This is a genomic window from Microtetraspora malaysiensis, assembly GCF_001528665.1.
Taxonomy (GTDB): Bacteria; Actinomycetota; Actinomycetes; order Streptosporangiales; family Streptosporangiaceae; genus Microtetraspora_A; species Microtetraspora_A malaysiensis.
The window spans coordinates 54170-161574 of sequence record NZ_BBYJ01000020.1 but is presented as its reverse complement, the minus strand read 5'-3'; the positions used below and the strand labels follow the sequence as shown (position 1 = coordinate 161574).

The 107405-nt window shown below is 69.8% G+C and carries 103 protein-coding genes, 2 tRNA genes and 1 other RNA gene (1 of these 106 cut by a window edge); 57 read left to right on the top strand and 49 right to left on the bottom strand.

All coding sequences use genetic code 11. The annotated features are described in order from the left end of the window. Window positions 1–651, top strand: a 651-nt coding sequence (locus AWQ71_RS26245) for an HNH endonuclease signature motif containing protein (protein WP_157570578.1), incomplete at its 5' end; no start/stop codon positions are given. Window positions 652–1340: 689 nt separating this feature from the next. Here AWQ71_RS26245 and trpS read toward each other — a convergent pair. Continuing rightward, window positions 1341–2495, bottom strand: coding sequence for a tryptophan--tRNA ligase (trpS, locus tag AWQ71_RS26240; RefSeq protein WP_245658463.1), 1155 nt, complete (start codon window positions 2493–2495; stop codon window positions 1341–1343). A 246-nt stretch (window positions 2496–2741) separates the two neighbouring features. After that, window positions 2742–3176, bottom strand: a complete 435-nt coding sequence (locus AWQ71_RS26235; RefSeq protein WP_157570577.1) for a hypothetical protein — start codon at window positions 3174–3176, stop codon at window positions 2742–2744. A gap of 259 nt (window positions 3177–3435) precedes the next feature. On the opposite strand from AWQ71_RS26235, the gene AWQ71_RS26230 reads away from it, so the two are divergent. The 9 genes from AWQ71_RS26230 to AWQ71_RS26190 all read left to right on the top strand — a co-directional run bounded on the left by AWQ71_RS26230 (window position 3436) and on the right by AWQ71_RS26190 (window position 12253). Further along, a complete protein-coding gene (locus AWQ71_RS26230; RefSeq protein WP_067137699.1) occupies window positions 3436–4839 on the top strand; it encodes an LCP family protein in 1404 nt (467 codons plus the stop codon). 88 nt (window positions 4840–4927) lie between these two features. Then, window positions 4928–6292 carry an LCP family protein gene (locus AWQ71_RS26225; protein ID WP_157570576.1) on the top strand — a complete coding sequence of 455 codons (1365 nt, stop codon included), beginning with the start codon at window positions 4928–4930 and terminating at the stop codon, window positions 6290–6292. Window positions 6293–6390: 98 nt separating this feature from the next. Further along, window positions 6391–7398, top strand: coding sequence for a sulfate ABC transporter substrate-binding protein (locus AWQ71_RS26220; RefSeq protein ID WP_067137695.1), 1008 nt, complete (start codon window positions 6391–6393; stop codon window positions 7396–7398). Between the two features lie 73 nt (window positions 7399–7471). Further along, complete coding sequence (cysT, locus tag AWQ71_RS26215; RefSeq protein ID WP_067137693.1) at window positions 7472–8317, top strand: sulfate ABC transporter permease subunit CysT; 846 nt, start codon at window positions 7472–7474, stop codon at window positions 8315–8317. Further along, complete coding sequence (locus tag AWQ71_RS26210; RefSeq protein ID WP_084259307.1) at window positions 8310–9266, top strand: sulfate ABC transporter permease subunit; 957 nt, start codon at window positions 8310–8312, stop codon at window positions 9264–9266. The genes cysT and AWQ71_RS26210 overlap by 8 nt, the downstream gene beginning before the upstream one ends. 1 nt (window position 9267) lies before the next feature. Beyond that, on the top strand, window positions 9268–10233 hold the full coding sequence (locus AWQ71_RS26205; RefSeq protein ID WP_067137691.1) for a sulfate/molybdate ABC transporter ATP-binding protein: 966 nt from the start codon (window positions 9268–9270) through the stop codon (window positions 10231–10233). A 13-nt stretch (window positions 10234–10246) separates the two neighbouring features. After that, window positions 10247–10639, top strand: coding sequence for an RrF2 family transcriptional regulator (locus AWQ71_RS26200; protein WP_067137689.1), 393 nt, complete (start codon window positions 10247–10249; stop codon window positions 10637–10639). Window positions 10640–10832: 193 nt separating this feature from the next. After that, complete coding sequence (locus AWQ71_RS26195; RefSeq protein ID WP_067137688.1) at window positions 10833–11768, top strand: ATP-binding protein; 936 nt, start codon at window positions 10833–10835, stop codon at window positions 11766–11768. A gap of 98 nt (window positions 11769–11866) precedes the next feature. Then, the gene (locus AWQ71_RS26190; RefSeq protein WP_067137686.1) at window positions 11867–12253 is read left to right on the top strand and encodes an SCO5389 family protein; all 387 of its coding nucleotides are present in this window, start codon (window positions 11867–11869) and stop codon (window positions 12251–12253) included. A 20-nt stretch (window positions 12254–12273) separates the two neighbouring features. On the opposite strand, the gene rnhB is transcribed toward AWQ71_RS26190, so the two are convergent. Together rnhB and AWQ71_RS26180 are read right to left on the bottom strand one after the other, a co-directional pair. After that, window positions 12274–12942, bottom strand: coding sequence for a ribonuclease HII (gene rnhB / locus AWQ71_RS26185; protein WP_067137683.1), 669 nt, complete (start codon window positions 12940–12942; stop codon window positions 12274–12276). Next, window positions 12939–13895, bottom strand: coding sequence for a LysR family transcriptional regulator (locus AWQ71_RS26180; RefSeq protein WP_067137681.1), 957 nt, complete (start codon window positions 13893–13895; stop codon window positions 12939–12941). Before AWQ71_RS26180 ends, rnhB begins: the two co-directional genes overlap by 4 nt. 149 nt (window positions 13896–14044) lie before the next feature. On the opposite strand from AWQ71_RS26180, the gene AWQ71_RS26175 reads away from it, so the two are divergent. The 3 genes from AWQ71_RS26175 (at window position 14045) to AWQ71_RS26165 (ending at window position 19799) form a co-directional block, all read left to right on the top strand. Continuing rightward, window positions 14045–15337: a pyridoxal phosphate-dependent aminotransferase gene (locus AWQ71_RS26175; protein ID WP_084259306.1), complete on the top strand. Its 1293-nt coding sequence runs from the start codon at window positions 14045–14047 to the stop codon at window positions 15335–15337. Between the two features lie 159 nt (window positions 15338–15496). Next, window positions 15497–16141 (top strand): GNAT family N-acetyltransferase, encoded by a 645-nt coding sequence (locus tag AWQ71_RS26170; RefSeq protein ID WP_067137729.1) that lies wholly within the window; start codon window positions 15497–15499, stop codon window positions 16139–16141. 667 nt (window positions 16142–16808) lie between these two features. Continuing rightward, on the top strand, window positions 16809–19799 hold the full coding sequence (locus AWQ71_RS26165; RefSeq protein ID WP_067137680.1) for an AfsR/SARP family transcriptional regulator: 2991 nt from the start codon (window positions 16809–16811) through the stop codon (window positions 19797–19799). Window positions 19800–20102: 303 nt separating this feature from the next. Here the strand turns inward: AWQ71_RS26165 and AWQ71_RS26160 are convergent, their stop codons facing one another. Next, a complete protein-coding gene (locus AWQ71_RS26160; protein WP_067137679.1) occupies window positions 20103–21584 on the bottom strand; it encodes a DUF7059 domain-containing protein in 1482 nt (493 codons plus the stop codon). Window positions 21585–21679: 95 nt separating this feature from the next. Here AWQ71_RS26160 and AWQ71_RS26155 point away from each other — a divergent pair, with 95 nt between their 5' ends. Then, the gene (locus AWQ71_RS26155; protein ID WP_067137678.1) at window positions 21680–21997 is read left to right on the top strand and encodes a hypothetical protein; all 318 of its coding nucleotides are present in this window, start codon (window positions 21680–21682) and stop codon (window positions 21995–21997) included. Here AWQ71_RS26155 and AWQ71_RS26150 read toward each other — a convergent pair. Further along, entirely contained in the window at window positions 21984–22574 is a 591-nt protein-coding gene (locus AWQ71_RS26150) for a TetR/AcrR family transcriptional regulator (RefSeq protein WP_067137676.1), read from the bottom strand. The two genes, AWQ71_RS26155 and AWQ71_RS26150, sit on opposite strands and share 14 nt — an antisense overlap. 128 nt (window positions 22575–22702) lie before the next feature. Between AWQ71_RS26150 and AWQ71_RS26145 the strand changes: the two genes are divergently transcribed. The 3 genes from AWQ71_RS26145 (at window position 22703) to AWQ71_RS26135 (ending at window position 25332) form a co-directional block, all read left to right on the top strand. After that, window positions 22703–23200 (top strand): winged helix-turn-helix transcriptional regulator, encoded by a 498-nt coding sequence (locus AWQ71_RS26145; RefSeq protein ID WP_245658462.1) that lies wholly within the window; start codon window positions 22703–22705, stop codon window positions 23198–23200. A 35-nt stretch (window positions 23201–23235) separates the two neighbouring features. After that, window positions 23236–24054: an SURF1 family cytochrome oxidase biogenesis protein gene (locus AWQ71_RS26140; RefSeq protein WP_084259305.1), complete on the top strand. Its 819-nt coding sequence runs from the start codon at window positions 23236–23238 to the stop codon at window positions 24052–24054. An 81-nt stretch (window positions 24055–24135) separates the two neighbouring features. Further along, window positions 24136–25332, top strand: a complete 1197-nt coding sequence (locus tag AWQ71_RS26135; protein ID WP_067137674.1) for an amidohydrolase family protein — start codon at window positions 24136–24138, stop codon at window positions 25330–25332. Here AWQ71_RS26135 and AWQ71_RS26130 read toward each other — a convergent pair. The 3 genes from AWQ71_RS26130 to AWQ71_RS26120 form a co-directional block, all read right to left on the bottom strand. Next, on the bottom strand, window positions 25300–25650 hold the full coding sequence (locus AWQ71_RS26130; protein ID WP_067137673.1) for a YkvA family protein: 351 nt from the start codon (window positions 25648–25650) through the stop codon (window positions 25300–25302). The two genes, AWQ71_RS26135 and AWQ71_RS26130, sit on opposite strands and share 33 nt — an antisense overlap. Before the next feature lie 73 nt (window positions 25651–25723). After that, a complete protein-coding gene (locus AWQ71_RS26125) occupies window positions 25724–26179 on the bottom strand; it encodes a cysteine peptidase family C39 domain-containing protein (protein ID WP_067137671.1) in 456 nt (151 codons plus the stop codon). A gap of 64 nt (window positions 26180–26243) precedes the next feature. After that, the gene (locus tag AWQ71_RS26120; protein WP_067137726.1) at window positions 26244–26891 is read right to left on the bottom strand and encodes a TetR family transcriptional regulator; all 648 of its coding nucleotides are present in this window, start codon (window positions 26889–26891) and stop codon (window positions 26244–26246) included. Window positions 26892–27062: 171 nt separating this feature from the next. On the opposite strand from AWQ71_RS26120, the gene AWQ71_RS26115 reads away from it, so the two are divergent. After that, window positions 27063–27668: a hypothetical protein gene (locus AWQ71_RS26115; RefSeq protein WP_157570574.1), complete on the top strand. Its 606-nt coding sequence runs from the start codon at window positions 27063–27065 to the stop codon at window positions 27666–27668. A 165-nt stretch (window positions 27669–27833) separates the two neighbouring features. On the opposite strand, the gene AWQ71_RS26110 is transcribed toward AWQ71_RS26115, so the two are convergent. From AWQ71_RS26110 to ffs, 7 genes are all read right to left on the bottom strand, one after another. Further along, window positions 27834–28904: an aspartate-semialdehyde dehydrogenase gene (locus AWQ71_RS26110; RefSeq protein ID WP_067137669.1), complete on the bottom strand. Its 1071-nt coding sequence runs from the start codon at window positions 28902–28904 to the stop codon at window positions 27834–27836. After that, on the bottom strand, window positions 28901–30175 hold the full coding sequence (locus AWQ71_RS26105) for an aspartate kinase (protein ID WP_067137667.1): 1275 nt from the start codon (window positions 30173–30175) through the stop codon (window positions 28901–28903). The genes AWQ71_RS26110 and AWQ71_RS26105 overlap by 4 nt, the downstream gene beginning before the upstream one ends. Before the next feature lie 123 nt (window positions 30176–30298). Then, entirely contained in the window at window positions 30299–30829 is a 531-nt protein-coding gene (locus tag AWQ71_RS26100; protein WP_067137665.1) for a DUF5063 domain-containing protein, read from the bottom strand. Then, a complete protein-coding gene (recR, locus tag AWQ71_RS26095; RefSeq protein WP_067137663.1) occupies window positions 30822–31421 on the bottom strand; it encodes a recombination mediator RecR in 600 nt (199 codons plus the stop codon). Before recR ends, AWQ71_RS26100 begins: the two co-directional genes overlap by 8 nt. Before the next feature lie 6 nt (window positions 31422–31427). Next, a complete protein-coding gene (locus tag AWQ71_RS26090) occupies window positions 31428–31775 on the bottom strand; it encodes a YbaB/EbfC family nucleoid-associated protein (protein WP_174550763.1) in 348 nt (115 codons plus the stop codon). A 126-nt stretch (window positions 31776–31901) separates the two neighbouring features. Beyond that, entirely contained in the window at window positions 31902–34085 is a 2184-nt protein-coding gene (locus AWQ71_RS26085) for a DNA polymerase III subunit gamma and tau (protein ID WP_067137661.1), read from the bottom strand. Between the two features lie 42 nt (window positions 34086–34127). Next, window positions 34128–34223, bottom strand: an RNA gene (ffs, locus tag AWQ71_RS26080) — signal recognition particle sRNA small type. Between the two features lie 95 nt (window positions 34224–34318). Between ffs and AWQ71_RS26075 the strand changes: the two genes are divergently transcribed. From AWQ71_RS26075 to AWQ71_RS26065, 3 genes are all read left to right on the top strand, one after another. Further along, window positions 34319–34404 (top strand) — tRNA-Ser (locus AWQ71_RS26075). A 397-nt stretch (window positions 34405–34801) separates the two neighbouring features. After that, complete coding sequence (gene ypfJ / locus AWQ71_RS26070) at window positions 34802–35668, top strand: KPN_02809 family neutral zinc metallopeptidase (protein ID WP_067137659.1); 867 nt, start codon at window positions 34802–34804, stop codon at window positions 35666–35668. A 48-nt stretch (window positions 35669–35716) separates the two neighbouring features. Beyond that, complete coding sequence (locus AWQ71_RS26065; protein ID WP_067137657.1) at window positions 35717–36013, top strand: type II toxin-antitoxin system VapB family antitoxin; 297 nt, start codon at window positions 35717–35719, stop codon at window positions 36011–36013. 168 nt (window positions 36014–36181) lie between these two features. Here the strand turns inward: AWQ71_RS26065 and AWQ71_RS26060 are convergent. The 4 genes from AWQ71_RS26060 to AWQ71_RS26045 form a co-directional block, all read right to left on the bottom strand. Next, a tRNA-Ser gene (locus tag AWQ71_RS26060) sits at window positions 36182–36269 on the bottom strand. A 44-nt stretch (window positions 36270–36313) separates the two neighbouring features. After that, window positions 36314–36781 carry a tRNA adenosine(34) deaminase TadA gene (gene tadA / locus AWQ71_RS26055; RefSeq protein ID WP_281196253.1) on the bottom strand — a complete coding sequence of 156 codons (468 nt, stop codon included), beginning with the start codon at window positions 36779–36781 and terminating at the stop codon, window positions 36314–36316. Beyond that, window positions 36778–37257, bottom strand: a complete 480-nt coding sequence (locus tag AWQ71_RS26050; protein WP_067137655.1) for a tRNA adenosine deaminase-associated protein — start codon at window positions 37255–37257, stop codon at window positions 36778–36780. Before AWQ71_RS26050 ends, tadA begins: the two co-directional genes overlap by 4 nt. A 15-nt stretch (window positions 37258–37272) precedes the next feature. Further along, complete coding sequence (locus AWQ71_RS26045) at window positions 37273–37767, bottom strand: tRNA adenosine deaminase-associated protein (protein ID WP_067137653.1); 495 nt, start codon at window positions 37765–37767, stop codon at window positions 37273–37275. Between the two features lie 133 nt (window positions 37768–37900). Between AWQ71_RS26045 and upp the strand changes: the two genes are divergently transcribed. The 6 genes from upp to AWQ71_RS26020 all read left to right on the top strand — a co-directional run bounded on the left by upp (window position 37901) and on the right by AWQ71_RS26020 (window position 41887). Next, the gene (gene upp, locus AWQ71_RS26040; RefSeq protein ID WP_067137651.1) at window positions 37901–38539 is read left to right on the top strand and encodes a uracil phosphoribosyltransferase; all 639 of its coding nucleotides are present in this window, start codon (window positions 37901–37903) and stop codon (window positions 38537–38539) included. A 114-nt stretch (window positions 38540–38653) separates the two neighbouring features. Next, a complete protein-coding gene (locus AWQ71_RS26035; protein ID WP_067137650.1) occupies window positions 38654–38872 on the top strand; it encodes a hypothetical protein in 219 nt (72 codons plus the stop codon). Between the two features lie 72 nt (window positions 38873–38944). Beyond that, on the top strand, window positions 38945–39121 hold the full coding sequence (locus tag AWQ71_RS41955) for a hypothetical protein (RefSeq protein ID WP_157570573.1): 177 nt from the start codon (window positions 38945–38947) through the stop codon (window positions 39119–39121). After that, on the top strand, window positions 39118–39648 hold the full coding sequence (locus tag AWQ71_RS26030; protein WP_067137648.1) for a PH domain-containing protein: 531 nt from the start codon (window positions 39118–39120) through the stop codon (window positions 39646–39648). Before AWQ71_RS41955 ends, AWQ71_RS26030 begins: the two co-directional genes overlap by 4 nt. Window positions 39649–39769: 121 nt before the next feature. Then, complete coding sequence (locus AWQ71_RS26025) at window positions 39770–41101, top strand: helix-turn-helix domain-containing protein (RefSeq protein WP_067137646.1); 1332 nt, start codon at window positions 39770–39772, stop codon at window positions 41099–41101. A 96-nt stretch (window positions 41102–41197) separates the two neighbouring features. Next, window positions 41198–41887, top strand: coding sequence for a FadR/GntR family transcriptional regulator (locus tag AWQ71_RS26020; protein ID WP_067137645.1), 690 nt, complete (start codon window positions 41198–41200; stop codon window positions 41885–41887). A 149-nt stretch (window positions 41888–42036) separates the two neighbouring features. On the opposite strand, the gene dnaN (AWQ71_RS26015) is transcribed toward AWQ71_RS26020, so the two are convergent. From dnaN (AWQ71_RS26015) to AWQ71_RS26005, 3 genes are all read right to left on the bottom strand, one after another. Then, window positions 42037–43149, bottom strand: coding sequence for a DNA polymerase III subunit beta (gene dnaN / locus AWQ71_RS26015; RefSeq protein ID WP_067137643.1), 1113 nt, complete (start codon window positions 43147–43149; stop codon window positions 42037–42039). A gap of 69 nt (window positions 43150–43218) precedes the next feature. Next, window positions 43219–43878 (bottom strand): response regulator, encoded by a 660-nt coding sequence (locus tag AWQ71_RS26010; protein ID WP_067137642.1) that lies wholly within the window; start codon window positions 43876–43878, stop codon window positions 43219–43221. A gap of 60 nt (window positions 43879–43938) precedes the next feature. Next, window positions 43939–45153 carry a sensor histidine kinase gene (locus tag AWQ71_RS26005; protein ID WP_245658460.1) on the bottom strand — a complete coding sequence of 405 codons (1215 nt, stop codon included), beginning with the start codon at window positions 45151–45153 and terminating at the stop codon, window positions 43939–43941. Between the two features lie 299 nt (window positions 45154–45452). Between AWQ71_RS26005 and AWQ71_RS26000 the strand changes: the two genes are divergently transcribed. Next, window positions 45453–46823: an alpha/beta hydrolase family protein gene (locus AWQ71_RS26000; RefSeq protein WP_084259303.1), complete on the top strand. Its 1371-nt coding sequence runs from the start codon at window positions 45453–45455 to the stop codon at window positions 46821–46823. A 26-nt stretch (window positions 46824–46849) separates the two neighbouring features. Here the strand turns inward: AWQ71_RS26000 and AWQ71_RS25995 are convergent, their stop codons facing one another. Both AWQ71_RS25995 and AWQ71_RS25990 read right to left on the bottom strand, forming a co-directional pair. Continuing rightward, window positions 46850–47506, bottom strand: a complete 657-nt coding sequence (locus AWQ71_RS25995) for a response regulator (protein WP_067137638.1) — start codon at window positions 47504–47506, stop codon at window positions 46850–46852. Next, window positions 47503–48990 carry a sensor histidine kinase gene (locus AWQ71_RS25990; RefSeq protein WP_067137637.1) on the bottom strand — a complete coding sequence of 496 codons (1488 nt, stop codon included), beginning with the start codon at window positions 48988–48990 and terminating at the stop codon, window positions 47503–47505. The genes AWQ71_RS25995 and AWQ71_RS25990 overlap by 4 nt, the downstream gene beginning before the upstream one ends. 154 nt (window positions 48991–49144) lie before the next feature. Here AWQ71_RS25990 and AWQ71_RS25985 point away from each other — a divergent pair, with 154 nt between their 5' ends. The 7 genes from AWQ71_RS25985 (at window position 49145) to AWQ71_RS25955 (ending at window position 54974) form a co-directional block, all read left to right on the top strand. After that, complete coding sequence (locus AWQ71_RS25985; RefSeq protein ID WP_067137635.1) at window positions 49145–50023, top strand: ABC transporter ATP-binding protein; 879 nt, start codon at window positions 49145–49147, stop codon at window positions 50021–50023. 160 nt (window positions 50024–50183) lie between these two features. Further along, on the top strand, window positions 50184–50930 hold the full coding sequence (locus AWQ71_RS25980; protein WP_067137633.1) for an ABC transporter permease: 747 nt from the start codon (window positions 50184–50186) through the stop codon (window positions 50928–50930). A gap of 80 nt (window positions 50931–51010) precedes the next feature. Next, on the top strand, window positions 51011–51799 hold the full coding sequence (locus tag AWQ71_RS25975) for a helix-turn-helix domain-containing protein (RefSeq protein ID WP_245658459.1): 789 nt from the start codon (window positions 51011–51013) through the stop codon (window positions 51797–51799). 157 nt (window positions 51800–51956) lie between these two features. Beyond that, on the top strand, window positions 51957–52403 hold the full coding sequence (locus AWQ71_RS25970; protein WP_067137632.1) for an SRPBCC family protein: 447 nt from the start codon (window positions 51957–51959) through the stop codon (window positions 52401–52403). A 40-nt stretch (window positions 52404–52443) separates the two neighbouring features. Beyond that, window positions 52444–53190, top strand: a complete 747-nt coding sequence (locus AWQ71_RS25965; RefSeq protein ID WP_067137630.1) for a phosphodiesterase — start codon at window positions 52444–52446, stop codon at window positions 53188–53190. 151 nt (window positions 53191–53341) lie between these two features. Beyond that, complete coding sequence (locus tag AWQ71_RS25960) at window positions 53342–54064, top strand: HNH endonuclease family protein (RefSeq protein ID WP_245658458.1); 723 nt, start codon at window positions 53342–53344, stop codon at window positions 54062–54064. Between the two features lie 82 nt (window positions 54065–54146). Continuing rightward, window positions 54147–54974, top strand: a complete 828-nt coding sequence (locus AWQ71_RS25955; RefSeq protein ID WP_067137626.1) for a patatin-like phospholipase family protein — start codon at window positions 54147–54149, stop codon at window positions 54972–54974. Window positions 54975–54993: 19 nt separating this feature from the next. On the opposite strand, the gene dnaB is transcribed toward AWQ71_RS25955, so the two are convergent. Next, complete coding sequence (gene dnaB / locus AWQ71_RS25950) at window positions 54994–57525, bottom strand: replicative DNA helicase (RefSeq protein WP_067137714.1); 2532 nt, start codon at window positions 57523–57525, stop codon at window positions 54994–54996. Between the two features lie 434 nt (window positions 57526–57959). On the opposite strand from dnaB, the gene AWQ71_RS25945 reads away from it, so the two are divergent. Then, window positions 57960–59282 (top strand): MATE family efflux transporter, encoded by a 1323-nt coding sequence (locus tag AWQ71_RS25945; protein WP_067137624.1) that lies wholly within the window; start codon window positions 57960–57962, stop codon window positions 59280–59282. Between the two features lie 96 nt (window positions 59283–59378). Here the strand turns inward: AWQ71_RS25945 and AWQ71_RS25940 are convergent, their stop codons facing one another. The 7 genes from AWQ71_RS25940 to rpsF form a co-directional block, all read right to left on the bottom strand. Then, on the bottom strand, window positions 59379–60122 hold the full coding sequence (locus AWQ71_RS25940) for an amino acid ABC transporter ATP-binding protein (RefSeq protein ID WP_067137622.1): 744 nt from the start codon (window positions 60120–60122) through the stop codon (window positions 59379–59381). After that, complete coding sequence (locus AWQ71_RS25935; RefSeq protein ID WP_174550762.1) at window positions 60122–60970, bottom strand: amino acid ABC transporter permease; 849 nt, start codon at window positions 60968–60970, stop codon at window positions 60122–60124. The genes AWQ71_RS25940 and AWQ71_RS25935 overlap by 1 nt, the downstream gene beginning before the upstream one ends. Continuing rightward, window positions 60967–61845, bottom strand: coding sequence for an ABC transporter substrate-binding protein (locus tag AWQ71_RS25930; protein ID WP_157570572.1), 879 nt, complete (start codon window positions 61843–61845; stop codon window positions 60967–60969). Before AWQ71_RS25930 ends, AWQ71_RS25935 begins: the two co-directional genes overlap by 4 nt. A 159-nt stretch (window positions 61846–62004) precedes the next feature. Beyond that, entirely contained in the window at window positions 62005–62451 is a 447-nt protein-coding gene (rplI, locus tag AWQ71_RS25925; protein WP_067137616.1) for a 50S ribosomal protein L9, read from the bottom strand. 18 nt (window positions 62452–62469) lie between these two features. Then, the gene (gene rpsR, locus AWQ71_RS25920; RefSeq protein WP_061256131.1) at window positions 62470–62706 is read right to left on the bottom strand and encodes a 30S ribosomal protein S18; all 237 of its coding nucleotides are present in this window, start codon (window positions 62704–62706) and stop codon (window positions 62470–62472) included. 86 nt (window positions 62707–62792) lie between these two features. Then, the gene (locus tag AWQ71_RS25915) at window positions 62793–63332 is read right to left on the bottom strand and encodes a single-stranded DNA-binding protein (RefSeq protein ID WP_067137614.1); all 540 of its coding nucleotides are present in this window, start codon (window positions 63330–63332) and stop codon (window positions 62793–62795) included. 95 nt (window positions 63333–63427) lie between these two features. After that, a complete protein-coding gene (gene rpsF / locus AWQ71_RS25910) occupies window positions 63428–63718 on the bottom strand; it encodes a 30S ribosomal protein S6 (protein WP_067137612.1) in 291 nt (96 codons plus the stop codon). Between the two features lie 181 nt (window positions 63719–63899). Between rpsF and AWQ71_RS25905 the strand changes: the two genes are divergently transcribed. Next, window positions 63900–64217, top strand: a complete 318-nt coding sequence (locus AWQ71_RS25905) for a hypothetical protein (protein ID WP_067137611.1) — start codon at window positions 63900–63902, stop codon at window positions 64215–64217. A gap of 31 nt (window positions 64218–64248) precedes the next feature. Here AWQ71_RS25905 and AWQ71_RS42760 read toward each other — a convergent pair whose 3' ends face one another. Continuing rightward, a complete protein-coding gene (locus tag AWQ71_RS42760) occupies window positions 64249–64425 on the bottom strand; it encodes a hypothetical protein (protein WP_169806629.1) in 177 nt (58 codons plus the stop codon). 249 nt (window positions 64426–64674) lie between these two features. On the opposite strand from AWQ71_RS42760, the gene AWQ71_RS25900 reads away from it, so the two are divergent. Next, window positions 64675–65469 (top strand): deoxyribonuclease IV, encoded by a 795-nt coding sequence (locus AWQ71_RS25900; protein ID WP_067137609.1) that lies wholly within the window; start codon window positions 64675–64677, stop codon window positions 65467–65469. A gap of 69 nt (window positions 65470–65538) precedes the next feature. Here AWQ71_RS25900 and AWQ71_RS25895 read toward each other — a convergent pair whose 3' ends face one another. The 3 genes from AWQ71_RS25895 to AWQ71_RS25885 form a co-directional block, all read right to left on the bottom strand. Continuing rightward, window positions 65539–66804, bottom strand: a complete 1266-nt coding sequence (locus AWQ71_RS25895; protein WP_067137607.1) for a glycosyltransferase 87 family protein — start codon at window positions 66802–66804, stop codon at window positions 65539–65541. Window positions 66805–66808: 4 nt separating this feature from the next. Beyond that, a complete protein-coding gene (locus tag AWQ71_RS25890) occupies window positions 66809–68137 on the bottom strand; it encodes a glycosyltransferase family 87 protein (RefSeq protein ID WP_067137605.1) in 1329 nt (442 codons plus the stop codon). A gap of 274 nt (window positions 68138–68411) precedes the next feature. Beyond that, a complete protein-coding gene (locus tag AWQ71_RS25885) occupies window positions 68412–70868 on the bottom strand; it encodes a transglycosylase domain-containing protein (RefSeq protein WP_067137603.1) in 2457 nt (818 codons plus the stop codon). A gap of 935 nt (window positions 70869–71803) precedes the next feature. Between AWQ71_RS25885 and AWQ71_RS25880 the strand changes: the two genes are divergently transcribed. Together AWQ71_RS25880 and AWQ71_RS25875 are read left to right on the top strand one after the other, a co-directional pair. Beyond that, window positions 71804–72442: a PadR family transcriptional regulator gene (locus AWQ71_RS25880; protein WP_218001966.1), complete on the top strand. Its 639-nt coding sequence runs from the start codon at window positions 71804–71806 to the stop codon at window positions 72440–72442. Window positions 72443–72455: 13 nt separating this feature from the next. Then, window positions 72456–73535: an inositol-3-phosphate synthase gene (locus AWQ71_RS25875; RefSeq protein ID WP_067137599.1), complete on the top strand. Its 1080-nt coding sequence runs from the start codon at window positions 72456–72458 to the stop codon at window positions 73533–73535. A gap of 48 nt (window positions 73536–73583) precedes the next feature. Here AWQ71_RS25875 and idi read toward each other — a convergent pair whose 3' ends face one another. After that, on the bottom strand, window positions 73584–74165 hold the full coding sequence (gene idi / locus AWQ71_RS25870; protein ID WP_067137597.1) for an isopentenyl-diphosphate Delta-isomerase: 582 nt from the start codon (window positions 74163–74165) through the stop codon (window positions 73584–73586). Between the two features lie 164 nt (window positions 74166–74329). Here idi and AWQ71_RS25865 point away from each other — a divergent pair, with 164 nt between their 5' ends. Beyond that, window positions 74330–75631, top strand: coding sequence for an MFS transporter (locus AWQ71_RS25865; protein WP_067137713.1), 1302 nt, complete (start codon window positions 74330–74332; stop codon window positions 75629–75631). Here AWQ71_RS25865 and AWQ71_RS25860 read toward each other — a convergent pair. Together AWQ71_RS25860 and AWQ71_RS25855 are read right to left on the bottom strand one after the other, a co-directional pair. After that, complete coding sequence (locus tag AWQ71_RS25860) at window positions 75617–76879, bottom strand: adenosylmethionine--8-amino-7-oxononanoate transaminase (RefSeq protein ID WP_067137596.1); 1263 nt, start codon at window positions 76877–76879, stop codon at window positions 75617–75619. The genes AWQ71_RS25865 and AWQ71_RS25860 overlap by 15 nt on opposite strands. 24 nt (window positions 76880–76903) lie before the next feature. Next, window positions 76904–78340 (bottom strand): CCA tRNA nucleotidyltransferase, encoded by a 1437-nt coding sequence (locus tag AWQ71_RS25855; RefSeq protein ID WP_067137594.1) that lies wholly within the window; start codon window positions 78338–78340, stop codon window positions 76904–76906. Between the two features lie 103 nt (window positions 78341–78443). Between AWQ71_RS25855 and AWQ71_RS25850 the strand changes: the two genes are divergently transcribed. The 8 genes from AWQ71_RS25850 (at window position 78444) to trxA (ending at window position 87608) form a co-directional block, all read left to right on the top strand. Continuing rightward, window positions 78444–78980, top strand: a complete 537-nt coding sequence (locus AWQ71_RS25850; protein ID WP_067137593.1) for an aminoacyl-tRNA deacylase — start codon at window positions 78444–78446, stop codon at window positions 78978–78980. A 46-nt stretch (window positions 78981–79026) separates the two neighbouring features. Then, window positions 79027–81258: a DUF6049 family protein gene (locus AWQ71_RS25845; protein ID WP_067137591.1), complete on the top strand. Its 2232-nt coding sequence runs from the start codon at window positions 79027–79029 to the stop codon at window positions 81256–81258. A 58-nt stretch (window positions 81259–81316) separates the two neighbouring features. Continuing rightward, window positions 81317–82921, top strand: coding sequence for a murein biosynthesis integral membrane protein MurJ (gene murJ, locus AWQ71_RS25840; RefSeq protein ID WP_067137589.1), 1605 nt, complete (start codon window positions 81317–81319; stop codon window positions 82919–82921). Window positions 82922–83156: 235 nt separating this feature from the next. Continuing rightward, a complete protein-coding gene (locus tag AWQ71_RS25835; RefSeq protein ID WP_245658457.1) occupies window positions 83157–84599 on the top strand; it encodes a protein kinase family protein in 1443 nt (480 codons plus the stop codon). Window positions 84600–84607: 8 nt separating this feature from the next. Next, the gene (gene sigM, locus AWQ71_RS25830) at window positions 84608–85252 is read left to right on the top strand and encodes an RNA polymerase sigma factor SigM (protein WP_084259297.1); all 645 of its coding nucleotides are present in this window, start codon (window positions 84608–84610) and stop codon (window positions 85250–85252) included. Beyond that, window positions 85242–86135: an anti-sigma factor family protein gene (locus AWQ71_RS25825; protein ID WP_067137584.1), complete on the top strand. Its 894-nt coding sequence runs from the start codon at window positions 85242–85244 to the stop codon at window positions 86133–86135. The genes sigM and AWQ71_RS25825 overlap by 11 nt, the downstream gene beginning before the upstream one ends. A 153-nt stretch (window positions 86136–86288) precedes the next feature. Further along, window positions 86289–87221, top strand: a complete 933-nt coding sequence (gene trxB, locus AWQ71_RS25820; protein WP_067137582.1) for a thioredoxin-disulfide reductase — start codon at window positions 86289–86291, stop codon at window positions 87219–87221. Between the two features lie 63 nt (window positions 87222–87284). Continuing rightward, window positions 87285–87608 carry a thioredoxin gene (gene trxA / locus AWQ71_RS25815; RefSeq protein WP_067137580.1) on the top strand — a complete coding sequence of 108 codons (324 nt, stop codon included), beginning with the start codon at window positions 87285–87287 and terminating at the stop codon, window positions 87606–87608. Window positions 87609–87723: 115 nt separating this feature from the next. Here trxA and AWQ71_RS25810 read toward each other — a convergent pair whose 3' ends face one another. Further along, window positions 87724–88341, bottom strand: coding sequence for a GCN5 family acetyltransferase (locus AWQ71_RS25810; protein ID WP_067137578.1), 618 nt, complete (start codon window positions 88339–88341; stop codon window positions 87724–87726). Window positions 88342–88680: 339 nt separating this feature from the next. Between AWQ71_RS25810 and AWQ71_RS25805 the strand changes: the two genes are divergently transcribed. Next, on the top strand, window positions 88681–89913 hold the full coding sequence (locus tag AWQ71_RS25805) for an aminotransferase-like domain-containing protein (RefSeq protein ID WP_084259296.1): 1233 nt from the start codon (window positions 88681–88683) through the stop codon (window positions 89911–89913). 69 nt (window positions 89914–89982) lie between these two features. After that, on the top strand, window positions 89983–90933 hold the full coding sequence (locus tag AWQ71_RS25800) for a D-alanine--D-alanine ligase family protein (protein WP_067137575.1): 951 nt from the start codon (window positions 89983–89985) through the stop codon (window positions 90931–90933). Window positions 90934–93358: 2425 nt separating this feature from the next. Here the strand turns inward: AWQ71_RS25800 and AWQ71_RS25795 are convergent. From AWQ71_RS25795 to rpmH, 8 genes are all read right to left on the bottom strand, one after another. After that, a complete protein-coding gene (locus AWQ71_RS25795; protein ID WP_067137573.1) occupies window positions 93359–94315 on the bottom strand; it encodes a ParB/RepB/Spo0J family partition protein in 957 nt (318 codons plus the stop codon). Between the two features lie 120 nt (window positions 94316–94435). Then, window positions 94436–95209, bottom strand: a complete 774-nt coding sequence (locus AWQ71_RS25790; RefSeq protein ID WP_067137572.1) for a ParA family protein — start codon at window positions 95207–95209, stop codon at window positions 94436–94438. A gap of 305 nt (window positions 95210–95514) precedes the next feature. Further along, window positions 95515–96204 (bottom strand): 16S rRNA (guanine(527)-N(7))-methyltransferase RsmG, encoded by a 690-nt coding sequence (gene rsmG, locus AWQ71_RS25785; RefSeq protein WP_067137570.1) that lies wholly within the window; start codon window positions 96202–96204, stop codon window positions 95515–95517. Window positions 96205–96394: 190 nt separating this feature from the next. Continuing rightward, window positions 96395–96889: a Jag family protein gene (locus AWQ71_RS25780; protein ID WP_067137568.1), complete on the bottom strand. Its 495-nt coding sequence runs from the start codon at window positions 96887–96889 to the stop codon at window positions 96395–96397. A gap of 18 nt (window positions 96890–96907) precedes the next feature. Continuing rightward, entirely contained in the window at window positions 96908–97864 is a 957-nt protein-coding gene (yidC, locus tag AWQ71_RS25775) for a membrane protein insertase YidC (protein ID WP_067137566.1), read from the bottom strand. A gap of 4 nt (window positions 97865–97868) precedes the next feature. After that, on the bottom strand, window positions 97869–98177 hold the full coding sequence (yidD, locus tag AWQ71_RS40565) for a membrane protein insertion efficiency factor YidD (RefSeq protein ID WP_084259294.1): 309 nt from the start codon (window positions 98175–98177) through the stop codon (window positions 97869–97871). Then, the gene (gene rnpA, locus AWQ71_RS25770) at window positions 98174–98551 is read right to left on the bottom strand and encodes a ribonuclease P protein component (protein WP_067137564.1); all 378 of its coding nucleotides are present in this window, start codon (window positions 98549–98551) and stop codon (window positions 98174–98176) included. The genes yidD and rnpA overlap by 4 nt, the downstream gene beginning before the upstream one ends. A gap of 68 nt (window positions 98552–98619) precedes the next feature. Beyond that, entirely contained in the window at window positions 98620–98757 is a 138-nt protein-coding gene (gene rpmH, locus AWQ71_RS40560; RefSeq protein WP_015772801.1) for a 50S ribosomal protein L34, read from the bottom strand. A 479-nt stretch (window positions 98758–99236) separates the two neighbouring features. On the opposite strand from rpmH, the gene dnaA reads away from it, so the two are divergent. From dnaA to gyrB, 6 genes are all read left to right on the top strand, one after another. Next, entirely contained in the window at window positions 99237–100766 is a 1530-nt protein-coding gene (gene dnaA / locus AWQ71_RS25765; protein ID WP_067137562.1) for a chromosomal replication initiator protein DnaA, read from the top strand. Window positions 100767–101284: 518 nt separating this feature from the next. After that, entirely contained in the window at window positions 101285–102424 is a 1140-nt protein-coding gene (gene dnaN, locus AWQ71_RS25760; protein WP_067137561.1) for a DNA polymerase III subunit beta, read from the top strand. A gap of 87 nt (window positions 102425–102511) precedes the next feature. Next, a complete protein-coding gene (gnd, locus tag AWQ71_RS25755) occupies window positions 102512–103456 on the top strand; it encodes a phosphogluconate dehydrogenase (NAD(+)-dependent, decarboxylating) (protein ID WP_067137559.1) in 945 nt (314 codons plus the stop codon). A 94-nt stretch (window positions 103457–103550) separates the two neighbouring features. Next, window positions 103551–104729: a DNA replication/repair protein RecF gene (gene recF, locus AWQ71_RS25750; RefSeq protein ID WP_067137557.1), complete on the top strand. Its 1179-nt coding sequence runs from the start codon at window positions 103551–103553 to the stop codon at window positions 104727–104729. Window positions 104730–104793: 64 nt separating this feature from the next. Beyond that, window positions 104794–105279, top strand: a complete 486-nt coding sequence (locus AWQ71_RS25745; protein WP_084259293.1) for a DciA family protein — start codon at window positions 104794–104796, stop codon at window positions 105277–105279. 289 nt (window positions 105280–105568) lie between these two features. After that, window positions 105569–107405: the 5' portion of a DNA topoisomerase (ATP-hydrolyzing) subunit B gene (gene gyrB / locus AWQ71_RS25740; RefSeq protein WP_084259292.1), read on the top strand. Its footprint extends 107 nt past the window's final position; only the first 1837 of its 1944 coding nucleotides appear in the window; its start codon is at window positions 105569–105571; the stop codon falls past the right edge of the window.

Below are 107405 nucleotides of genomic sequence, written 5' to 3'. Positions count from 1 at the left end.
ATCTCCGACACCGCCGATGGGATGGGCCGCGTCAGCGGGCTGCTCGACCCCGAGTTGAAGATGCAGCTGAAGACCTGGCTGGAACCGCTGGCGGCCAAGACCGACAGCACCGACCTGCGTAGCCGCCCCCGCCGTATGGCCGACGCCCTCGCCATCCGCCTGTCGCAGGGCGGCAGGCGCACCGTGATGCACGTATCGGTCACCGAGCAGACCCTGACCGGCCAATCAGAAGAACCAGCCTTTCTGGAGGACGGCACCCCGATCCCCGCCGCCGATGCGCGCCGGATGGCCTACACCGCCGAACTGAGGCGGGTGCTCCGCGACGCGGACGGCATCATGAAGGACTTCGGGCGGGCACGCCGGCTGGCCTCAGCCGACCAGCGGGAAGCAATCCTGGCCACGTACCGGACCTGCTGCCGCGAAGGCTGCGACGTCCCCGCCTACCTGGCCGAGATCGACCACATCGAACCCTGGTACCCGACCGGCCGCACCGACCTGAACAACCTCGCGCCGTTGTGCGCCGCGGACAACAAGTGGAAGTCCCGTCACCCCGATCGGGTAGAGGTGATCGATGAAGGGGATGGGACCGTGTCGATGCGGTTCCACCGGTATTCCAAGCTCCGCCCCCGACGCTGGACCGACAGACAGTGACCAACAATCCCGCGAACAGCCATCCGCGATCCGCGGTCAGTGATCCGCGGTCAGTGATCCGCGACCCGCGAGCCACGACCCGCCAGCCGTGATCGGCGAGGTTGATCGCGGCGATCGATCACCGGTGGCGGGCCGAGCCCGCCCACCGACCGGCGCGGCAGCATGCCGAACTGTGCGGGACCCGCGTTCCGGAATTCCCATCTACCGGGGCTCCACGCGCCAGGCTGCACGCGTCGGAAGTCAGCTTGCCGGGCATCTGTGTGCCAGAACTCGCGCATGACCGAACTCCACGCGCGGGGCGCCCATGCGGAACTTCTACATGCCCGAACTCCGCGCTTCAGAGTTCCCCGTGCTGAAGTCCCGCCCGAGACCGTGGGCGGACAGGCAGTGATCGACTTCCCGCGTCGGGGCTCCATATACGGGGGATACAGGGTTGCCGCGGCAACCGGAGTGTCAGCGACGGCGACGGCCGCACGGGGGACGGCGCGGGGGCGTGTGCGGCCGCACAGGCGAGCGGGCGGACCGGCGGGGCGGCGGGGCGGCGGGGCGGCGACCGAAGGGCCTCCAGGCAGCGCAAAGGCCCTGGGCGAATGCCCAGGGCCCGTCGCTCGGATCACCTTCCGGGGCTTCGGTCCTCGCCGGGTCTCACCGTCGCGCGAGGGCTTTCCATCGCCGGGGAAGGCCGCCCTTCAATAGAGGGTCTTCATCGCGGCCCGCACCTCGTCGAGGGTGGTCTGCGCGACCTCGTTGGCGATCTCGTTGCCGTCGCGGAGGATGCGGCGTACGTAGCCGAGGTCCTGGGCGTAGCGGGCGCGGCGGTCGCGGATCGGGGCGAGGTGCTCGTTGACGGCCTCGGTCACGGTCGCCTTCAGCGCGGCGGCGCCCTTGTCGCCGATGTCCGCCGCCACGTCGTGCGGATCGCGGCCGAGACACAGCGCCGCCAGCAGGACGAGGCTGGACACCTCGGGCCGGGCGGCCGGGTCGTACGTGATGTGCCGGTCCGGGTCGGTCTTCGCGCCGCGGATGAGCCGGGCGGTCTCGTCGGCGGTGGCGGCAAGACTGACGGCGTTGCCCCGGCTCTTGCTCATCTTGGCGCCGTCGGTGCCCAGCAGCAGCGGCGCGGCCGACAGCAGGGCGTCGGGTTCCGGGAAGACCGGGGCCGCGCCGCTGCCGTACCGGTCGTTGAACCGGCGGGCGATGGTGCGGGTGAGCTCCAGGTGGGGAAGCTGGTCCTGGCCGACCGGGACCAGGTTGGCCTTGCAGAACAGGATGTCCGCGGCCTGGTGGGCGGGGTAGGTGAACATCAGGCCGCTGACCGCGGACTGGCGGGAGTGGGCGATCTCGTCCTTGACGGTGGGGTTGCGGCCCAGCTCGGCGACCGAGACCAGGCTGAGGAACGGCAGCAGTAACTGGTTGAGCGCGGGGATGGCGCTGTGCGCGAAGATCGTGGTCCGCTCGGGATCGATGCCCGCCGCGAGGTAGTCCAGGAGCAGGTCCTCGACATGCTCGTCCAGTCGGTCGGCGATGTCCCGGTCGGTCAGGACCTGGTAGTCGGCGATGATCAGGAAGGTCTCCACCCCCAGCCGCTGGAGCCGGACGCGGTTGTGGAGAGTGCCGAAGTAGTGGCCCAGGTGCAGCCGTCCGGTGGGCCGGTCCCCGGTGAGGACCCGGAACCGTCCGGGGTTCTGCCGGATGAGTTCCTCCAGCTCGGCGCTGCGCTGCCGGGCGGCGACCACCCCGGCGGTCGTCCCGCCAGTCGTCGCGGCGGTCATCACGGACGTACGTGGATCGCCTGTGGATATCCCCTCGTCGTCTGTGGACAGGGGGGTGAAGGCGGTGGTCATGAGCTTCCTCCTGGTCGGTGGCTGGTACGCCATCCGGAGGAGGCCCCGTCTCAAGGGAGAGCAGCAAAAGGGCCGTCCATCCGAACGGCCCCGGGTCGCGCGTGAGTGTGTGGCCGCTCCTACGAGGAGCGCCACCAGCTCAGGCACGACGAACGATGCATGGAAGAAGCATACTTTCGCTTTCGCAGCGGGAACACCATGCCGGTTGCACAATGAGGGTCCGGCACGGGGCCGCCGTACCGGATCTCAGGTGTTCTGGGCCGGGAGGGCCGACCAGTCGATGGCCAGGCGCTGCGGGTTCGCGGGATCGGTCCAGATCTGGACGACCCGGCCAGGAAGGACGGCACCCATCAGGAGGCGCGGCAGGATCTGGCGGTGGCTCACCGGATACGGCGCCGCGCCCGCGGGCTGGACCTGGAGATCGAAGGCGACGACCACCTGGTCGTTCACCGTCGTCCCGGTGTCCCGCATCGCGGTGATCAGGGCGCGGGAGGGGACGCCGGAGCCGATCAGCTCCTGGTTGCCCGTCCCCATGAAGTCCTTCATCCGCCCCAGCACGCCGGTGGAGGCCCCCTGCCCTCCGGCCAGCCCGGTGGTGAACACGATCACCCCGATGATCAGCAGGAACAGCCCGATGATGAAGACCGGCACGCCCCAGGACATGGTGGACAGGGAGCTCATGCCGTACACGCCACCGATGAGGAGGACGAGACCGACGGCAGCGCCGGCTAGAGGCACATTTCGCGCCATATCGCACAACCTTTCGCCTGTTTCGTACGTCATAGAGATAGGCACGCTCTCTTGACCATCGCTTGCAGCCTGGTTGCCCCCATGGCGATACGCGATGTTCAGGGTGCGTCGCTACACTTGCCGCGATTTGCCGCATTCGGGCTCTCCGACGCGGGCGACGGCCCCCGTCCGAATCTCAGGAGTTAAGAACGTGGGTCTTGTCGACGTGCGTCCTGCGCTTCCCGTGGAGGAGCCGCCCACTCCGCCGGCCCCGCCCAAGTGGCGGGCCTGGCTCTGGGTGCTGCTCGCGGGCGTCCTCGGCGCGGTGACCGGTGGGGCGACCGTCCTCGGCGGGGCGTACGTCAAGCTCACCGGGAACGTCAAGCACGAGGTCGTGGCCAAGCAGGACCTCGGCAAGCGCCCGGTGAAGATCGGCAAGGCGATGAACGTGCTGATGGTCGGGTCGGACCAGCGAGACGGCGCGAACGGCAAGTACGGCAAGTTCGAGGGCGAGCGGACCGACACGATCATCCTCGCCCACATCTCGCCGAAGCGGGACGGCGCGATGCTGATCAGCTTTCCCCGGGACTCCCTCGTCCAGCTCCCCGCCTGCCCGGCGAAGAACGGCCTTCCCGGCCAGCGGGCGCATGTCGGCATGATCAACGAGTCGTTCAACTCCGGCGGCATCGCGTGCACCTGGCGCACCATCGAGGCGCTGACCGACATCCGGATCGACCACTTCGTCAAGGTGGACTTCACCGGCTTCAAGGGGATGGTCAACGCGCTGGGCGGCGTGCCGGTCTGCGTCCCCGAGCCGATCAACGACAAGAAGGCCCGGCTGACCCTGCCCGCCGGCCACCAGGTGCTCAAGGGCGAGCAGGCGCTCGGCTACGTGCGGGCCCGCTACAGCCTCGGCGACGGCTCCGACATCGGCCGAATCCAGCGGCAGCAGATGTTCCTCGCCTCGATGGCCAAGAAGGCGATGAGCGGCGACACGCTGACCGACCCGAAGATGCTCTTCGGATTCCTCGACGCGGTCACCAAGTCGATCACCACCGACCCCGACCTGACGGTGGGCGTGATGAAGGACCTGGCGGTGAGCGCGGAGGGCCTGACCGCCGGACAGATCCGGTTCGTGACCACGCCGTGGCGCTACTCCGTGTCGAATCCGGGCCGGGTCGAGTGGGTCCAGCCGCAGGCGAACCGCCTGTTCAAGATGGTCGCCGCCGACCAGATCAGCAAGGGCGTCAAGAGCGGCGAGCAGAAGATCCCCAAGTCGCAGATCCACATCATCGTGGAGAACGGCAGCGGCCGGCAGGGACTCGGCGGGACGGTCGCCGCCGAGCTGGAGCAGCGCGGCTACCACATCAGAAAGGTCACATCCACGGCCAAGCCGTACGCCAAGACCGTCCTCATGTACTCCCCGAACGGCGAGAGCCGGGCGCCCCGGCTCTACCGCGAGCTGCTCACCGCGCGGACCCACCGCGCGCAGAACGCGCAGACGCAGACGCTGGTGCTCGTCCTCGGCGCGGACTGGCAGGGCCTGAAGCCGCCCAAGACCCTGGACGACGTCGAAGGCTTCGACGCCACCCAGGACAGTTGCACCGCGAGCTGACCGGGATTCCACCGGGTCCGTTACTAGCCTGTTATGTCGTTCGCTCGGCGGGCAGTAGCGACGGATACCCGGACGTGGAGTGCTGCGGATGCGGATCGACTGGCGGAACCTCGGACTGGCACTGGGGCTGACCCTCGCGTCGGCCATGGTGTGGGGGATCGCCCACCTGGTGGCGGGCCGCACCCGGACCGGCCTCCTGCTCGCGGGCGCGTACACGCTGCTCCTCGGGGTCGTGTTCACCGCCGTCGCGGCGTTCCGCCTCGCGTTGCTGGATCTTGTCGTACGGCCGAACTGGCTGACCGGCCTGATCGCGACGGCGCTGGCGATCGGGTTCTGCTGGTCGGCTGTCATCATCTCGTCGTACCGGGTGGTGCGGCCGGCGGGCCTCGGCAGGGTGGAGCGCGGCATCGGGACCGGGGCGGTCGCGCTGCTGTGCCTACTGGTCGCCGTGCCGATGGCCTTCGCGGGGCGGCTGGCCTACGTGTCGCGGGACGTGCTGCTCACGGTCTTCGACGGAGGGACGCATCGGCCGGACCCCTGGGGCGGGAAGCGGCGGGTGAACATCCTCCTCGCCGGCGCGGACGCGGCCGGCGGCCGGCCGGGCGCGCGGACCGACAGCGTGACCGTCGCGAGCGTGGACACCCGTACCGGTGACACGGTGCTCTTCGGGCTGCCGCGCAACCTGGAGCATGTGCCGATGCCGCCCGGCCCGGCGCGGGACGCCTTTCCCGAAGGGTTCACCGGCGACGGCGACGAGGCCACGCCCGGCCTGCTGAACGAGGTGTACCAGTGGGCCGAGGACCACCCGCGGATCGCCCCCGGCCCGCCCAAGGATCGCGGGATGCGGCTGCTCAGGGACACGGTCTCCGGCATCCTCGGGCTGCGCATCGACTACTACGCCATGCTGGACATGAAGGGCTTCGCCCAGATCATCAACGCCATCGGCGGGGTCACGGTCACCATCAGGCAGGACATCCCGTACGGGCTGGAGGGCGGCGTCCTGCAGGCGGGCCGGCGGCGCCTGGACGGCCGGCAGGCCCTCTGGTACGGCCGCTCGCGTACGGACAGCGACGACTACGTGCGGATGGGCCGGCAGAAGTGCCTGCTCAACGCGGTCGCCAAGCAGGCCGACCCGGTGGCGGTGCTGCGCGGCTTCGAGCAGATCGCGGACGCGACCAAGCGCTACGTCACGACGGACGTGCCGCAGGACATGCTGCCCGCGGTACTCGCACTCTCGGAGAAGATCAAGACCGCGCACATCCGGAGCCTGCAGTTCGTGCCGCCGCTGGTGAACACGGCCCACCCGGACTGGGACCGCATCCGGCGCGAGGTGGCCACGGCCCTGCGCCCCCAGCGTCCGGGACACTCACGGCACCCGGCGCGTTCCCCCCAGCCGTCGCCGCGCCCGTCGGCGTCGCCGGGCGCCGCGCAGTCACTCGACCGCATCTGCTGACCCTTTCCGGAAAACCTACCGGACTTGACGGGAATATCGCCCTGGGTTTCAATATCTGCTAAGCCGACTTATTTAGTAGGAAAAGCAGGGAGAAGCCCATGAGCGTTCGCAGGCTACGGGGGATCACGGCCGCCGCCATCGCGACCACCGCCCTGATCACGGCCTGCGGGGGAGGCAGCGGTTCGGGGGGAGACGGAAAGGTCAAGCTGGCGCTCGTCGCCTACTCCACCCCGCAGGCGGCTTTCACGGAGATCATCGCCGCCTTCCAGAAGACTCCCGAAGGGAAGAACATCACCTTCACCCAGTCGTACGGCGCCTCCGGCGACCAGAGCCGCGCCGTGGCGTCCGGGCTCAAGGCGGACATCGTCGAGTTCTCCCTGGAGACCGACATCACCCGCCTGGTCAAGGCCGGACTCGTGGCCGAGGATTGGAACAGCGGCCCCACCAAGGGCATCCTGACCAAGTCGATCGTGGTGATCGGCACCCGCAAGGGCAACCCGAAGAACCTCAAGACCTGGGACGACCTGGTCAAGCCCGGCGTCGAGGTCATCACCCCGAACCCCTTCACCTCCGGCGCCGCCCGGTGGAACCTGCTCGCCGGGTACGGCGCGAAGTCCGGCAAGGGCGCGAACCAGGAGGCCGGGCTCGCCTACCTGGACCAGCTGCTGCACAACGTTCCGGTCCAGGACGACAGCGGACGCAAGGCGCTGCAGACCTTCACCGGCGGCAAGGGCGACGCGCTGCTGACCTACGAGAACGAGGCGATCTTCGCCCAGCAGAACAAGCAGGAGCTGGAGTACGTCGTCCCCGACGCCACGCTCCTGATCGAGAACCCGGTCGCGATCACCAAGGACTCGGCCCACCCCAAGGAGGCCGCGGCCTTCCTCAAGTACCTCTACTCGGCCGAGGCCCAGACGATCTTCGCCGAGAACGGCTACCGTCCGGTGGTCGACGGCGTGAACGGCTTCACCTGGCCCAACCCGCCGCAGCTCTTCACGATCCGGGACATCGGCGGCTGGGACACGATCACCAGCGAGTTCTTCGACCCGAAGACCGGCAAGGTCGCCGAGATCGAGCGCAAGCTCGGCGTCGCGACCGAGAAGTGACCGCCATGACCGGCCGCAGTGATCCCCGTCAGGGGTCCCCCACTCGTACGCACCTGAGGTGGGCGGGACCGGCATGACCGTGGACACCTCCTCCCGCACCGCTCCCCCGCCGCGCGCGGGGGCGCGGCGCCGCCCGCGCGCCTCCGCGGGCACCGCACTCGGCCTCGGCTCCGCCGTGCTGTACCTGAGCCTGATCGTGCTGATCCCGCTCGCCCTCGTGGTGGTGCGGTCCACCGACGAGGGGCTCGGCTACTTCTGGAAGGCGGTCACCACGCCCGACGCGTGGGCCGCGCTCACCCTCACGATCGGCGCCTCGGCGGTCGTCGCGCTCGTCAACCTCGTCCTGGGCACGCTCATCGCCTGGGTGCTGGTCCGCGACCGCTTCCCCGGCAAGGCGATCGTGGACACGCTGATCGACCTGCCCTTCGCCCTGCCGACGATCGTCGCCGGCCTGGTCCTGCTCGCGCTGTACGGCCCGGAGAGCCCGCTCGGGGTGAACCTCGCCTACAGCAGGGCCGGCGTGGGGCTCGCGCTGCTCTTCGTCACGCTGCCGTTCGTGGTCCGCACGGTGCAGCCGGTGCTGATCGAACTGGACAAGGACATGGAGCAGGCCGCGGCCTCACTCGGGGCGAGCCCGTTCCAGACCTTCCGGCGGATCATCCTGCCGAACCTGGTGCCCGCGATGCTGTCCGGCACCGCGCTGGCGTTCACGCGGGCGATCTCGGAGTTCGGCTCGACCGTGCTGATCTCGGGCAACCTGCCGTTCAAGACCCAGGTCGCGGCGGTCAACATCTTCAGCCAGATCGAGGGGGACAACACCACCGGCGCGGCGGCGATCTCGACCGTCCTGCTGGTCGTGGCCCTGGTCGCCCTGCTGGCACTCGACCTCCTGCAGCGATGGGGGAGCCGCCGTGGCTGAGTCCGGCACGGTCCACGAAAACACGACCGACGCAAACACGACCGACCCGAACACGACCGACGAGAACACGGCCGACCCGAACACGGCCGGCGAAAGCACTGCCGGCGAAAGCGCCGGCGCCACCGCCCGGAACCGCACCGTCCGGCCCGGCGGCGGGCCCCGCGGAGTCTCCAGGTACGTCCTGCGCGTGATCGCCATCGGCTACCTCTTCTTCCTGCTGGTGCTCCCGGTCGCACTGATCGTCTGGCGGACGTTCGGCGACGGCCTGGTCCCGTTCGTCGAGGCGCTGACCTCGCCCTCGGCGTTGCACGCGTTCCAGGTCACCCTCGTCGTCGCGCTGTGGGCGGTCGCCCTGAACACCGTCTTCGGTGTCGGCGCCGCCCTCCTCCTGGTCCGGCACGACTTCCCGGGGAAGCGTCTCCTCGGCGCGTTCATCGACCTGCCGGTGGCGGTGTCCCCGGTCGTCGTCGGGCTCGCGCTGATCCTGCTGTACGGCCGGTTCTCCCCGGTGGGCGGGCTGCTGGAGAGCTGGGGCCTGCAGATCATCTTCTCCACGCCCGGCATGGTGCTCGCCACGGTCTTCGTGGCGCTGCCGCTCGTGGTGCGGTCCGTCGTCCCGGTTCTGGAGGAACTCGGCGACGAGCAGGAGCAGGCCGCGCACACGCTCGGGGCGAGCCGCTTCCAGACGTTCCTCCGCATCACGCTCCCCGGCATCCGCTCGGCCCTGGCGTATGGCGTGGTGCTGTGCCTGGCCCGGTCCCTCGGCGAGTACGGCGCGGTCGCGGTCGTCTCCGGACGTCTGGTCGACCAGACCCAGACCCTCACCCTCTTCGTCGAGGAGCGCTTCCAGAACTTCGACCAGCCGGCGGCGTTCGCGGCGTCCACGGCGCTCGCGCTGCTCGCCGTCGTCACCCTGCTGCTCACCCGGCTTCTGCGCCCAAAGGACTGACATGGCCATCGAAGTACGCGACGTGAACAAGTCCTTCGGGACCACTCCCGTGCTGCGCGACGTCTCCGTGGACGTCGCCTCCGGATCGCTCACCGCCCTGCTCGGCCCGAGCGGCGGCGGGAAGTCGACGCTGCTGCGCGTGATCGCCGGGCTGGAGCACCCCGACACGGGGACCGTACGGATCTCCGGTGTGGACGCGACGCGGCTCTCGCCGCAGCGGCGCAACGTGGGGTTCGTCTTCCAGCACTACGCCGCCTTCAAGCACATGACGGTGTTCCGCAACGTGGCCTTCGGGCTGGAGATCCGCAAGCGGCCCAAGGACGAGATCCGCAGGCGGGTCATGGAGCTGCTGGAACTGGTCCACCTGGAGCGGATGGCCGACCGCTATCCGTCCCAGCTCTCCGGCGGCCAGCGGCAGCGGATGGCCCTCGCCCGCGCCCTCGCCGTCGAGCCCGAGGTGCTGCTCCTCGACGAGCCGTTCGGCGCGCTCGACGCGCAGGTGCGCAAGGAGCTGCGGACCTGGCTGCGCCGCCTGCACGACGAGGTTCACGTCACGACCGTGTTCGTCACCCACGACCAGGAGGAGGCGATCGAGGTCGCCGACACCGTCGTGGTGCTCGCCGACGGCGCGGTGGAGCAGGTCGGCAGCCCGTCGGACGTGTACGACAACCCGGCGAACCCGTTCGTCATGCGCTTCCTCGGCCCGGTCACCGAGATCGGCGGGAGCCTCGTCCGCCCGCACGACATCGAGATCAGCGCGGAGGCGCGGCCGGGCAGCGGCGCGGCGACGGTCACCCGGGTGGTCCGGCTCGGCTTCGAGGTGCGGGTGGAGCTCCTGGTCGACGGCCGGGAGGCGTGGGCGCAGGTGACCCGCGGCACCGCCGAACGGCTCGCGCTGGCCCCGGGCGACATCGTCAACATACGGCCCACCCCGGGCGCGCGGTCGCTGACCCTGACCGGGGCGTGACCCCCTACGGCACATGCGGCTTTCCGCCCGTACCCAGTACGCCCTGCGCGCCGCCGTGGAACTCGCGGCGGCGCCGCCCGGTCCCGTGCCCGCGGAACGGATCGCGACCGCGCAGGACATCCCCCGCAGGTTCCTCGACAACATCCTGCTGCAGCTCCGCCGGGCCGGGCTGATCAAGAGCCAGCGCGGCCCGGACGGCGGCTACTGGCTGGCCCGGCCCGCCGACCAGATCTCCCTGGCCGACATCATCGTGGTGGTCGAGGGCGTGTCGCAGGAGAGCGAGCGCTTCCCGGGGGTCGCCGGGCCGCTCGCGGGCGTCTGGACCGCCCTGCGCGAGTACGAGCACACCACGCTCACCGAGATCACCCTGGCGCACATCGCGAGCGGGTCGCTCCCGCCCTTGTAGTGCTCGCGACGGGCCGCGGGCCGATCTCGCCCCGGCGCCGCGTCCCACCTTGAACACTTTTCGCCCCGCCTACGGCCTGCCGCCGGCTCTCCACCGCCTTTCCTGCGCGGTTCTTCTTCGCGAACGCCCTTGCCTGTGGCATCATCACAATCGACAACGAAAACGGTTTTCATAATCACGTTAGGAGGACAGTATGCGAGTGGCGTTCGTCGGCAAGGGCGGCAGCGGTAAGACGACGTTGTCGTCGCTTTTCGCGAGATATGCCGCGCATATCGGCACAGTCGTCGCCATCGACGCCGACATCAACCAGCACCTCGGCCTGGTACTCGGCGCGGCCACGACACCGCGCCCGCTCGGCGGGATGATCGGCGAGATCAAGGAGTACCTCCGGGGCGACAACCCCCGGATCCGCGACGCCGCCTCGATGGTGAAGACCACCCCGCCCGGCCGGGGCTCCCGGCTGATCCGGCTGGACGACCCGTTCTTCCCGTCGGTGCGGGTCGAGGGCGTCGCGCTGATGGTCACCGGCCCGTTCGAGGAGGAGGACCTCGGCGTCGCCTGCTACCACTCCAAGGTGGGGGCCGTCGAGCTCTACCTCAACCACGTCGTGGACGACCAGGGTGAGTACGTCGTCGCCGACATGACCGCCGGGGCCGACTCCTTCGCCTCGGGGCTGTTCACCCGGTTCGATGTCACGTTCCTGGTCGCCGAGCCGACCAGGCAGGGCGTGAGCGTCTACCGGCAGTACCGCGATCACGCCGCCGACTTCGGCGTCGCCCTCGCCGTCGTCGGCAACAAGGTCCAGGATCAGCGCGACATCGACTTCCTGCGCGAGCACGTGGGAGACGACCTGCTCACCTGGTTCGGGCACTCACCGGCCGTACGCGCGCTGGAGCAGGGGCGCCCGTTCACGCTCGACGACCTGTCGGGCGACGACCACGACGCGCTCGCCATGCTCCTGAAGCGGGTCGACGCGCAGCCCAAGGACTGGCGGAGGTTCGGCGCGCAGGCGGCGGAGTTCCACCTGCGCAACGCCCGGGCGTGGGCCGACCGCGCCACCGGCGAGGACCTCTCCACCCAGATCGATCCGGAGTTCGTGTACGGCCCCGCCGCGACCAACCCCGCCTAGAACGTGTCGCCTCCGCGACACCTGGAGGCGCGCCCGGCCCGGCCTGGCATCACATCCGAGGCCGGCCAATCCCATTCACCCCTTTGAAGGGAGAAATCATGTCATTGACTGTTTCCACCGAACTGCTCGACCGGGCCCGCGCCGGCGAGATCGACGACGCGGCGTTCATCGCCTGCGTGCGCGACTCGCTGCCGTACGCCTGGTCCGTCATCAGCGGGCTGGCCGAACAGCGCGGCCGCTCCGGCGCCGAGTTCGCCGGCAACGAGGTGCCCCCGCCGGACGAGGCCGCCCGCGGCCAGTTGCTGCGCTGCCTGGCCAGCGACGCGATGCGCGGCGCGCTCGAACGCCACTTCGGCGTACGACTCGCCTTCCAGAACTGCCACCGCGTCGCGGTGTTCCACCCCGCGGCCACCGAGGCGTACGACGAGTTCGTGACGCCCCGGGCGCAGATCCTCAACCAGAAGCCCGAACTCGTCGACTGCTGACGGCGACGATCGGGTGACGGTCAGCCGAAGAGGGAGAGCTGACCCTCTCCGGCGAGGGCGTTGCGGTGCCGCTTGAGATGCCGCCACTTCGGCAGGTCGTCCATGTACGACCACGACAGGCGGTGGTGGGGCGTGGGCCCAAGCTCCGCCAGCACCTCCTGGTGCGCCGGTGAGGGATACCCGGCGTTGTCGGCGAAGCCATACTCCTCGTAGCCGAGCGAGGCCATGAACGCGTCCCGCCGAACCTTGGCGATCACGGACGCGGCCGCGACGGAGACGCAGGAGAGGTCGGCCTTCGTCTGGCACCGCACCGCCCAGGGCGAGCCGAGGTAGTCGTGCTTGCCGTCCAGAATCACCGCGCCGGGCCGCTCGGGCAGTTCCGCGAGCGCCCGGCGCGCGGCACGGCACAGCGCCTCGGTCATGCCCAGTGTGTCGATCTCCTCGACCGACGCCTCGCCGTACCCGATGCCGACGGCCCAGTCCTCGATCTCGGCGGCGAGGGCGGTACGGCGGGCAGGGGCCAGCAGCTTGGAATCGGTGAGACCGTCCGGCGCCGGCGACATGTCGGTCACCACGGCGCAGACCGCGACCGGGCCGGCCCAGGAGCCGCGGCCCACCTCGTCGACGCCGGCGACCGTACGCGCTCCGGAGGAGCACAGAAGCCGCTCCAGATCATATGTGGGGCTCACTCCGACAAACTACTGTCCCGGTCGCGGGACACGCTCAGATAGCCGAGATCGGCGGCGAGATAGCGGGCGGCCACGTGGAGGGCGCGCAGGGTGGCCGCGACCGACGGCCGCTGGACGCTCGACTCCCGCGCCACCGCGTACAGCCGGCGCTCGATCGGCGTTCCGGGGAACTCCCGTACGGCGACGCCCCGCACGCCCGCCGCGAGCGCGAGGGCGGGTACGGCGGCGATGCCGATGCCCTTGGCCACGAGGCTGAGGATCGTGCCGAGCCCCTCGAACTCCCAGGCGATCGGGGGCAGCCCGCCCACCTCGGCGAGCAGCCGGTCGACGGCGGTGCGGGACGGCTCGCCGTCGGGCGTGGCCATCCACGACTCCGCACGCAACGCGGCCAGATCGACGGGCGTCGAGGTGTCGGCCATCGGGTGGCGGCGCGGCACGACGAGCACCAGAGGGTCGGTGAGCAGGGGGAACGCCTTCAACGTCGCGTGGCCGTGCACGCGTCCCCACCAGTCGTCCACCAGGGCGATGTCCACCTCTCCCGACTCGACCTCGCGCAGCCCCCGCCCGGAACGGCTCTGCCGCAGCCGCAGCGCCAGCTTCCGGTGCCGCCGCAGCGAGCGGGCGAGCGCGGGCGCGAAGGCCACCGCGGCGGTCGGGAAGGCGGTGACCACGACCCTCCCCGAAGGGGTGGCCGCCTGCGCGGACAGCTCGGACTCCGCCGTCTCGACCATGGCGAGGATGCGCTCGGCGTGCGCGACCAGCCGCCGGCCGGCGTCGGTGAGTTCGGCGCTGCGGGACGTGCGGTCGATCAGGACGGCCCCCGCCTCCCGCTCCAGCGCGGCGAGTTGCTGCGAGACCGCCGACGCGCTGTAGCCCAGGGACGACGCGGTGGCCGCGATGCTCCCCCTCCTGGCGAACTCACAAATCAAGATCAATCGCCGTAAATCGAGCATCGGTTTTCCTTACTCCTAGCACCGAAAAGCCTCGCTTGTGCTGATGCCTATACCCAACCACCCTGGGAACGTTCCGAACACACCGGGCGTATCCGGCGATTCTCTGAAACGGGTTGAGGGCCGCCGGAATCCCATGAAAGGCAACCCCAATGAATGTGACCCTGTCGGCCACCCTGGCGGCGAACGAGGACATCGAGCGAAGACGCCGCGCCGGGCAGCGGGTGCTCCACCTCGCCTTCGGCGAAGCCGGTCTGCCGGTCCACCCCGAGCTCCGCCGCCGGCTTTCCGAGGCCGGCGGCAGCAACAGCTACGGACAGGTGGCCGGATCCCCCGAGCTGCGCGAGGCCGTCGCCGGCTACTGGTCGCGCCGCGGCCTGCCGACCGACCCCGGCCTCGTCGCCTGCGGCCCCGGCAGCAAGGCGCTTCTCTTCGGGCTCATGCTCGCGCTGGGCGGCGACATCGTGCTCCCCATGCCGAGCTGGGTCAGCTACGCCGCCCAGGCCGAGATCATCGGCGTCCGCCCGATCATGGTCCCGGCGCCCCCCGGCGAGGGTGGGGTGCCCGACCCCGATCTGGTCGCCTCCGCCGTCCTGCACGCGCGGGCGCAGGGCCGTACGGTGACGGCGATGCTGGTCACGTTGCCCGACAACCCGACCGGCCGGCTGGCCCGCCCCGAGACGGTACGGCGTCTCGCCGAGCTGGCCCGAAGTCTCGACCTGACCATCATCTCGGACGAGATCTACCGTGACCTGGTCCACGACCCGGTCGCGGCGTACACCAGCCCGGCCGAGATCGCGCCCGAGCGCACGATCATCACCAGCGGGCTGAGCAAGAGCCTGGCGCTCGGGGGCTGGCGCATCGGCGTGGCCCGGCTGGTCGACCACGACCTGCGCGACCGGCTGCTCGCGGTGGCCAGCGAGATCTGGTCCAGCGCGGCGGCCCCGGTCCAGCACGCCGCGGCGTACGCCTTCACCGAGCCGGACGAGCTGGTCCGGCGCGTGGCGGAGAGCAGGAGGCTGCACGGGATCGTGGCCCAGGCGGTCACCGACCGGTTCGTCAAGGCCGGGGCGTCGGTCGCGCGGCCGCAGGGCGGCTTCTACCTCTATCCGGAAATTCCGGGTTTCGCATCGTCAGCGGAGCTGACCGCGACCCTGATCGAGGAGTACGGCATCGGCGTCCTCCCCGGCACGGCCTTCGGCGATCTGCCCGCCGCGCCGCGCGTCCGGGTCGCCACCAGCCTCCTGTACGGCGAGACCGCCGAGCGGCGGCTGGCCGCGCTGCGGGCGGACGATCCGCTCGCGCTGCCATGGATCGCGGAGGCGCTCGACCACCTCGAAGGGGCCCTCACCGCCCTCGCCGAAACCCGGCGCGTTCGTGGAGGTGAGGCCGCATTTGGAGCCCCACCACACATCACCGTGGGGGCCACCACACCCGCCTGGTGATCGTTTCCAAATTTTTACCCTCCGCGGCCGCCGATCATGCCCGCGTTCACCGCTCTGACCTGCGGTTATACGGCTAGCCTGGGTGCTTCACCGGAGGCTTCGAAAGATGTCGCCTCCCATTTGGCACCGAGAGCGTGCTCGAGCCCTCATCATGTGCTCATGCCCGCTTTTGTCACCCTGTCCGGGCGCTCCGTGCGCCTGGAACCGCTCAGCTTCGCGGTCGTCGACGACCTCGTCGCCGCGGCGAGTGAGGACCGTTCTACCTACGGCTTCACGCGCGTTCCCGCAGGCCGGGAAGAGATGGTCTCCTACGTGGGGGCCGCCCTGGCTGAGCAGGCGGAGGGCCGTACGCTGCCCTTCGCCATCCGGTGGCTGCACACCGACCGCGTGGTCGGTGCCACCCGTCTGATGCACCTGGAGTACTGGCAGGGCCCCATGCCCTGGCCGCCGGGCGCCCAAGGCGTGGTGGGTGAGGTCCCGTCCGTGGCGGACATCGGTTACACCTGGCTGGCGGCGTCAGCCCAGGGCACCGGTGTCAACAGGGAGTGCAAGTTCCTGATGCTCTCCCACGCCTTCGAGACCTGGCAGGTTCACCGGATCACCCTGAAGGCAGACGTACGCAACACCCGATCCCGGGCCGCCATCGAGGCCCTCGGCGCACGCCTGGACGGCGTGCGACGAGCGGACAGCCGAGGCGCCGACGACACGGTCCGAGATACCGCGTACTACTCGATCCTCAGCCCTGAATGGCCGGCGGTTCGAGAACGGCTCCAGGCGAGGCTCGGCCTCGTCGTAGCCGCCTGACCTTCCATCCACGGACCACCACACGGAACGACGTGGCCCGTCCTCTCCACGAGGACGGGCCACGCTCGTTTTCCCACCCGAGGCCGCGTAGTGGGTGTCCACGAGCTTTGGCCGAGTCGGTCACTTCGCCGGAAAGGAGCAGGCGAAGCGGCGCATTTCTGTTCTTCCGTATTTCGCGGACGATCCCCGCACCGGCGCTTCCGGGCGCACCCCTGTCATAAGCCGCCGTACCGGCAGGCGCATTCACCACTCCGGCCGCCATTCGCCCCCGGCGGGAAAAGGAAGAAGTCCCCCGCCGGGCACCCCACGCCCGGGGAGGACCTCGCCATATCGCCAGAGCATGGCCGCCCCCGCAGGGGCCATGCTCGATATCCACAGCATCGCCGTTCGGGCTTATCATCCGATCAACGGACAATCAACGCTTTGATTAACGACTCGGACGCTCCCTATTGGCCGGGTCTTCGCGCAACTATCATTTGATCGGGAAACTTCCCATCATGTCGGGCGAGGAGTGCGGGCGTTTTTCGGCGGAGAGATCACCTCCCTGTTATGGTTCCTTGGTTCGAACCGGTCAGGGCTTGGCCGTCGCCACCTCGTCCGAGGGAAGCGAGAAGCCGCTCTCTCAAGAGAGCGGAGGAGTCACTGAATATGCGTATCGGAGACGCACATGGCAGGTCGCGCCACGGGGGACGGGCTGCGCTTCGCGCTCCTCGGCCCCGTCCTCGCCTGGCGCGACGGGATCGAGCTTGATCTCGGCACGCCTCTGCAACGTTCCATCCTCGCGATGCTGCTGCTCAGGCAGGGCCACCCCGTCACGCCGGACGAGATGATCGACGGCATCTGGGGTGAGGGGGCGCCGCCCCGGGCCCTCGGCGCGCTCCGCACGTACGTGTCGCGGCTGCGCACCGTCCTGGAGCCCGACCGCTCGCCGCGGACCCGACCCGAGTTACTCACCTCTGTGGGCCGCGGCTACGCGCTGGTCCTCGGCGCGAGCGGGCTGGACCTCGCCGACTTCGAGCGCCGCGCCATCTCCGCCGACGCCGCCCGGCAGGCCGGACGTACGCGTGACGCGGCGGAGGCGCTGCGCGCGGCCCTCGGCCTGTGGGCCGGAGAGCCGCTGGCCGGCGCGGTCGGGCCGTACGCCGAGCGGCAACGGGACCGGCTGGCCGAGCGGCGGATGAGCGCCGTCGAGACCCTGATGGACCTCGACCTGGAGCTCGGACGGCACTCCGACGTCGTGTCCGAGCTGGTCGCGCTCACCGCCGACCATCCCCTGCGCGAGCGGCTGCGCGCCCAGCTCATGCTGGCCTACTACCGCTGCGGACGGCAGGCGGAGGCCCTGGCGGTGTTCACCGAGACCCGGCAGGCGCTGATCGACGAGCTCGGCATCGAGCCCGGCACCGACCTGACCGCCCTGCACCGGCGCATCCTCGCCGCCGATCCGGCGCTGTCCGTCGTCACGCCGTCCGTCGCGGAGATCTCCGACGCGGCGCCGGAGACGGTGAGTCGGAAGCCGGCCGCGGAACAGGGAACGGCCGTCGAGATGCCGCGGCCAGCTCAGCTGCCGGCCGCCGTCACCGATTTCACCGGGCGCACCGCGCTGGTCAACCGGCTGCTCGCGCTGCTCGCCGAGGACGAGGGCGTGCCGGTCGCGGCCATGTCCGGCATCGGCGGCGTGGGCAAGACCGCGCTCGCCGTCCATGTCGCCCACCTCGCCCAGGACCTGTTCCCCGACGGCCAGCTCTACGCCGACCTGCGCGGCTACGGCACGGAGCCGACGCCGCCGGAGACGGCGCTGGTCGCCTTCCTGCGCGCGCTCGGCATCCCGGTCGACGTCATCCCGGACGGCCTGGCCGAGCGGTCCGCGCTGTTCCGCTCGCTGCTGGCCGAGCGTCGCATGCTCGTCCTGCTGGACAACGCGCGCGACGCCGAGCAGGTCGAGCACCTCCTGCCCGGGTCGGCCGGGTGCGCCGCCGTCATCACCAGCAGGGGCAAGCTGGCCGACCTGCCCTCGGCCCGGCTCGTCGACCTCGACGTGCTGGAACCCGACGAGGCGCTGTCGCTGTTCGCCGCCGTCGCCGGCCCCGACCGGGTCCGGGCCGAGCGGGCCGCCGCCATGGACGTGGTCGCCGCCTGCGGCTTCCTGCCGCTCGCCGTACGCATCGTGGCGGCCAGGCTCGCCGCCCGTCCCTCGTGGACGGTCGCGTCGCTCGTCCCCCGGCTCGCCGACGAGCGCCGCCGCCTCGACGAGCTCAAGATCGGCAACCTCGCCGTGTCCGCCACCTTCGCCCTCGGGTACGGCCAGCTCGACCCGCAGCAGGCGCGAGCCTTCCGGCTGCTCTCCCTGCCCACCGGGTCGGACATCTCCGCCCTCGCGGCCGCAGCCGTCCTGGACATGTCGCAGGGACCGGCCGAGGACCTGCTGGAGTCACTCGTCGACGCGAGCCTGCTCGAAGCCCCCGCGCCGGGGCGGTATCGGTTTCACGACCTACTCAAGCTGTTCGCCCGCAGGCAGGCCGAGGACGCCGAGGAGCCCACCGAGCGGACGGCCGCGCTGCGCCGCCTGCTCGGCTTCTACCTCGCCTCGGCCAGGTCCGCGCACCGGCTGGCCTATGAGGGAAGCGCGATCGCCGACGCCCTCACCGACATCGGGGTGCCCGGCCACACGTTCTCCTCCGCCGACGCATCGGTCGCCTGGCTGTCGGTCGAGGCCGAGGACCTGTTCGCCGCCATCGGCCAGGCCGTCGAGTCCGAGATCCTGCTGCTGCCCGCCGCCGACCTGCTGCTCGCGATGGAACCGCTGCTGGAGTCCGGCACGAGCAGCCGGGAGTTCGAGCAGCGGACCCGGGCCGTTCTCGCCGCCGCCCGGCGGGCCGGTGAGCGGAACGGCGAGATCCGCTGCCGTTACGTCCTCGGCCGCGTCCTGTTCGGGATGAACCGGCTGGACGAGGCGGAGCGCCAGTTCCAGGAGGCGCGCGCGCTTTCCCTGGAGAGCGGCGACCACATCGTGCTCGGCGAGACGTACAACGCGCTCGCGGTGGTCTCCGGCCGGCTGCGCCGCCACACCGAGGCCCTCGAATGGTTCGGCCGCGCGACCGAGGTCTACCGCGAGGTCGGCAATCCGGCGGGCGAGGCCCTGGTGCTGAGCTACTCCGCCCGCGACCACCTCGGACTCGGGCACGTCGAGGAGGCCATCGCCGCGTCCGAGCGCGGCCTGGCCATCTTCACCGAGATCGGCAGCGGCGCCGGTGTGGCACGGGCCCGCTATCACCTCGGCATCGTCCTGTCCTACGTCGGCAGGCTCAACGAGGCGGTCGTCCACCACGCCGAGTGCCTGAACTTCTTCCGCGCGAGCGACCAGCGGGTGTGGGAGCAGCGGGTCTGCTACCGCCTGGCCGCGACGTTCATCGCCGCCGGGCGCTTCGCCGAGGCGTCCCGGCACGCCGAGCGCGCCCTCTCCGTCAGCCGCGAGATCACCCACCCGTACGGCGAGGCGCAGTCGCTGACCGCGCTCGGCAAGGCGCTGTGCGGCGTGGGCGACAAGGTGCGGGGCAGGGAGGCGCTAGAGAAGGCTCTCGGGCTCTTCACCCGGCTCGGCTCCCCCGAGGCCGACGACGTCCGCGCCCTCCTCCTGGACCTCGACCGGGTCGACGCCTAGGTCGCCGGGCACACCGTCGCCGGGCGCACCGGCGTTCAGGTCGATCCGCAGATCGTCGTCCAGGCGCGTCATGCGGACGTGATTGATCACCCTCGACCACTTCCATCAGGGGAACCTCGCGGCGGGCGGAAGACCCGGCCGGCCGTCTGACCACCACCTGGCGCCTAGGGGCCGGTTGTCCGGAGCGCCAGGTGACGGCTCGCCGCCTCAAATTGACGGCCGGCCGGGTGGCGACCCGGATCTCGAACCCCCCCCAGATCCGAGTCGACGCCCCCAGGGTGGCGACCCCGGGTCAACATCGGATCAACGCGTGTTTGCAGCCGTATCGACGATGCGGAAGAACCCCTCGGCGATCAGCGGCCGCAGCGCGGCGGGCGCCCGGTCGAACAGCTCCCGCTCGTCGTCTCCCATGAGCTCGGCGATGGCGGCGAGCAGGGGACGCAGCGGCAGCTCGCCGTCGCACGCCCCGGCGAGCGCCGCCTCCACGGTGCCCACGTTCACCGCGCGGTGCAGCCCGCCGGTCTGGCGCAGCACGATCCGGGACGGATGCTCCGCGCCGGGCGGGCCGACCCGCTCCTCCACAACGCCCTCCGCGACCGCCAGGTGCGCGTCCAGCAGCTCGTCGTCACCGATCCGGTGCGCGACGGCGACGCCGTCCAGCACGTCCGGCACGTACGCGCCGACCGGGAGCTCGACCCGCTGCGAGAGCTCCTCCACGCGGACGACCGGGTCCATCGCGCCCGAGTTGTGCAGCGAGATCCAGCCGAACCCGACGCCGACGACCCCGAGCGACTCGAACCACGCCAGCCACTCGTCGTAGTGCTGCCGGTAGGCGGTCGTCCCCTGCTCGGCCGCGTCCCGCAGCCACAGCTCGACGTACTCCGCGGGGTCCTGCACGTCCCGCTGCACCATCCAGCCGTCGCAGCCGGTGCCGGTGAGCCATCCGCCCACCCGGTCCTGCCAGTCCTCGCCCTTCAGGTGCAGCCAGTTGGCCAGGAACCGGCCGTGGCCGCCGGGGTTGAGGTGGCGCGGCACGCGGCGCAGCATCTCGCGGCAGAAGCCGTCCGCCGGGAAGCCGGACTCGCGGTAGGTGAACCGCCCCTCCGGTGAGATCACGAACGGCGGGTTGGAGACGACGAGGTCGAACCGCTCGTGCTCGACCGGCTCGAACAGCGAGCCGGCACGCGACTCGACGCCCTCCACGCCGGACAGCCGCCAGCTCAGCTCGGCCAGCTCGACCGCCCTCGGGTTCACGTCGGTGGCGACGATCCGGCGGGCGCGGCCGGCGAGGTGGAGGACCTGCACGCCGCATCCGGTGCCCAGGTCGAGCGCGCTCTCCACGGGCGGCGTCCAGGCGAACTGAGCCAGGTTCGCCGAGGCGCCGCCGGCCCCGACGACGTGGTCGCGCCGGAGCGCGGGGTCGCCGGGCCGTACCTTCCGGTCGGAGACCACCCAGGCGAGGCGGTCGCCGCCGACGTCCCACGGCTGGAGGTGCACGGTCGCCTGTACGGCGTCGCCGACCCTGACGGCCAGCCCGGCGTCGATCAGGTCGGCGAGCGGGAGGTCCGCGGCGGCGGTGCTCACCGGGACGCCGAGCCACCACAGGCGGATCAGGGTGCCGAGCGGGTCGTTGTCGCGGGTCGCCCGGAGCGCGGGAACGAGTTCCTCGCGCGCCAGCGCGGCGGCGGCCACGCCGCCCAGCCGCTCTCGCACTCCGTCGATGGTGTAGCCGGACTCGGTGAACCGGTCGCGGAGCCGGTGGACCAGATCGGAAGGCACGTGCACGAGAGGAAATCTATCCCTGTAAGTCCACTGCAAGCCGCCGTCAAGGCCCCGGACCTATCTGTTGACTAATCCGCCGTGTCCGGGAGGAACCCACGATGATGCTTCCCTGCCTGGCCTGCGAGGCGCGGTTCGTCCCGGACGACTACTTCGGCGCCTGCCACGACTACAACCGGGGCCGGGACGTGGTCGCGTGGACCTGCCCGCGCTGCGGCAACAGGGACGAGATCCGGGTGCTTCCCGGAGAGCTGGGCTTCGGCTACCGCTCCCGCGGCCGGTACGACGTGCTGGACCGGATCCGGGTGCCCGGGATGAGCCGCAGACGACACGACCTCAGGCTGGACATCTCGATCGACACGCGGGTGTGGCGGGTACCGACCCGCGTCATGCCCGCGCGGACCGCTACGCCTGCTTGAGGCTGTTCCAGGCGGCCTCGCACAGGCTCTTGATCTCCTCGTCGGTCGGCTGGTGCGCGCCCGCGAACCACAGGCGGCACATCTCCTGCGCCGGGCCGAGCCACAGCACGTAGCACATGGTCGGCGGGACGGGCTGCAGCAGCCGGGCGTTCATGTGCGGCTTCCACCAGTCGGAGACCTGCCGGAAGAACGCGCGCCTGGCGTCGGCGACCTCGGGGCCGCCGGGCTCCTCGCGGCGGGGCGGGCGCTCGCTGATCAGCAGCCGGGCCCGCTCCGGGTGCTCTCCGCACCACGACATGTGCAGGGCCACGATGGCCTCGACGCCGTCGCGGGCGTCCTCGTGGCGCATGAGCTCGGCGAGGAACGCGTCCTGGTACATCTGCAGGGTTTCGGCGTACAGAACGCCGAAAACGTGTTCCTTGCTGGCGAAGTGGTGATAGAAACTACCCACGCTGACGCCGCTCTCCTCGCGGAGGCTGGCGAGGGTCGTGGCGGAGACACCGTCCTGACTGAAGCGACGTAGGGCGCCTTCGATGATCCGGCTTCTGCCGTCACGCCCGTTCTTTCCGGTTCTCACCCCCCAATGGTGGCCTAACAGAACCTTGTTCTGCAAATACGTAGTCTTTCTACCTCGATCAATCCCGATCTCGTCCGATCTGGGTGCGCCTTTTAGACTGAGCAGACGGGCGAGAGGGATGACCTACGATGCGTGACATGCGGCCCTCCCGGGTGGACAACTGCTCCATCGAGCGGACCCTCGCCGTGGTCGGCGAGAAATGGACCTTCATCGTGCTCCGCGAAGCCTTCCTCGGAGTCCGCCGGTTCGGCGACCTCCAGGCGGCGACGGGCGCACCCCGGCAGGTGCTCAGCGCCCGGCTCTCCCGCCTCATCGAGGAGGGCATGCTGCGCAAGGCGCCCTACCAGGAGCCCGGGCAGCGCCAGCGCGACGAGTACCGCCTGACGTCCAAGGGCATGGATCTCTACCCGATCCTGGTCGCGCTGATGCACTGGGGCGACCACCACCTCGCCGACCCCGAAGGCCCTCCGGTCGCGCTGACCCACCGGGACTGCGGCGCGCCGGTGACCCTCCGGCTGATCTGTGACGAAGGCCACGAGCTCCCCGGGCCGTGGGCCGTCGCCCCGCTCCCCGGCCCCGGCGACCGTTCGGGGCGGCTGAGCTCGCCGGACGGCCGGGACCGGTAACGAGACCACTCCCTCCCCTGCCTACGCTGGAGGGCGTGTACCGGTTCCTGCTGACCCGCCGCTGGCTTGGCTTCCACCTGCTGGTGCTGATCCTCATCCCCACGTTCTTCTTCCTGGGGAAATGGCAGCTCGGGCGGTACGAGGAGCGGTCGGCGGCCAGCGAACGCACCACGGCCAATCTGAGCAGCGCGCCCGTTTCCCTCGACCGGCTGGACAGCATCGGCGGAACCGTCCCGGACGCGCTCAAATACCGCCCGGTAACCGTGACCGGCGCGTACGACCCGTCCCACGAACTGCTCGTACGGCGCCGCCCGCAGAACGGCCGGGTCGGCTTCTACGTGATCACCCCGCTGGTCACCCCCCAGGGCGCGGTCCTGGTCAACCGGGGCTGGGTGCCCGCGGGCGCGACGGCGGAGTCCCGGCCCGACGTGCCCGCCGCCCCGACCGGCCAGGTGACCGTCACCGGACGGCTCAAGCCCGCCGAGACGGAGGACACGACCGGAATCAGGAACCGCACCTCCGGTCTGCCCGCGGGTCAGGTCCTGCTGGTCAACCCGGCCGACATCGGCGCCGCCCTGCCGTACCGGCTGTACGGGGGGTTCGTCGAGCTGACCGGTCAGCAGCCCGCCGCCGACCCCGCGCCCGAGCCGGTGCCCGCGCCCGACCTCGGCGGAGGCGGCGGGCTCAACCTGGCGTACTCGGTGCAGTGGTGGCTGTTCATCGGCGTGGCCATCGGCGGCTGGTTCCTCCTCATCCGCCGCGAGGCGCGTGATCTCGCGGCCGCCGAAGCTGACGACGAAGCGTCAGGAGAGGGCCGGGAAGAAGATCAGACAGAGGTTCGCTCCCAGTCCTGAAGCGCCTGGTGAACGAACGGATACCAACCGGAGACCTCGCAGCTTGTTAGGTGTTATTCCTTGGCTCTACGGTTTACTCCTGTGACTACCCCGCTGCATCCCGACCCAGAGCCGAGGCGGCGGGACTATGTGATCATCTCCGCCGACGATCACTTGATCGAGCCGCCCGACCTCTTCGACGACCGCCTCCCCGAGAAGTACAAGGACCTCGCTCCCAAGATCGTGGAGACGGACGCCGGTCACCAGGTGTGGCGGTACGGCGGGGCCACCTACCCCTGCGCGGGGCTCGACGTCGGCGCCGGCCTGCCCAAGGAACAGTGGACGCTCGACCCGGTCCGCTTCGAGGACATGCGGCCCGGCTGTCACGACATCGAGGCGCGCATCGAGGACATGGACCTGGCCGGGGTCTGGGCCGCCCTGTGCTTCCCCGGCATGCTGGCCAGTCAGTCCGGGATGCTGTTCGCCAAGACACGCGACCAGGAGCTCGGCCTGGCCCTGGTCAAGGCGTGGAACGACTGGCACGTCGACGTGTGGGCCGGCACCTACCCCGAGCGGATGATCGCGCTCCAGCTCCCCTGGCTGCCCGACCCCGACGTGGCCGCCAAGGAGATCAGGGCCAACGCCGCGCGCGGCTTCAAGGCCGTGGTCTTCCCCGAGTTCCCCACCCGGCTGCGGCTGCCGTCCATCCACAGCGGCCACTGGGACCCGTTCTTCGCCGCCTGCGAGGAGACCGGCACCGTCGTGTGCCTGCACACCGGCTCCTCGTCCTGGGCTCCCGTCCCCTCGCCGGACACCCCGATCGAGGCGATCACCACGCTGATGCCGGCCAGCGCGATGTTCGCCTGCGCCGACTGGCTGTGGTCGGGGGTCCCGCTGCGCTTCCCCTCGCTGCGCATCCTGATCGTCGAGGGCGGCGTCGGCTGGCTGCCCATGCTCGCCGAGCGCGCCGACTACGCCCTGGACCATCCCGTCGCCGGCGAGACGAGCTGGGAGGGCGGGCTCAAGCCGAGCGAGGTGCTGCGGCGCAACTTCTTCTTCGGCACGCTCGACGACAGCGCGCTCAGCGGGGTCCGGCTCGCCGTCGGCATGGAACACGTCCTGTTGGAAAGCGGCTACCCGCGCGCCGAGTCCTCCTGGCCCGACACCCAGCGGGCGGTCACGCGCAACCTCGGCACGCTGCCCCCCGCCGACCTCGCCCGGGTCGCGTACGGCAACGCCGCCCGGCTGTTCGGCCACCCGCTCCCGTCACGGGCGTGGCTGCTCGCCGAGCGTCTTTAGGCCCTCACGCTCCCACTCGACGTACCGGCCGCTCGCGGCCAGCACCGACGACATCAGCCAGATGAAGACACCGAAGTCGTCGACGACGCCGATGCCGATCAGGAAGTCCGGGATGGCGTCGATGGGCGAGACGATGTAGGCGAGGCCGACCGCGAACATGGCGAGCTGACCCTTGCCGAGGTGCGGATAGTTCCCCTTGAAGGTCCCCCGGATCATCCTGGGCACCGCCTTGAGCCGGGCGCCCATGCCGGGAGATCCCGGCTTGGCCACCTCCTGGTAGGCACGCCAGGTCGCCGCCGCACGTCCTGCCTTCGCCATGAGGCCACCTCCAGCGGGCATTCTGCCCTTTTTGTCATCTCATTAACGTTCGGCGGCTCTACTGCGGTTCCGGCTACCCCTGGCCTTCAGGCACGCAACGCCAGGCGCGCAGGGCGGCGGTGAGTGCATCGGTACGGGGCCGGCTGCCCCAGAACCACTCCACGTGGGCGTGCCGCCGCCGATCCGCCAGCCACTCATCGAAGATCCGCCTCTCGACGAGCCCGCGGGTCACCTCGTCGAGCACCGCCGTCTCCACGGCCAGCACGCTGACAACGCAGAAACCGCCGTCCGAAAGCCGCGCGGGTCCGAGCACCCGGCCGGCTCGCGCATCCGTCGCCGGGACGCCGAAGAGCGCGACCAGGTCGTCCCTGCTGTTCGCCTCCATGCGGCAGGTGGCCACGCCCGCCAGCGCCTCCTCGGCCGCCAGCGCGACGACAGTGGATTGGTGCCCGTGCGCGCCGAGGACCATCGCGAGGCAGGCGGCCCCGCATTCGACCAAGTTGTGCTGGAGTATGACTGGAAGCCGCATGGAGCGGTAGTCTCCGGCCCTCCGCTTAGAACCCGGTTGTGAGTGACAAGAGGAGCCCCCGGCGCTAGGCGCGCAGTTCGCGTACGACGTCGATGAAGTCGCGGGCCACGCCGCGCATGCCCGGCAGGTTCGACAGGGTGACCAGCCGGTCGAGCAACGGGACGGTCCGGTCGACCAGCCGGTACGTCCGCTCGCATCCCGGCGAGGTGTCGTGCACCCAGAACAGCACCACGCCCATCGACAGCAGCCAGAGCAGCTCCGGCAGCTCGGCCCGCAGCTCCGAGTCGATCCGGTCGGCGGAGCCCTCCACCACCTCGCGATAGATGGCGATCGACGACTCGCGCGCGGGCGCGGACTCCGCGCTGAAGGGGCTGAGCGGGTTGCTCGGCTCGGCCGCGTGCTTGAAGAACTTGGCCGCGAACTCGTGGTACGGCTCCGACACGCGGACCCACGCCCGCAGCACACCACTCAGGCGGGCCGCGAACGACGTCTCGACCGCGAGCAGCTCCCGGCACGCGGCCTCGTGCTCGCCCTGTGCCCGGTCGTAGTACGCCTGGATGAGCTGTTCCTTGGACGAGAAGTAGTAGTAGGCGTTCCCGACCGAGACACCCGCCTCCGCGGCGATCGCCCGCATCGTCGTCGCCTCGAACCCCCGCTCCTTGAACAGCCGGAGGGCGGTCGCGACGATCCGCTCCCGCGTCTTCTCGGCCACGGTGGTCACTGTACGACCCTGGCACCCGCCGGGTCATATACGCGCCAGATGATCCGTACGAGGGGGCAAATTCCCCGTCGCCCGTGAATGGCCGCGCCCCTCGCGTGGGCATTGATCATCCTGGCGAGCTCCCCCGCCACCCGATCAAGGACTGAGCACCGGGGATGACGCATGACTTTACGTCCCTTGTCGTGGGGACTCGGCGCGGTGATCACGATCACCCTGCTGCCTCAATCGGCCACACAAGCGCAACCGCTGACCATCGCGAGCGTGCGGTACGTCTCCGCGGCGGTCGCCCTGCCGGCACGGCTGCCGCCCGCACGGACGCTCGCGGCCACGCCGCGCGGAAACGCCGTCACGTCGATCAGCGCCGCCGCCCGGCTCGAGAACGCCGGAGCGATGCGGCAACTCCTCGCCGGGGGGCTGCGCTGGCGATCGTCGGGCCGCTGCACCGACCGCACCAACTCGAGTTGCACATCCCTTGACGGCGTCCGGTACGGCACGCTCACCCAGGCGATCGAGCTCAGGCGGCGCAGCGGCTGCCGGATCGTCGTCACCGGCGGCACCGAGATCGGCCACAGCCGCGGCCGCTACAGCCACGAGAACGGCTTCAAGCTCGACATGGCCCACAACCCGTGCATCGACGCGTACGTGACCAAGACGTTCGACTACTGGACGACGCGCGGGGACGGGGCGCGGATGTACCGCCCGGAGGCCGCCTCGGACAGGGTCGTGTACGCGGACGAGGACAACCACTGGGACATCCTCTTCCGCTAAAGGGGTGTCCACGATCCTCGGCCGGGTCGGTCACTTCGCCGGAAGAAACCCGCGATCGTCGCGAAAGCCCGCTTCGCTCCCTCGATCCCGGTGAACGGCTACGGACAGCGCCGGGCCCGGCGCGGAAGCGGTGGCTTCCGCGCCGGGCCCGGCAGGTCAGGCGGATCAGGCCGTGAACTCGGCCGCGATCAGCTCGGCGATCTCGGCGGCGTTCAGCGCCGCCCCCTTGCGCAGGTTGTCGCCGCAGACGAACAGGTCCAGCGTGTTGGGGAAGTCGAGCGCCTGGCGGACCCGGCCGACGTAGGTCGGGTCCGTGCCGACGACGTCCACCGGCGTGGGCCAGACGCCGTTCTCCGGGTCGTCCATCAGGATGACCGTGGGCGCGGCCTCCAGCACGCGGTGCGCGTCCGCCACGGTGATCTCGCGCTCGAAGGTCGCGTGAACGGCCAGCGAGTGCGTGGTGACCACCGGGACCCGGACGCAGGTCGCCGAGACCTTGAGGTCCGAAATGCCGAGGATCTTGCGGGACTCGTTGCGGAGCTTGAGCTCCTCCGACGCCCAGCCGTCCTCCTTGAGCGACCCGGCCCACGGCACGACGTTGAACGCGATCGGCGCGGGGAACGGAGACTCCGCGTCGCCCAGCTTGTTCTGCAGGGTCTTGCGCACGTCACCGGCGGTCTGGCCGGCCGTGCGGTCCCCCGCCAGCGCCTCGGTCTCGTCGTACAGCCGGGCCGAGCCGGCCACGCCCGCGCCGGACACCGCCTGGTACGACGCCACGACCAGCTCGCGCAGGCCGTACTCGCTGTGCAGGGCGCCCATGGCGGCCATCATCGACAGGGTCGTGCAGTTGGGGGTGGACACGATGCCGAGCGGCCGGTTCCGCGCGTCGCCGGGGTTGACCTCCGGCACGACCAGCGGCACCTGCGGGTTCATCCGGAACGTGCCCGACTTGTCGATCGCGACCGCGCCGCGCTGGGCCGCCACCGGCACCCACTCGGCCGACACCTCGTCCGGCACGTCGAAGATGGCGATGTCGACGCCGTCGAACACCTCGGGGGCCAGCGCCTGGACGACGACCTCCTCGCCGCGCACCGGCAGCAGCCGGCCCGCCGAGCGGGCGGACGCGACGAGACGGATCTCGCCGTAGATGTCCTCGCGGTTGGAGATGATGTCCCGCATCACGGTGCCCACGGCACCGGTCGCTCCGACGAGCGCGAGGGTGGGCTTACGACTCATCGACCGCTACCTCCGTAAACGACTGCCTCGACCTCGTCCGCGTCCAGCTCGAACGCCTGGTGTGCGGCGTTGACGGCCGCGTCCACGTCGTCCTCATCGACGACCACCGAGATTCGGATCTCGGACGTGGAGATCATTTCGATGTTGACCCCCGCGTTGGCCAGCGCGCTGAAGAACGTCGCGGTGACGCCGGGGTGCGAGCGCATGCCCGCGCCGATCAGCGAGACCTTGCCGATGCGGTCGTCGAACAGCAGCGAGTCGAAGACCACCTTGCTCTGGATCTTCTTGAGCGCGGTGAGCGCCGTCTGCGCGTCGTTCGTCGGAAGCGTGAAGGAGATGTCCGTACGCCCCGTCGCCGCGGCCGACACGTTCTGCACGATCATGTCGATGTTGATCTCGGCGTCGGCCAGCGTTTTGAAGATGGCGGCAGCCTCTCCGATCTTGTCGGGCACACCGACAACGGTGATCTTGGCCTCGCTCCGGTCGTGGGCGACGCCGGAGATGATGGGCTGCTCCATCTCGGTTCCTTCGGTCTCGGGGTCAGTGAAGACCCACGTGCCTTCCTTGCTGCTGAACGAGCTTCTGACGTGGATCGGGAGCCGGAACCTGCGCGCGTACTCCACGCAGCGCAGATGCAGGATCTTGGCTCCACAGGCCGCCATCTCCAGCGTCTCCTCGAAGGAGAGCCGCGGGATCTGCCGGGCCGTCGGGACGATGCGCGGATCGGCGGTGAAGACGCCGTCCACGTCGGTGTAGATCTCGCAGACGTCGGCCTCGAGCGCGGCGGCGAGCGCGACCGCCGTGGTGTCGGAGCCGCCGCGGCCGAGCGTCGTTATGTCCTTGGTGTCCTGCGACACACCCTGGAAGCCGGCGACGATCGCGATGTGTCCGAGGCCGAGCGCCTCCTGTATGCGGCCGGGCGTCACGTCGATGATGCGCGCCTTGCCGTGCGTGGAGTCGGTGATCACGCCGGCCTGCGAGCCGGTGAAGCTCCTGGCCTCGTGGCCCAGGTTCGCGATCGCCATCGCCAGCAGCGCCATCGAGATGCGCTCACCGGACGTCAGCAGCATGTCGAGCTCGCGTCCCGGAGGCAGCGGGGACACCTGCTTGGCCAGGTCGAGGAGTTCGTCCGTGGTGTCGCCCATCGCGGAGACGATCACTACGACGTCGTTGCCGGCTTTTTTCGTCGCGACGATCCGCTGCGCCACCCGCTTGATGCAGGACGCGTCGGCGACGGACGAACCACCGTACTTTTGGACAACGAGCGCCACTGGAACTCTCCGAACGAATCAGGACGTGGAGCTCACAGTCTACTGGGGGGTCTCACCAGCCCGACGGGAGATGCTCACCATGTGGGACGATCATTATGCGACCTGCCGGAACGGCCGTCGGCGTCAGACGACGGTGCTCTCCTCCACCACGTCGAGCCGGGTGTGCGCGACCAGCGCGTGCAGCGCGCGCAGCGCCGCCCCCGCGTGGTTGCCCCACGTGTTGAAGTAGGAGTACTGCCACCACCACAACGCCTCCGACGGGCGGCCCGCGCGGTGGTGCCGCAGCCCGTGCAGCAGGTCCGCCGCCACCGCCGCCAGATCGTCCGACAGCCGGTACGGCGTGACCGCGGTGTCCTTGTACGGATCGAACACCTCGGCGTAGTCGTCCACCGGCCCGAGCCGGGCCGCCAGAGCAGTACGGAGGGGATCGACATCGGGGTCGTCGCTCAGTGCCGGCTCGACGTTGCCCTGCAGGATGACGTCCTGCATCGCCCCGAGCTGGGTGCCGGCCAGGCTGACCTGCGCCACCTCGACGAGCAGCAGCGGCAGGATGCCGTCGCCACCCTCGCCGCCGGCCAACCGGGTCAGGCCGTCGAGATAGTTCTGCGCGTGCCCCGCGATCCGTTCCGCCAGGGCGGCCCAATCATCAGACATCCAGCAGCCTCCGTCCTTCGAAAGCGCGGCCCAAGGTGACCTCGTCGGCGTATTCGAGGTCACCGCCCACCGGCAGACCGCTGGCCAGTCGTGTCACTTTCAGCCCCATGGGCTTGACGAGCCGGGCCAGGTAGGTGGCCGTGGCCTCGCCTTCGAGGTTCGGGTCGGTCGCGAGGATCAGCTCGGTGACCTGGCCGTCAGCGAGCCGTGTCATCAGCTCGCGGATCCGCAGGTCGTCGGGGCCGACCCCGTCGATCGGGCTGATCGCGCCGCCGAGCACGTGGTAGCGCCCGCGGAACTCGCGGGTCTTCTCGATCGCCACGACGTCCTTCGACTCCTCGACGACGCAGATGACGTGCGGGTCCCGGCGCTGGTCACGGCAGATCCGGCACTCCTCCTCCGCGGCGACGTTGCCGCAGACACGGCAGAACCGGACCCGCTCCTTGACCTCGAGCAGCGCGTGCGCCAGCCGTTTCACGTCCGCCGGATCCGCCGCCAGCAGATGGAAGGCGATGCGCTGCGCGCTCTTGGGACCGACGCCGGGCAGCATCCCCAGCTCGTCGATCAGATTCTGGACGACCCCCTCGTACATGATCTTCTAGAACCCGGGCAGCTGGCCGAGCCCGCCTCCGAGCCCCTGCGCCAGCGGACCGAGCTTCTCCTGCTGCAACTCGGCGGCCGCGCGCACCGCGTCTCGCACCGCGGCCAGCACCAGATCGGCGATCGTCTCCACGGTCTCCTCGGGGTCGTCCGCGTCCACGGCCTTGGGGCTGATCCTCAGTTCGAGCAGCTCTCCGCTGCCGTTGACCGTCGCGACCACCAGCCCGCCGCCCGCGGTCCCCTCGACCTCGGCGTCGCTGAGCTCCTGCTGGGCCGTGACGAGCTGCTGCTGCATGAGCTGGGCTTGTTCCAGCAACTGCTGCAGGTTGACATCTCCAGGGTTCACGTTCGTGCGCTCCTCGGCATCCAGCGACTTGTCGTCGCGACGAGCCTACGGCGTTTGCCGCGGATCTGATACCGGAGCATGTACGTGTTCCGGGTAAACGCACCCCAGCAAGGCGGTGCGGGCCCCTCAGGAGTGGTCGATTTCCTCAATGACACGGCCACCGAGCTCACGCTGGATGAGCGCCATCCCGGTCAGCTCGTCCCCGTCGGCGTCCGCGTCATTGAGCGGGTCGACGTCGTCCGTCGCCTGCCCGGGCGTGGATCGGCTCGGCACCGCTTCCGGCCACGCCTGGCGCGGCCCCGACTGGGCCGCGGCCTTGGCCGCCGACCTCGCCGCCGCCAGCCCCGGGCCGGGCGCGGAACCGCGCGAGCCGCCCGACCCGGCCGGCGGACGACCGTCGTCCTCGTCCGAGGGCGCGTCCGGCCACGACTCGTCGGTCGTCTGTGACGCGCCCGCGTCCCCGCCACCGGCCTCGGGACCGCTCGCGGGCGCCGCCGGCTCCGGCGGCGTACGCGGGTCGGCGGCGGACGGCCGGGGCTGCCCCTCGGTCCGGGCGGCCGGCCGTGAGCCCGCGTCGGCGGTGCCGTACCCGCCGGAGGGGGCGGCGGAGCCGCGCGCGGCGGGAGCACCGGCGGGCGGGCCGGAACTCCCGACGACCACGTCGACCCGCCAGGTGCCGCCCAGGACGTCGCCGAGCGCCGCCGCGACCACCTCGTCGCGCTTGCCCTTGAGGAAGCCCTGCACGTCGCCGGGCTTCTCGAAGCCGACGGTCACCAGGTTGCCGTCCACGCCGAGGAGCCGGCCCTGCGTATTAAGGATCATCCAGGCGACGCGCTGCCTGTTCTTGATCGCGTCCAGGACCCTGGGCCACGCCTGCTGGATCGGCCCTCCCACCGCCGCCGGTGCGGCGGATGGGGCGTCGTCCCTCGGGGGCGCGCTCGCCGCGCCCGGCCGCGCCGGGGTGGGCCAGTCGTCCCGCGAATCGGGCGCGGGAGCCGTACGCGCGGGGGCCGCCGGGGACCCGGATCCGGGCGCCGACATGGGAGCCGTGGGAGCCGCCGGGGCGGCGGGAGCCGGTGCGGCCGCCGGAGACGGCTGCGGAGCGGGGACCGCGACGCCGGGCACCGGGGCGGCCAGGCCCGGCACGCCGCCGCGTTCGAGGCGTTCGAGGCGTTCGAGCCGCGCGAGCAGTGCGGTCTCACCCTCCGCGGCGGCGGGCAGCAGCACGCGGGCGCACATCAGCTCGAGAAGCAGCCGAGGCGAGGCCGCGCCGCGCATCTCGGTCAGTCCGGTGTTGAAGATCTCGGCGGCGCGGGTCAGCTCCGCCGGGCCCATCAACGCCGCCTGCGCCTGGAGGCGCTCCAGCTCGTCGGCCGGCCGATCGAGCAGGCCGTTGCCCGCAGCCTCCGGCACGTTGGCGAGGATGACCAGGTCGCGGAAGCGCTCCAGCAGGTCCATCGCGAACCGCCGGGGGTCGTGACCGCCCTCGATGACCCGGTTGACCGTCTGGAAAACCGCTGCGCCGTCCCGCTTGGCGAACGCCTCGACCACCTCGTCGAGCAGGTCGCCGTCGGTGTAGCCCAGCAGGGACACCGCGCGCTGGTAGGTGATCCCGGACTCGTCGGCACCGGCCAGGAGCTGGTCGAGGATCGACAGCGAGTCACGGGCCGAGCCCGCGCCCGCGCGCACCACGAGCGGCAGCGCCGTCGGCTCGTACGGCACCGACTCGGAGTCGAGGATCTCCTCCATGAGCTGACGCAACGTCGCCGGGGGCATCAGCCGGAAGGGGTAGTGGTGGGTGCGGGACTTGATCGTCCCGATGACCTTCTCCGGCTCGGTCGTGGCGAAGACGAACTTGAGGTGCGGCGGGGGCTCCTCGACGAGTTTGAGCAGCGCGTTGAAACCCTCGCGGGTCACCATGTGCGCCTCGTCGATGATGTAGATCTTGTAGCGCGCCGAGACCGGCGCGAAGAACGCGCGCTCCCGCAGGTCGCGGGCGTCGTCCACGCCACCGTGCGACGCGGCGTCGATCTCGATGACGTCGAGGTGCCCGGGGCCGGTCGGGCCCAGGGCCACGCACGAATCGCACTCGCCGCAGGGATCGGGCGTCGGGCCCTTCTCGCAGTTCAGTGAGCGGGCGAGGATGCGCGCGCTGGAGGTCTTGCCGCAGCCGCGCGGGCCGCTGAACAGGTAGGCATGGTTGATCCGCCCGCTCCGCAACGCCTGGCGCAGCGGCTCCGTGACGTGTTCCTGCCCCTTGACCTCGGCGAACGTCCCGGGCCTGTACTTGCGGTACAGCGCAAGACTCATGCCGTCTCCTCGGGGGGTCGACCCGGTCGGCGGTTCCCTAAACTCAGAGACCCCCCGCACACCCGCCAGAGCCCGTTTATCCTTGCTGCCTTCCGGCCCTGGGGAGGTTCACAGGATGACGCCGCGCGAGGGGTCCGCAGACAGTCTAACCACTCCCGCGGTGTGCCGAGGCCGGACCGAGCACCGGAAAACTGTGGTCACCACTGGTCGGAAAGTCCGCTAAGCTTTTCGGCGGAGGATTCGCCTAGTTGGCCTAGGGCGCACGCTTGGAAAGCGTGTTGGGGGCAACCCCTCAGGAGTTCGAATCTCCTATCCTCCGCGCTTGGTTGAGCAGCAAGAACACGAAAGCCCCGGTCTGATACAACCGGGGCTTTCGTGCGTCTGGGGGTCGGCTTCCGTGTGTTCGGGGCCGGCCTTCGGGCCTGTTGACGCCCCATCAGGCCCACCTTGGAGCTCACGTCGCTACGCGGACCGAGTCGCGCCCAACCGCGGGCGGCCCGGTGCGGGGGAACCTGGTGCGGGGGAACCTGGTGCGGGGAACACTGTGTCGCCGTCGCCGCGACCGGACGTCCTCGGCGAACCCGCTCCGGACCCGGCCACCCCCTCACATCCGGCACAAGCCTCCAGCGGTCATGATTCTCTTCATAAGGGGCATCAGCGATGTGGATGGCATCGCGATGCGCACGAGGATCACGCGCAAACTGGAGCGTCGCGGAATGGATTTCGATGACCGGGCCGAACTCGACGCCTCGCAGGTGGACGACGTCGGGTCCGGCGGCATGTCCCGGGGCGGCGGGCTCGCGATCGGCGGCGGCGCCGTGGGCATCGTGGTGGTCGTCCTGGCCCTCGTCTTCGGCGTCGACCCGACCGAGCTCCTGAGCGGCGGCGGGCAGCCCGCCCAGAGCGGCAGGTCCACGAGCAGCGGCGACCTCGCCGCCCAGTGCAAGACCGGCGCGGACGCCGACCAGTCCGAGAAGTGCCGGGTCGTCGGCGTCGTCAACAGCATCCAGAAGTACTGGAAGGGCGAGATCAACGGCTATCGGCAGGCCCGAACGGTGTTGTTCACCCGGGGCATCCAGACCGGTTGCGGCGCGGCCGACTCCTCCGTCGGCCCCTTCTACTGCTCGGCCGACCGGCAGGTCTACCTCGACCTCGGCTTCTTCGAGGAGCTGCACAGCAAGTTCGGCGCCGAGGGCGGCCCGTTCTCCCAGGCGTACGTCATCGCCCACGAGTACGGCCACCACGTGCAGAACCTCCTCGGTGACATCTCCAAGGGCACCGGCCGGGGCGCGACCAGCGGCTCGGTACGGCTCGAACTGCAGGCCGACTGCTACGCCGGCGTCTGGGCGAAGAACGCGGTGGGCACCGGGTTCTTCGCCAAGCCCTTCAGCGACGCCGACATCCGCCAGGCGCTCGACGCCGCCTCCGCCGTCGGCGACGACCGCATCCAGGAGAAGGCGCGGGGCCGGGTCAGCCCGGAGAACTTCACGCACGGCACGTCCGCCCAGCGAATGAAGTGGTTCAAAACCGGCTACAGCTCCGGCGATCCGCGGCGCTGCGACACCTTCTCCGGGGCGATCTGACGAGATCCCCCACGTCGCGGGGCGGCTTTCTCTCCTAGACTACGTACCGTGATCTTTAAGTTGGTCGGCGACGGACGCCCCTACCCCGAGCACAGCCTGTCGAACCGCGAGTGGGCCAAGATCCCCCCGCGGCAGGTCAGGCTGGACTCACTGATCACGACGAAAGCGGTTCTCGACCTGCACTCCCTGCTCGCCAGGGACTCCACGTTCTACGGCGACCTGTTCCCGCACGTGGTCCAGTGGAACGGCGACCTCTACCTGGAGGACGGCCTGCACCGGGCGTTGCGCGCCGCGCTGCACCAGCGTTCCATGTTGCACGCCCGGGTGCTCGAACTCGAGGGCTGAGCCACGCCGCCCGGACGGGGGCGACACGACAGGCGACAGGGCCGCCGGCCTCGCGCAGGTCAGCGGCTCTTGCGTTGATCAGCGGGGTCCCGTACCCCACCGGCGCCTCATGAGGTGGAAAGCGAAAGAGCCGCCGACCTTTTCACGCAGGTCAGCGGCTCTTCGTGCTGGCGGTGGCGGTGGGATTTGAACCCACGGTAGGTTGCCCTACACACGCTTTCGAGGCGTGCGCCCTCGGCCACTAGGCGACGCCACCGTTGGTCAGCTTACCGGACAAACGCTTATGCCCGCGCCGTCGTTTCAGGGCCGGCGCCGGGCGAAGAAGTCGGTGAGAACGGCGGAGCACTCCGCGGCGAGCACCCCGCGGACGACCTCGGGCCGGTGGTTGAGCCGGCGATCCCGCACCACGTCCCAGAGCGAGCCCACGGCCCCCGCCTTGTCGTCGTCCGCGCCGTACACGACACGATCGACGCGGGCCTGTACGGCGGCGCCCGCGCACATCGTGCAGGGTTCGAGGGTGACGACCAGGGTGCAACCGGTGAGCCGCCACTCGCCGCGCGCCTCGGCGGCGGAACGCAGCGCCAGGACCTCCGCGTGCGCGGTGGGATCCGCGCTCGCCTCGCGGTCGTTGCCCGCCTCCGCCACGATCGCGCCGTCCGCGTCAAGGACGACGGCGCCGACCGGGACCTCTCCCCGCTCGCCCGCGCGAACGGCCTGCGCGAGCGCCCGCCGCATGGCCGCCTCGTGCGCCGCGGACGGGCCGGTCACCGCAAGCGGTCGAGTTCGTCGGCGAAGGACAGCCGCTCGGCGATCACGGAGAGGACGTCGGCGGGCAGCCCCTCCTCCATGCTCAGCTCCAGCAGCTCCTCCGAGCTCACCCCGAGGTCCGCGAGCAGCTCGAAGTCGCCCGCCGGCCGCACGCCGAGGTCGGCCGGCTCCTTGTCGACCGCCACGCCGGCGAGGTCGGTGAAGATCTCCGCCAGCGGGTCGCCCTGGCCGGACTGCGCGTCGGAGAGGAAGACCCGCAGGTCGAGGTCGTTCTCGTACCGGACGATGGCGAACCACTCGTCCTCGACCTCGACGCAGAGCAGGACGAGTTCGTCGCCTTCGAGGCCGAGCACCTCCTGTACGGCGTCGCCCAGGTCGTCGGCGATCTCCGCCGAGCTGAGGTCGACCTCGGCTCCGTTCCAGCCGCCATCGATCTTCACGAAGGCGGCGGAGAAGAGATTGAATCTCGAGGGCATGGCCGGGCTCCCGAGTCAGCCGATAGCGGCGTCGACGGCACGTTCAAACGGCTGGGAGAAGCCCAGCCGCGCGGCGATGCTCGAAAGCACCTCGTCAGGGAGCAGGTCGAGGTCTCCGGAGAGCGCGCCGAGTTCCATCTCGTCCAGCCCGAGGTCGGCGAAGATCGACAGATCGCCGGCGGGGAGCACGCTGTCCAGCTCTTCCTCTTCGGGGACGGGGACGTCGAGGTAATCGAGGACCTGCTGCGCGAGCGGCCAGTCCCAGGAAGCAGTGATGTCGGACAGGAAAACGCTCACACGCTCACCGAAGACTCGCAGCGCCACGAAGAAGTCATCCCCCACGGCGACAAGGCCAATCGTGGCCCCCATGCTCGGCGTCTGGCGGAGCGCGTGGATCAACCCGCGTAGATCGGAGGTCAGCCCCATCGGCAGCATCTCTGCTTCCCAGCGGTCGTCCTCGCGGTAGACCACGATGGCGAAGTCCAGTGCGTCCTCGTCTGTCATCGTCATCCCCACCGATGCGGTCCTAACGTCAGGCAATCGTCGCAGAATCCGGTCCCAACCGTACGGCTTCCGCGCCAAATTGTGATCAAAACCGCCGGTGACGTTCGTCCCTATTGCTCCGGACGGTACCTTCTGTGGCATGGAAAGCCTCGTCGTTGACCACCCTCTCGTCGCCCACAAGCTGACCACGCTGCGTGACGTCCGCACCGACTCGCCGACGTTCCGCCGTCTCGCTGACGAACTGGTGACACTTCTCGCGTACGAGGCGACCCGGGACGTCCGCATCACGGACGTGACCGTGCAGACCCCGCTCGCGCCCGCCCACGGCATACGGCTGTCGCGCCCCGCGCCGCTCGTGGTGCCGATCCTGCGGGCCGGCCTCGGCATGCTCGACGGAATGATGCGCCTGCTTCCCACGGCCGAGGTCGGCTTCCTCGGCATGATCCGCGACGAGTCCACCCTCGAGGCCCAGACCTACGCGACCCGCCTGCCCGAGGACCTCTCCGGCCGGCAGTGCTACGTGCTCGACCCGATGCTGGCCACCGGCGGCACGCTCGGCGCGGCGATCCAGTTCCTCTTCGACCGGGGAGCCGAGGACGTCACCGCGCTCTGCCTGCTCGCGGCGCCCGAAGGCGTGGCGTACCTGGACAAGATGTTCCAGGGCTCGGGCAAGCCGATCCGCGTGGTGACGGCGGGCATGGACGAGCGGCTCAACGAGAACGGGTACATCGTCCCGGGTCTCGGCGACGCCGGCGACCGCCTCTACGGCGTCGTCTGAACTTTTCCCAGACTTTCCCGCGTCTAGTTACAGCATGTACTCGTCTGGGTACGTAGAGTAACGACGACGTGTCTTTGCGTTCCCGGCCACCGGGGCCGCTCATCAGGGGGAGTCATGAGTCAGCTTCCGCATGGCGGACGCTACGAGTTGGTCGAGGCGGCGCTCCGCGACGAGTTCGCGGGCATCCACCCCGCCGCCACCGTGACACGGTGCATCGAGGTCGCCCACCACGGCGCCGAGGAGGTCACCGGCCACGCATACCCCGCCCTGGTCGAGCGAATCGCACGCAAGCACCTACAAGTTCTCGCCGTGGCCGCCGAAGGGCGCGCATGACCGTCGACACCGAAGCCGGTTCTTCCGGTTTTACCGCTTTACCGAAGTAGGCGGCTGGGTAATCTATTGGTCATGGGAGTGGTGACGGCGGTGCAGCTCAAGAAAGTCGTGAAGTGGGGAGCGCTCGGTCTGGTGGCCTTCTACCTGTTGTCGAGGCCGGATGACGCGGCCCACACAGTGCAAGGCGCCGTCAGCGGCGTCATGAAGGCGGCGGACTCGATGGCCCAGTTCTTCGCAAAGCTGACATGAGACTAGTGACCCACGGGGACTCCGCCCCGTCGTCGGTCAACCGTTACCTCCTCCCCCATGAACACCAGGTCATCATGGTGCGGCGACACCCCGCCGTACTTCTCCGGCCCATCGGCGAGATCTTCGGCGGGCTCGTCGTGGCAGGCCTGCTCAGCAAGTGGCTGAGCGACGCCGGAGGCGGCGAGGCACTCGTCGTCGTCTGGTGGGCCTGGCTGCTGCTCCTCATCCGCTTCGTCTGGAAGGTCGCGGAGTGGTCGGTCGACTACTTCGTGGTCACGTCCCAGCGCATGCTCCTCACCACGGGCCTGATCACGCGCAAGGTCGCGATGATGCCACTGGCGAAGGTCACCGACATGAGCTTCCAGCGCTCACTGCTGGGCCGGATGCTCGGTTACGGGGAGTTCGTCATGGAGTCGGCCGGGCAAGATCAGGCCCTTCGTACGGTTCCCCACATCCCCTACCCCGAGACCCTGTATCTCGAGGTCTGTCAGATGATCTTCCCGAGCAAGGACGATGCGGACGACTGATGGCCTGTGAGGTTGTGATCGAACCTTCACCGCGGCGATTCCTGACCAAGGGTTACACGATTCGCTAGCTTCGTGCCATTATGACGTGACCATTGACCATTTCCCCGCCCTGAGAGATCAGATGCCGAGTCAGGGAACCATCGGTGACCGCGTCCGCGGACTGCGGTTGAGCAGGCGCATGTCTCAGGCCCAGCTGGCCGGACCCGACCTTTCCGACAGTTATGTCTCGCTCATCGAGTCCGGAAAGCGAACGCCCACGCCCGTCGTGGCGCGGCTGCTCGCGGAACGGCTCGGATGCACCACTGAGTTCCTCCTGCACGGGATCGAACCACGGCAACGCATCGACACCGAGCTGGGGCTCCGTCACGCCCAGCTTGAGCTTTTCCACGGCGATCCGGCAATTGCGGCCGACCGATTCGGCGACATTGTCAAGGCCGCCGGCGAGGAGAACGCGATGCTCGCCGCGCACGCTCAGCTCGGGCTGGCGCGGGCGCTGGAGGCCCAGGGGCTCACCGGCTCCGCCGTCGAGGCGTACGAGCGGCTGCGCAGGGAGGCGACCGCACACCCCGAGCGCCTGGCCGACCTGCCCATCACCGTCGCTCTCTGTCGTTGCTACCAGCGGGCCGGTGACACGTTGCGCGCCCGGGACCTGGGCGCGCAGGCGCTGTCCCAGGTGGAGCCGCTCGGCATCGAGCACGGCGAGCTGGCGATGGAGCTCGCCGACGCGCTGGCCGAGACCGAGACCGGCCTCCCATACGTCGAGCGTGTTCTGGCCGCGCACGACACCCCGGAGTGCGCCCACCACCGCGTCGACGAGGTGATGGCGCTCTGGAAGGCGAGCGTCACCGCCTCCGAAGGCGAAGACTCGGCCCTCGCCGTACAGCTCGCGGAGGACGCGATCGCGACCGGCAGGCCCGAGCGGCTCGCGTTCCGCTTCGCCCGAATTGCGATGAACTGGGCGAGGCACACCTCGGTGGCCGCCGAGGACACCGATTTGGACCGAGCCAACGAGTTGGCCGCGTCCGCGACCCAGATCCTCGCCGAGCTGCCCGGCAGGGTGGCCGAGCACGCGCGCAGCCTGATCGTGCTGTCGCACGTACGTTTCCGTTCGGGTGACGTCGAAGCGGCGACGGATTTCGCCGTCCGGGCGCTCGATCTGCTCGTGGGGACGGGAGGGACGGTGCCGGCCACCGCCCATCTCGTACTGGCCGAGATCGCCTTGGCACGCTCCCAGGACGCCGGTCCGGCGCTGCGGACGGCGCAGGATCTGCTGGAAGGGACCGCCGCCGGCATCGACCGGGAGACCGCCCGCGCCTGGCGCCAGCTCGGCGACCTCTGGGGGCAGGCCGGTTCCGGCGAGGAACAGGCCAAGGCGTATCGTAGGGCTCTCGAAGCCGTCGGAATCCGTGCGAACATGCCGGGATCCACCGCATCGGCGGCGCTCGTCCGATAACCCCTCCCTGAGCTCTCGGCCCGTTCGGGGGCTCTGGAATAATCAGGGTCGACCGGTCATTGACTCATCGGATGACTGTCCCCCGAGGAGGCGGATGTGAGCCTGCGTACCGCGCAACGGGCGTCACTGGTCGACCAGGTGATCGATCAGCTCAAGGAGCAGATCACCTCTGGCTCTTGGCAGATGAACGCCAAGATCCCCACGGAGACCGTGCTCGCGGAGCACCTCGGTGTCGGCCGAAACACCGTACGTGAGGCGGTGCGGGCCCTCACCCACGCCGGCTTGCTGGAGTGCCGCCAGGGCGACGGCACGTACGTGCGGGCCACCAGCGAGCTGTCCGGCGCGATGGCGCGCCGGCTGCGTGCCGCCGAGCAGTTGGAGATCCTTGAGGTCCGCCGGGCGTTCGAGGTGGAGGCCGCGCGGCTCGCGGCCACGCGTCGTACGGCGGAGGACATCGGGAAGATCGAGAAGGCTCTCTCCAAGCGGGAGGAGACCTGGTCCGGCGGGCACGTGGACGCGTTCGTGGAAGCCGATCTGGAGTTCCACATCGCCGTCGTCGAGGCGACGCACAACAACGTGCTGATGGACCTGTACGGCGACTTCGCGGCCGCGCTGCGCGCCAGCATCGCGGCGGCGGGCGGCTCGCTGAAGCAGAACTACATCCCGCACGACGCGATCGTGCGCGCGATCGTGGCCGGTGACGCCGCGGCGGCCGAGCGGGCCGGACACGCCTGCATCGAGCACATCCTGATCGCCCTCACCGAGTCGCAGGACCTCGCGGGCTGAGTCCAGCCGGACTCAGCCCGTCACGCGGCCGACTCCAGCCCGCTGATCGGCGCGCACGGCTGCCCCGGCCTCGCTCTTCACCCGAACGATCCCCGCCGGTCGGTCAGCCATGCACGCCCCCTCCCGGCGCCCTGGCCGGTGGGAGGGGCTCAGCCCAGGCGCAGCGACATCACCAGGTAACGGAAGTCGGGGTCGTCACCCTCGTTCGAGATGAGCGCCGGCCGGGTGGGCGAATCCATGCTGATGCGGGCGTGCTCCGTCTCCACCCCGGTCAGGCCGTCCAGCAGCCACTGCGGCTGGAACGCGATCTGGATGTCGTCTCCCGTGAAGCGGGCGTCGACGACCTCGGCGCCGCGGCCGATGTCACCGCCGCCCGCCTGGATCAGGCACCTGCCGTCCGCCGAACCTCCCTCGCCCGCGGAGAACGAGAGCCGGATCGCGGTGTTCCGCTCGGCCACCAGGGCCACCCGCTTGATCGCCTCGATGAAGGGCGCCACCCGCACCTCGGCGTGCATGGCCCACTCGGTGGAGAGCCGGGAGCGGTAGTCGATGAACTGCTCGTCGAGCAGGCGGACGGTGGTCGTGCGCCCCTGGCTCTCGAAGCCGGCGACGCTGTCGCCGAGGCCGATGGACACCTCGCCGCCGCGCAGCGAGCGGGCCACGTCGACCAGCACCCGGGCGGGCACGACCGCGGCGTGCCGCTCACTTTCGTGGACGGGATGCCACAGGAAGTCGCGCCCCGCGATCCGGTAGCGGTCGGTGGCGGCCATGGACACCGAGACGCCGTCGATGTCGATGCGGATGCCGGTGAGCATCGGGAGCGTCTCGTCCCGGCTCGACGCGGCGGCGACCTGGCCGATCGCGGTGGCGAACACTCCGCCGCCGACCGCTCCGACCTTGGACGGCATCGCGGGCAGGGACGGGAAGTCCTCGGCGGGCATGGTGATCAGACCGAACTCGACGCTGCCGCAGGTGAGCAGCGCCTCGGAGCCGTCGAGGGCGATCCGCACCGGCTCGCTGGGCAGGCTTCTGGTGATCTCCGCGAGCACCTTTCCCGGGATCAGCGCCCGGCCGGGCTCGGCCACAACGGCCTCGATCACCACCTGCGCGGAGACCTCGTAGTCGAACGCGGAGATCCGCAGATCGTCGCCGGCCTCCAGCAGCAGACCGGAGAGCACCGGAACGGCCGGCCGCCCGGGCAGGACACGGGCCGCCCACGCCACCGCGTCGGCGAGAACATCACGGTTCACCTCGAACTTCACGGGACCTCCTGTCGCGCCTGCCTGCCAGGCAAAGGTATCGGCCGGGACCGACAGAACGAACCGGCCGGCTCAGCGCGCGCCGGGCTGGAGCAGCCCCGACTCGTACGCCGCGACGACGGCCTGGACGCGGTCGCGCAGCCCGAGCTTCATCAGCACGTTGCTGACGTGCGTCTTGACCGTGTGCTCGCTGACCACCAGCTCGGCGGCGATCTCGGCGTTGGACAGGCCGCGCCCGAGAAGGACCAGGGTCTCCCGCTCGCGGTCGGTCAGCACGTCCAATCCCACGGGAGCGATGGCGGGACGCGGCTGCCTGCGCACCATGTCGTCGATCAGCCTGCGGGTCACCGCCGGCGCCAGAAGGGAATCGCCCGCCGCCACGACGCGTACGGCATGGACGAGGTCGTCCCGGCGGACGTCCTTGAGCAGGAAGCCGCTCGCGCCCGCGTGCAAGGCGTCGTACACGTAGTCGTCCTGGTCGAAGGTGGTCAGCATGAGGACCTTCGTGTCGGTCTCGTCGCACACCACGCGGGCGGCCTCGATGCCGTCCATGCGGGGCATGCGTATGTCGAGCAACAGCACGTCCGGCGCATGACGGCGGACGGCCTCGATCGCCTCGGCTCCGTCACCCGCCTCCGCGACCACGGATATGTCCGGCTGAGCGTCGAGGATCATCGAGAAACCGCTCCGGACGAGTTCCTGGTCGTCGGCCACCACAACATTGATCGTCACGTGGCAACCCTGCCAGAGGTCGTCGTATGCCCGGGAGGTGGGAGCTGCCGCGCTTCACCCTCACACACCGGCGAGCGGTAGCCGTGCGGCCACCTGGAAGCCGTGCGTGCGGCCCGGTGGCGTGCCGAAGGACGCGGTGCCGCCGCAGGCCGCGGCCCGCTCACGGATCCCGATCAGCCCGTTTCCGCCGGAGAAACCGGGCCCGCGCAGATCAGGACCGCGCCTCTCCGCACCGCGCGGATCAGGGCTGGGCGTGTCCGCCCCACGCGAGTCGGCCGCGGGACCCCGCCCGTCATCTGTGACGGTGATCGACAGCGCGTCGTCCTGCCAGTCGAGCCGGACCTCCGCCTCAGTGGCGGCGGCGTGCTTGAGCATGTTCGTCAGGGATTCCTGGACGATCCGGTAGGCGGCGATCTCCACATCCGACGAGACGGCGACCGGCTGTCCCGTGGTCGTCAGTGACACCCGTGGACCCGTGTCGCCGACTCCGCCGACCAGTTCGGGGATCCGGTCGATCGTGGGTTGCGGTTCCCTGGGCCCCTCGGTCTCCTTCAGCAGGCCGAGCATCCGCCGGAGCTGCGCCATCGCCTCCCGGCCCGCCGCGCCGATCGCGTCGAAGGCGGCCTCCGCCCGGTCGGGATTGGTCCGTACGGCGAGCGGACCGGCCTCGGCCTGCACGACCATGATGCTGACCGCGTGGGCGAGGATGTCGTGCATGTCCCGGGCGATCCTGGCGCGTTCGCGCTCGGCGGCGCGTTCCGCCTCCAGCTGCCGCTCGCGTTCCAGTTGGGCCGCCCGCTCCTCCAGGACCCTCGCGTACGCCTGGTGGACGGTGACCGCCCGGCCGAGGGCGTAGGAGGCGGCCCACGTCAGCAGGCCGCGGACCAGGGTGGGGACCGAGTTGCCACCGAAGAGGAGCGATCCCGGCACCATGATCAGGATGACCCCCATGCGCTGCCACCGCGGCGCGAGTTGAGCGACGGTGTACGTGGCGACGAGATGTCCGTACCAGAGGGGCTGCGGGGGAATGTCCGGATCATGCATCGAGTACGCATTGGTCGCCAGGATGATCGCGATGAGCACGGCCAAGGGGTACTTGCGGCGCACGATCAGTGGCAGGGAGGCGCCGATGACCGGGAGGTACTCCATGACCGTCCACGGCTCCGGGCCGGCCATCCGTCTCGTGTAGAAGAACGGGACCGATTGCGCGGCGAGCACCACGGCCGTCAGTACGGCGTCAATCAGAAGTGGATGAAGCGCCCGAAATCGCGCCATCGGTGACATAGAGCCCAAGTATTGCGGGCGATCGGCATCGTTTCCTCCGTCGTGCGAGGGATCCCCCTTCGGGACCACCTCCCTCGCGTGATGGAGCGGGAAGACCGCTCGAATCGGCGATCCCGCGGAGTGCCCCGCCGGGAAACCATGAGGCCATCGCATTTCACGACGCGATGCCCGACACGACACAACACGACCTGCCCCGGCGCGACACGGCGGACATCGCGACAGCTCCGCGTCGGATCCACGTCGCTCACGTCGCGTCTCCCGACTTCTGACACACCACCTTGGAGAACCCCGTGAAGATCGCTCTTGGCGCCGCCTCCCTCGCTCTCGCCCTCGGCGCCGTGGCCGCCACCGTGGCACCGGCCGCCGCCGACGCCGCCGGGACGAAGAGCGCCGGGGCGTCCGAGCTCAAGACCGCCGACGTGAGCTTCCGTACCAGCGACGGACAGACGCTCGGCGGCCGGATCTTCGAACCCGCGAACGCCACCGGCAAGCTGCCCGGACTGTTGCTCGTCCACGGGTCGGGCCAGGGCAACAAATGGAGCGAGCTCCAGAAGGAGGCCGAGGAGTTCGCCAAGCAGGGCATGGTGGTGCTGGCGCCCGACAAGCGCAGCGTCGGCTATTCCAAGCTGAATCGGGACTACTCCCAACTCGCCGACGACGCGCTGAAGGCCTTCGCCGTACTGCGGAACCGTCCGGAGGTGGACCCGGCGAAGACCGGCGTCTGGGGCCTCAGCGAAGGGGGGTGGGTGGCGCCGATCGCCGTCACCCGGAACTCGGACATCAAGTTCGTGATCACGGTGGGCGGGCCCGGCCTGGAACCGCTGCGCGCCCAGGCCTGGAACATGGCCAACAAGGTGGACAGAGCCGGGATCGAGGGATCGGCCCGGACCCTGCTCAACGAGCGCTTCTACCGCGTGGGCGCGGATGCCGGGATGTTCCCCGAGGCCCACTACGACCCCGTTCCGACGCTGAAGAAGATCAACCAGCCGGTGCTCGCCCTGTGGGGCGCCGAGGACAACCAAGTCCCGCCGGCGGAGAGTGCGGAGGTCTTCGGTAAGACCCTTCCCGGCAGTGTGACGATCAAGTTCTTCCCCCACGCCCCGCACGCGCTGTGGGCCGCCGACGAGCTGGTGCCCGGCTACGCCGAAACCGTCGGCGCCTGGGTCCGCGACGTCACCGGCGGGCACGTCCCCGCGTCGAGCGCCGACCCGCTGCCCACACAGCCGACCAGGAGCGTGCCGCTCCCCGAGTCGGCGTGGTGGGAGGGCTGGCAGGCCCAGCTCATCGTGCTGGTGCTGCTGATCGTGGCGTTCGCGACCTATCCGGTGGCCGCTCTGGTCCGTCGTCGCCGAGGCGGCACCGGCGGTTCCTGGCCCGCCCGGATCCTCGCGACGTCCGGTCTCATCAGCGTGCCCCTCTCCGTGTACGCGGCCGTATCCATGATCGGCTCCGCCAACGGCCACGGCATCGACCTCGGCCCGCTGATCGCCGGTCGGCCGATCCTCTGGCTGGTCGTGCAGCTGCTCGCCTTCACCACCCTCATCTCGACGGTGGTCACGGCGACCCGGTGGCGTACGGCACGGCTCCGGGAGTGGGTGCTGATCACCGGTGGCCTGCTCTTCATCCCCTGGGCGCTCTACTGGGGCCAGCTGCTCCCCTGATCCGCTCCCGACCTCGAACAGGCCCCTCAGGGGGCCTGTTTGCCGTTCAGGAAGGCGAGTACGGCGAGCACGCGGCGGTTGTCGTCGTCCGAGGGGGCCAGCCCCAGCTTGGCGAAGATGTTCGCGGTGTGCTTGCCCACGGCGCTGTCGCTGAGGAAGAGCCGCTGCCCGATGGCGGCGTTGGAGCGGCCCTCGGCCATCAGTTCGAGGACCTCGCGCTCTCGGGGAGTGAGCCGGCCGATCGGCTCGTTGCGCGCGTTGCGGGCCAGCAGCTTGGCGATCACCTCGGGGTCCATGGCGGTGCCCCCCTCCGCCACCCGGCGCACCGCGTCGATGAACTGGCCGGCGTTGAAGACCCGGTCCTTGAGGAGATAGCCGACACCGCCCGAGCCGTCGGCCAGCAGCTCCCGGGCGTACAACTGCTCGACGTGCTGGGAGAGGACGAGCACGGGCAGGCCGGGGATCCGGCGGCGGGCCTCCAGGGCGGCCTGGAGGCCCTCGTCGGTGAAGGTCGGCGGTAGCCGTACGTCGACGACGGCCACGTCGGGGCGCTCCCTGAGCAGGGCGGCGAGAAGATCGGGGCCGGACTCGACGGCCGCGACGACCTTGAACCCGTGTGCCTGGAGCAGGGCGACCAGTCCCTCGCGGAGGAGGTGCAGGTCTTCGGCGATGACTACGCTCACCGGTCTACCTTGTCACGCTTCGCCTGGTTGGTGAGGGTCACCGCGGTCGCCAGCATTCCACCGCCCAGGATGATCATCCCGACGATCGTCGGCCACTGCAGTGCCTCCGGCATGTGGAGCGCCAGGAACCACGACTTCTCCGGGGCACCGGTCAGCTTCATGACCATCGCGACGAACCCCTGCGGGATCATCGGGAGCCAGCACAGGCCCCAGCACACGCCCAGGGTCGTGCTCTTCCACCTCGCGAGCGGCGGGACCACGCTGTCCAGGGCGCGGGTCAGCTCCAGGACCGCCGTGGTGGGGCCGCCGATCGGGCTGTTCAGCGCGAGCACACCGTCGAACGCCGCGAGCCTGCGTTCGATGCCCTGCAGTCCGGTCCCCCGTTCGGGGTCCGCTCCACCCTGGCCGTCATCGGTCACCGTGGCCCGCAGGGTGGTCCCCTGGTGGCTGATGTCGATCCACACCTCGGTCGCGCCGCCGTGCTTCACCGTGTTGGTCAGCAGCTCGCTGATCGCGAAGTAGGCGGCGGACTCCACCGGGGCGTCCGGCCGTACCGGCAGGTCGACGGTCACATGCGCGGTGAGCGGGGTGTCCAGGGCGAGAGCGCGTACGGCGTCGCCGAGCCCGCGCTCGGCGAGCACCGGCGGATGGATGCCGCGCACGACCTGACGCAGCTCGCGCAGCGCGGTGGCCGACGCCTCGCTCGCCTTGGCGAGCAGCGCCTTGGCGGCGGCCGGGTCGGTGTCCACGAGCTGCTCGGCGGCGCCGATGGTCATGCCGATCGCGACCAGCCGCGCCTGCGCGCCGTCGTGCAGGTCGCGCTCGATGCGGCGCAGCTCGGCCGCCTGCGAGTCGACCGCGTCGATCCGGGTCCTGGCCAGGTGGCTGACCCGCTGGGCGAGCCGCGCCTTCTCGGTCGGCGCGAGCAGCCCGTGCGCGATCTGCCCGTGGGCCCGGAGGCTCCACGGGATGACGACCGGCGCCGTGGCCACCGCGATGACAGCAGGCAGCAGGCCGAGCATGTTGCCGTCGAGCAGCATGGGGAGCCCGGCCGCGACGAGCAGCACCGGAAGGGCGACGATCAGACCGCCGGCCCACGGGTTCAGCATGAGGTAGGCGAGATCACGCCAGGTCGCGGGGTCGTTCACCATCCAGGTGAGCCGCCGGTTGAACGCCGGGACGCGCGGCGTCTTGTACAGGTTGCGGCCGTCGCGGTACCAGCCGTCCCGCTGTGGCCGCGGGGGCGGCGGGGCGGGCCGGTACGGCTCGTCGATCGTCACGCCGGACCACCTGGCGGCGAGCCTCCGCTGCGCCCCTGTCGTCGCCCGCGTGAGCCGTACCGCAGAGGGGAGCACGAACACCAAACCCAAGAGGAAGCTGAGCAGGACGGCGACCAGCATCACCAGGCCGACCAGCTGCCCGATGATCACCATCCCGAGAAGGCCGGTCGCGTGGCCCAGCGCCGCGAGAGTACGTCGGTTCATGCGTCTCAGTCTGTACAGAGGGAACGGGCGTGCGCAGTGACCCGAGACGCCCGGGAGGGGTGGAGTTATCCCCACCCCCTGTCGGGCAAAAGTGCACCACAACCGGGTCCGCACCCGCATTCTCCCCGGAGCGCGAGATTTCTAGCTTCGTGGCATGGCAATCATCTCTGTCCGCAACCTGCGCAAGACGTACGGCGAGACGGTCGCGGTCGACGACGTGTCGTTCGCGGTCGAGAAAGGCGAGATCTTCGGGATCGTCGGCCGCAACGGCGCCGGAAAGACGACCACGGTCGAGTGCGTCGCCGGGTTGCGCACGCCGTCGTCCGGCGTCGTGGAGTTCGGCGCCGGCCTGACCGACGCGAAGGAGCAGATCGGCATCCAGCTCCAGGACTGCTCGCTGCCGGACAAGCTGAAGGTCGGGGAGGCGCTGGAGCTCTACGCGTCCTTCTACCCGCGGCCCGCGGACTGGCGCGCGCTGCTCGGCGAGATCGGCCTCGACCCGCGCGTCGCGTTCGCCAAGCTGTCCGGCGGGCAGCGCCAGCGGCTGTCCGTCGCGCTCGCGCTGGTCGGCAACCCGCGGGTCGCGATCCTCGACGAGCTGACCACCGGCCTCGACCCGCAGGCCCGCCGCGACACCTGGGACCTGATCGAGCGCGTCCGCGAGATGGGCGTGACGGTGCTGCTGGTCACGCACTTCATGGAGGAGGTCGAGCGGCTCTGCGACCGGGTCGCGGTGATCTCGGCCGGCCGCGTGCTCGCGGTGGACACCCCGGACGGGCTCATCGAGCGCGCCGGCGGCGGGCAGCGGATCGTCTTCCACACGACCGGGCCCGTCGACGCCCTCACGGCGTTGCCCGAGGTCACCTCCGTCCGGCGGAACGGTGACGAGGTGGTGGTGACCGGCACCGGCGACCTGCTCGTCACCGTGGTCGGCGCCCTTACACCGGGGCAGGTCAGCGGCCTGCGCACCGAGCGGACCACCTTCGACGACGCCTTCCTCGCCCTCACCGGGAACGCGCCCGTCTCGTCGTGACGCCTCCCCCGGCGCACGCCCCGGCCGCCGCGGTCACCACCGCACTTCCCTTCGGCTCTCGGCGCGTGCTCCGGCCCACCGGACGCCCTTGGCCCCCAGTGACCCGTCCCCCCGCCCGTACGCCGTCGCGTACCGGCTCTGCTGAAACCGGAGAATCCTGATGCTGGTCCAGAAAAAACTGATCCTCACCGAGGCGAAGCTGTTCCTACGCGAGCCGGCCGCGGTGTTCTTCGTGACCCTCCTGCCCATCGCGCTGCTGCTGGTGCTCGGCCTTTCCGTCCCCGGGTTCAGCCAGCCGGATCCGGCCCTCGGGGGCGAGCGGCCCATCGACGCCCAGTTCCCCGCGATGATGGTGCTGCTCTCGGTCGCGACGCTCGCGGTGAGCGCGCTTCCCGCGACGCTGGTCATGTACCGGGAGAAAGGGGTGCTGCGACGGATGTCCACGACGCCGGTACGCCCCGGGGCGCTGCTCGTGGCGCAGATCGCGATCAGCGCGGCCGTCGCCGTCCTGAGCACCGCCCTGACGCTGACGCTGGGACATCTGGTGCTCGACGTCCCGGTGCCGCGGCTGCTCGCCGGCTTCACCGGGGTGCTCCTGCTCGGCTCGGTCGCCCTGTTCTCCATCGGGCTGTGGCTCGCCGCCGTGGCGCCGAACGCGAAGGTCGTGCAGGGCGCGGGCGCCGCGGTGCTGTTCCCGCTGCTGTTCCTCGGCGGCATGTGGGTTCCGCGCGACCTCATGCCGTCCCCGCTGCGCGTGGTCAGCGACTTCATGCCGACGGGTGCGTTCGGGCAGGCGCTGCGGGACACGATGGGAGGGCACGCACCCTCGCTCACGCATCTCGCGGTGCTCACCGGGTGGGCGTTGATCGCGGGGATCGCCGCCGCCCGCATGTTCCGCTGGGAGTGATCCGCCCGGCCGGGGTGCGCCCGGTCCATTACCTCTCGGGGAATCGCGACCGTTCACCGGCGGGGCATAACGTCGTGCGCGTGACCACAGCTTCGATCCATCACCGGCCGATCGGCGAGTTGCTCCGCACGTGGCGCGAGCACCGCCGGTTGAGCCAGCTCGACCTCTCGATCCAGGCCGAGATCTCGACCCGGCATGTGAGCTTCATGGAGACGGGGCGTTCCACGCCCAGCCGGGAGATGGTCCTCCATCTCTCCGAGCACCTCGACGTCCCGCTCCGGGAGCGGAACCACCTGCTGCTCGCCGCCGGTTACGCCCCCGTCTACACGGAATCCACGCTGAACTCGCCGCAGATGGCAGCCGTACGCGACGCGATCGGGAAGCTGCTGGCGGGGCACGAGCCGTACCCCGCCGTGGTGGTGGACCGGGGGTGGAACCTGGTGGACGCCAACACGGGCCTCCGCATGCTCGTGGCCGGGATCGCCCCCGACCTGCTGTCGAACGTGCTGCGTGCGAGTCTGCACCCCGACGGGCTCGCCCCGCGGATCGCGAACCTCGGGGAGTGGCGGGCGCACCTGCTCGGACGGCTCAAGCGGCAGATCGCCCTGACCGGAGACGCCGAGCTGGCCGAGCTGTACGCGGAGCTGCGGGACTATCCCTGCGACCAGCCGGAGCCCGAGGTGGAGCTGCCGGGGCCGGGCGACATCTTCGTCCCGCTCCGGCTACGGCACCGGGATCAGGAGCTGTCGTTCTTCAGCGTCGTGGCGACGTTCGGCACACCCCTCGACGTCACGATCGCCGAGATGATGATCGAGTCGTTCTTCCCGGCCGACGAGGAGACCACCCGCTTCCTCCGCGACGTCGGGTGAACCCTGTCGTGGCGGCCGCCCGTCTCCGCCCGAGGGAGCCCCGCGCGCCGGGCGGCCGCATATGATCTCCTGCGAAACCATGATCTGGACTTCTCGCCAAGCGCGGTCTTTGTCACAATTCCCGGCATAGATCACGTTCCAAGTCCGGAGGCCATACGTGCCGCAGAAGGTGCTGACCAATACGTTCCACGTCGACGCCACCCCCGAGGTGGTGTTCGAGCATCTCACCACGCCCGAGAGCTACATCGGGCTGTCGCCGCTCGTCGTGGCGGTCAAGGATGTGGATCGTTCCGAACCCGGCGTAATCCGCTACACCTCCATCGAGCGGTTCCGGTTCCTCGGCGTCTTCACACACGACAACCCGATCGCGGTGACCCTCCTCACCGAGGGACTCTCCGTACGCGGTGACGTGACGAGCCCGGGCAACGTCCGCCTCGTCTACCGGTTCGATCTGACGCCGGACGGGGCCGGCACCCGGGTGGACGACCGGCTGGAGATCACCGCACCCTGGTTCCTCACGGCATTCGCGGCCGGCCAGGCGCGCAAGGTCCAGCTCGCCCGCGCGGGCATCCTCGCCGAGCGCCTCGCCGTACCCGTCGGCTGAGCCTGTGGGAGGCTGAGATCCCCGACGCCGAGGAGGCCCCGTGCTCGTGCTGGCGCATGTGAGCGACATCCACATCGACGGGAGCGAGCGGAACACCGCGCGCGCCGCGAGAGTCCTCGATCACGTCGGCGGCCTGCCCGTCGACGCGATCCTCCTCACCGGAGACATCGCCGACCACGGGGCCGTCGAGGAGTACGAGATCGCTCGCGGCCTGGTCCCGGCCGACGTTCCCTTCGTGCTGTGCCCGGGCAACCACGACGTCCGCGAGAACCTCCGCAAGGTCATGCTCGACGGAACGGAGGACGGCCCGGCCGCCGGCGGGCCGGTCAACCAGGTCCTCCGCCTGCCGGGCGCGACGATCGCGCTGTGCGACTCGAGCATCCCCGGACAGCACGACGGGCTCCTCGGCGACGAGACCCTCGACTGGCTCGACGCCGTCCTCGCCGCCACTCCCGACGTCCCCGCCTTCGTCGGGATGCACCACCCCGCCGTCCCGCTGGGCATCCCGTACGTCGACGAGATCAGGCTGGGCGAACCGGAGCGGCTGGCGGCGGTGCTCGCCCGGCACCCCCAGGTGGTGGCGGTGCTGGCCGGGCACGCCCACACGGGCGCGGCGACGACGTTCGCGGGCCTGCCCCTGCTGGTGGCGCCGGGCGTGGTGAACACCTTGCTGGCGCCGTTCGAGACGAAGGCCCACCCGCCGATCGACCTCGACCTCCCTCCGGCCGTCGCCCTGCACGTCTTCGACGAGGGGCGGATCACCACGCACTATCGCCCGGTGGGGTGAGGTCGCGCCTGCTGCCTCTCAGCGCGGGCGCGACCATCTCGCAAACGGGGACCTCACCTCCCCGATGGGTCAGGCACCCGTTTTTTGGGGATTTCTTTAGCCGGGCTTCATCGGGGAGGCGGCTCTGGAAACGCGCGAGGTTGTCGTCGTCGTGGTCGCGGGCGTCCTGCTCGCCGCCGTCGCCGCCAAAGGGACCCAACACAGCGCCGCCGGCGCCTCGGGTGCGCGGGCCGCGACCGGCGCGGCGCGGGCCATGCCGCTGAACAACACCCGCGGCACCAAGCCGGGGCTCGCCCCGATCACCTCCGGCAAGGACCGGGCCGCCGCGGTCGCGCTGATCCGGAAGCTGCGGGTCAAGGGAAGCGGCCCCAAGACCGGGTACGCGCGGACCCGCTTCGGAGAGAACTGGGCGGACACCGCCGACGGCGTGCCGTACGCGGGGAACGGCTGCAGCACCCGGAACGACCTGCTCGCCCGGGACGGCCGAAACGTCCGATATCGCCAGGGCTCCCCCTGCGTGGTGACCATGATGACGCTCAAGGACCCGTACACCGGCCGGACCATCCGGTGGCGGAAGCAGCGCGCCGACCTCGTCCAGGTCGATCACGTGGTGCCGATGTCGTACTCATGGCGGATGGGCGCCGCCCACTGGCCGATGGCGAAACGGCTGCGCATCGCGAACGACCCGCTCAACCTGCTTCCCGTGTACGGCCCGGCCAACGAGGCCAAGGGCGGTTCCGGGCCCGCCTCGTGGCTGCCTCCGAACCGGAAGATCCGTTGCGCGTACGTCACCCGGTTCGCCCAGGTCGCGCTCAAGTACCACCTTCCGGTGACCCGGGCGGACAAGGCGACGATGCTCGCCCAGTGCCGGTGAGCTCATCTTCTTTCTGCTTCACTACGATCTAGATGATCTAGATCATCTTGTGAAGTATCGGCTTATGTGTAAGGGGATGCCCATGGACACGACGACCCGCGCGCTGGTGCTCGGTGGAGGGGGCGTCGCCGGGATCGCCTGGGAGACCGGCGTGCTGGCCGGGCTCTCCGACGCCGGGGTCGACGTCGCCGGCGCGGACCGGATCGTGGGCACCTCGGCCGGCTCCACCGTCGCCGCCCAGATCACCAGCGGCCTGACACTCGACGAACTGCTCAGGCGGCAGATCGACCCGGCGGCGCAGGCTCCGGAGATCCCCAGCGGCGTGGCGATCGCCGAGCTGATGGAGCAATGGGTCGAGATCTACACCCAGACCTCCGACCCTGCCGAGGCGCGCAGGAAGGCCGGAGCGCTCGCGCTCGCCGCGTCCACCGTGACGGAGGAACGGCGGCGCGAGGTCATCTCGGCACGGCTGCCCGTCCACGAATGGCCCGACCGCGACCTGGTCATCGTCGCCGTCGACGCGTACACGGGCGAGCCGATCCTGTTCACGCCGCGGTCGGGCGTGAATCTGGTGGACGCGGTGGCGGCGAGCTGCGCCGTGCCGTGCGTCTGGCCCGCGGTGACCATCGGCGACACCCGCTACATGGACGGCGGCATGCGCTCGTCGAACAACGCCGACCTCGCGGCCGGTCATGACCGCGTGCTCGTGCTTTCGCCGCTTGAGGATCCGATGCTGGCCGGGCAGGTCGCGACACTTGGTGCGACCGTCGAGGTCATCCAGCCCGACGACGCCTCCCGCGCGGCCATCGGCCCCGACCCGCTCGACCCGGAGGTGCGGACGCCGTCCGCCGAGGCGGGGTACGTCCAGGGACGGGCGGCCGCCGCGACCGTCGCCGCCCTCTGGCGGTAGCCGCCCTCTGCGGGAGTCGTCAGTGCGTGGCCATGTCCACGAAGCGGCTGTAGTGGCCCTGGAACGCCACCGTGACGGTGGCGGTGGGGCCGTTACGGTGCTTGGCCACGATCAGGTCGGCCTCGCCCGCCCGCGGCGACTCCCGCTCGTAGGCGTCCTCTCGATGCAAGAGGATCACCATGTCGGCATCCTGCTCAATCGACCCAGACTCTCTCAGGTCGGACACCTGGGGACGCTTGTCGGTGCGTTGCTCAGGACCACGGTTGAGCTGCGAGATCGCGATGACGGGCACCTCCAGCTCCTTCGCGAGGAGCTTGAGCGACCGGGACAGCTCGGAGACCTCCTGCTGGCGGCTCTCGGTCCGCTTGGGAGAGCTCATCAGCTGGAGGTAGTCGACGATGACGAACCGCAGGTCGTTGCGCTGCTTGAGACGGCGGCACTTGGCCCGGATCTCCATCATCGACATGTTCGGGGAGTCGTCGATGAACAGCGGCGCCTCGGCGACCTCGCCCATGCGGCGGGCCATGCGGGTCCAGTCGTCGTCGCTCATCGTCCCCGAGCGCATGGTGTGCAGCGCGACCCTCGCCTCCGCCGAAAGCAGTCGCATCGTGATCTCATTACGCGACATTTCCAGCGAGAAGACGACAGTCGTCATGCCGTGCTTGATAGCGGCAGATCTGGCGAAATCCAATCCAAGGGTGGAGTTGTGGGTGGGTATCCATGTCTGCCCCGCCAGGTACATGTGATCGGTGTTGTCCACCTCGACGCAACGCACTGGCACCGACGTCACCGGGCGGACGTCGGTGATGGTGCGGTACGTCGCCTTGGGGTGGGTGTTGGTGTTCACGCGGGCGTTCTTCCGGCTCAGCCGGAAGACCTTGTCGGAGGGGGTGAATGTGATCGCATAGCTGGTTGAGCTGGCTTCGGTGCGCCCTGACACCTCCTTGGATGTCCAGGTTGCTTTGTATCCCAGGCTCAGGATCAGTTCCCAGGTGTCCTCTGCCAGGCGACGGTTCGTGACGGCGAACTGGGCTGTCCCGGCGGCGTTGATATAGCCGTCGGTGTCCAGCAGCCCGGCCAGGAGCGCTCTGCGCTGCGCCTCAGAAGCGCGCAGATATTCGCTCGGGATGTGCTTGTTGCCCAGCACGCCCAGCTTCCTCAGTCGGGCGTTCATAGTGCCGTGGTCGTTGCGGCACTCCTGGCACTGGCGAAGCCCACTGGACGGGCCGCCGCAGTCGGGGCACCTGGGCGACTGCGAGGGGCCGTGTTCGGAACTCCTCGACCGGCAGCCGCATACCCTGCCGCAGGTGCGTACCTGCGCTGTTTGGGGTGTGAACGGCTTTCCGCACACAATGCACGGCCGTTCGGCGATCGACTCCGGCTCGGGCAGCAGCATTGCGTACAGCAGCCCGCCGCGGTGCTCCACCCGAAGACCGTCGGCGGCCACATGCTCGGCGATCTCCGGGTCCCCGGTGGTGAACCGGGCACTGTCAGAGTGGCCGTCTCCGAGCCAGACACCCAGTGCGTACGGAGGGATCAGCAGGTCACGGTCGGGCAGGTCCAGCGGCCGGGCATTGACGACGGTGTGATTGAGCCGCTTGTCCGCGGTGTTGCACCACAGCGTTGCGGCGATCTCTTCCGTTGTGCGCACATCAGCGAATGTCTTCTGGTTCCGGTACCTGTTGTAGTCGGACGCAGCCGCCTGAGCCGATTTGCGGGACGCACGTGTGTCGGTGAGCCATTGGTGCTGGGCGTCGGCCGTGATCACCGTGCCATCGCTGAACTCCACCTCGTAGCACGGGCGGCCGTGCATGATGTCGGTAGCAGCCACCACGCGAGTGGGCTTACCGTCGGCCCCGATCAGGTAGTCGCCGACCTTCACCTCACCCATGGTTGTCCAGCCATCAGGAGTGGGCAGCGGGGTATCGAGCGCGAGCGCCTTACCGATGGCGGGTCGGGCGGCCACAACGATCATCTGGCCGGGGTGCAGGCCGTTGGTGAGGGCGTCGAGGTCCTGGAAGCCGGTGGGGACGCCGACCATCTGGCCGTGGCGGCTGCCGATGGCCTCGATCTCGTCCAGCGCGCCCGGCATGATCTCCGACAGCGGCAGGTAGTCCTCGGAGGTACGCCGCTCGGTCACCTTGTAGATCTCGCCCTGCGCGCGGTCGACCAGGTCGTCGACCTCCTCGCCCTGGCCGCCGTACCCGTAGGAGACGATGCGCGTGCCGGCCTCGATCAGCCGGCGCAGGACGGCCTGCTCCCGCACGATCTTGGCGTAGTAACCCGCGTTGGCCGCGGTGGGCACGACCGCGGTCAGCGTATGGAGGTAGGGAGCGCCGCCGACCCGGCCCAGCTCGCCGCGCTTCTGCAGATCGTCCAGGATCATGATCGAGTCGGCGGGCTCGCCCCGGCCGTAGAGGTCGGTGATGACGTCGTAGATGATCTGGTGCGCGGGGCGGTAGAAGTCGTCGCCGCGCAGCACCTCGACCACGTCGGCGATCGCGTCCTTCGACAGCATCATGCCGCCGAGAACGGACTGCTCGGCCTCGATATTGTGCGGCGGGGTCCGCTCGAAGGCGACGTCGGAGCCCCCCGGGCCACCGGGACCTCCGGAGCCCCCGGAACCCCCCGGCCCGCCCGGGAAATCAAGCACGCTCACTGCAGACACCCCCCAACACAGCAATCCCAGTTGTAATCCGCCGGTCTGACAGTTTCGCGGCTGCCGCACCCTACCGGCAACGCGACCTGTGGAGCCGCCTGTGGATAACGTGTGCACTTCGGCCGCTCAGGTGTGAACACCCTGGGGACGAGCCTGGGGATAACCCTGTGGCCAACGCCACTCAAGCCGCGCTGAGCAGCCGAAACATTATCCAAGGGCTGTGGAGGAAGAAAAATCGGACGATAGCCGAGACCGGATCGGCATGGCGGCTCCGCGACGCCGGGTATCAATGCCGAGCATCGATATGTAACTGGCAAAATACCCTTATGCCACTGACAAGGGACGCCGATCGGCGGGGAGCCTCCGGCGCCGGGCACCGGGAGATCCTCCGGCTCGCCGTCCCCGCGTTCGGGGCCCTGGTCGCCGAGCCGTTGTTCCTGCTGACCGACTCCGTCATCGTCGGACGGCTGCCCGATCCGGCCCTCGGCGCTCTCGGCGTGGCGAGCGCCGCCCTCTCCGCGATCGTCGGCCTGTGCGTCTTCCTCGCGTACGGCACGACCGCGGCGGTGGCGCGGCAGATGGGCGCGGGCGAGGCGCGCCGGGCGATGCGGCAGGGTGTGGACGGCATGTGGCTGGCCGCGGCGGTGGGCGTCGCCGTCATCGCCGTCTGCTGGCCGCTCGCCCCGGGCATCGTCGACCTCTTCGGCGCCTCCGACCGGCTGGCCGAGCTGGCGACCACCTATCTGCGGGTCAGCCTGCTCGGCACGCCCGCGCTGCTTCTCGTGCTCGCGGGCACGGGCGTGCTGCGCGGCCTCCAGGACACGGTGACGCCTCTCGCGGTCTCGGTGGGCTCCTTCCTGCTGAACGGCGTGCTGAACGCCTGGTTCGTCCTCGGGCTCGGCTGGGGCGTCGCCGGGTCGGCCTGGGGCACGGTCATCGCCCAGGCGCTCGGCGCGGCCGTCTACCTCGTCATGGTGATCAGGGGCGCCCGGCGGCACGGCGCCCCGCTCCGGCCCGACCTCGCCGGAATCCGGGCCGCCGGCACCGCCGGTCTGGCCCTGGTCATCCGTACGGCGTGCCTGCAGGTGGTGCTGCTGACCGCCACGTCGTTGGCGACCCGGATGGGCGACGCGCAGATCTCCGCGCACACCATCGCGACGCGGATCTGGACGTTCCTCGCGTTCGCCCTGGACGCCATCGCCATCGCGGGGCAGGCGATCACCGGCCGGACCCTGGGCGCGGGCGACACGGCCGCGACCCGGTCGGCCACCCGCCGCATGGTCGCGTGGGGGGTGGGGTGCGGCGTCGTCTTCGGCCTGGCCGTTCTCGCGCTCCGCCCGCTGATCCCGGCGGTGTTCGACACTCCCGGCGCGGTGTCCGAGCGGCTGGACGAGGTGCTGTGGCTGGTGGCGCTGTTCCAGCCGGTGGCGGGTGTCGTGTTCGTGCTCGACGGCGTGCTGATCGGCGCGGGCGACCGGCGTTACCTCGCCTGGGCCGGGTTGGTCACCACGCTCGCGTACCTGCCGTTCGCCTTGGTCGCGGGGAGCCTCGTCGCGCTGTGGGCGGCCTTCGGCGTGTGGATGCTGGCCCGGATGCTCACGCTCTCCTTCCGCGCGTACGGCACGGCCTGGCTGGTCACGGGGGCGTGACCGGCCGGAAGTAAGGCGCTGTACGGCGCGGCCCGCTCGCGCCGCGCACGCGCCACGGACGCGGCCGTCACCGCCGCCGGCCGCCCCCGGGGAGCGTCAGAGTCGTCCGGAGTCCAGTACGCGCTGGAGGAACTCGCGGGTACGCGGATGCTCGGGCGAGGAGAAGATCTGGTCGGGAGCGCCGCGTTCGAGCAGGACGCCTCCGTCGAGGAAGCAGACGGTGTCGGAGATGTCCCTGGCGAAGCTCATCTCGTGGGTGGCCAGGATCATCGTCATCCCGGTGTCCTTGAGCTCGCGGATGATGCTCAGCACCTCGGTGACGAGGATCGGGTCGAGCGCGGAGGTCACCTCGTCGAGCAGCAGCAGCCGCGGCTGGGTGGCGATGGCCCGGATGACGGCCACCCGCTGCTGCTGGCCGCCGGAGAGCCGGTCGGGGTACTCCCCCGCCTTGTCCGCGAGGCCGAACCGGGCCAGCAGCTCCCGCGCCTGCTCCTCGGCCTGCGCCTGGGCGACCTTGTGGACCTTGCGCGGGGCCAGGGTGATGTTCTCCAGCACGGTCATGTGCGGGAAGAGGTTGTAGGACTGGAAGACCATGCCGATCCGCTTGCGGACCTCGTCCACGTCGGCGCGTACGTCCGTGATCTCGTCGCCGTCCAGGTGGATGGCGCCGTCGTCGACGGTCTCCAGCAGGTTGACGCAACGCAGCAGCGTGGACTTGCCGGAGCCGGAGGCCCCGATCAGGGTGACCACCTCGTGCGCCGCCACGTCGAGGTCGATGCCGCGCAGCACGCTCTGGTCGTGGTAGTTCTTCCACACGCCCTCGATGCGCAGGAGCGTCATCAGGCACCTCCGGGGCCGCGGCGGCGGGCGGCCCGCGCCGACAGATAGTCGGTGAACCGCGCCATCGGGATCGTGAGCAGGATGAACAGCAGCGCCGCGACGAGATAGGGGGTGTAGTTGAACTTCCCGGCGGCGTAGATCTGCGCCTGCCGCAGCGACTCGATCACACCGATCGTGGAGACCAGCGCGGTGTCCTTCTGCAGGGAGACGAAGTCGTTGAGCAGCGGCGGGATCACCCGGCGCACCGCCTGCGGGAGCACGACGTGGCGCATGGCCTGCCCGTGGGACAGCCCGAGCGAGCGTGCCGCCGCGATCTGGCTCGGGTGCACCGTGTCGATGCCCGCGCGGAAGACCTCCGCGACGTACCCGCTGTACGCGAGGACGAGCGCGATGACGCCGAGGGTGATCTCGTCGGACGGCACGCCGGACAGCTGGAGCGCGGGCAGGCCGAAGCCGACGAGCATGATGACGAGCAGGGTCGGCACCCCGCGGAACACGTCGGTGTAGACCACGGCCAGCACCCGCAGCGGGAAGAAGACCGGCGCCCGCAGCCCCCGGGCCAGGGCGACCAGCAGCCCGAGCACCAGGATGATCGGCTCCGCGATGAGGAAGATCTGGACGTTGATCCAGAAGCCGTGGAGCACGTCGGGCAGGGACCGGGCGAACGCCTCGGGGCTGAAGAACGTCTCCTGCACCCGCGGCCAGCCCGGAGAGGTGGTGACCAGGACGCCCACCAGGGCCAGGAAGACGATGGTGGACGCCGTGGCGACCGAGCTGGAGCGGATCGCCTGCCGACGGCGGATCCGCTCCCTCTCCTGCTGCCGGGGGCTCTTGGGAGGCTGCGTCACTTCATCTCCGGCGCGCCAGCCGCCGCGCTCAGCCACTGCTGCTCGATCTTGGCGAACTCACCGGAGGACTTCAGCGCGCCGATGGCCTCGTTGACGCAGGAGACCAGGGAGCTGCCCTTCTGGAAGACGAGCCCGAACTCCTCGGGCGTTCCGCCGGTGGCGGCGAACTGGCCGACGATCTTGGAGTTCTCCACCTGGGCGGCGGTGACGTAGAACGCGGTCGGCAGGTCCACCACGATGGCGTCGACCTGCTTGTTCTTGAGCGCGTTCACGGCGTCCACCTGCTGGGTGTAGACCTTGGTCTCCTTCGCCGGCTGGATCACGCTCTTGACCGCGTCGAGCGCGGTGGTGCCGACCTGGACGCCGATGGTGGCGTCCTTGAGGTCGGCCAGCCCCGTGGCCGAGGCGTACTTGCCGCCGCCCAGCGCCACGATGCCCTGCTTGACCGTGTAGTACCCCTCGCTGAAGTCGACGACCTTGGCCCGGTCGGGGGTGATCGAGATCTGGTTGAGGTCGAAGTCGAACTTCTTGCCCCCCGGCGCGTACGCGGTGTCGAACGGAATGGTGGCCCAGGCGACCTCGTCCTTGGTGAAGCCGAGCTTGTCGGCCACGGCGTAGGCGATCGCGCTCTCGAAGCCCTCGCCGCTCGTGGGGTCGTCGTTCTTGAACCACGGCTCGTACGCGGGCTTGTCGGTGCCGATGGTCAGCTTGCCCGGGGTGATCAGCGTGAGCTGGTCCTTCGCGCAGCTCGCCGCGGCGGCCGGGCTGCCCGCGGCACCCCCCGCCGGCTGAGCCGCGTCGTTGGTGGCCGGTGCGCACGCGACCGCCGCCGTCGTGAGGACGCCGAGCGCCAGCAACAGCGAAGGACGGTGCATTTCAGCCTCCATGGCATAAAGATCGTGCATGGTCCGCGTTTGGGACGGGCTAGATACTATCGGCCGTTTATTTCAGGCCCACTGGGGAAGGGCCGCGCACGTCGAAGGGCCCCTCCCGGCACGGGAAGGGCCCTTCGATTCGGTCGGGTGACGGCTGGGTCAGCCGGCGACGACCTCGACGTCCAGGGTCGCGGACACCTCGGGGTGCAGCTTGACGCTGACCCGGTGGGAGCCCACGCTCTTGATCGCATTGCCGATCTCGATGCGGCGGCGGTCGAGCTGCGGACCGCCGGCCACGGTGACGGCCTCGGCGATGTCACCGGTGGTGACCGAGCCGAAGAGACGGCCGCCCTCGCCGGCGCGGGTCTTCAGGACCACCTTGAGAGCGCCGAGCCGGCCGGCGACCTCCTTGGCCGTGCCCAGGTCGCGGATGTCGCGGGCCTGACGGGCCTTCTTGATCGAGGCGACCTGCGACTCGGCGCCGCGGGTCCACCGGATCGCGAAGCCGCGCGGGATGAGGTAGTTACGGCCGTAGCCGTCCTTGACCTCGACGATGTCACCGGGGGCGCCGAGGCCGGAGACCTCAGTGGTGAGAATGAGCTTCATGTCCTGAGACTCCTTTCCTTAGCGCGCGGTGCTCGTGTACGGCAGCAGGGCCATCTCACGAGCGTTCTTGATAGCGGTGGCCACGTCGCGCTGGTGCTGGGTGCAGTTGCCCGTCACCCGGCGAGCACGGATCTTGCCGCGGTCGGAGATGAACTTCCGCAGCAGCGCCGTGTCCTTGTAGTCGACGTAGGAGATCTTGTCGTGGCAGAACAGGCAAACCTTCTTCTTCGGCTTGCGCAGTGCCGGCTTCGCCATCGTGGTGCTCCTTTCAGAGCCCCGCAAGATGCGGGAATGGTCGCTCGGATACGTTTTCGTGGGTTGGTGTCACCTGGAAAGGTGATCTAGAAAGGCGGTTCGTCGCTGAAGTCGCCGCCGCCGAAGCCGCCGCCACCACCGCTGCTGCTGCCGCCGCCGCCCTGGTTGTAGCCGCCGCCGCTCGAAGGAGCGGGGCTGGCCGACGCCCAGGGGTCGTTCGCGGGGCCGCCGAAGCCACCACCGCCGCCACCACCCTGCCGGGCGGTCTTGTTCACCTTGGCGGTGGCGTTGCGCAGCGAGGGGCCGACCTCGTCGACCTCGACCTCGTAGACCGTGCGCTTCTCGCCTTCCTTGGTCTCATACGACCGTTGGCGCAGCCGTCCCTGCACGATGACCCGCATGCCACGCTGCAGGCTCTCGGCGACGTTCTCCGCCGCCTGTCGCCACACGTTGCAGGTCAGGAACAGGCCTTCGCCGTCCTTCCACTCGTTGGTCTGGCGGTCCAGAAACCGCGGAGTGGATGCGATGCGGAACCGGGCCACAGCCTGCCCCGTCGGGGTGAAGCGCAGCTCCGGGTCGTCGACAAGGTTGCCGACGATGGTGATCGTGGTGTCGCCTGCTGCCATCGGTCGCTTTCGCCTTCCTATCCCGTCAGCTCAGCCGTCAAGGGCTCAGAGTACGGCCATGGTCCGACAAAAGAGCCGGGCTCGGCCGTTCTCGGTCAGTGGAGCTCGGGACGGATGACCTTGGTGCGGAGAATGCCCTCGTTCAGGTTGAGCTGGCGGTCCAGCTCCTTCACCGTGGCGGGCTCCGCGGTCAGGTCGACCACGGCGTAGATGCCCTCGGCCTTCTTCGCGATGTCGTAGGACAGCCGGCGGCGACCCCAGACGTCGACCTTCTCCACGGTGCCGCCATCGTTGCGGATGACGCTGAGGAACTGGTCGAGCGAGGGCTGCACGGTGCGCTCATCGAGGGCCGGGTCGAGGATGACCATCAGCTCGTAACGACGCATGCGGAATCCAACCTCCTCTGGACTCTTGCGGTCACGACGCCTTGCCGTGACAGGAGGACGCTGCGGGCGGCGCGGGGAAATTCCACCCCACGCATATCCAACACAGCCGATTCAGGCTACCAGTCCCCTGGCCGTACGCGCCCCCGCGAGGGAAACTGAGCAGCAGAAAGGGGTGACGCACATGCCGAACGTTCTTGGCCGCGTCAGAAGGCCGACCCACCGCCTCACCCTCAACACGGACGGCAAGCCGCACACTCTGGAGAACGCCCTGGCGGTCAGCACGCTGGTCGTCGGTCTCCTGGCGCTCGTCACCGGGTTCGTCGTCAGTCTCCACCCGGTCGCCTCATGGGTGGGCACGATCGGCTTCTGCGGCGGGCTGTACGCGCAGTATGTCTCCGTGACGACCCCGCAACGCAGCCTCATCATCATCGGGATCGTGGGCTCCTTCGTGGGCGCCGCGCTGGGGATCGCCCACGGCGGGTTCCTCCCGACCCACTGACGCGTGACACCGGGTCGCCGGGCCCGGCCGTTCAGCGTGCCAGGTGGAGGTCCACGCCCAGCAGCACGAGGACCCAGAGGAAGACGGAGAGGAACGCCTCGGCGATCTGCCGCAGAACGCCGGGCGTCAGATAGTGGTGCGTCCAGGCGACATAGACGCCGACGGCGAGATAGATCAGAAAGAAGACACGGAACAGCCGGGGGGTCATATCGGCCTCCTCGCGATCCGGCGCGTGCGGCGCCACTGACGAGGAGGCTGCCCGGTCACGCTTCCTTGAAACGCTCTTTACTGGTGGCTTAAGGTCCCCCTCGCCATCGGGACGCGCGCTGACCGGACCGTCTAGTGTCGGTACGACCTAGTGTCGGTACGGCGGGACGCTCCCGCCGTGCCCGGCCGTACGGAGGAGCACGCGGCTCCTTCCACACACGTTTCCCCGACCCACGGAGGTACGACGACGATGGGCAGTGGCCAGGACGGGCGCCTCCCGCGCATCGGCGCGCACGTCGACCAGGACGACCCGCTCGCCCACGCGGCGGCGCGCGACGCCGACGTCGTGCAGTTCTTCCTCGGCGACCCGCAGGGCTGGAAGGGCCCCGTCCTCCCGGAGAGCGCGGACGCGATCAGGGACTCGGACGTGGAGGTCTACATCCACGCGCCCTACGTGATCAACGTGGCGACGGCGAACAACCGGATCCGCATCCCGAGCCGCAAGCTGCTGGAGAGTCACCTCAAGGCCGCCGCCTCCATCGGCGCCAAGGGGCTGATCGTCCACGGCGGGCACGTCAACAAGGACGACGACCCGCAGATCGGGTTCGACAACTGGCGCAAGGTCTTCGAGCGGATGGACTGCCCCATCCCGGTGCTGATCGAGAACACCGCGGGCGGCGGCAACGCGATGGCCCGGCGGCTCGACCGGATCGCCCGCCTGTGGGACGCGGTGACCTCGGGCGCGCGCGACGCCTCGATGATCGGGTTCTGCCTGGACACCTGCCACGCCCACGCGGGCGGCGAGGACCTCGCCGACGTCGTGGACCGGGTGAAGGCCATCACCGGCCGGATCGACCTGATCCACTGCAACGACTCGCGCGACGCCTTCGACTCGGGCGCGGACCGCCACGCCAACCTGGGGGCGGGCCAGATCGACACGGAGCGGATCATCGCGATCTGCCGCCAGGCGCAGGCGCCGATCGTGGTGGAGACGCCGTTCGAGGGCCAGGTGGACGACATCGCCTTCCTACGCAAGCACCTCTGATCCCCACCGCGGATCCACAGCCTGTGGATAACTTCTCTGGATTGAGCGCGCGTAAAAGCGGGTAAGGGCCTACGCCGTTCGGATCCCGGGACCGCGCGCGGCCATGCCGTCCCGGGAAACGCCCAGGTCCTCGCCGACCGCGGCGAGTTCGTCGCGCCGGCCCCGGCCCGGCCTGCGGGTGCTCCGCCAAAGCTGGACGAACGACACGACGGCCGCCGCGAGGAAGACGAGGTTGCGCGCGACCAGGATCAGCGTGCCGGGCAGCCGGCCGCTCCAGCTGTAGTCCTCCTCCACCCAGGGGTACATGATCCCGGTCAGCAGGGTCGCGACGAGGATGAGCCAGGCGGCGGGCCGCTGCCGGGTCCGCGCGGCGAACACCACGGCCGTGACGCCGAGGATCCAGATCAGGTACTGCGGCGACAGCACCCGGCTGGTCACCACCAGGAACAGGACCGTGGTCAGCGCCGCGTCATAGTAGGTCTTCTCGGTCGGCGCGGCGCGGAACCACCAGACCGCGAGCAGGACGAGCGCGACCGGCGTCGCGGCGACGCTCACCAGGGTGGCCGCCTCCACGCCGGGCCCGACGAGCTCCATCGCGCCGTGCTGGTACGTGGTGAACCCGCCCCACCACCCGAGCGCGCGGGCGAGCGCGAACGGCGTGGCCGCGAGCGACTCGATCTGCAGCCCCCGGTCCTGCTGGGCGGTGAGGAAGTCGAGCGCGTGCGGCAGGACCAGGGTGGCCACGCCGCAGCCGAGCACCACGACGACCAGGGCCGAGGCGCCGCCGGTCAGCAGCTCGCGCCAGCGGCGCAGCCCGGCGAGCAGCGCGACCGGCCACACCTTGATCGCCAGACCGAACCCGATCAGCGCTCCCCGCACCGCCGGGTTCGTCGAGAGCGTGAGCGCGAGGACCGCGACCAGGGTCACCATCAGGTCGTACCGGGAGATCAGTAGCGGCCCGAGCAGGGCCGCGCCGATCGTCCACGCCCACACGCCGGTACGGCTGCCGCCGGTCTTGACGGTGAACCGGCACAGCAGCAGCAGGATCGCCAGGTCGCACCCCAGCGCGAGCACGTAGAAGTCGATCCGGTAGCTCCACGGCAGCAGGTGCGGCGCGAGCAGGGGCAGCGCCGCGTAGGGCGGGTACTGCCACTTCTCGTCCCCGGCGGGGAACTCACCGCCGAGCAGGATCCGCGACCAGTTGCCGTACAGCGTGACGTCACCCTCGAACGACCCCTCGTGCCCGACCGGGATGACCTGCGTCGCGGCGAGGAAGAGCGCCAGGCGCGTGATCAGCCAGACCGGCAGGACCGGCCAGGGAAACCGATGTCGCACCCTTTCAGGCTTCCACGACCGGGGCGTCGGCCTTCGGCCGGGGCGGGAGCGTGAACCGGTCCTCGGCCCCGTCGAACACGCCGCCGGACGGATCGTCGGCCCCGGATGCCCGCACCGTGTCCAGCTCCGGCCGCAGGATGTCCCGCACGACCAGGGCCATCAGGACGACGATCGTGATCGCTCGAGCCCAGACCGACAGGAAGTACGCGGTGTCGCCGATGCCGAGGTCCGCCCCCTCCGGATACTGCGCGGTGAGGTAGAGCCAGATCGAGAAGAAGTACCAGCACTCGGCGATCTGCCAGGCGAGCAGCGCGCCCCACTTCGGCCGGGCCAGGACGGCGAACGGCACCAGCCAGAGCACGTACTGCGGCGACCACACCTTGTTCGTCACCATGAACGCGGCGAGCGCGAGGAAGCAGAGCTGCATCAGCCGGGGACGGCGCGGGGCCGCCACGGCGAGAACCGCGATGCCCAGCAGCAGCACGGCGAGCGCGCCCATGGCCATCGTGTTCAGCGACTCCGCGTCGGCGAGGAAGCCCCAGTCCTTGCGCTGGAAGAAGAACCACAGGCCACCCCAGTCGGCGCCGCGTTCGCTGCTGAAGGAGTAGAACCGCTTCCAGCCCTCGAAGTTGATCAGCATGACCGGCACGTTGGCGATCAGCCAGGTCCCGGCCGCCGCGAGCGCCGTACGCAGGAACGGCGTCCACTTCCCGGTGCGCACGGTGAGCAGGAACAGCGCGCCGAAGAACATCAGCGGATAGAACTTCGTCGCCACCGAGAGCGAGAGGAGCACCCCGGCGAGGACGTGCCGGTCGCGCGACCAGGCGAGCAGCCCGCCCAGCGCGAGCGCCCCGGCCGCCAGGTCCCAGTTGATGTACGCGCAGAGGATGACCGCCGGGCCGATGGCGTACCAGAGGGCGTCCCAGCGGCGGGCCGGCCCGGCCAGGGCCGCCATGACGAGCACGCCGGCGACCAGGGAGCCGCCCATGAGGATGACCGTGATGTCGTAGAACGCGACACCGTCGCCGCTCGCCAGCCGCCGGACGAACTCCATGATCGCGCCGATGCCGACGGGGTATTCGACCGGATAGTCGACGTAGGGGATCTTCCCCTCGCTCAGGTGCTCGGCCCACCAGAGCGGATAGATGTCGGTGTAGCAGAAGTTCGTGTACTGCCCGATGCCGCCGTTCCACGCGCCTCCGAACCGGCACGGCCATTTCCACAGAAACGCGAGCACCGCGCCGAGACCGGCGAGGAGACCGAGCGGCAGGTACGGCACGGCCCTCTGCGCGGCCGTGCCGAGCGGCCCAGGAGCGTTGGTGGTCCGAGTCATCACGCGCCTATCGTTCACTTCGGGGGAAATGGTTGCGGGGGGCGTACGGGCGGCTCTCCGCCCACCGACGATCAGCTTTTCAGCAGCGGCGCCGTACGCACAATAAGCCAAGAACGGTGGAACGGTCTTTCGTGATGTTCACCTGGATCACCGCGTATACCGGGTCACGGGCGGCGAATTCACCGCGTTCCTCGCTGAATCTTTCATGAGGATTCTCCCGTTCACGGAAAAGGCGAAGCCCCCGCGCGTACGGGACGCGCGGGGGCTTCGGGCGCTACCTGCCCGTGCTGGGCGTGGTCCTCCTGGCGCCGGACGGCGAGGGCGCGGGGGCCAGCGCCGGGGCCTGGCCGAAGCCGTTGCCGACGTCCACCGGGCCCTCCCCGCCGTCACCGCCCGGATCCATGTTCCCGCCGTTGCAGGAGAGGTCCATGGGGTCGCAGCCGGTCGTGTCGTCCGGCGGGAACCCGAAGTCGTCCGGGGGGAACCCATCGTCCTCGGGCGTGGCCGTCGGCGTCGGTGTCGGGCTGGGCACGATGTTCTCGGGCTGGCCGATGCCGGACTTGCCGGGGAACTCCTCGACCTTCTCGTCCTTCATCGCCTCCAGCATGAACGTGCGCCAGATGCTGGTCGGCTTGTCGGCACCTTCGAAGCCGAGCGAGGCCTCCTTGGCCGAGGATCCCTTGGGACAGGCCAGTCTCTTGAGCGGGACGAACTTGCCGCTCTTGGTGTAGCACTGCTCGCGGTACATGCCGACGGCGGTGACGAGCTGCGGGGTGTAGCCGACGAACCAGGCTTCCTTCGTGTCGTTGTTCGTGCCGGTCTTGCCCGCCGCGGGACGGCCGATGCCCTTGCCCCCGGCCGTACCGGTCTTGAGCACCTCTTCCATCGCCACAGTGGCGTCCGCCGCCGCTTCAGCGCTGATCACGTCCCTGGCTGTCGCCTGCTCGCGCACGATGACGAGGTTGCCCTTCTTGACCTCCTTGACGACGTGGTAGTCCACGTGCTTGCCGGCGTTGGCGAAGATCGAATAACCCGCCGCCTGCTCGACGGGGGTCACCAGGGCACTGCCGATGGAGAACAGGTACTTGTGGTCCGCGACGTCCTTGTCCATCCACTGCTTGCTGAGGCCGGCGCCGATGGCGATCTGCTTCACCGCGGCGAGCTGGCCGATCGTGCCGCTCTGCTCGTCCATCGTGTACGCCATGGACGCGAACGCGGTGTTGACCGACTGGGCGGTGGCCTTGACCAGGTCGATGGCCTGGCCGACGTTGTGGCTGTTCTTGATCGGGGTCGTCCCGGGCAGCTTCTCTGGCACCGTCACGTTGCCCGGCACGTAGCTGTTGAGGCTGTGGCCGGCGTCCAGCCAGGCAGCCAGCACGTACGGCTTGAAGGCCGAGGCCGCCTGCTTCCTGGAGTCGAACGCGTTGTTCCAGTTCCTGGTCACGTAGTTGTCGCCGCCGTAGAAGGCGATCACCCTGCCGTTGCGCGGATCGACCGCGGCGAGCCCGGCGTTGTACTCCCTCGACATGCCGTTGGTGACGCCCTTCACGGCCTTCTGCGCCTCGACCATCAACCGCTTGTCGAACGTCGAAATGATCTTGTAGCCGCCGCTCCTGACCATGTCCGGTGACACGCCCTGCTGCTTGAGCTCCTCCATGACCTGGATGATCATGTAGCCCTTGAGCCCGCCCATGACGTCCTTGTTGTTCTCCTTCGCCAGCTTGGGGAACTTCTTGGGGTCGACGAGCTTGGCGTCCTGCACGCCGTACTTCGCCGGGAGCCCGCCGTACTTGGCCGGGTCCAGCTTGGCCATGCCGTCGATGACGTACGCGAAGCGCTCCTGGGTGGGGGCGAAGTTCTTCTTCTGCTCGTCCACGTCGAACCGGCTGGGGCTCTGGATGCGGCCGGCGAGGTAGGCGGCCTGGGCCTCGTTCAGCTCCCAGACGTGCTTCTTGAAGAAGGCCCGCGCCGCCGCCTCGATCCCGTTGGCGCCACGACCGAACGGAACCGTGTTGAGGTACTGCAGGAGGATGAAGTCCTTGCTCTTCTCCTTGTTGAGCTTGACCGCGACGAAGATCTCCTTGATCTTGCGCTGCGCGCTGACCTCCCTGCTGAGGCCGTCGTAGTAGTTCCTGGCCATCTGCTGGGTGATCGTCGAAGCGCCCTGGACCTGCTCGCCGGTGACGGTCATCCAGACCGACCGCATCAGGCCGCTGAAGGAGATGCCGGAGTCCTCGCGGAAGCTGCGGTTCTCCGCGGCGATCACCGCGTCCTGCACATGCCGGGGGATCTTGTTGATGTCCTCGATGTTCACTCGTGTCTGGCCCACGCGGCCGATGGCGGTCTTGCCGTCGCGGTAGTAGATCACGCTGCCCTCGGCCGTGGCGTCCTTCTGCGCCCCCACGGGGACCGGCGTGTTCGCGTACGCGATGGCGATCATGCCGAAGACGCCGGCCACCAAAACGGTGAACCCGGCCACGATGATCTTCCAGCTGGGGATGAACCGCTTCCACCCGGTACGGCGCGGCTTGCGGTCGTCATCGTCGTCGTCGATGTCGCGCGGATCCCGCGGCCCGCGGCCTCCGGGCCCTCCCGGACCCCGGCCTCCCGGCCCTCCGCGACCGCGACCACCCGGGCCGGGCTCGCCCCTGCGGCGCCGCCCGTCCGCGCCCAGCGCCTGGGTCTCCTCACCGTCGCTCCGGCGACGCGGCTCACCCGAAGGCGCGCCCATGACCTGCGTCCGGTCCCCACCCGGCCGGCCACCAGGGCCACCAGGGCCGCCGGGACCGCCCGGCCTCCCGGGCTGACCAGGACCGCCGGGGCCGTCCGGCCGGGGCATGTGCTGGGTGCGCTCCTGTCCGCCAGGGCCACCGGGACCGTTCCTACGCGGATCGGGTCCCGGGCGCTGTGGGGGCGGCACGGGCGACATGCCCTGCGTGTCCTCGTAGGCCGCCTCGCTGCGACGCGGGGCGCCCGGCCGTTCGCCGGGAGGTCCCTGGGGGGCACGGCCGTACTGATCACCGGGCGCGGCGTCCGCGCGACGGCGGCGCCCAGAGCGGGCTGATCCACCGGAGCCCGAGGGATCCTCGGGACGGCCGGTCGGCTCCGGTCCATAGCTGCTGTAAGTCACGCGTCCTCGTTCAGTCATCAGGGGGAATGTCGCCGGTGCGGGCCGGCGGGTGAGCGCGCCTCCTCAGGAGACCGCCCCGAACCGGCGGACCGCCGTCCGTGCCGGGAACGGGTGGGCGGTTCCTGTGGTTCCAGCCCCAACCTTGGCAGACCTGAACCACATGGACGGGGACTTCACCGCATTCCCGGGGCATCACGGGAGGGAACGGCGCGCCTTTTACCCTGGCCGCCAAGTGTTCACGCCGATCACGCTCCAGGGGCGTGATCTTGGTCACATTAGCGATATAAGGCGGGAAAAAGGGGTATCCCGCGCGACCGCGGGGAGCGCGCGATTCCATGCGGTCCCGGCGGATCGGCACGCGCGCCGTCCGCTCAGCACGCCCCGTCCCGGGCGTCCACTCTGACCGCATGTGACACAGATTACGGCTCTTTACCGGATCGCGCCCCGCCCTTGACACGTTGCACGGTATGCCAGCGCGGACGTATCCTGCGGATGTATCGGTTCGATACATCTGCGAGATACAAGGGGGTGTTCCGGTGACCGGCCCGCGTGGTGGCATGCTGGAGCTCGCCGTCCTTGGCTCGCTACACGAAACCCCCCTGCACGGGTACGAGCTGCGGAAACGGCTCAACACCCTGCTCGGGATGTTCCGTGCGTTCTCGTACGGCTCGCTGTACCCCTGCCTCAGGGCGCTGCTCAACGACGGTCTCATCACCGAAGAAGAGCCGCCGGCGGACACCGTCATCGGCCGCAGGTCGAAGATCGTGTACAAGCTGACCGCCGAGGGCAAGGAACGGCTGCACGAGCTCCTCACCCAGTCGGGCCCCTCCTCCTGGGAAGACGAGAGCTTCGGCATCCGCTTCGCCTTCTTCGGCCACACCGAGGCGGAGGTGCGCCTGCGCATCCTGGAAGGCCGCCGCAGCCGGCTGGAAGAGCGCCTGGACAGCGTCCGTACGGCTCTCGCCCGGACGAGGGAACGGCTCGACAGCTACACGCTGGAGCTCCAGCGCCACGGGCTCGAATCGGTCGAGCGCGAGGTCAGGTGGCTCAACGAGCTGATCGACTCGGAACGGCGCGGCGCCACGGCCCGCGAGGACCCGAGCACGACGACAGAGCCACCGCATGTCGTACAGGACGGAACCAAGAGGGCGGACACGCCCGAGGCAGATAAGTAAAGGAGCGAGTGCGATGGGTTCGGTACGCGTAGCCATCGTGGGCGTGGGGAACTGTGCCGCGTCACTGGTGCAGGGCGTCCACTACTACAAGGACGCCGACCCGGCCAGCCGAGTGCCGGGCCTGATGCACGTGAAGTTCGGCGACTACCACGTCGGCGACGTCGAGTTCGTCGCCGCCTTCGACGTGGACGCCAAGAAGGTCGGCCGTGACCTGTCGGAGGCGATCGTGGCCTCCGAGAACAACACCATCAAGATCTGCGACGTGCCGCCCCTCGGCGTCACCGTGCAGCGTGGGCACACCTTCGACGGTCTCGGCGAGTTCTACCGCGAGATCATCGAGGAGTCCGACGAGCAGCCGGTCGACGTGGTCCAGGCGCTCAAGGACGCGAAGGTCGACGTCCTGGTGTCCTATCTGCCCGTCGGCTCCGAGGAGGCCGACCGGTTCTACGCCCAGTGCGCGATCGACGCCAAGGTGGCCTTCGTCAACGCGCTGCCGGTCTTCATCGCGTCCGACCCGGAGTGGGCGGCCAAGTTCACCGAGGCGGGCGTGCCGATCGTCGGCGACGACATCAAATCGCAGGTGGGCGCCACCATCACGCACCGGGTGATGGCCAAGCTGTTCGAAGACCGCGGGGTCGAGCTGCTGCGCACGTACCAGCTCAACTTCGGCGGCAACATGGACTTCATGAACATGCTGGAGCGGAAGCGGCTCCAGTCCAAGAAGATCTCCAAGACCCAGTCGGTCACCTCGCAGATCCCGCACGAGATGGCCAAGGCCGACGTCCACATCGGCCCCTCGGACCACGTGCCGTGGCTCGACGACCGCAAGTGGGCCTACGTTCGCCTGGAGGGCCGCTCCTTCGGCGACACCCCGCTCAACCTGGAGTACAAGCTGGAGGTCTGGGACTCCCCCAACTCCGCCGGCATCATCATCGACGCGGTCCGCGCCGCCAAGATCGCGCTGGACCGGGGCATCGGTGGCCCGCTGCTCTCGCCGTCGTCCTACTTCATGAAGTCGCCGCCGGAGCAGTACTCCGACGACGTGGCCCACGAGGCCGTCGAGCGCTTCATCCGCGGCGAGGTCGATCGCTGACGCACCGCCCCGGCTCGTCGTGAGCCGGGGCGTCTTCGTTTGTATGGGTCACCGTACGGCGGCAGGCAGGCGGGCCGGGTCGCCGACGGGCCAGGTCAGCGGGTCGGGGCCGAGCGCCACAAGCTGCGGCACCTGCTCCCGTGCCCAGGGTGAGATGTCCAGCTCCCCGCTCATCACCGTGTCGGCGAACTGCTTCCAGGGCATCCAGCGCACCGCGTCGACCTCGTCCGGGTTAGGCGCCGGCTCCGCAGAGACGATCGCCCGGTAGACCGGGCACAGCTCGTTCTCGACCGTCCCGTTGTCCATCACCGCCCGGTACGCGAACCGGGGCAGCAGGAGGTCGACGCTCTCGACGACGAGCCCGAGCTCGTACTCCAGCCGCCTGATCACCGCCGCGGGAAGCGCCTCGCCCGGCAGCGGATGCCCGCAGCAGCTGTTCGTCCATTGCGCCGGCCAGGTCTTCTTGTGCCCGGCCCTCCGCGAGAGCAGGAGGCGCCCCTCACGGTCGAAGACGTAGCTGGAGAACGCCATGTGCAACGGAGTGTCGGTGCCGTGCACCGCGGCCTTCGGGGCCGTGCCCACGGGGTTTCCCTCGCCGTCGACCAGCACGACATGTTCGTCATTGGTCACACGACCGAGGTTACGGGGTCCGTCCCCGGAAACCTGGCGAACCGGCGGATCCGGTGACAAGCCCTTTCCCCGCCGCCGCCTCCCGGGAAGTGCCGCGCATCATCAGGGACGGGTCAGGGATGATCCGGATACGCCTGTCGGACCGCGCGCGTAGGCTGGCCGCCGTGTCCTACGTCTCAGATCTGCGCGTTGTCCTGCAGGGGCGGGACTTCAGACGGCTCTTCGGAACCCGTCTGTTGTCGCAGTTCTCCGACGGGATCTTCCAGGTCGCCGTCGCCGGCTTCGCATTCTTCAGCCCGGAGAAGCAGGCCACCGCGGCGGAGATCGCCGCCGGCATGGCCGTGCTGTTCCTGCCGTACAGCCTGCTCGGGCCGTTCGTCGGGGTGTTCATCGACCGCTGGTCGCGACGGCAGATCCTGGTCGTCGCGCCGTTCGTGCGGGGCACGCTGCTGGTCCTGACCGCGGTCCTGCTGGCCGCCGGGGCCTCGGACGTCGTCTTCTACACCGCGGCGCTCGCCGTGCTCGGCGTCAACCGCTTCTTCCTGGCCGCGCTCGGGGCCTCGCTGCCCCATGTCGTGCCGTCCGACCGACTCATGATCGCGAACGCGGTGACGCCGACGTCGGGCACCGTGCTGACCTTCGTCGGCGCGGGCGTCGGGTTCCTGCTCCGCTTCGCCATCGGCCCGGAAACCGGCGGCACCGTCGCCCTGCTCGTCGTCTCGGGCGTGGTCTTCGGGTTCAGCGCCCTGATCGCGCGCACCATGCCGCGTGAGCTGCTCGGCCCGGCGTACGATCCGGACCGGCCGCGGGCGAGCGAGATGATCCGGGACGTGCTGGCCGGGCTCCTGAACGGCGCGCGGCACATCCTGGCCCGTCGCCCCGCGGCGGCCGCGCTCGGCGCCATGGCCACCCACCGCCTGCTGTACGGCCTGTCCATCGCGCTGGTGGTCATGCTCTACCGGTACTACTTCACGACCGACGCCGAGGTGGCGCTCAAGGGGATCACGCTGGTGGTGGCGACCTCGGGCGCGGGCTTCTTCGTCGCCGCACTGATCACGCCATGGGGCAGCCAGCGGTTCGGCATCGAGAACTGGGTCCCGATGATGCTCGCGAGCTGCGGGGTGCTGGAGCTGGTGCTCTGCCTGCCGTTCCACCAGTGGGGGTTCCTCATCGGCGGATTCGTGCTCGGTGTGGGCGGCCAGAGCGTCAAGATCTGCGCCGACACGGTCGTGCAGCGGGACGTCGACGACGTCTATCTCGGCCGGGTGTTCTCGATCTACGACATGCTCTTCAACGCCACGACCGTGCTCGGCGCGTTGATCGCGGCGACGATTCTCCCGCCGAACGGCAAGTCCTACGCCGCGCTCTGCGTCATCGCCGGCGCGTATGTGCTGGGAGCGCTGGGATACCGCCTGCTCGTCCCCTCGCACCGCCCCGCCGCGCTCGAGACGTCAAAGAACGCCTGAGGCGGCCACCATGGCGGCGGCGATCCGGTCCACATCCTCCGGCGTACAGGCGTACGGCGGCATCGCGTAGATCAGGGTGCCGAAGGGGCGGAGCCAGACGCCCTGCGCCATCACGATGTCCTGAATTTTCGCGACATCGACGGGGCGGTGGGTCTCGATCACACCGATCGCGCCCAGCACCCGTACGTCCTTCACGCCGGGGGCGTCGCGGGCCTCCGCCAGGCCCGCGGCGAGCCCCGCCTCGATCTGGGCCACCTCGGCCCGCCAGGGCCGCTCCGCCAGCAGATCGAGCGAGGCGTTCGCGACGGCGGCGGCGAGCGGGTTCCCCATGAAGGTGGGGCCGTGCATCAGCACGCCCACGCGCTCGGCCACCCGCTCCGTACAGAGAGTGGCCGCCAGCGAGAGATAGCCGCCGGTCAGCGCCTTGCCCACGCACATGATGTCGGGCCGGATCCCGGCGTGGTCGCAGCCGAACAGCTCCCCGGTGCGGCCGAACCCGGTGGCGATCTCGTCGGCGATCAGCAGCACGTCGTGTTCGTCGGCCAGCTCGCGCAGCCGCCGCAGGCAGGCCGGGTGGTAGAAGCGCATCCCGCCCGCCCCCTGCACCACCGGCTCCACGATGATCGCGGCCAGCTCGTCCGCGTGCGCCGCGACGAGGGCCGACAGCTCGTCCAGGTACGCCGCCAGCCGCGGATCGTCGTAGGCCGGCCCGTACGCGGGCGGACGGGGCGCGAAGACGTGGCGCGGCAGGACCCCGGAGAAGAGGTGGTGCATCCCGTTGACGGGGTCGCACACCGACATGGCGCCGAACGTGTCGCCGTGGTAGCCGCCGCGCACGGTCAGCAGCGTCGAGCGGCCCCGGTGCCCGGCGTCGTGCTGGATCGCCATCTTGATCGCAGCCTCCACGGCCACCGACCCCGAGTCGACGAGAAACACCCGGTCCATGCCGGTCATCCCGGCGAGCGTCCGGGCCAGCCGTACGGCCGGCTCGTGGGTGAGGCCGCCGAACATGACGTGCGCCATGTCGTCGAGCTGGGCGCGGAGCGCCTCGTTCAGCCGCGGGTGGTTGTACCCGTGAACGGCCGCCCACCAGGACGACATGCCGTCGACGAGCTCCCGCCCGTCGGCGAGCGTCAGCCGGACGCCCTCCGCCCGGCGCACCACGTGCGCCGGGACGCCCGCCGGCACGGCGGCGTAGGGATGCCACACGTGCCGCAGGTCCAGCCGCAGGATCTCGTCGGCGTCCACGCCCTCACCCTAGAGGTGGCCCGATCAGGGCAGGACGTTCTCCGCCCGCGCCCAGGCGAGCAGTTCCTCGCGCGCCGCCTCCTTGCCGATCACGCCCTGGTCCATGCGCACCTCCAGCATGTGCTTGTACGCGCGGCCGACGACCGGGCCCGGGGACACGCCGAGGATCTCCTGGATCTCGTTCCCGTCGAGCTCGGGCCGGATCTTGGACAGCTCCTCCTCATCGGCCAGCCGCGCGATGCGCACCTCAAGCTGGTCGTACGTCCGGGACAGCGCGGCCGCCTTGCGCTTGTTGCGCGTGGTGCAGTCGGCGCGGGTGAGCTTGTGCAGACGGTCGAGCAGGTGGCCCGCGTCGCGCACGTACCGCCGGACGGCGCTGTCGGTCCACTCGCCGGTGCCGTACCCGTGGAAGCGCAGGTGCAGCTCCACCAGCTGCGACACGTCCGACACGACATCCTTGGGGAAGCGCAGCTCCGCCAGCCGCTTCTTGGCCATCTGGGCGCCGACGACCTCGTGGTGGTGGAAGGAGACCCGGCCTCCGGACTCGTTCCTGCGGGTCTTGGGCTTGCCCACGTCGTGGAGGAGCGCGGCCCAGCGCAGCACCCGGTCCGGGCCGGGATCCTCCAGCGCGATCGCCTGCTCCAGGACGATCAGCGTGTGCTCGTAGACGTCCTTGTGCCGGTGGTGCTCGTCGATCTCCAGGCGGAGCTTGGGCAGCTCGGGCAGGACGTGCGCGGCCAGCCCGGTCTCCACGAGCAGCGACAGGCCCTCGCGCGGCTGCCCGCCGCAGACGAGCTTGTCCAGCTCGTCGCGGATGCGCTCCGCGGAGACGATCTCGATCCGCCCGGCCATCGCGGTCATGGCCTCGACGGCCTTCGGATCGACGGCGAACCCGAGCTGCGAGGCGAACCGCGCCGCGCGCAGCATCCGCAGCGGGTCGTCGTCGAAGGACTGCTCCGGCGTGGCCGGCGTCCGCAGCACCTTGGCCATCAGGTCGGAGAGCCCGCCGTGCGGGTCCACGAACTCGTGGCCGGGCAGCCGCACCGCCATCGCGTTGACGGCGAAGTCCCGCCGGGCGAGGTCGCCCTCCAGCGTGTCGCCGTACGAGACCTCGGGCTTGCGCGAGGTCCGGTCGTATGACTCGTCGCGATAGGTGGTGATCTCCAGCATCCAGCCGCCCTTGCGGACGCCGATGGTGCCGAAGTCGATGCCGATGGTCCAGACGGCGTCCGCCCAGTCCTTGACGATCTCCAGTACCTGTTCGGGCCTGGCGTCCGTGGTCATGTCGAGGTCGTTCCCGATCCGGCTGAGGAAGACGTCACGAACGGACCCTCCGACGAGGGCCAGCTCGTGGCCGCGCGCGGCGAACATCTCGCCGATCTCGTCGGCGACCGGAGCGATCCGCCGGAAAAGGTCGTCCACGGAGCGTTTCTGAATATCGCTCAGATTTGAAACGGACAAGGCTGGGTACGTCCTTCGGTCACGGAACAGGTTTCCCCCGACACGCTGCGATCACCTCTTACGGCCGTGCCGGGGGCTCTGGGACGAGGCAAGGAGCAATGAGATGAAGGACGCTCTCGCCATCCACCGCTGGCTCCTCGCCCACCAGATCCACCATGAGATCGTACGTCTTCCTCGCCCCTTGACATGCGCCGACGAGTTGCCCGAGATCCTCGACGCCCCCGCCGCGCGCTGCGTCTGCGTCACCGTTTTCGACGCCGTGACGCGCGGGGTGGCCGAGCCGGTGGCCGTGGTCGGCGCCGTCGGGGCGGCGCCCACGCCCTCCGCGGTGGCGGCCCTGCTCGGGGCCGACCGCGTCTCGGCCGCCTCGGCCTTCCTGGTGAACTCGGTGACCGACTACGCCGCGGGGCTCGTCTGCCCGCTGCTGCTCCCCGACGGCCTGACGGTCCTCGTCGACCGGCGACTCGCCGACGGCGTCCATCCTGACGAATCCGTCTACACCGTCACGGGCGAACGCCGCACCGCGCTGCGAATCCGTGCCCGGCACCTCTTCTCGCTGGTGGCGGGCGACTCGGCGGACCTCGCGACGCCCCGGCCGCGCGCTCTGACGACCCTGGGAAGCCCAATGAGGACGGCTTAGGCCATACCATTCTGGGCGTGCGCCGATCCTCACACCTGGCCCGCACGTGATTCGTAAGGCCGCTCCGCTGATCCTGCTGTCCGCCCTGCTCGCCCCGACGAGCATGGCCGGTACGGCTGTCGCGGGCACGGCGGCGACGAGCGTCGTACCGGCCAGGGCGACGGCCGAGACCTCGGCGAAGGCGCGAGCGGTGGACCCGCTCGTCCTGGAGCAGATCAGCTCAGGAGTGCTGCGCGATCAGGCGGCGCCCGTCACGATCTCCGGCGTGGTCACCGGCACGCCGTCGGCCCCGGTCCGGGTCCGCGTCCACTGGGGCCAGCCGTTCCAGTCGCGGGAGCAGATGGCGGCCTTCGCGGCCGGCCAGGGCTACCCCACACCGTCCTACAGCACCAAGGTGCAGGCCACGCCGCTCGACGGCTCGGGCAAGCTGCGGTTCGAGTTCGCCCTGACGCCGCGCGATCTCGGCATGTCGCGCCTGGGCGTCTATCCCCTGGCCATCGAGGTGCAGGACGCCGTCACCCTCCAGCCGATCGAGATCGAGCGCACCTTCCTGACGTACGTGCCGCCCGAGCAGCCCGTGCCCAAGGTGAAGCTCGCCCTCGCGATGCCGATCGTGGACCGGCCGCACCGGGCGGGCGACTCCGACTTCATGGACGACGACCTGCGCGCGTCGGTCTCCACCGGCCGCCTCGCGTCGCTGCTCGACCTCGTGCAGAAGAGCGGGCGCACGGTGACCTGGTTCGTCGATCCCGCGCTGCTCGACGACGCCCGTCGCACCGCCACCGGCGAATACACGGTCAGGACCGCGAGCGGGGGTGCGAAGAAGGCCGCCGACCCCGGCGCCCGCCGCTGGCTCGACGGCCTGAACGCCGCGCTCGGCAGCCGGCCCGTGGTGGCCACGCCGTACGCGGATCCGGACGTGACCGCGCTGGTCCACGCCGGGCTGGACACGCCGACGCAGGACGCGGTGAAGCGGGGCGCCGAGGTCGCGGGCGACGTGCTCGGCCGTGAGATCTCGACCGCGACCGCCTGGCCGGTCGGCGGCGCCCTGGACCGCGACGGCCTGGACGAGCTGGCGTCCTCAGGGGTACACACCCTCCTGATGTCCGGCGCGACTCTGCCGCCGGATCCGCAGATCACCATGACCCCGGACGCGGCCACGACGGTGGACACCGTCTCCGGACCGGTCACCGCGCTGCTCTCCGATCCCACACTGAGCGAGGCGCTCAGCACGGACACCTCCCTGCCGGGGGCCGGCCTGCTCGCGCGGCAGCGCTTCCTCGCCGAGACCGCGATGATCGCGCTCGAGCAGCCGCAGCAGGCCACGCAGGGCGGGGTCGGGCAGCAGTCGGGGGCGGTTCAGCGACAGCAGCAGGTCGCGCCGCAGGGTCAGCCGGTCAGGACCGTGATCGCGGCGCCGACGACACGCCTGTGGAACCCCGATCCCGAGTTCGTGTCCGGTCTGATCAAGGCCGCCTCGTCGGCCCCGTGGCTGCAGCTGACCACGCTCAACTCGATCCGGCCGGGGAAGACGCAGGTGCCGCGGTCCGACCTCGTCTACACCGACCAGGACCGCGGGGCCGAGCTGCCCCGGACCTATCTCGGCGGCGTGAAGAAGCTCGCCCGTGAGGCGGACATCGCCGAGGCGGTGGCCACCGAACCGCAGAACCTGTTCGGCGACGCCGTGCTCCGGCTCGCCTCGGCGTCCTGGCGGGGCGACGCGAAGCGGGTGGCCGGCTTCGTCAAGCAGGTGCGCACGTCCATCGACCAGCGGATGGCCCTGGTGTCGGTCATCGACACGCCCCGAGCGCTCGCGGGCACCAACGGGCAGGTCCCGGTCAGCGTGGACAACTCGCTGTCCGAGAGGATCTCGCTCAAGATCAGGGTGACGTCCGACGACAGGTCCCGCCTCGCGATCGACGCCCGCGGAGGGGTCTACGAGACCGAGCAGCTCACCATTCTCGACAACCGCAGCCAACTGGTGAACGTCCCGGTGACCGTGCACGGCAACGGCGGGGACAGCACGATCGCCGTGCAGCTCCTCACCGCGGACGGCCGGCCGTACGGCAAGCAGGTCCACGTGATGGTCCGCGCCACCGGGTACACCGGCATCGCCCTCGTCATCGTCGGCGCCGCTCTCGCGATCATGCTGGCGGCCGTGGTCATGCGCGTCCTGCGACGCCGGTCCGGCAAGTCGCTTCCCCGGGGCGCCCAGGCTTCCTCCGGCCAGGCCGCCGAGCAGCCGCCCGTGGCCGCCGACCAGGGAGACAAATCGTGAGCGAGCGGATCGACGCCCCCGGCGACCGCGGTCCCGAGCCACCGGGTGAGGGACGGGCATGAGCAGGATGCTGCGCGCGAGCGCGATCATGATGGCCGGGACGATGGTGTCCCGGCTCACCGGCTTCCTGCGGACCGCGGTGATCGCCGCGGCCATCGGCACATGGGCCCTCGGGGACGCCTACAACGCCGCCTACCAGATCCCGTACATCCTGTTCGACCTGCTCATCGGCGGCGTGCTGAGCAGCGTGATCGTGCCGCTGATCGTTCGCGCACAGAAGCAGGACGCCGACTCGGGCGAGGCGTTCGAGCAGCGGCTGATGACCCTCGCCATCCTCATCCTCACGGCGATCGCCGTGCTGGGCGTGGTCCTGGCCGGGCCGCTCATGCAGCTCTACACGGCCGACAACTGGACGCCACGCAAGGTCGAGATCGCCACCACGCTGGCGATGCTGATCCTGCCGCAGATCGCGTTCTTCGGGATCGGCGCGCTGGCCGGCGCCATCCTCAACACCCGGGACAGGTTCGCCGCCCCGATGTGGGCGCCGGTGCTGAACAACATCGTGGTCATCGGGGTCGGCATCACCTACATCGTCGTCGGCGGCGCCTCGGCGAACATCGAGGAGGTCACCGACCGCGACCTGGTGCTCCTCGGCGCGGGGACGACGGCGGGCATCGTGGCGCAGGCGATCATCCTGATCATCGCGCTGCACCGGGCCGGGTTCCGGTTCCGCCCCCGCTTCGGGCTGCGCGGCACCGGGCTCGGCGAGGCCGCCAAGACGGCGAGCTGGACCTTCGTCTACGTCGGCATCACCCAGCTCGGCTTCCTGGTCACCACGAAGCTCGCCACCGGCGCGGGCGAGCGGGCTCCGGGCGCGGGCAACAGCGCCTACGCCTACGCCTTCCAGCTCTTCCAGCTCCCGTACGGCATCATCGCGGTGTCGGTGATCACGGCCATGCTGCCCCGGATGAGCCGGTACGTCACGGACGGCGAGTTCGACTCGGCGCGCGGCGAGTTCGGGTCGGCGGTGCGGCTCATCTCGGCGGTCATCGTGCCGGCCGGGCTGCTGCTCATGGTGCTCGGCCCCGCGGTGACGACCCTGATCTTCTCCTGGGGCCGGATGACCGGGGGCAACGCGCTCTACATCGGCAACGTGCTGCAGGTCTTCGGGCTGGCGCTGGTGCCGTTCTCGATCTTCCAGCTCCTGCTGCGGGTGTTCTACAGCTTCGGCGACACGAGGACGCCCACGATCCTCGGCGCTGTGAACGTCGCGATCAACGCGGCGCTCAGCCTCGTCGCGTACTTGGTGCTCCCGCCGCGCTACATCGTGATCGGGCTGGCGTTCTCCTTCATGATCGCGTACGTGCTGGGCACCGGAGTGGCGTGGACGCTGGCCAGCCGCAAGGTCGGCGGCCTCGGCGGCCGCGACGTGGTCGCGGGGCTCTCGCAGATGTACTTCGCGGCGATCCCGGCCGCGCTGGTCGCGCTGGTCGCGCTGTGGCTGACCCGGCAGTTCGCCGACATCACCGCCCTCACCTCGGCAATCGTGCTGGCGGTCGGCGGCGGGCTGGGTCTGGTGCTTTACCTCGCCACGGCGCACAAGATGCGGATCCCGGAGGTCAGCTCCATCATTGGAATGGTCGCGGGACGGGTAAGGCGCTAGGGAACGCCTGCCGCGTGCCAGCCGTGCCCCAAGGGGAAGGCGGGCAGGACCAGTACGGCACTAGCATGGTGCGCCAAAAGAGTTCGACCGGCGAGCGGAAGCGAGATGGCGTGGGCAGATCCACCCGGCATCGTCCAATGCGTGCCGGTCGGCGGTGGGGTAAGGCGGCCTGATGAGTATGTCCACGGTCGAACCGGGGTCTCATCTGGCCGATCGGTTCCGGCTTGAAGACCGCGTGAGCGAGTCCAACGGCGTCACCCTCTGGAAGGCCATCGACGAGATCCTGGCCCGCCCGGTCGCCGTACACACCTTCGCCCCCGAGTTCGACCGGGTGAACGAGGTCGTGCTGGCCGCACGCGCGGCGAGCCGCCTCACCGACCCCCGCCTGACCCAGGTGTTCGACGCGGCCGACGAGGACGGCACCGCGTACGTCGTGAGCGAGTGGGTGAGCGGCGACTCGCTCGCCGACCTGCTCTCGGCCGGCGGGCTGGAGCCCGAGCGCGGCGCCTCGCTGGTCGCGGAGGCGGCCGAGGCGCTGGCGCACGCGCACGAGGCGGGGTTGACCCATCTGCAGCTCACGCCCGCCCGGCTGATGTGGACCTCCAGCGGCACGGTCAAGCTGCTCGGCCTCGCCGTGGACGCCGCGATCGTCGGCCTGACCAGCGACGACCCGGCCCGGGACGACGCCGAGGGCCTCGGCCGGCTGCTGTACGCCGCGTTGACCGGCCATTGGCCGAGCGACGAGGACACCGGTCTCCCCCCGGCGCCCATGGACGACGACAAGGTGTGCACCCCGCGCCAGGTCACCGCGGGTGTGCCGGGCTACCTGGACACCATCACCTGCCGAGCGCTGCTGCCGGAGAGCCGGCGCGGGCTGGCTCCGCTGTCCACCCCGGCGGAGGTCGCCGAGGCCCTCTCGGAGGTGCCGCGCCCCGCCCCCGCCCCGGTGGGCTCGGTTCCTCCGGCGGTGCTGCCGTCCGAGGCGCCGGACACGCTCACCTCGCGGCCGCCCACCATGCCGCCCGCTCCCCCGATGGCGCACAACACGAACCCCGGCATGCGCCCTCCCTCATCGTCGGGGACGCTCAGCCGGGTCCTGGTCGCCGTCCTGGTGATCGCGGTCATGCTGGTGGTCGGGCTCGGCGCCTGGACGGTGGGCCGCAGCCTCGGGAACAACCCGGTCGCCACACCCACGCCGACCGAGGCGCCGACGGCCACGCCTTCGCCGGTGGTCGTCAAGCCGGGCAGCGCGGTCGGGTTCGACCCGCTCGGGGACGACCAGGAGGAGAACCCTCAGCTCTCCCACTTCGCCATTGACGGCAAGCCGTCCACCGACTGGCACACCACGAGCTACAACAGCGCGGACTTCGGCCGGTTGAAGGAGGGTGTCGGGCTCATCCTCGACATGAACCAGCCGGTCGCGATCTCCGACGTCATGGTGACGCTGGCGAACACGCCCGGCGCGTCCGTGCAGCTCAAGGTCGGGAACGCCGCCGACCTGAGCGTGCTGAAGACCGTGGCCGAGGTCAAGAACGTCTCCGGGACGGTCACCCTCACACCCGGCAAGCCGGTCACAGGTCAATACGTTTTGATCTGGTTCACCCGGCTTCCGCCCCATGAGGGTAGGTATCGTGGCACCATCTATGAGGTAATCGTGCATTCCCCCGGATCGGCATAGCAGGCCAAGTGAACTCCCCACCTGAGAACCCTCCCCCGGCTGAGCACGCTGCCCGGTCGGCGGTGAGCGATGCCGACCTCCTCAGCCGCCACATCAACGGCGATCCGCACGCGTTCAGTGAGATCGTCAAGCGCCACCGGGACCGCATGTGGGCCGTCGCCCTGCGGACCCTCGGCGACCCGGACGAGGCGGCTGACGCCGTGCAGGACGCGTTCGTGTCCGCCTACCGCAAGGCGGAGAGCTTCCGCGGCGAGGCCGCGGTCACGACGTGGCTGCACCGCATCGTGGTGAACGCCTGCCTCGACAGGATGCGGCGCAAGTCGGTACGGCCGGTGGCCGACGACGAGCTGATCGAGGCCGCCGAGCGGGACGCGCCCATGGCCGATCAGGCCAGTGAGCGCGAGGTGTCGATGGACGTCTCGTCCGCGCTCAAGATGCTGCCCGCCGACCAGCGGGCGGCCCTGGTCCTGGTCGACATGATGGGCTATTCGGTAGAGGACGCGGCCGGGGTGCTCGGCGTCCCCGCCGGCACCGTGAAGAGCCGCTGCGCGCGTGGACGCGCCAAACTTGCCCCGATTCTTTCGCATCTGCGGAACCGATCGGGGCGCGCCCGCGTCTCATCCGCGAAGGGAGCAGAACTTCGTGACGGGTGATACGCACTACGACCTGGAGATCCTCGCCGAATTGGCGGAGGGACTCCTCGACGACGCCACGGCACGGCGGGTCCGCGGGCATCTCGCGGTCTGCGATCCCTGCGGGGAGAGCCTTGCCGACCTGGCGGCGGTTCGGGAGGTGCTGGCCGCGGTCCCGGTGCCGGCGATGCCGTTGGGTGTCGCCATGCGCATCGATCGCGCGCTGGCCGCCGAAGCGTCCCGCGACGTGGAGAGCACAGGCGACCTCGGCGACCGGGGACTCCGCCTCGTGGAGACCCCCGACTGGGGCCGGATCATGCGGGACGCTCCGTGGGAGACCGCGGCGCCCAAGGAGGAGGACGCGCCCGCCGTGGCCTCCCTCGGCGTGGTCGCGGACGACGGCACCGTCGTCCCGGTCGTCCCCAGGAAGCAACGACGCATGTGGCGGATGCCCGCCGTGGCGGCGGCCGCGGCCGCGGTCGTCATCGGCGGCACCGGAGTGGCCACGACCATGCTGTCCGCCCAGGGTGGCTCGGCGCCGTCCAGGATCCACATCGCCAAACCAACCGGGACGCCCTCGACCGACACGTCGGTCCTGGCCTACACGGTCTCCAAGAGCGACCACAACTACACGAACCGGGAGCTGAGCGGCTCGCTGCTTGAGTACTTCGGTCCCGCCCCCGCGTTCGGAACCAACGACAACGAGTCGCTCGACAAGTGCGTCAAGCGGTTCTCCGACCAGCTCGACCGCCAGCCCATCGGGGTGGACAAGGCGTTCTACAACGGCAACGAGGCCACGATCATGGCCTTCTGGGAGGACCAGAACATCAACGCGGTCCGCGTGGTGGTGGTCGACTCCTCCTGCAAGAGCCTCCGTTCCGATGGCCTCGCCACCTGGAAGTGACCCACCGTACAGACGATCTCCGGCAGCCCTCCGCCACCACGGCGGAGGGCTGCCTTCGTTAACGGCCCGGAGCGGCGGAAAGGACTGAGGGGAATCCCGGACGCCTAGGATCTGTTGACGCGACTGGCATCACCCGGAGCGAAAGGCAGACCGTTGAGCGACGTCCGTAACGTGATCATCATCGGGTCGGGGCCCGCCGGCTACACGGCGGCCGTCTACTCGGCCCGCGCGGAGCTGAAGCCCCTGGTGTTCGAGGGGTCGGTGACCGCGGGCGGCGCCCTCATGAACACCACCGACGTGGAGAACTTCCCCGGCTTCCCCGACGGCATCATGGGACCCGATCTCATGGACAACCTGCGCAAGCAGGCCGAGCGGTTCGGGGCCGAGCTGGTCGCCGACGACGTGGTCGAGGTCGACCTGAACGCCAACCCGAAGGTCGTCAAGACCCACTCCGGCACCTTCTACGCGAAGGCCGTCATCCTCGCCACCGGGTCGGGCTACCGGGAGCTGGGCCTGGAGAACGAGAAGCGGCTGTCCGGCCACGGCGTCTCCTGGTGCGCCACCTGCGACGGCTTCTTCTTCCGCGGTCAGGACATCATCGTGGTCGGCGGCGGCGACACCGCGATGGAGGAGGCTCTCTTCCTCACCCGCTTCGGGTCGTCCGTGACCGTCATCCACCGTCGCGACGAGCTGCGCGCCAGCAAGATCATGCAGGAGCGGGCGTTCGCCAACGACAAGATCCGGTTCGTCTGGGACAGCGAGGTCGTCGACGTGGTCGGCGAGAACAAGGTCACCGCCGTGCGGATCCGCAACCGCAAGACCGGCGAGGAGACCGAGATCCCCGCGGGCGGCCTGTTCGTCGCGATCGGCCACGACCCGCGCACCGAGCTGTTCAAGGGCCAGGTGAACCTGGATGCCGAGGGGTACCTCCAGGTCGAGGCGCCGAGCACTCGCACCAACATCGAGGGTGTCTTCGCGGCGGGCGACGTTGTGGACCACACCTACCGCCAGGCGATCACCGCCGCGGGCACGGGCTGCGCCGCCTCCATCGACGCCGAGCGCTGGCTCGCCCACCAGAACAGCTGACCCGGGGAATGCGGGGCCGGTCCCCGCGGTTGAACCCTCCACACCGAGCAAGGGGAGAGAACATTGGGCGCCATCAAGAGCGTGACCGACGCCACCTTCGGAGCCGAAGTCCTCAAGAGCGACAAGCCCGTCCTCGTCGACTTCTGGGCTGAGTGGTGCGGTCCGTGCCGCCAGGTCGCGCCGATCCTGGAGGAGATCGCGGCCGAGAACGCCGAGCGGCTGACCATCGTCAAGCTGAACATCGACGAGAACCCCGCCACTCCTCGGGACTACGGCGTACTCCAGATCCCGACGATGAACGTCTACAAGGATGGAGAGGTCGTGAAGCAGATCATCGGCGCCAAGCCGAAGGCGATGCTGCTTCGCGAGCTCGAGGGCATCATCTGACACCGGTTGGTGCCCGACCGCCTTCCCGGCGGCACCCACCCACAGCGAAGCCCCCTCGCCGTCCGCGGCGCAGGGGGCTTCCGCTTCTCCGCCCACGGGGGGCGCTGAGATCGTCTTAGACCGGGCGAAGCGCCCGCTCCGGACTCATGGAGCCCAGCAGCCTCTCCAGGGCCACCTCGACGTCCTCGCGCCACGAGACGGCCGACTTCAGCTCCAGGCGGAGCCGGGGAAACCTCAGATGCGGGCGTACCGTCTTAAACCCTACGGAGAGCAGGTACTCGGCGGGCACCATGCAGCTCGGCTGCTCCCACTTCAGGTCGCCGAACGCCTCGATCGCCCGGACGCCGCGCCGGGTGAGGTCCTTGGCGACGCCCTGCACGAGCATCCGGCCCAGGCCGCCCCCCGAGAACTCCGGGATGATGTGCGCCGTCATCAGCAGCACCGCGTCCGAGCTGACCGGCGATGTAGGGAACGCCACCGAGCGCGGCACGTACAGCGGCGGCGCGTACAGCACGAAGCCCGCCGCGACCCCGTCGACGTACGCGATTTTGCCGCAGCTCCCCCACTCCAGCAGGGTGGCGGAGATCCACGCCTCCTTCTCCAGGCCCGGGTCGCCCGCCTGCACCGCGCGCTCGCCGCTCATCGGGTCGAGCTCCCAGAAGACGCAGCGTCGGCATCGCCTCGGCAGATCGTCCAGATTGTCCAAAGTGACGTTGGCCAGCCGACGCGACACGTGTTGCCCCAATCCCCGAGAGGAGTACATGAGCCCCCGAAAACGCCGCCGGATGTGTGGAAAACCACACGGCCATCGCGCCTTCCGCTGGCATCGTAACTCAGCGAACCCGCTCGGTCGCCGTACTGGGACGCCTTCCGGAGGGCCACCTCCGGGGTCGCACCGCGTCATCGGCCGGCAGCCCGGCGGCGATCAAACCGCGGCGCTGCCGTAGTCTGGTTTCTCGGCTATGAACGGAGGTGGACCGTGACGCACGAGCTCGATCACGGTCGGACGACCGCGCCCCAAGGGTCGCGAATTGACGCCTATGTCGATCGGTACGCCGCACGAGCTACCGGGATGGTCGCCTCCGAGGTTCGAGCTCTCTTCGCCGTCGCGTCGAGGCCCGAGGTGGTCTCGCTCGCCGGCGGCATGCCGTACGTCACCGCCCTCCCCCTCGACGTGGTCGGCGAGCTGGTCGCCGACCTGGTCGCCCGGCGCGGCCCGGTCGCGCTGCAGTACGGCTCCGGCCAGGGAGACCCCGATCTGCGTGAGCAGATCTGCGAGGTCATGCGCCTGGAGGGCATCGAGGCCGGGGCGGACGACGTCGTCGTCACCGTGGGCTCCCAGCAGGCCCTCGACCTGATCACCCGGATCTTCATCGACCCGGGCGACGTGGTTCTCGCCGAGGGCCCCTCCTACGTCGGAGCGCTCGGCACGTTCAGCGCGTACCAGGCGAACGTCATCCACGTCGCGATGGACGACCAGGGCCTCATCCCCGAGTCACTCGCGCAGACGATCTACGCGCTGCACACCGCCGGCCGGCGGGTCAAGTTCCTCTACACCATCCCCACCTTCCAGAACCCGGCGGGCGTCACCCTCAACGAGGTCCGCCGCCGGCAGGTGCTGGAGATCTGCCAGCGGGCCGGCGTCCTGGTCGTCGAGGACAATCCGTACGGGCTGCTCGGGTTCGACAGCGAGCCGTATCGCGCGCTGCGCGCCGACGACCCCGACGGGGTGGTCTACCTCGGCTCGTTCTCCAAGACCCTCGCCCCCGGTTTCCGGGTGGGCTGGGCGCTCGCACCGCACGCGATCCGCGAGAAGCTGGTCCTCGCGATGGAGTCGGCGGTGTTGTCACACTCGACCTTCACCCAACTCGCCGTCGGGCAGTACCTCGCCACCCAGCCGTGGCGCGAGCAGATCAAATCCTTCCGAGAGTTGTACCGGGAACGGCGCAACGCCCTTCTCGGCGCACTTGAGGTGCTGATGCCCGCCGGTTGCTCGTGGACCCGTCCCGCCGGCGGGTTCTTCGTGTGGATGACCCTCCCCGAGGGGCTCAACTCCAAGGCGATCCTGCCGCGCGCGGTGGCCGAGCGTGTCGCGTTCGTCCCCGGCACCGGCTTCTACGCCGACGGCGGCGGCGCGCAGCACATGCGGCTCTCCTACTGCTACCCCAAGCCGGAGCGCATCCGCGAGGGCGTGCGCCGGCTCGCCGGGGTGATCGAACAGGAGCTGCAGCTGCGCGACACCTTCGGCACCGGCTCCGCGCCGGACCACCCCGGAGTCGACACGCCGGGTCCCGACCTCGCCTGAGGTTCCGGTACGGCTAGCCTGTTCGGGCTGGCCGTACCGGAATCCGAAGTGAGAAAGGGCCCTCTCCCTATGAGTGACTTGGCGCATGTGCTGGTGTTGGCAGGGGGCCTTTCTTACGAACGCGAGGTCTCCATCCGCTCCGGCCGCCGGGTCAGCGAGGTCCTGCGCGCGGCCGGGGTGGTCGTCGAGACCCGCGACACCGACGCCACCCTCGTCCCCGCCGTGCTCGCCGACCCGCCGGACGCCGTCTTCGTGACGCTGCACGGCGGAGCCGGCGAGGACGGCGCGATCCGTTCCGTGCTGGAACTCCTCAACGTGCCGTATGTCGGGGCCACCCCCGACGCCTGCCGGGTCGCCTACGACAAGCCGACGGCCAAGGCGGTCGTCCGCTCCTGGGGGCTGAACACCCCCGACTCGATCTCCCTGCCCAAGGAGACCTTCCACGACCTCGGCGCGACAGCGGTCCTCGCCCGCATCGTGGACCGGCTCGGCCTGCCGCTGTTCGTCAAGCCTTCTCGCGGCGGCTCCGCGCTCGGCGCCTCCATCGTGCGGTCCGCCGAGGAGCTGCCCGCCGCGATGGTCGGCTGCTTCGCGTACGGCGACACCGTGCTGATCGAGAAGTACATCGCGGGCGTGGAAGTCGCCGTGTCCGTCGTGGACCTCGGTGACGGCCCGGTGGCCCTGCCGCCCGTGGAGATCGTGCCCGACAGCGGCGTCTACGACTACGCCGCCCGCTACACGGCCGGGCACACCGAGTTCTTCGCTCCCGCCCGCCTGTCGCCGGAGGACGCCGAGGCGTGCGCCGCGATGGCCGTCACCGCGCATGCCGCGCTCGGGCTGCGGGACGTCTCCCGTACCGACCTCATCGTGGACGAGACCGGCCGCCCCTTCTTCCTCGAAGTGAACGTCGCCCCCGGAATGACCGAGACCTCATTGCTCCCGATGGCGGCCGAGGCGGCCGGGCGGGATCTCGGCTCCCTCTGCAAGGGACTCCTCGAACTCGCCGCCCGACGCGGCTGACTCCCATCCACATAAGAGGGACCTGTCGAAGCGCACCGCGCTCACTCGTACGCCACGGGGCGCCAGGAGCCGGGACGGCGGGCGAGCGCGGCGCCCTGCCGGGTCCGCTCCAGGCCGTCGCGTCCCGGCATAGAGGCGACGCACCGAGGTGACCCGGCGCGGCGATGTGCCGCGGTGATTCGACAGGTGATCCGTCGGGGCGGTCCGCAGAGGTGATGCGTCAGCGTGACACCCCGGACGCTGACCGCCGCCGACCGGACCGCCTTGCGCCGCCCTCCGGACGCGTTCTCACCTCCGCCCGCGAGCGGGTTGACGGCAAGACTCTCTCGCGTTTCACGTGAAACCCCTCCCCTCACCTGTCGTTCCCCAAGCTCCTCCTCCCTTGCCCGGCCGATTCCGGCAGCGCTCCCTCCGTTGCCCCGCCGTTCCCCACGACCTGCTGGCGCCCTCAGGTGCGGTCGTAGTCCGGGTGCGGCCCCCGGCCCGGTGTGTTCGTGCCGCATGTGTTCATCGCGCCGCGTGTGGCCCCAGAGCCCGGCGCGGCAAGGGGCTTGGCGTCGCCCGGCCGATGTGGTGGCGGGCCCACAGCGCCCACCAGCCCCTGAGTGTCGAACCCCTCGACACTCTCCCTCACCGGCCGGAGATACCTCTGGCGAGTCACTCACAGCCCCGTGCGGCATCGATTCCCACGCCGTTCCTCACGCTCTCTCTCCTGTCCCGCCGTTCCCACGCTCTCCTTCTCCGGCCATGTCATTCGCCGCGCTTCCGTCACGGGCGGCGGTCCCTCTCGCGAGCCGCTCGTAGTACCGCATCGATTCACTCCGCCCTCAGCTCGCCACTCCGCCTCCAGTTCCACCCCAGCCCCACGCGCCGCTCCGCCATGGCTCCCGCGTTCCGCTGCCCACCTCTGTCATGCCGCCACTTACATGCGCCCACTACATGCCTTGCCGTGCCGCTCAAGCCGCCCGAAGACCTCACAGGGCGACGAGCCTGCGTCGGGAGCACTGACACCCCGGCTTGCTGACCACACGCTGGACAGGAGCGGCCTGGGCGGGAAGGGAACGTGAGCGGATCGTTGGCCCCGGCCGCCCGGCGGGCCTCTCTTGTTTCACGTGAAACTGCTCCCCGGCCACGCCGTCTCACGCTCTCCGTCACGGGCCGAGATGGAATGACCGAACGTGCTGAGCGCGAGCTGATGATTGCTCGCGCGAGGCGAAATCGACCGGAGGGTGCGCTCTGGCGGTGGCTGGCGCCCGTAGGCGCTACACCGAGAGCTGCTCGGGGGATGTGCTCCGGTCACCCGCCAGCCGGGCAGGCACCGCGCACTCGGCTTCCGCTGGGCCTACCCCAAGCGCTTCCGCAAGGCGATGACCGCCTTTGCCGGCAACAGCCGCCACGTCGGCGTCTGGGCGGCCGCCAGGATCTACTTCCGCGACACACTCTCCCGCCGTACTTCCTGATTGACGATCGCGGCTCATAGCCATGCTGGGCCTTCCGCTCGGTGCCTCGACGGCTCCGCGCACGCCAAGTGCGGCGAACGCGGCCACGCGGATGGTCAACCTCCGCGGCCAAGGATGCCCCGCCAGGAGGAGGCAGCGCCGCCGGGGCGCACTCTCAACCACCGCTAATCATCAGGACAACCACACCAGCACCAGCAGAATCGACAGCGCCTTCCGTTCTCCTTCGCCCTTCTCCGCCCTCGGCCATCTATCTTCAATGGGCGCTCTCAGCCGCTCTGAGGACTCCCGTGACCGTGCTCATTTTCATCGGGGTACAGATGGGGTGCCGTCGGGTCCCTAACCGGCGACTCTGAAGGTGGTCTCATCAGGATCGGTTGCCCGACGAATTCGCCGTGGCTGGCCGCCTCAATGCCACCTGGCCCGCGTAGGCGTAGTCGCTGCGGCTTGCATCGGCCGCCTCCCAGGTGCCCCGTCGGTCTCGGTTCCCGCTATCTGCCTCGGTCCGGCGGCAGCCTCCCACTCTCTGGACCTGATGGGCCCTCTCGGCCGCTCTGAGGACTCCCGTGACCGTGCTCAGTTTCATCGGGGTACTGATGGGGTGCCGTCGGTCCCTAACCGGCGACTCTGAAGGTGGTCGCGCGGCATCGTTGTGTCCCGTGCAGGACACCCCGCGTGTGAGGCACCCCGGACCGCGCCACTCGGCCTGGAGACCTCGGCTTTCGGGCCGGAAACGTCGACGCGGCCGACGGCCTTCGCCGTGCTGGCCGTCCGCCTCGATCTGGCGGCTTGCGGAGGTGCTCCTCGCCGCCCGCAACCAGAATCAGCGCTCCCCTTCCCGATCTGCTACCGAGCCCAACGGCGTACCGACCGGCCAGAAGGGGACCTCACCACAGCGGCTACCCGCAGGCAGACACGGAAACGGCGCCGCGTTTCACGTGAAACACGACGCCGCTCACACGGTCTGGCTATTCGTCGCCTTCACGCATGCTGTTGATGCTGTCGGGTGCCATGGTGCCGATGATGCGCTCCAGGTCGTCGATCGTGGAGAACTCGACCACGATCCGGCCCTTGCGACTGCCCAGGTCCACCTTCACCCGGGTCTCGAAATGATCAGAGAGCTGCTGCGCCAGCCTCCCCAGGGCGGGCGCCGCCGGCTTCTTCTCGCGGGGCTTGCGCGGAGCGGGACCGGCGGTGGCCTCGCCCAGGGCGACGATCTCTTCGACTGTCCGGACCGAGAGGCCCTCCGCGACGATCCGCGTCGCCAGGCGTTCCTGGGCCGCGGGGTCGTCCAGAGTCAGCAGCGCGCGGGCGTGGCCGGCGCTGATCGTCCCGGCCGCCAGGCGGATCTGGACGTTCGACGGCAGATTGAGCAGCCGAAGCGTGTTGGTGATGTGCGAGCGGGACCGGCCGATCTTCTTCGCCAGAACCTCGTGGGTGGCCCCGAAGTCGTCGAGCAGCTGGCGGTACGCCGCGCCCTCCTCCAGCGCGTTGAGCTGCTCGCGCTGGAGGTTCTCGATCAACGCCTCGCGGAGCATCTCGTCGTCCTGGGTGCCCCGCACGATCGCGGGGATCTTCTCCAGGCCGGCGAGTTTGGAGGCGCGGCACCGCCGCTCCCCCATGACCAGCTCGAAGCGCCCCTCGCCGAGAGCACGTACGACGACCGGCTGGAGCAGGCCGACCTCGGAGATGGAGGTCGCCAGCTCGTCCAGGCGCTCCCCGTCGAAGACGTCACGCGGCTGGCGCGGGTTGGGCACGATCGCGTCGAGGGGGATCTCCTGGAAATAGGCTCCCTCGACCGGCCGCAGCCCCGAGTCCGCGGGCTCCTCCGCCGGTGGACTAGCCGCGATCGTCGGCTCGACGATCGGCCCGGTGGGGATCAGTGCCCCCAGGCCCTTGCCCAGTCCCCGACGCTGCTGAGACACCGCTGCTCCTTACCACCGCACAACACCGTACGAAAGACAGTGCCCAGCGATCACAGAGTCGCCGGGCACTCCACCACGAGAGGGTACCGCCGTGCGGGCGTTTCGCGGGCCCGCGACCCGCTACGCCCCGGTGACCGCCGCGCCGCGGTAGGCCATCTCCCGGGCGGCCTCCTTGTACGCCAGGGCGCCGCTTGAGCCTGGATCATAGGTGATGACCGACTGGCTGTAGCTGGGCGCCTCGGAGACGCGGACGCTTCTCGGGATGACCGCCTTGAGTACGGTGTCCCCGAAGTGTGACCGCACTTCCTCGGCCACCTGGGCAGCCAGCCGGGTGCGGCCGTCGTACATGGTCAACAGGATCGTGGAGACGTTCAGCTCCTGGTTCAGATGGACCCGCACCAGCTCGACGTTCTGCATCAACTGGGTGAGCCCTTCGAGCGCGTAGTACTCGCACTGGATGGGGATCAGAATCTCCTGCGCCGCCGCCATGGCGTTCACCGTGAGCAGGCCGAGTGACGGCGGGCAGTCGATCAGGATGTAGTCCAGCTCCATGGAGTCGAAAGCGTTCAATGCCCGCTTCAGCCGGGTCTCCCGGCCCACCATGGGGACAAGCTCGATCTCGGCGCCCGCGAGATCGAGGGTCGCCGGCGCGCAGTAGAGGTTCGGCATCTCCGGGACCGGCTTCACAATCGACGCCAGCGGGAGATCGTCCACCAACACCTGATAGACAGACGGCACGCCCGACCGGTGTTCCGTCGCCAACGCCGTCGACGCGTTGCCCTGCGGGTCAAGGTCGACCACCAGGACCCGCTGCCCGTGCATCGACAGCGCCGCGGCCAGATTGACAGTGGTCGTGGTCTTCCCGACGCCGCCCTTCTGGTTCGCCACGGTCATCACCCGGCACTTCGGGGGACGGGGCCACGCCTCCTCGTCCCGCGTGGAGTAACCAATCGAATGCGTGGCCGCCGGAGCGGCCGTCGCTGTTTCACGTGAAACCACAGAGCTCAGTGCCTCTCGTACCAGCGGCGAATCACCGGGAGTAAGGGGGGTCTGGGACACGGTCGTCGTCCTTTCACCCTGCGAAACAGAGATAAAAGGCCAGCCGACCCCCGATGGCCGACCTACCGACGCGATCTCCAAGGGTACGGCGATGTGATTCTCCGGCCAACCCAGGCCCCCAGCCGCACCCGCCACGACCTTCACCTCTTCCGTCGGTGCCGCGTGCCCTTTCCACTCCGCACCGGGGACTGGCCCGCGACGACGCGAACGAGAGTGGTGGGCGGCTCGACCTTACCGCGCCCAACCGTAACAAGCTCAGCAGTACGCGCTCCGTACGCCTTGAGTTGCGGCCCGGCCGCGTCGAGTTCCTCGGCCGCGCGCTCGCCCTTCATGGCGAGAAGTTCGCCGCCTTCCTCAAGAAGAGGCATGGACCACGCCAGCAGTCGGTCAAGCGGAGCCACCGCCCGCGCTGTGGCGATGTCGAAGGTGCGCTTGCGCGCCAGCTCCTCGGCACGACCACGCAGCACTTCGACGTTGTCCAGCTCCAGCGCCGCCACGCACTCCCCCAGGAAGTTCGTACGGCGCAGCAGCGGTTCGAGCAACGTCACCGTGATGTCGGGGCGGACGATCGCCAGGACGAGGCCGGGCAGACCGGCGCCGGAACCGATGTCCACCAGCCGGGTGCCCTCGGGCACCGCTTCCTCCACCACCGCGCAGTTGAGCAGATGGCGATCCCAGATCCGGGGAACCTCGCGTGGCCCGATCAGTCCGCGCACCACTCCGGGGCCCGCGAGTAGCTTCGCGAACGCCTCGGCCCTGCCCAACGCCTCACCGGTGAACACCTCACGCGCCGCCTCGGGCGCCTCGGGCAGTTCGTTGCTTTCCGTCATCACTCACTCATCTATGGATGCTCTCGGGGTAAGGGTAGCCGCCCCGCTCCGGCCGGAGCCGCATGGTCGCCCCCGTTCCCGCCCACTGGCCCCGCGAACTGTCCCGGTATGTCCGCCCGCGCTCCCCCAGCGGGTACGGAAAAGGCCGCCGACCCTCGGAGGATCGGCGGCCTTCGGAACGAAAGCGCGACTACGCGGGAAGTACGACGACGAAACGCTGGGGCTCCTCGCCCTCGGACTCGCTGCGCAGCCCGGCCGCGGCGACCGCGTCGTGCACGATCTTCCGCTCGAACGGCGTCATCGCCTGGAGCGCCTTGGGCTCCCCACTGCGCTTCACGTCGTCCGCGGCAGCAGCGCCGATCTTGGTCAGCTCGGCCCTGCGACGCTCCCGATAGCCGCCGACATCGAGCATGAGCCGGGAGCGCTCGCCGGTCTGGCGGTGCACGGCGAGCCGGGTGAGCTCCTGGAGCGCCTCCAGCACCTCGCCGCCGGGGCCGACCAGGTCGCTGCCCTTGATGCCGACCACCGAAACGACCGCCCGGTCGCCCTCGACGTCCATGTCGATGTCGCCGTCGATGTCGGCGATGTCCAACAGGCCCTCGACGTAGTCGGCCGCGATCTCACCTTCCTGCTCCAGGGCGGCGACATCGGGAGCAGGTTTGACGCTCTCCTCGGCTTCGGTCACGTCCGGTCTCTCCTTCTCCTACGACTTCTTGCTGCCGGTCCGCTTGCTGCGCGACTGTCGCGACTGCTGCTGACGAACGATCTTAGGTTCCGGTGGGGCCGGAGTGTCCGAAGGGGCGGCCGCCTTCGGCTTGCCGAGTATCTTCCCGAAGACGCCGTTGGAAGGCGGCGGCGTCGTGACGTTGCCCTTCTCGTCCACGACCGGCATGGGGTGCCGGCTGTAGAACCAGTGCTGCTGGCTGAGCGTCCACAGGTTCGTGGTGACCCAGTAGAGGATCAGACCGAGCTGGAAGTTGAGGCTGAAGACGGCGAACAGCGGCGAGATATACATCAGGATCTTCTGCTGCTGCGCCATGGGGTTGTCGACCATCTGCTGCATCGACCGCTTCACGCTCTGGCGAACCGTGAGGAACGTGGTGAGCGAGCTGACCGCGACGAAACAGCCGAGGACGACCTTCGTCATGAGCGGGTCGGCGCCGAATGCCGCGATGTCGGCATTGCTTGTGAAGAACGTGGCGGGAAGCGGCGCCCCGAGAACGTGTGCGTGCCGCGCGCTGTCCACGAGTTCCTGGGTCATGCCGAACTTCGCCTTGTCCTCGGCGATCGCCCGGAGCACCGTGAACATGGAGATGAAGATCGGGAACTGCGCCACGATGGGCAGGCAGCCGCCCAGGGGGTTGGCGCCCGCCTCCTGGTAGACGCGCATGACCTCCTGGTTCATGCGCTGTTTGTCGTTCTTGTACTTCTTGCGCAGCTCCTGCACCTTGGGAGCGAGCTCCTGCATCTTCCTCGACGAGCGCATCTGCTTGAGGAAGAGGGGGAAGATGAGCATCCGCATCGCCACGGTCAGCGTGATGATGGTCAGCGCCCAGGTCAGTCCGCTGTCCGGGGAGAGGAAAGTGCTGTAACCGGCGTGGATGTGGGTGATCACCCACGCCACGGCGGTATACAGCCAGTTGAGGAATGACAGCTCCACCGAGCTAGCTCCCTTGCGTTGTGTCGTGAGACTGGCCTCGGGGTGGGGGCACCGGGTCGTAACCTCCGGGATGGAACGGGTGGCAACGCCCGATGCGCCTGATGGTCAGCCATGATCCGCGCACCGCTCCGTGTACGGCGATGGCCTCCATCCCGTAGGCGCTGCAGGACGGCTCGAATCGGCAACGCGGCCCGAGCACCGGGCTGATGAACGCCCGGTAGAACTTGATCGGGACGAGCAGCACGCGCGCGGCCAGCGTGGGCCGCGTGTCAGAGGCGACCGCTCGCCCGGGACTCGACTGCTCGACTGTCATGACCGTCCATCCGTCAGGGTCCGCGGCGTGGACCCCCGCCGCCGGAGTAAACGATCGAGCGCGGTGTCGAGTTCGGCGGCCAGGTCCTCGCTCCGCGCGGACGCGGAAGCAGGGTTGGCGCGTACCACAAGCAGGCTACCTCGCGGAAGCCGGTGGAGTCGGGCCCGCATCAGGTGTCTGAGCCTGCGCTTTACCCGGTTTCTGGTGACGGCGTCGCCGACGGCCTTGCTCACGACGAAGCCCACCAACGGCTGCCCCTCGCTGTCGCCCACGTTCAGGTGGGCGACCAGGGTGGGGCGTCCGGCGCGTTGACCGCGCCGGATCGCGTCGGCGAACTCATCACCGCGTCGCATACGGGACGCGGACGGCAGCACCGAAACTTCCTTGAACTACGACTATCGCCCGCCGACGATACGACGGCGGGCGACAACGGTTTCGCTCGTCAGACGGTCAGCTCGGCGCGACCCTTGCGACGGCGGGCGGCCAGGATGGCGCGGCCGGCACGCGTGCGCATACGCAACCGGAAGCCGTGGGTCTTCGCGCGACGACGGTTGTTCGGCTGGTAAGTACGCTTGCTCACGAGTGGACTCCAGGATCAGATTCACCCGCAAGAGCGGGCGCGCAACATTCCAAAGGATGCGGCTCGCCAGTGCGTGGACATGCGAAATAGCCGTCGCCGACCAGCCGACCTCCACACGTTAGGCGGGAATCCTGCCACAGGTCAAACCAGACTGCGATCAAGGAGCGGCTCTCTCCCCTCGGCGAGGCGATTTTTCCCTGGTGCCAGATCGCCCACACGAGGCAGCCACAGCTACCAGTAGGCTGTGGACAACGTCTTGAACCCAGGTCGCGCACACCACTACTGTCAACCCTCCGGACTCTCCTCCATCGAACGTGGATGCGCCCGGGACCTGTGCGACGGCCTGTGCATAACGTGTGGATCCCTCTGTGGATCACGTATCGGGGGCTGGCCCCGCCGGGGAGCCTCGGCCGGGATCGGCGTGGAAGAACAGATCGCGGCGAATACGCGGGGGCCGCGCTAGGGAGGAGTGCCGGACCATGGAGGCCGACGACCTCAACGAGGTGTGGGCTCGCGCGTTGGGGACCCTTCTCGATGAGGGCGTTTCAGGACAGCAGCGGGCATTCCTCCAGATGACCCAGCCGTCCGGGCTCATCAACGACACCATCCTCCTCGCCGCACCGAACGACTTCGCCAAGGAAGTCATCGAGGTACGGCTCCGCCCGCTGATCGCGCACGCCCTCTCGCAGGAGTTCGGCCGGCCGATGCGCATCGCGGTGATGGTCGATCCGCACGAGGCCGGCGGGGGCGACAGCCGCAAGCACGACGCCTTCTCCCCGTCGCCGTCCTTTTCGCCGCGGGGCCCGGGGGCGCAGTCCCGCCCCGCCGCGGCGCCGCCGTCCGACTATCCACAGGAGCGCGCGCAGGAGCCGCAGCACGGGGTCGCTCCTCCTCCGGAGCCGCTCGACCAGGGGGGCGCGGAGCCGCCGCAGAACAGGTGGGACAGCCGCGGCGCCCGCACCGCCGGTGAGCCGGCCAGGCTGAACGCCAAATACACCTTCGAGACGTTCGTCATCGGCGCGAGCAACCGGTTCGCGCACGCCGCCGCGGTCGCGGTCGCCGAGGCGCCGGCCAAGGCGTACAACCCGCTGTTCATCTATGGCGACTCCGGCCTGGGCAAGACGCACCTGCTGCACGCGATCGGCCACTACGCCCAGAGCCTGTACGACGGCGCGCGGGTCAGGTACGTGAGCTCGGAGGAGTTCACCAACGACTTCATCAACTCCATCCGCGACCACAAAGCGGACGGGTTCCGTGCCCGCTACCGCGCTGTGGACATCCTGCTCGTGGACGACATCCAGTTCCTCGAGGGCAAGGAGCAGACGCAGGAGGAGTTCTTCCACACCTTCAACACGCTCCACAACGCGAGCAAGCAGATCGTGATCTCCAGCGACCGGGCGCCCAAGCAGCTCGTCACCCTGGAGGACCGGCTGCGCAACCGCTTCGAGTGGGGACTGATCACCGACGTCCAGCCGCCCGAGCTGGAGACGCGGATCGCGATCCTGCGCAAGAAAGCGATCCAGGAGGGCCTGGCCGCGCCGCCCGACGTGCTGGAGTACATCGCCAGCCGGATCGCGACCAACATCCGCGAGCTTGAGGGCGCCCTGATCCGGGTCACCGCGTTCGCCAGCCTGAACCGGCAGTCTGTCGACATCAAGCTGACCGAGATCGTGTTGAAAGACCTGATCAGCGAGGACTCCACGCCGGAGATCACCATCTCGCTCATCATGTCCACAACCGCCGAGTATTTCGGCGTCTCCCTCGACGACGTCTGCGGCAGCTCGCGCTCGCGCGCCCTGGTGACGGCCCGCCAGATCGCCATGTACCTCGCCCGCGAGCTCACCGACCTGTCCTTGCCGAAGATCGGCCAGCAGTTCGGCGGTCGCGACCACACGACGGTCATGCACGCCGAACGCAAAATCAGGTCGCTGATGGCCGAGCGTCGGTCGATGTACAACCAGGTCAACGAGCTGACGACCCGGATCAAGCAGCGCGCACGCAACGCGTGATGCACAGGCTGTGGATAACTCTGTGGATCGACGTCCGCTGACGTCTGCCCTGCTCGGCCGATAACCCCGTCTTCCGGGGGAGAATCCCGCCCACACCCTGGGGACGAGTCTGTGGATAACCTGGGGATTTCTCGTGGATAGCTTGGGGACGTCCTGTGCGTAGTGAAAAGATGTCCACCTGAGGAGTGCTTTTACCCAGTGGATAACCGGTGGAAACCTCGTGGATAACCGGTGGACAGAGACCCCGACTTCTGGGGACGGCTTGTGGGCAACGTGTGGGCATCCCCAGCCGACCACAGGTAATCCACTGGTCCTCCACACCCACCGGTGGATGAATAATGGGCTCTGACCTGCGGAGGAACGTGATTTCCACAGTATCCACCGCCCCTATGACGATGACGTTCAGTTCTCTCTACTGAAGAACTCAAGAGCCATAGAGGGTTCTCGAGGCTCCAAGGTGCGGGAGAGTGAACACCTGCAACAATGCTCAATCTGCGATACCCAGGAGGCTGATCCACGTGATGTTCCGGATCGACCGCGACGTACTCGCCGAGGCCGTCGCGTGGACGGCACGCAGCCTTCCGGCGCGGCCGTCCGTGCCGGTGCTGGCGGGCATGCGCCTAGAGGTCACCGACGACCAGCAGTTGAAGCTCTCCGGCTTCGACTACGAGGTCTCGGCGGAGGTGACACTCGAACCGCAGTCCGGCGAGCCCGGCGTCGTCCTCGTCTCCGGCAAGCTCCTCGCCGAAATCACCCGGGCGCTTCCCGCACAGCCTGTGGATTTCGTGGTCGACGGAGCCAAGGCGGTGGTCACGTGCGGCAGCGCGCGGTTCACCCTGCTGACGATGCCGGTCGAGGACTACCCGTCCCTGCCGGCCATGCCGCCGGCCGCGGGGCGGATCGGCAGTGACGTCTTCGCGGGGGCGGTCGGCCAGGTCGCCGTGGCCGCGGGCAAGGACGACACCCTCCCGATGCTCACCGGCGTCCGGATGGAGATCGAGGGCGACACGGTGACGCTCGCCGCCACCGACCGCTACCGCCTCGCCGTACGCGAGCTGAAGTGGCACCCGGAGCAGCCCGACTTCCAGGCGATCGCGATGGTGCCGGGCCGTACGCTCGCGGACACGGCGAAGGCGCTGGGCGGCACCGGGGCCGAGGTGGAGATCGCGCTGAGCTCGGTCGGGGGCACCGGCGAGGGCATGATCGGCTTCTCCAGCGCGGGCAGGCGGACCACCACGCGGCTGCTCGACCCCGAGTTCCCGAAGTATCGCTCGCTGCTGCCGACGGAGTTCTCCGCGCGGGCCGACATCGCCACCGCGTCGTTCGTCGAGGCGGTCAAGCGCGTCGCGCTGGTCGCCGAGCGCAACACCCCGGTACGGCTGGCCTTCCGCGGCGACGAGGTCGTCCTGGAGGCGGGCAGCGGCGACGAGGCGCAGGCGGTCGAGGTCCTGCCGGTCGAGTTCGACGGCGACGAGATCAACATCGCGTTCAACCACCAGTTCCTGCTGGAGGGCCTCGGCGCGATCGACTCCGATGTCGCCCGCCTGCAGTTCACCACCGCGACGAAGCCCGCCATCCTCACCGGAGGCAAGCCTGTGGATGAGGGCGCGACCCCGGATTACCGCTACCTGATCATGCCGATCCGTCTGTCGAGTTGATCCGGGGCGTACGATCTCCCGGGCGTGGAGGTCGTATGTCCGGGTACGGCGTCCTTGTGGATGTTCGACCCTGAGGGGGGTTGCTCTATGCAGATCGGCATGATCGGGCTCGGCAAGATGGGCGGCAACATGGCCGAGCGGCTTCGCCGCGGTGGCCACGACGTCGTCGGATATGACCGGGATCCGGAGCTCAGCGACGTCGGCAGCCTCAAGGAGCTGGTCGACCGTCTTGAGGCTCCCCGTGCCGTCTGGGTCATGGTGCCGGCCGGGGAGCCGACCCACGGCACCATCCGGCTGCTGCACGAGATGCTCTCTCCCGGCGACATCGTGATCGACGGCGGCAACTCCCACTATGTGGACGACCAGAAGCACGGCGCCGACCTCGCCACCAAGCAGGTCGGCTTCGTCGACGTCGGAGTCAGCGGCGGTGTGTGGGGGTTGGAGAACGGCTACGCCCTGATGGTCGGCGGCTCGGCCGAGGACGTCGCGCGGCTGCGGCCGGTCTTCGAGACGCTCAAGCCCGAGGGCGAGGACGGCTTCGTCCACGCCGGCCGGATCGGCGCCGGGCACTTCGCCAAGATGGTCCACAACGGCATCGAGTACGGCATGATGCAGGCCTTCGCCGAGGGCTGGGAGCTGCTTGAGGCCGCCGACATCGTCACGGACGTCCACGGGTCGTTCAAGAGCTGGCGGCAGGGCACGGTCATCCGTTCCTGGCTGCTCGACCTCCTGGTCCGCGCGCTGGACCAGGACCCGGGCCTCGCCGACATCAAGGGGCACGCCCAGGACTCCGGCGAGGGTCGCTGGACGGTCCAGGCGGCGGTGGACCACGCGGTGCCGCTGCCGGTCATCACGGCCGCGCTGTACGCGCGGTTCGCGTCCCGGCAGGAGGACTCCCCCGCGATGAAGATGGTCGCCGCGCTGCGCAACCAGTTCGGCGGGCACGCGGTCGCCGCGCAGGAGGGGCAGACCGGTATGGGCGCGGACGCTCCCGGCGCCGATGTCACTCCGCCGGTGGAGGTCCAGGGCTGATCCACAGGCTGTGGACAATCGGCGCGGCCGGGGCGTGACAGGGGCGAGGCTCATCGTCCCGCGGGTGGTCGCCGGCAGGGACTAGCCTTTCGGGGTGCGTGTGTGCCACCTGTCCCTGACCGACTTCCGGTCCTACCCCTCGGCCGAGATCGCCCTGGAACCCGGGGTGACGGCGTTCGTCGGTCCCAACGGGCACGGCAAGACCAACCTGGTCGAGGCGATCGGGTACGTCGCGACGCAGTCGAGCCACCGCGTCGCCACCGACGCCCCGTTGGTGCGGCACGGAGCCGAGCGGGCGATCGTCCGCGCGCTCGTCGCCAGGGACGAGCGCCGGGCGCTCGTCGAGTTGGAGATCAACCCGGGCCGGGCCAACCGGGCGCGGGTGAACCGCTCGCCGGTCGCGCGGCCGCGCGAGGCGCTCGGCCTGCTGCGCACGGTCCTGTTCGCTCCTGAGGACCTCGCCCTGGTCAAGGGCGACCCCTCGGAGCGGCGCCGCTTCCTCGACGACCTGCTGGTGGCCCGCGCGCCCCGTTTCGCCGGGGTCCGCGCGGACTACGACCGCGTGCTCAAGCAGCGCAACACGTTGCTGCGCACGGCCGCCGCGACCAAGGGGCGGCGGCGCGGCCCGCGCCGGCAGGACGATGAGGCGGCGTTCTCGTCGGCGGGCGCGGGCGACGTGCTGAGCACGCTCGACGTCTGGGACTCCCACCTCGTACGGCACGGCGCGGAGCTGCTCGCGGCCCGGCTGGACCTGGTCGAGGCGTTGCGCCCGCTGACCGCCAAGGCGTACGCGACGCTCGCGCCCGCCTCGGCCGCGGCGGATCTCGAGTATCGGACCGGCGTGAAGTTGTCCACAGACTGTGGACGATCGCGGGATATCCTCGAAGAGGCGTTGCGGGCGAGCCTCGCCGAGGCACGGCAGGCAGAGCTGGAGCGCGGCGTGACCCTGGTGGGGCCGCATCGCGACGACCTGCACCTGGCACTGGGCGAGCTGCCCGCCCGCGGATACGCGAGCCACGGCGAGTCGTGGTCGTTCGCGCTGGCACTGCGGTTGGCGGCCTACGACCTGCTCCGTGCGGACGGTGGCGATCCGGTGCTGATCCTTGACGACGTGTTCGCCGAGCTGGACGGCCAGCGCCGGACCCGGCTCGCGGAGATCGTCGCGCCCGCCGAGCAGGTGCTGATCACCGCGGCGGTGCCGGACGACGTCCCCGCCGAGCTGGCGGGCGCGCGGTTCGACGTCACCGAAGGGAGCGCCACCCGTGTCCGATGAGCCGTCCCAGGCGTCTGGCCCGGACCGTGCGAGCGAAGTGAGCGCCGTAAGCACAGCGGGCGCCATGAACACAGCGGCGAAGGGGGCGGCGCTCGCGCGGGAGAAGCTGGCCCAGGCGAAGTCCGACGCGGCCAGGCGGGGGCAGCTCCCCCGTACGGAGCCGCGCCGCAGGTCTCCGGGGCAGCGGCGGGACGCCGGCGATCCACAGCCCTTCGGCCAGGCGATCAGAGATCTGCTGGCCGCCCGGGGCTGGGAGCGTCCGGTCGCGGTGGGCGGGGTGTTCGGCCGCTGGCGCGAGATCGTGGGGCCCGATCTGGCGGCACACACGAGGCCGGAGTCTTTCGAGGACGGCGAGGTGCTCGTGGCGGCCGACTCCACCGCCTGGGCCACGCAGGTGCGGCTGCTCGCGGCCACTCTCGTGCGGCGGTTGAACGAGGAGCTCGGCGACGCCACGGTCAAGCGGGTCAAGGTGCGCGGTCCGGGGGCGGGGCCGCGGCAGGGCGGGTTGCGCGTCCGCGGTGGGCGGGGTCCCGGCGACACCTACGGCTAGGCCCCCTGATTGCCCCTGAGCGGCTGACCCCCTTCCATGAGGGGGAGTGCCTGAAAACATGATCGTCGCGCTACAGGGCATCACAGCGGCCGTCATTGCTACATAAGTGCTGTGAGCGCAGTAGAATGAACGCGGACTCAAGGACACGGTCCGCTTGCGCGTCACCCCGGTTCGAGGCCGGTTTCCTCTGGGTGATCGCACGGGGCTTACTCACGACGGTGACGGGCACGGCAGGGGCAGCCAGCAGGGGTCTCGCTCGCCACGTGTCCGCGGCAGGAGGATTTCGCACTTGTCCTACGACGCTAGCTCTATCACCGTTCTCGAAGGTCTGGAAGCGGTCCGCAAGCGCCCCGGCATGTACATCGGCTCGACGGGCGAGCGCGGTCTCCACCACCTGGTCTACGAAGTTGTGGACAACTCGGTCGACGAGGCTCTGGCGGGTTACTGCGACACCATTGAGGTGACGCTCCTTGCCGACAACGGGGTCAGGGTCGTCGACAACGGCCGTGGCATCCCGGTCGGTGAACACCCTGTGGAAAAGCGGCCCGCGGTCGAGCTCGTTCTGACCACGCTGCACGCCGGCGGCAAGTTCGACAGCAAGTCGTACGCCGTCTCCGGCGGTCTGCACGGCGTCGGCGTCTCCGTGGTGAACGCGCTGTCCACGCGGCTCGATGTGGAGATCCGCACCGACGGCTACTACTGGACCCAGCGTTACGAGCATTCCAAGCCGACCGGCCCGCTGCACAAGGGCGAGGCGACCGACAGCACCGGAACCTCGATCACGTTCTGGGCCGACGACGATATCTTCGAGACGACCACCTGGAACTTCGAGACGCTCTCGCGCCGGTTCCAGGAGACGGCCTTCCTCAACAAGGGCCTGACGATCGTCATCAAGGACGAGCGGCCGGATCACATCAACGGCGAGCCGGTCGTCGCGACCTACCACTACGAGGGCGGTCTGACCGACTTCGTCGGCTACCTCAACAAGAAGAAGGAGCCCATCCACGGCTCCGTCATCGACTTCGAGGAGCACGGCGACGGCATCTCGGTCGAGATCGCCATGCAGTGGAACGCCTCGTACTCCGAGTCGGTCTACACCTTCGCCAACATGATCAACACCGCCGAGGGCGGCACCCATGAGGAAGGCTTCCGCGCGGCGCTGACGAGCATCGTCAACCGGTACGCGCGCGAGCAGAAGTTCCTCAAGGAGGGCAAGGACGACAACCTCACCGGTGACGACATCCGCGAGGGACTCACCGCGATCATCTCGGTGAAGCTCGCCGACCCGCAGTTCGAGGGCCAGACCAAGGCCAAGCTCGGCAACACCGAGGCCAAGTCGTTCGTGCAGAAGGCGTGCAACGACCATCTGCGCGACTGGTTCGAGCGCAACCCCGGCGAGGCCAAGGACATCATCAGCAAGTCGCTCCAGGCCTCACGCGCCCGCATCGCCGCGCGCCAGGCCCGCGACCTGACGCGGCGCAAGTCGCTGCTGGAGAGCGGGAGCGGCCTGCCGGGCAAGCTGGCCGACTGCCAGTGGTCCGAGCCGGAGAAGTGCGAGCTGTACATCGTCGAGGGTGACTCGGCCGGCGGCTCGGCGAAGGGCGGCCGGGATCCCAAGTTCCAGGCGATCCTCCCCCTGCGCGGCAAGATCCTGAACGTCGAGAAGGCGCGCATCGACAAGGTCCTCAAGAACAACGAGGTCCAGGCGATGATCACCGCGCTCGGCACCGGCGTGCACGACGAGTTCGACATCTCCAAGCTCCGCTACCACAAGCTGATCCTGATGGCCGACGCCGACGTCGACGGCCAGCACATCACCACCCTGCTGCTGACGCTGCTGTTCCGCTTCATGCGGCCGCTGATCGAGGCAGGGCACGTCTACCTTTCCCAGCCTCCGCTGTACAAGATCAAGTGGGACCGCAAGGGCGAGGACGCGTCGTACGCGTTCTCCGACCGGGAGCGGGACGCGATCATCGAGGACGGCATCGCGCGCGGCAAGCGCGACCCGCGCCTGCACGACGGCGTCCAGCGCTTCAAGGGTCTCGGCGAGATGAACGCTCAGCAGCTGTGGGAGACCACGATGAACCCGGAGACCCGGGTCCTCCTCCAGGTGACGCTCGACGACG

Excerpts from the sequence above, each read along its gene's own strand:
- trpS (WP_245658463.1), bottom strand. The coding sequence starts at position 2,495 with ATGACCACCGCCTTCACCCCCCTGTCCACAGACGACGAGGGGATATCC.
- AWQ71_RS26235 (WP_157570577.1), bottom strand. The coding sequence starts at position 3,176 with ATGAGCTCCCTGTCCACCATGTCCTGGGGCGTGCCGGTCTTCATCATC.
- AWQ71_RS26225 (WP_157570576.1), top strand. The coding sequence starts at position 4,928 with ATGCGGATCGACTGGCGGAACCTCGGACTGGCACTGGGGCTGACCCTC.
- AWQ71_RS26220 (WP_067137695.1), top strand. The coding sequence starts at position 6,391 with ATGAGCGTTCGCAGGCTACGGGGGATCACGGCCGCCGCCATCGCGACC.
- cysT (WP_067137693.1), top strand. The coding sequence starts at position 7,472 with ATGACCGTGGACACCTCCTCCCGCACCGCTCCCCCGCCGCGCGCGGGG.
- AWQ71_RS26205 (WP_067137691.1), top strand. The coding sequence starts at position 9,268 with ATGGCCATCGAAGTACGCGACGTGAACAAGTCCTTCGGGACCACTCCC.
- AWQ71_RS26200 (WP_067137689.1), top strand. The coding sequence starts at position 10,247 with ATGCGGCTTTCCGCCCGTACCCAGTACGCCCTGCGCGCCGCCGTGGAA.
- AWQ71_RS26195 (WP_067137688.1), top strand. The coding sequence starts at position 10,833 with ATGCGAGTGGCGTTCGTCGGCAAGGGCGGCAGCGGTAAGACGACGTTG.
- AWQ71_RS26190 (WP_067137686.1), top strand. The coding sequence starts at position 11,867 with ATGTCATTGACTGTTTCCACCGAACTGCTCGACCGGGCCCGCGCCGGC.
- AWQ71_RS26180 (WP_067137681.1), bottom strand. The coding sequence starts at position 13,895 with ATGCTCGATTTACGGCGATTGATCTTGATTTGTGAGTTCGCCAGGAGG.
- AWQ71_RS26175 (WP_084259306.1), top strand. The coding sequence starts at position 14,045 with ATGAATGTGACCCTGTCGGCCACCCTGGCGGCGAACGAGGACATCGAG.
- AWQ71_RS26170 (WP_067137729.1), top strand. The coding sequence starts at position 15,497 with ATGCCCGCTTTTGTCACCCTGTCCGGGCGCTCCGTGCGCCTGGAACCG.
- AWQ71_RS26165 (WP_067137680.1), top strand. The coding sequence starts at position 16,809 with ATGGCAGGTCGCGCCACGGGGGACGGGCTGCGCTTCGCGCTCCTCGGC.
- AWQ71_RS26155 (WP_067137678.1), top strand. The coding sequence starts at position 21,680 with ATGATGCTTCCCTGCCTGGCCTGCGAGGCGCGGTTCGTCCCGGACGAC.
- AWQ71_RS26145 (WP_245658462.1), top strand. The coding sequence starts at position 22,703 with ATGCGTGACATGCGGCCCTCCCGGGTGGACAACTGCTCCATCGAGCGG.
- AWQ71_RS26130 (WP_067137673.1), bottom strand. The coding sequence starts at position 25,650 with ATGGCGAAGGCAGGACGTGCGGCGGCGACCTGGCGTGCCTACCAGGAG.
- AWQ71_RS26125 (WP_067137671.1), bottom strand. The coding sequence starts at position 26,179 with ATGCGGCTTCCAGTCATACTCCAGCACAACTTGGTCGAATGCGGGGCC.
- AWQ71_RS26115 (WP_157570574.1), top strand. The coding sequence starts at position 27,063 with ATGACTTTACGTCCCTTGTCGTGGGGACTCGGCGCGGTGATCACGATC.
- AWQ71_RS26110 (WP_067137669.1), bottom strand. The coding sequence starts at position 28,904 with ATGAGTCGTAAGCCCACCCTCGCGCTCGTCGGAGCGACCGGTGCCGTG.
- AWQ71_RS26100 (WP_067137665.1), bottom strand. The coding sequence starts at position 30,829 with ATGTCTGATGATTGGGCCGCCCTGGCGGAACGGATCGCGGGGCACGCG.
- recR (WP_067137663.1), bottom strand. The coding sequence starts at position 31,421 with ATGTACGAGGGGGTCGTCCAGAATCTGATCGACGAGCTGGGGATGCTG.
- AWQ71_RS26085 (WP_067137661.1), bottom strand. The coding sequence starts at position 34,085 with ATGAGTCTTGCGCTGTACCGCAAGTACAGGCCCGGGACGTTCGCCGAG.
- ypfJ (WP_067137659.1), top strand. The coding sequence starts at position 34,802 with ATGGATTTCGATGACCGGGCCGAACTCGACGCCTCGCAGGTGGACGAC.
- AWQ71_RS26050 (WP_067137655.1), bottom strand. The coding sequence starts at position 37,257 with ATGCCCTCGAGATTCAATCTCTTCTCCGCCGCCTTCGTGAAGATCGAT.
- AWQ71_RS26045 (WP_067137653.1), bottom strand. The coding sequence starts at position 37,767 with ATGACGATGACAGACGAGGACGCACTGGACTTCGCCATCGTGGTCTAC.
- upp (WP_067137651.1), top strand. The coding sequence starts at position 37,901 with ATGGAAAGCCTCGTCGTTGACCACCCTCTCGTCGCCCACAAGCTGACC.
- AWQ71_RS26035 (WP_067137650.1), top strand. The coding sequence starts at position 38,654 with ATGAGTCAGCTTCCGCATGGCGGACGCTACGAGTTGGTCGAGGCGGCG.
- AWQ71_RS41955 (WP_157570573.1), top strand. The coding sequence starts at position 38,945 with ATGGGAGTGGTGACGGCGGTGCAGCTCAAGAAAGTCGTGAAGTGGGGA.
- AWQ71_RS26030 (WP_067137648.1), top strand. The coding sequence starts at position 39,118 with ATGAGACTAGTGACCCACGGGGACTCCGCCCCGTCGTCGGTCAACCGT.
- AWQ71_RS26025 (WP_067137646.1), top strand. The coding sequence starts at position 39,770 with ATGCCGAGTCAGGGAACCATCGGTGACCGCGTCCGCGGACTGCGGTTG.
- AWQ71_RS26005 (WP_245658460.1), bottom strand. The coding sequence starts at position 45,153 with ATGGCGCGATTTCGGGCGCTTCATCCACTTCTGATTGACGCCGTACTG.
- AWQ71_RS25990 (WP_067137637.1), bottom strand. The coding sequence starts at position 48,990 with ATGAACCGACGTACTCTCGCGGCGCTGGGCCACGCGACCGGCCTTCTC.
- AWQ71_RS25985 (WP_067137635.1), top strand. The coding sequence starts at position 49,145 with ATGGCAATCATCTCTGTCCGCAACCTGCGCAAGACGTACGGCGAGACG.
- AWQ71_RS25980 (WP_067137633.1), top strand. The coding sequence starts at position 50,184 with ATGCTGGTCCAGAAAAAACTGATCCTCACCGAGGCGAAGCTGTTCCTA.
- AWQ71_RS25955 (WP_067137626.1), top strand. The coding sequence starts at position 54,147 with ATGGACACGACGACCCGCGCGCTGGTGCTCGGTGGAGGGGGCGTCGCC.
- AWQ71_RS25945 (WP_067137624.1), top strand. The coding sequence starts at position 57,960 with ATGCCACTGACAAGGGACGCCGATCGGCGGGGAGCCTCCGGCGCCGGG.
- AWQ71_RS25940 (WP_067137622.1), bottom strand. The coding sequence starts at position 60,122 with ATGACGCTCCTGCGCATCGAGGGCGTGTGGAAGAACTACCACGACCAG.
- AWQ71_RS25930 (WP_157570572.1), bottom strand. The coding sequence starts at position 61,845 with ATGCACCGTCCTTCGCTGTTGCTGGCGCTCGGCGTCCTCACGACGGCG.
- rplI (WP_067137616.1), bottom strand. The coding sequence starts at position 62,451 with ATGAAGCTCATTCTCACCACTGAGGTCTCCGGCCTCGGCGCCCCCGGT.
- rpsR (WP_061256131.1), bottom strand. The coding sequence starts at position 62,706 with ATGGCGAAGCCGGCACTGCGCAAGCCGAAGAAGAAGGTTTGCCTGTTC.
- AWQ71_RS25915 (WP_067137614.1), bottom strand. The coding sequence starts at position 63,332 with ATGGCAGCAGGCGACACCACGATCACCATCGTCGGCAACCTTGTCGAC.
- rpsF (WP_067137612.1), bottom strand. The coding sequence starts at position 63,718 with ATGCGTCGTTACGAGCTGATGGTCATCCTCGACCCGGCCCTCGATGAG.
- AWQ71_RS25905 (WP_067137611.1), top strand. The coding sequence starts at position 63,900 with ATGCCGAACGTTCTTGGCCGCGTCAGAAGGCCGACCCACCGCCTCACC.
- AWQ71_RS42760 (WP_169806629.1), bottom strand. The coding sequence starts at position 64,425 with ATGACCCCCCGGCTGTTCCGTGTCTTCTTTCTGATCTATCTCGCCGTC.
- AWQ71_RS25900 (WP_067137609.1), top strand. The coding sequence starts at position 64,675 with ATGGGCAGTGGCCAGGACGGGCGCCTCCCGCGCATCGGCGCGCACGTC.
- AWQ71_RS25890 (WP_067137605.1), bottom strand. The coding sequence starts at position 68,137 with ATGACTCGGACCACCAACGCTCCTGGGCCGCTCGGCACGGCCGCGCAG.
- AWQ71_RS25885 (WP_067137603.1), bottom strand. The coding sequence starts at position 70,868 with ATGGGCGCGCCTTCGGGTGAGCCGCGTCGCCGGAGCGACGGTGAGGAG.
- AWQ71_RS25875 (WP_067137599.1), top strand. The coding sequence starts at position 72,456 with ATGGGTTCGGTACGCGTAGCCATCGTGGGCGTGGGGAACTGTGCCGCG.
- AWQ71_RS25850 (WP_067137593.1), top strand. The coding sequence starts at position 78,444 with ATGAAGGACGCTCTCGCCATCCACCGCTGGCTCCTCGCCCACCAGATC.
- murJ (WP_067137589.1), top strand. The coding sequence starts at position 81,317 with ATGAGCAGGATGCTGCGCGCGAGCGCGATCATGATGGCCGGGACGATG.
- AWQ71_RS25805 (WP_084259296.1), top strand. The coding sequence starts at position 88,681 with ATGGTCGCCTCCGAGGTTCGAGCTCTCTTCGCCGTCGCGTCGAGGCCC.
- AWQ71_RS25800 (WP_067137575.1), top strand. The coding sequence starts at position 89,983 with ATGAGTGACTTGGCGCATGTGCTGGTGTTGGCAGGGGGCCTTTCTTAC.
- AWQ71_RS25790 (WP_067137572.1), bottom strand. The coding sequence starts at position 95,209 with ATGACCGTGGCGAACCAGAAGGGCGGCGTCGGGAAGACCACGACCACT.
- rsmG (WP_067137570.1), bottom strand. The coding sequence starts at position 96,204 with ATGACGGAAAGCAACGAACTGCCCGAGGCGCCCGAGGCGGCGCGTGAG.
- yidD (WP_084259294.1), bottom strand. The coding sequence starts at position 98,177 with ATGACAGTCGAGCAGTCGAGTCCCGGGCGAGCGGTCGCCTCTGACACG.
- dnaA (WP_067137562.1), top strand. The coding sequence starts at position 99,237 with ATGGAGGCCGACGACCTCAACGAGGTGTGGGCTCGCGCGTTGGGGACC.
- gnd (WP_067137559.1), top strand. The coding sequence starts at position 102,512 with ATGCAGATCGGCATGATCGGGCTCGGCAAGATGGGCGGCAACATGGCC.
- AWQ71_RS25745 (WP_084259293.1), top strand. The coding sequence starts at position 104,794 with ATGAACACAGCGGCGAAGGGGGCGGCGCTCGCGCGGGAGAAGCTGGCC.